Here is a 115343-nt window from a genome sequence, read left to right on the forward strand (position 1 = left end):
GAGGCAGCGAGAAGCACAAACCCTTGATGGATAAAATATTGGAGTGGCAAAAACGAACTTCGCCGAAGCAGCCTCCCGACCAATTGCCCTCTCCAGACACAGATCTCAAAAACGCTGCTTAACTTCGGTATCCGGGTTAAACGGAACCACAATACCAATATTGCCGGCCTGTGGTTGGTGAAGGCGTGCTGCTTCGAAGTCTTGTCTAACCTCAATAACCGCCGAAAATTTATGAAGGCCTCGTGGACCGCTCATTGCAGCGACACTGATACGGAGGGAATTTGTAGAAGGACCTAATGTCCGCGGATCTTTTCATTATGCTGTCCATCTTTTTAATCTAAAAGTCCACAACGCAGCCTTGGCCTTTATGAAAAGTGAATCGAAGCAGGAAGAAAACAGAGAGCCTCCCAAGTTTGAGAGGTGGTGGATTTTTGGCTTTGTTGCCGTTTGGATTTTGATTGGAATCACGCCAAAAATTGCAGACAAGCCTGGAGAGTTTGGTGACATGTTTGGGATGGTTAACAGCCTCTTTTCAGGGGCGGCATTGATTGGTCTGATTTACACAATCAGACTTCAAATGCATGAAATCTACCTTCAACGAGAAGAGTTGAAGTTGACTCGGAATGAGTTGAAAAAATCGGCTGAAGCTCAACAGGGCTCAGCTGAAGCACTCACACTCCAAGTATTGATTTCAGCTATTACTGCTCAACTTTCGGCACACATTTCGAGACGCGAAACCGCATATGTAAATTTGAAGCGAGTGGAAGAGAATCTGAAATCTGGAGGCTTATTTGATTCTCCAGGTTCATTAGCGCATGAGCGCAAGCAGATTAACGAAGGGATTACTTATCTGACGAATCAAATGGAAGGCCTCCAAAAAAGGCTCTCTCAGTATGATGCGGAATTGTTAGGAAAGCTTTTAAATGCCCGGAAAGCTGAAGAAGTTGCCGCCTCATCATAAATCACCCAAACAACACCATCTGCCCCGCGTCCTCATCACTCACCGCTTTCTTCCGCACCTTCGCCGGCACACTCGTCGCCACCGGCACCTCCTTCACGCTCTCCGCCGGCTGATGCCCTGCCTCGAGCTGCAGCAGCACCTCCTTCGCGCGCTCAATCACGCCCTCCGGCAGACCCGCCAGCCGTGCCACCTGGATCCCATAGCTCTTCTCCGCGCAGCCCGGCATGATCTTGCGCAGAAAGATGATCTGCTGGTTCCACTCCTTCACCGCCACGTTGTAGTTCTTCACCGCACTGCGGCTCTGCGCCAGCGCCGTGATCTCATGGTAATGCGTCGCAAACAACGCCCGCGCGCCCACCTTGTCATGAATGTGCTCCGCCACGCTCCACGCGATGCTCAGCCCATCAAACGTGCTCGTCCCGCGCCCGATCTCATCCAAGATCACCAGACTCCGCTCCGTCGCATTGTTTAGAATGAGCGCCGTCTCATTCATCTCCACCATGAACGTACTCTGTCCGCGAGCGATGTCATCGCTCGCGCCGATGCGCGTGAAGATGCGATCCACCAGCCCCACCTCCGCGCTGAACACCGGCAGATAACTCCCGATCTGCGCCATCAGCGTCAGCAGCGCCGTCATGCGCAAATAGGTACTCTTCCCCGCCATGTTCGGCCCCGTGATCAAAATCAGGCGGCTCTCCTCCGGCTCCAGCGTGATGTCATTCGGCACAAAGCGCTCGCCACTCGTCAGGTTCTGATCCAGCACCGGATGCCGCCCATCGCGTATGAACAAATTCCGCGTCTCATTCAAAACGGGCCGCGTGTAGTTAAACAACCGCGCCGTCTCAGCCAGCGAACCCAGCGCATCCAAAATCGCGATCGTCTCCGCCGTCTCCTGAATGTGCCCCAGATGCTCCATCACCCGTCCGCGCAGCGCCAGAAACTCCTCATACTCCAGCGCCTTGCTCCGCTCCTCGCTGCCCAGGATCTTGTCCTCCATCCGCTTCAGCTCATCCGTGATGTAGCGCTCGCCATTCACCGTCGTCTGCTTGCGATGATAATCCGCCGGCACACTGCCCACGTTCGCCTTCGTGATCTCAATGAAGTACCCAAACACCGCGTTGTATTTGATCTTCAGACTCTTGATCCCCGTGCGCTCGATCTCCCGATTCTGCAAATCCGCGATCCACTGCCGTCCCAGCGTCGAAGCCGCCCGCAGCTCATCCAGCGCCGGCAGATAGCCCTCGCGAAACACCCCGCCCTCCTTGATCTGCATCGGCGGCTCATCCGCAATCGCCTTCTGAATCTCCTGCGAAATCACCGTCAAATCATGCAGCCGGGTCAGCAGGAGCGGGATCATCTTGATCCCCCCTTCAGCCAGCGAGTCCTCGCGAACTCCTCCCACATGGATCAGCTGCTCCAGCGCCGCCCGCAGCGCCGGCACCACCTCCAGGGAAGACGCCAGCATCAGAAGATCACGCCCGTTCCCGCTGCCCTGGCTCAGCCGCGAGCTCGTCCGCTCCAGATCCCGCACCTCCTTCAGCAGCGTTCGGATCTGGCTAAAAAGCATCGACTCCTCCAGCAGCGCCGCCACCATGTCCTGCCTCTGCGTCAGCGTCTCCAGATCCCGCAGCGGGTGCAGCACCCAGTGCCGCAGCTTGCGCGCACCCATCGGCGTGCACGTGCGGTCCAGCGCGCTCAGCAGCGTGTGCGCATTGCCACCACGCGCCGTCACCAGTTCCAGATGACTCTGGCTCGCCGCATCAATGAGCACCACATCACTGATTTGAGCATGTCGCAGCCGTTGGATGTGGTCCACACTCCGCCTCAGTTGAAACTGCAGATACTGCAAAATACACCCCGCAGCCCCAATCGCCGCACTCAGCCCCTGACAGCCAAAACCATCCAGCGACTGCACCTTGAAATGCTGCGTCAGGCTGTGCTGCGCCTGATCAATCAAAAACAGATAGCCCTCCACCGCCTGCGCACAGGATGGACTGCCCAGCAGCTCGATCAAATCCGCCTGCTCCTCACTGTGCAGCAGCTCGCTCGCTTGCAGTCGCTCAAGCTCATCCGCCAGCTCCGTGGCATCCTTGAACTCCGCCACTTCAAACTCGCCCGTCGTATGGTCCACATACGCCAGCCCGATCTTCTTCCCCTCCCGAAACACCGCCGCCAGATAGTTTGAGCGGTTTGAGTCCAGCAAATTCAAATCATTGATCGTCCCCGCGCTCAGCACCTGCGACACCGCCCTCTCCACGATTTTCCCCGGCACCGGGTCCGTCGTCTGCTCCGCTATGGCCACCCGCTTCCCCGCCTTGATCAGTTTCGCGATGTAGCCCTGCGATGAATGATGCGGCACCCCGCACATCGGCACCCCGTTGCGCTTTGTCAGCGCCACATTCAGGATCGGCGAGGCCGTCTTCGCATCTTCAAAGAATAGCTCATAAAAATCCCCCAGCCGGAAAAACAGCAGCACATCCTCCGGCAGCTCCCGCCGGATGGCGAGGTACTGCTTCATCATGGGAGTGGTGCTGGCGTCAGACATGGGCTGTGATGGTCAAGAGGGGCCGGGGCGTGGTCAAGAAATGACGAATGAAGAATCAACTCCCTCAGGAGGATAGCCGTCCCGGCTGTCCTGGGCCGATGGGCTTCCAGCCCGTCCTTCCCACTCAATCTCCATCGAATCACGAATAACCCACCCCCACCGCACCGTTTCCCCCCCATGCCTTCCCGCCGCCGCTTCCTCCACACCTGCACCGCCGCCACACTCCCCGTCTTCGGCTCCCATGCCGCAGCGCCTTCCAAGCCCTTCTCCTTCATCCTCCTCGGCGATCTCCACTACGACAGCCTGGCGCACCACGACATGAAATGGCTCGCTGCCCACCACGCCGGCGACCTCAGCCAGATCCAAAACTACTCCCGCCTCACCGCCGAAGTCATGCCCGGCATGTTCGCCGCCATCAAACAGCGCATTGCCTCGTTGCAAAACTCCGCCGCACCCCCAGCCTTCGTCCTCCAGGTCGGAGATCTCGTCGAAGGCCTCTGCGGCACGGCCGAGCTTTCCGCCCGCCAAAACCGCGAAGCCCTCGCCTTCGTCACTCAGGCAGACCTCGGCATCCCCTTCGTCTTCACCAAAGGCAATCACGACGTCACCGGAGACGGCGCCAAAGAAGCCTTCGACGAAGTCCTTCTCCCCTTCATGACAAAAGCGGCCCGCACCCTCGACTCCACCGCCACCCACACCCAGGCCAATCACACCATGACCTATGGCGACTCCCAGTTCGCCTTCTTCGATGCCTACGACAAAACCAGCCTCGAATGGCTCGAAGCCGTCGCCGCCAAACGCACCGCAGAACACCTCTTCGTCATCATCCATCCCCCTGTCGTCCCCTACGGCGCCCGCGCCACCTGGCACCTCTACGCCGGCGAAAAGCTCAAAGCCCAGCGCGCCAAACTCCTCGACATCCTCGGCCAGCAACAGGCCATGGTCCTCGGCGGCCATCTGCACAAATTCAGCGCCCTCACCCGCCTCGCCGGTGGAAAGCGCTTCTCCCAGCTCGCCGTCAGCAGTGTCGTATCCTCATTGAATCAAAAGCCCAAGGACATCCTCCACGGCCTCGACACCTACACCGGAGACCAGGTCAATCTCGAGCCCAAGCACGCCCCTGACACCGCCACCCAGCGCCGCGAAATCTACACCACCGAGCGCAAAGAAGTCACCGCCTTCGAATATGCAGACACCGCAGGCTTCGCCGTCATCACCGTAAGCGGCTCCCAGGTCACCGCCTCCATCCACTCAGGCTCTCAATCCGAAGCCTTCCAAACCCTGAAGATTTCAGTGTAAACAAGTGTCCGCTTGATCCTCCGCCTCATACCGCCAAATTCATCCCATTATGACACAACCCCAGCGCGAAGCCCTCTTCGACATCCTCAGCCTTTCCATCTACGCAGACGCTCACATCTCTCTCACGGAAGAGCGCTTGCTGGAGTCCGCCTTCGTCGCCGAAGGCTGGGATTCCGAATACCCCAAAAGCCTCTTCATCGATGAATCCCTCGCCCGTGCTCGCGAAGCCGCGGACAGCGACGACGCCATGTTCGACTACATCAATGAAAAAGCCCAGGCCTTCACCACCAAGACCTCCCAAAAAGAAGTCCTCGGCGTCGTGAAAAACATCCTCAAGAGCGACGGCGAAACCCCTGAGGAAAATGAATTCTACAGCCTCCTCGTCCAGGCCCTGCCAAAGGCGAAGTAGCAGCGCTCCGTGCATTCAGCTTCAAGCAAACGTGTTGTGCCATCCTGATGCAAGCCCGGAGGGCTGTCACAACCGTAGCCGTGGGTGACAACCCACGGACGGCGAAACCCACGAGGAAAACGAATTCTACAATCTCCTCGTCCAAGCCCTGCCAAAGGCGGAGTAGCGAGGCCGTTGTCGATACATGCATAATCGGCTGCCGCCTTCGTCTTGAAGGCCAACGGCCTTCCGTATCATAGCGAAGGGTTGCCGAGCCTTGGCGAGGCTACCCTGGTTCCAGAGACGACACCCCTCCGGGAAGCAAACCCAGCGCCTTCTTTGTGAGCCGCGCCCACCAGCAGCGTCTGTCTTGCCGTTCCGCCGCGCAGTCTGCGTCCTCTCACGGCCCAAGCCCTCAACAATCCCCAACCCGTCTCAGCTTCCTATTGCGGAGTTCTCAGTCGGCACTCAAATCCAGCTCCCAGTGCGCCGGGTAGCCAGTCTTCGGAAAAATCTCCCGGGCCTCCCGCAGCATCTCCAGCCACACAGCACGTTCATACCGGGCAGACAGGTGAAACAGCACCAGCTCCCCCACCTGCGCCCGCCGCGCCAGCGTCGCTGTCAGCACCGTGGTCATGTGAAAGTACTTCCTGGCCAGCTCCAGGTCCGCATGGCGGTACTGCCCTTCGCAGATCATCACCTTGCAGCCCCGCAGCACATCCGTCAGGCGCTCCATCGCCGCTTCATCCAGCATAAAATCCGTCAGATACGCAATCGAGTCCCCAGGAGTCTCGACGATCAATTTCTCCCGCAGCTCGTCCATCGAGTGCTGCACACCCTCGATCACCACCACCCCGGCGCTCTCCACTGACTCCTTCATCTGCTTCATCCACGGCCCCGGCTTCAAGCCCAGCGCCGCCAGCCTGGACATGTCAATGTTCCGCCGCGCCTTCTCCCGCACCACATAGGCCAGCGTAGGCGTCCGGTGATCCATCGTCACAACGTCCACGCTGCATCCCGCACCTTCCCAAAGCGTCCGCGCATACGGCTGCGCCCCTTCATGATGCGCTTCCACAAAAGCCTCACGCAGCTCAAACCGCGCCGTGCGCACCTCACTTGGAGAGACGTCAGAGACACGCCACGTCCCCGCCATCTCCTCGTGCAGGTTCCACAAATACCCTTGAAAACGATGCTGCAAAATCCGGATCGTTTCCGGCGGCCCCCAGATCCGGTTCGGCTTCGTCTGCCGGTTGAAAGTGCTGCGGAAAAACGAATCAAATCCTCCCACGTGGTCCATGTGCAGGTGCGAGAAGAAAAGTTGATCAATGCCCTGCACCTCCGCGAACGGCACGTCCGAAAGACACCCCTCGCCGCAATCAAACAGCAGCCTTTCGACCGCCTGACCGCTGTCCACCTGCACCAGCAGCGCGTTGTCACTGCCAGCAGCACCGAGGATGCGATACGAAATGCTCATCGCCCCCCGCTATCTCTTCAATAGCAAACGTCAAGGATCACGTGCTCATCGCTTGGCAAAAGCGCGCCAAGCGCCCCCCTGGGAGCGCGGCACTCCGATGCCGCAGGTGGTTCGCGCACCGCGAGTCTTCGCACATGCCGGGCGTCGCAAACACTCAAAGCCACAAGGCCCGCGCCGTCCTCTCCAGTATGTGCGGTCAAAAGCGGAGCCCAGAGTGTTAGCGGTGTACAGCGTGCTGCCCCTCACTTCACCACCGGCTCTCCCAGGTGCTTCTTAAAAAACGCCGTCGCAATATCCACCGTCTCCGCGCACCACGGATCCTTCATCCAAAACGGGTGCGGCGCGTCCTTCAGTGTGTACACCGCCGTCTCAATTCCCAGCCCCTTCAGCTTTTCCATCATCTCCGCGCGTCCCACCTTCAGCGTGTCCTTTTCCCCCTCAATAAAAATCGTCGGCGGCACTCCTGCCCGCACGTGAGTGATCGGTGACGCCGCCATGTAAATCTCTGGATGCTCCTGCGCAGTTGCACCAAAAAACAGCACCGCGCTCTCGTTCGGCTTGTCCTTGTTCGCCGCCACCACATCCATCGTCGCCGCCATCACGATGCACGCCTTCACCGCGCTCGACTGCTCCTTGAACGGCCCCTCGCCCTCAAACTCCGTCAGCCCGCTCGTCATCGCCGTCAGACCCGAGAGATGTCCGCCCGCAGAGCCGCCCATGCACCCGATGCGCTCCGGATCCAGCTTCAGTTCCTTCGCATGCGCGCGCAGGCAGCGCAGCGCCGCCTTGCAGTCATGCAGCGCCGCCGGGTACTTCGCCTGCGTGCTCAGCCGGTAGCTCACCAGCGCCGTCACAAATCCACGCTGCGCCAGCCGCTCCATCATCGGTTTGTCAGCCTCCACCTGGCGTGCCTTCCAGCCGCCGCCATGAATGTCCAGCACGCACGGCCATGTGCCTTCCGCATCCGGCACATACACATACAGCTCCACCGTGTGCTCAGGATACTTCGCCACCTCCAGCGTCTTCAGCGTGTAGCCCGCTGGAGTCTGTGGCTTCAGAGCCTTCCCCGCCGGCACACCGGAGCTCGGTTTAGCCGCAGGTTTCACCTCAGCCGCGGAGGCGGAGTGCAGACTGGCGGAGGCAAACACAAGGCAGAGGAAAAGGCGCGAAAGCATGGCCAAGCATAAACGCTTTCTCGCCGCTGATCCTGCCGTTATTTCTTCTTCGGCACGATGCCCAGCGTCGTCGGCATTTCAGAGGTCTTGCGCAGCAGCCTCTTCTTCGGCGGCGGTGCGCCGGGATCAAAGCCCTCGCCTCCGATCACCTTGGCGCCCGTGCTCGTCATCACCAGCGTCGGGCGGTTTCCATCCGGGTCCTTGTAATAGTTGCGCTGGTTGATCTTGCCGTCCGGATTCACCACCGCGTGGCAGAAAATGTGCGGCTGCGCCAGAAACATCACGTGCAGCTTGTTGTGCACATCGATGCTGATCTGCGGCTGCACCGCCATCATCGCCGGCCCCAGTAGAAACGTCGCGATATAGGCGCCGCTGCGATCATCCGTGATGCGGCAGTACAGCTGCAGATCGTCCAGCTCCCGATACAAGATCACCTGGTACCGCCGCTGCCGCCCCGCGTTCTGAAAGCCCGTCGGCACACCATACGGCTGGTCAAACATGTTGGGCTTCGAATCCGTGATCGTCATCCGCACCTTGTTGGACTGGTAAAACTGTCCGGTGATGGGATGCAGCACATTGGCCACCATCGAAAACGTGCCCAGATCCGCCGTGGAATAACCGCCTGAAAGTTCGACCTTGTGCGTGGTCGTACCGCCAGCCTTCATCGTCAGGGGTTCCTCGGAGCCGATGGAGATCGGCGAGAGCCGCCGCCCGGTGGATTCCGTGATTTCAAACTGCAGCCAGTCCCGCGATCCATGACCGCCCACGATCACATCCGCGCCGGAGCGGTTCGTCACCGTCACCACCGCCACCACGGGCTCTCCGGTCAGAAACTGATTTTTGAGCAGCGTGAGATTCGTCACATACTGCGCGCGCGCCTGGCCGCAGCACAGGCAGAGGATCATCAGGAGGAGGATGCGGTTCATAAGCTTCATGGTTTTGGTTTGGCAGGTGCTGTGCTCGTGGCGGTGCGGAAGCCACGCGCCAGTGTAGCCTCATTCGCAGATTCTGGAAAGCGTCTGTCGGTGAGAAGCTGATCATTGCTCTTCAGCCCGAAATGTCCGCCGCGCACCACCGGCACCTTGATGTCCACGTAATCCGGGTGCGCGGGCCATTCGTCCGGACGGCTTTCCCCGGCGGTCCACTCGCTCACATTGCCCGCCATGTCACACACGCCATACGGGCTCACATCCAGCGTCACGCGCGTGATCGGCGCCCACAGATTATACCCGTCGATCTTGCCGCCCTTGCCTTTCGGAGAGGCGTCATAGTCATCGCCCAGGTTGGCGGCTTTCGGGTTCGGTGTGTTGCCCCAGGGGTACCGCAGGGCGTGGCCTTTCTTCTCGTCCCAGCTCGCAGCCTTCTCCCACTCCTGCTCCGTCGGCAGGCGCTGGCCGTTCCATTTGGCAAAGGCATACGCATCCCACCAGTCCACCTGGGAGACCGGCGTGTTCAGCGTGATGCTCTCGCCGTTGAAGGTCGTCCCCGCCCTCGCCGCCGCGTAATACTGGCCCCACTTCACCGGTTCATGCCCCGTCTTGGTCTTCGGCTGCAGCGCATGGTCATACGCCCCCGCCTTCGCGCTCTTCAGCGCTTTCAAAAACTCCGCATACTGCCCGATCGTCACCTCGTGTTTGCTGATCCAGAAATCCGGCAGCTTGATGTTCTCGTTCTTTTGGTATTTGAATGTTCCCGCCGGGATCTTCACCATCTCGATCGGCAGCGCCGAGACATTCGCCGTCGGCGGCGAGTTCCTGCCGTTCATCAGCGCACCCAGCCCTGCCACCACCACCAGGATCAGCACGATCGCCGTCCACACCCACCACGGCTTCGCACCGTTCACATTCACCGGCAGCGTCTCCGCCTCGATCTTCCGCACGATGCTCCGCTCGCGCATGTCGTCGCGCACATCATCCAGCGCGTTCAGCAGCCCGTTCCAGTCGTGGTTGGCATCCGTCAGGGACTGCAGCAGGCCCCGTGCCTTGCCCTCCGCCGCCACTTGTCGCATCAGCTCCAGAAACGCCTTCACATCCGCCTGGGCGTCCCTCTTCTTCGCCACGGCCGGCCGGAAGAAGTTCACGATGCTCGCCTGATGGTCCGCATCGATGTAAATGTCCCGCGGTGTGATGCTGCGGTGGTGGTACCCGCGCTCCGTGGCAAACTGCATCGCCTCCGCCACGCCAAACAGCACCTCCGCCAGCCGTCGCTCGCTCAGCGTTTCATCCGTCAGCTCGATCTCCATCAGGCTCCTCCCACGCGGCAGCTCCCGCGTGTAAAAGAGCCATCCGTTCGTCTCTCCCGCCTCATACAGCGGCGCGATTCGCGGATGCATCAGCGAGGCCTTCACGCGCTCGCGTTCCTTGAACTTCGCCACGATGTCCGGCTTCTTCAGGTACTCCGGTTTCAGCAGCACCAGCGCCACCGGCCGCTGCACCGTGATCTGCAGTGCGCGGTAGGTCTCCGCTTCGCTTTCGATGTACAGCCGCTCCAGCACCTGGTAGTTTCCCAGCACCGTCCCCGGCACCATCACCGGCGGCGGGTCATCGCTCTCCGTCTGCAGCGTCATCAGCGCGCGCACACGGTCCAGCAGCTTCTCCGGCGTATACGGTCCATCTTTCAGCACCAGCCCGTCCGCTATCTGGTCTTCAAATCCCGTCAGGTCATACCGTGTGGTAAAAAGCACCCGTGTCTGCGGAAAGCGCCCGCGCACGGCATCCCTCAGCGCAAAGCCCGTCTCCTGCGTCTGGAAGATCGCCTCCGTCACCAGGATGTCCAGTGAGTCCGCTTTCGCCACCCACGCAGCGGCGCTCGCCGAATCGGCGAAGTCCACCACAGAGTAGCCAGGGAGATTATCCCTCAGCCAGTTGGCACGTACACCGCGCAGTGCGGCATTGGAATCGACAAACAAAAGTATCATGCGGGCATGTCAGTGGCGATCACCTCCCCACGGGCGGGAGCAGCGGATTCACCCCCCCGGGCGCGGCGCCCGGTGTGGATCCGAACTCCAGGAGATCGCGGGGCTCTGCAGCCACATCCTGGAGTTTGTTGTTGTAGTACAGCCGGAGCATGTACCCGTAGTAGGAACGGCGGCCATGCTGCTGGATTTCGGCGGGCGAGAGTGCGGGCAGGTGATACACCACGTCCAGCAGCTCCTCACCCGCGCCGTTCCAGTCCACCGGAGAGGACTGCCACGTTTCCACGGGTTCGGGCGCGATCGTCTGCGCCACCTGGACGTTGTTCACACGGTCAAAAAAGAACACCTCAAGGTCCAGCTCCTTGCTGTTGATCGGACGGTTCCCCGCACGCTGGATCGGCACGTGCAGGATGTAGCGCTCACCGCTGTTCACCTTGAAATCCCGCTCCGCCTGGCATGCGCCCAGGCGCAAAAACTTTTCGCCGTCTCCTCCCGGAAGCGCATTGCCTCCCGGTGCCGTCACCGCCGCCGAGCCAGAGCCCAGCCTGCGCGCCGCCAGTTCAAAGTAGCTCCCCGCCTTCGTCGGTCCCAGCAGCTGGATCCGCCGCCACGCATCCATCGCCTTGGCCGTGATCCCCATCTGCTCATAAGTCTCCGCCATCTCCGCGATGATCGCCGGGTGGTCAGGGTTCACCTCTTCCGCGCGGCGCAGCAGTTCCAGCACGCCCTGCATGTCACTCAGCCCGCGCAGTTCCTTCGCAGAAGTCACCACATAATTCACATCGCGCAGCAGCTCGTTGGCAGCATTCGTCTTGGGTTTGGTGCCATCAGGAAAATTCATGTTCGGCCCAAATTTGGGCGTGCTGAGGTCCGGCCCGCGCGCCGTCGTCTGCGGCGGAGCTGCAGGCGTCTGAGCCACCGGCACCATCGGCTTCGTCGTCCCTGGCGTCATGGCAGGCGGCAAGCTCTTCGGCAGAGAAGCATTCCCCGGAGCAGTCTGCGGCCGGGCGGCAGTGCCAGGAAGCGTCTGCGGCATAGAAGCCGTGGCCCCAGGCAGCGCGTACGGCTCGGAGGTGCTGGCAGGCGGTGCCGGAGGAATCGTTGCCGAGGCACCAGGCAGCGCATACGGCTGGGATGCGCCCGCACCCGGAGCCGGAGGCAGCGAAGGCGTGCGTGCCCGCGGCATCGACTGCGGCGGCAGGGATGAAACTTGCGGTGTATACGAGGCACCCGGCAGCGCCGGCGCTGGCTCTGGAGTCCCCGGCTGCGTAAAGGAACCGATCGGCGGCGGACCATTCGAAACAGGCGGAGCCACAGGTGCCTGCACCAGCGAGCCCGGCAGCGGCGGCGCCACAGCCGCCGGCACAGGCTGCGGCAGAGCGATCTGGCCCACCTCCGGAACCGTGCTCGGTGCAGGTGCTGGCGCCGAAACGGGAGCCGTAGAAAAAGACGACACTGGCCTCTCTGCAGGCATCGTTGCCGATGCCGTGGACGCCACAGGCCTGCCGCCCTCGGCGGACGCATTGTTATTTAAAATCAATTTCGCCACCAGGCTCATCTGCACCACCGCCAGCAGGCACAGCGTGCCCCAGGCCACCGCGGAGGAGCGATCACGTTCAGACGACAGAATGGTGGAGGGCAGGGGAGTCACAGGTTGCTGAAAAAGACGGCCATGGTACGATTTAGGCCTCCTAGTGTCAATGCTTCAGGGTTCTTCGTTCAAAATGCCGGAAGGTCGCTCCCTGCCGTTGTTCTCTCATGCCATTGAAACGTCACCGCACTACCATCCGTGTGATTTTTCCTCCACACCCGCAGAAATGGTGGCACAACTGCGCCACCGCGAAGGCCTCGTCTGGATGGATTCCTCCCTCGCCACCCCCGGCGCCATCTCCATCCTCACCGCCGAACCCGTCGCCACCATCCAGGGCCACATCGACCACGACTGGGAAAAGGTCCGCTCCGCCCTCCGCATCCCCCGCGCCTCCGCCGGCGGCCTCTACGGCTGGGTCGGCTACGACGGCCACTTCACCTTCGGCATCTACCCCCACGGCCTCGTCTATCACCACGACACCTCCAAGTGGTACCAATTCGGCGACTTCAAACTCCCAAGCACCCCCTCCTCAGGCTCGCCCGCGCCTACGTCCCCGCCCCCGCCACCCGTCGCCCCACGCCTCCACTTCCAGCCCGGCCTCACCAGCGCCGAGTTCATCCGCAGGGTCCAGCGCGCCCAGGAGTACATCACCGCCGGAGACATCTACCAGGTCAATCTCTCCTACCCCTGGCACGCCCCCTGGCCTCAAGATGCCGACACCCTCGCCCTCTATTTAAAACTCCGCACCGTCTCCCCCGCGCCCCACGCCGGCTACCTGCAATTGGCCGGCACCACCGTCCTCTCCGCCTCGCCCGAGCTCTTCCTCCGCATGCAGGGCTCCCGCATCGCCACCCGCCCCATCAAAGGCACCCGCCCCCGCTTCGCCACCGACCCCGCCCGCGATGAGGCCGCCGTCCACGAACTCACCACCTCCCCCAAAGAACGCGCCGAACTCCTCATGATCACCGACCTCCAGCGCAACGACCTCGGCCAGGTCTGCGAATTCGGCAGCGTCTCCGTCCCCGAGCTTTGGCGCGTCGAAAGCTTCGCCCAAGTCTTCCACCTCGTCTCCACCGTCACCGGCACCCTCCGTCCCCACATCGATCACGTCGACGCCTTCCGCGCCTGCTTCCCCGGCGGCAGCATCACCGGCGCCCCCAAAAAACGCGCCACCGAAATCATCACCGAACTCGAGCCCCACCCCCGCGGCCTCTACACCGGCGCCATCGGCTGGTTCGGCTTCGACGGCCGCAGCCAATGGAACATCGCCATCCGCACCGCCGTCCAAAAAAATAACCAAATCACCTTCCACGTCGGCTCCGGCATCGTCGCCGACTCCATCCCCCAGCACGAATACGAAGAAACCCTCCACAAAGCCGCCGGCATCCTCGCCGCGAGCTGAGGCCTGTGCTTAGGAAGATCAGTTGACATAGCTCCAAGATCGCCAAGGGCCTCTATATCTGAAGATACTTCTCCCACAGTCTTCTTAACTGTAGTATGACTAGCATCTTCGCGGCGAGTAAAGTCATGCGCACTTTTATTCTAAGTTTTCGCCTGTCCTATTTCGAAAAATCCATCTGCTCGTTTCAACCTGACGAAATACTCGATCAAATGATTGTTTAATCTCACCATGGGAAGTAGTGCCAACTATTTTTTCCTCTCGGAGCCGGTGAGCAAGACGGAAAAGATCTTTTTCTTCATTTGAAACAACTTTTTCATCGGAACTAGACAAACGCCTCCGCAAATGCGCGTAGCATATTTCAATAGAAGCAAATGATTGAGTGGACTCAAGAAACTGAGTCATTAACGGATAACTTTCTTTCACTCTTAAATCGCTGAGCAATAAAATCATCAGCATCTTTTTCAGCTTATTATCTGTTTGATTTATATGCTTGATAACAGCTTGAACTATTCCGCCACTGGCCAAAAAAGCCGCAAGGAAGTCCTGGCCAGTTAGCGTTACCACATACGCAAGAAATGCCTTGAGAGCATCATCTGTTCTCGACCGGTAGTAATATTCAACAAGGTGAAAATTCGTGTCGATATGATAGTCCAAAATGCGCTCCAATAGAAGCACCTTCATGTCAATATCAATCCGCTCTAAATTTCTAAAAATCGTATAAAATGCCCGCAATGCTTCCGACCTCTTTGATATATCATCAATCGTTTGGTGCGTAGATGGATCAAGAAACCGAGTTCTTCTCTCGCGATCTAAGCGCCTGTCCGATTCATATGCAGCGTCTAATTCATCGCGGTTGGCTTCTTTACTCAGATCTTCGCGCATAACTTCCTCAGCCGTCCCCTTTCTCTCAGTGAGAATTTTAATATGCTCATCAAGCTCGGGGAGATCGCAACGCTTCGGGTTGGGCAATTCCGCCTCAATCACGCTTAAAACTGTTATAGCTAGGTTCTCATTTTCTCTCTTCAGTCCTGCAAACAATGATAGAGACTGCGCAATTGACACAAGTTTTGGTATTGAATCAAAACTTGAATTTTCATTGATTTTCCCTTCAGAAAAGGCTTTAGCAAGAAAATAATCGAAGTACACGTAGTGGGAGAAAGCTATCTGGCTGGTGGAAGCGATCAGGAATCCAGTCTTGAGAAGACCATTCACAATATCAGGCGCATTTGCACGAAGCCCCCCTTGCTGATAGTGTTCATCAATGAGCCCGTAAACAACACTTGTATCTAAATATAGAGCCATAGCCCTATGGCATTCTATAGCGATCTGTTGAAGGATTAATTTTCGATGATACGAAGTATCAAATTCACAACTTTGTCCTTCAGTAAGGCGGCGCGTTTCAATTTGTTCTAATAAAGATAAAAATGTAAGGGATGAAAACGTATGATCAGATACCGTGGGCAATCCTAATAGGTATAAGCTAATAATACCTGGTGAAGCTGGAAGGTCGCAATATCGCAATGCGTCGCTTACCATCTTGGTTATTTTATCAACATTCGAGTCAGAGGCTGAACGCATCTGTATTGCAAAATCGCGTATGCGGCTTGGCCCCCAAGGCCTCAATCCATAAAATGAACATTGTTTGTACCATCGCTGGTGATAAATCGCTTGAAGTGATAAGTCTTTGGTTAAACCGATTATATAAGTCCATCCAAACTCGTTGCAGATGGTATGAATGACTTCTACCCATTCTGTTTCCAAAGAATGAAATCCATCTGCTAACAATCTCACTTTGCTAGAAAATAGAAAATCTAAAGCAGCATCTGAGGCTTTCTCTATAAGCTGAATCAGCGCTTCACGGTTTGGCTGAAGATCGGTTTGAGAAAAGTTTATCAATACTGCGATTCCATCACTTGTTTGGCTACTTTCCAAGTCGTAGCTTGATGCTATCATTATAAATAGCGTGGACATTCCTGCATCCTTGTCAGCAAAGATGAAAGAATTGCCTTTTTTTAAGGTGCTGATATCCACACTTCTATTTTCGTAGGATGGTGATCCTGAAGATAAAGTCATTTTGCAAACTCGCGGCGTCACAAGGATCGGTTCATGACGATGTTGAGCTATAGATAAACGATTCTTTAAATCTTCGTATCTCGTGCTATTTTGTTTTAGGACCAAAGTTTGTGCGTAGACAGCACTGGACAGCCTTACAGGGTCTTTAAATGCGATGCGAAATGACTGCTTACCATGTTTCCCGGTCTTTGTGTCATAATCGAAAGCATCGCGTCCGCGGATGTACCAGTAGTATGTCAGTTGCGTTTCACCTGTGGATAAATTGATGTCTATAATTTGAAAACCATCTGCAAGCTCCTCTTTGACCTTGCCATCAAAAAACGCGCGTCCTAAAAGACAAAGAGTAGAACCCGTGGCATCTTCAATAGAATATGACTCTGGTTCATGCAGATGACCCGTTAGAATGAGCGGAAATTCACGCTTTAAGTCTTTTAGGGTTAATTCTTCATCCTCATTGAACCAATCAAAAGGGTGATGGCACAATGCAATTTTGAAATTTGCAGAAGCCAGTGCGTTTGTCGCTTTAGCCACCTGATATTCTGTAAGGTACAGGCGCTTTTTATCATCATTATCCACGCATAGCCAAGCGGAATTGAGTGCTGCGATACCCACACGTACACCATTAATCTCCAATATGCGCGTGGAAAAAAGTCCCTCCTCGAAGGACTGAAAAGCTGCGTCAGATCCCTCTCCCGGGTTTCTACGCTTATTAAATGCATTGAACGCTTCAAGACGTCTAGGGGCATATTTCCCCTTTTTCATTACTTCCGCTGCAGCTCGACTTTCTTTTATGGATTTGCATTCATTAGAGATGGGTGCCGATACTTGATTTCTATCGACGTCATGGTTGCCTGGAATTACGATTACATTTTTTGCGCTTAGCTGGAGCGTTTTTCGTATTGGTTCTAGAAAAACCTCTTCGGCTGCCAGGAACTCCTCCGCTGTTCCATGGTAAGCCAAATCTCCCGTGAAGAGTAATAGATCAGGCTTGAGTTTCTCTTCGGCTACATGCCGATTAAAAGCTTTCACACGGCGTTGAATGTCCTCTCGGGATTTTTCCTGAAAATGTAGGTCCGTGAAGTGCAAAATCTTAAGATCTGTGGCCATTTTAAGATGGTGAGGCATAAGGCATAACTTTGCAACTCTAGTCGTAAGAAAATGACAGCGTCCGAGCTTGGGTTAAGAAATTGGGGGTTGTAGGTAACTGGGGAAAAAGTGCGAATGATTGACAAAGGTTTTGGGCGATAGAACTCCCTTCACACCCCAGGTTTGCCCGCCAAAAGCGAGTCCCCCATAAATCCCCAACCAACTGGACGCGATTTGGCCCTCGACCCATCCCGGAAAATCTGGCTTCGCCTTCCGCTGCACTTCCAAGCTGCGGTTCCCACCTCCGGCCATCCCCTCGGTCCCTCATTCCCTGGCCCAGAGAGCAGTGCCCTCTTTTTCGCGCCCCCTCACTCTTCGTTCCACAGCCAAGCCGCCCTGAATTCAGGTGTTCTTCTATATCTCGACATCAACTTAGGACCCACTCCTCACCCGCACATCCTTCCTCACCTTCAGTCTCCCCAGCCGGTGCTCCCCTATCACCCACACCTGCAGTTTCCCAGGCTTCTTCAGCAGCCCCACCGGAATGCTCACACTCCCGGCGCGACGCTGCTCCGGACTTAGAACGATGGGATGTCGCCCGTAGCTGTCCCCTTCATTGAAAAGATAGACCGCAGCTATCGGGATGTTCTCGCTGCGGAACGTCACCTGCCACTCCTCGGCCAGCGACACGCTTCCCTCCGGCAGACTCAAATCCAGATCGCACACCGCAAACTCACACGCAGGACTGGTCGAGCCATCCGGCCGCTGCACATGCGCCGTGTAGTCGCCGCAGTCCGTGAAACTGCGCTCCACCACACCCGGCCCGCTCACCGCCACTTCCTCCACCACCTTGCCATCACGCTGGATCACCAGCGCCTTCACCCCCAGCCCGTCCCGGTCCATCACATGGATCTTCACTGGCTTCCCCTTCTGATACGGCACCCAGTCCCCGAGATCTAGCAGCAGCGTGCGATTGATCTCCGGCCGCTTCGCATCCAGCTCATAATTCGGGAACTGTAGCGACTCAGCCCGGTTCCCACCTCTCCAAGCATCCAGATCCGTGATGCGAAATAGCTGCTTGTTCCGGTGCTTCAGATGCGCGTCAAACTCCGCCGCGCTGCGCATCGTCGTCTTCGTCGTCATAGGCCGGCTTTCCTCCACACGCACCGAAGTCACGTGTCCCTGCGCATCCTTCGTCACCGCCGTCACCATCTCCACATGCGAGCCGTCTCTTTCCGTGCTGTGCGGCGTGTAAATCACATCCCCCACCTGCACGGCCTCAGCCCCCTGCGGCTGCACCAGCTCGACCCCTTTCCCCACCGCCGGCCCCTGCCTCCGACTCACCTCCGGAATCGCACACTGCAGCGCATAACTGGTAAACGACGAGCACACCGTCCCATAAAAGCTCGCCGCATTCGCCGTCTTGCCCGCCAGGTTTTCAGTGTACAAGACGCTCAGCGGATTCTCCACCGCCGCCAAAAACGTGCGCAAATTGATGTCAAAGCCGATGTATCTCCCATCCGACTTGGCGCTGGAGTACGGCACCCCAACATACTCCTTCCCCTTCTCAAAAAAGCCCCCATTCCTCTCCGGCATCGTCCCCGCCACCGGCGTCCACCTCACCTGCGAAAGAATATGCGCATGCTCCGCCGCCGCAGCCTGCCATGGCCCCACCCCCGCCTTGCCCGGTTTCGAAACCTCTTCAGCCAAACCTGCTCCCGAGGCCACGATGGCGAGTAAAGCGGTGGCAAGGACGCGAAAATGAAAACGAAGCGTGAGCATAAGACGGGACGGTGACATACAAAACTGCACCAGCATCTCGAACTATCGCATCGCCCCACCTTGAAGCCCCGGTTTGGAATCCTTTTCCGCGTATTCCGTGTGTTCCGTAGGCCATCCATTCCATTGACGCCTTCTTACGACTCTGTCACTACAGTCTCAGTCAGGGTTCGATCTACGGTTTTGCAGCCATCCGCCACAGCACCACCTCAACCTGCTCACACTGCAGTTTTCTTGAGCCGTCCAGCCTTGACTGTCAGCGAATGCTCCCGACCCAGCACACGCTCAGCGACCGCCAGCAACTCGCCGATCTCTTTCTGGCATTCTTCCTGCCGCCCCATCTGGTGCAGGGCATACGCAAGATTGTAGCGCGCCCAGAGCGTCTCCACATTCTCCGCACCCAGCACCCGCGTCTGCGCCGCAATCAAACTCCGGCTCTCCCTCACCGCCTCCGTATTCTTGCCCTGCGCACCAATCACAGCAATGAAGTCCGCCCGGCAGCGCAGCGTCTTGGGCGAATCGCTTCCGATCACACGCTGCATCAGCGGCAGCACAGTGCGATACTCCTTCTCCGCTTCTGCCATTCGTCCCTGCTGCGCCAGAGACAGCGCCAGGTTCTTGCGGATCACCAGAGTCTCCTTGTACTCAGCGCCGAAGACCCGGGTGGCTATGGGGAGCAATTCCCGGCCCTCCTTTTCCGCCGCCTCACCCTGCTCAAGATCTAGCATCGCGGCGATCAGGTTTGTGCGGCTGTACAATGTCTTGGGATTCTCCGCCCCAAGTTCCTTCGTGCGCTTCGCCACCAGTGCCTTCGCATCCCTGCAGGCCTTCAGTCCACCCCCTGCCGTCGCACAACCAACCACAGCACAACAGCAAGTGAAACCAAGCAGGACGACCGCGGGAGTAAAAACGAATTTCATGGAGATAAAAGGCAACGCTACCACCCGCCCAAACTTGCAGCTCCGTAGGGCTGTCATTCAAATGCCAGTCAAGAAGGGCACTCGTTAAGAGTCTTCTCGTTTCAGCGTTCCAGAACGGGGTAGAAAAATGTCCCCTCAACCTCTAAACCTAAAATTTTCCTACCCCTAATCTTTCTACCTTCATTCCGGCCTTCAAAGCAAGAAGCGTTCAGCCCCCGCACAATTCACAATCGACAACCTCAACCGCGTGCCATTCCCGCCCGCCCGCCAAGCAATCTGATAAGCCCGCCTCTCCACCGCCGTTCCTTCCACCCTCTCATGACCCGCCTCACCTTCCTCGCCCTCTCTCTCTTCACCCTCGTCGCCCCTCTCCTCCACGCCGCGGACGCCGCGCCCTCCCCCGTTTACGAACTCCGCATCTACACCTGCAACGAAGGCAAGCTCGACGCCCTCCTCGCCCGCTTCCGCGATCACACCTGCAAGCTCTTCGAAAAACACGGCATGAAGAACATCGGCTACTGGGTCCCAGTCGATGAAGAAAACGGCTCCAAGACCACCCTCATCTACGTCCTCGAACACAAGAGCCGCGACGCCGCCACAGCCAGCTTCAAAGCCTTCGGCGCCGACCCCGAGTGGCAGGCCGCCCGCAAGGCCAGCGAAGAAGCCGGCAAGATCCTCGCCAAGCCCCCGGAGTCCATCTTCATGACCACCACCGACTACTCCCCGCCGGTGGCCGTCGCCAAAGCCGGCAAACCCCGCGTCTTCGAAATGCGCACCTACACCACCAAAGACGGCAAGCTCGACGCCCTCCACTCCCGCTTCCGCGACCACACCATGAAGCTCTTCGAAAAGCACGGCATGACCAACCTCGCCTACTGGACCCCCTCGGACGCCGACAAAGGTGCCGGCAAAAAGCTCATCTACATCCTCGCCCACGACAGCAAAGAAGCCGGCCTCGCCTCCTTCACCGCCTTCCGCGCCGACCCCGACTGGGTCAAAGCCAAGGCCGCCAGCGAAGCCGCCAACGGCGGCTCCCTCACCATCGAGCCTCAGTCCGAAGGCGTGAAGAGCATCTACATGAAGGCCACCGATTTCTCGCCCATCCAGTAAGGAAGCGTAAAACAAGTCCGAACGCCGCAAGAGATCCAGCTCAGAAACCTAGCCTCATCTCTGCGGTCTTCGAATCTCTGCGTTGTAAAATCCGGCTCCCTCTCCAGTCCCATGCGCTCCCTCTGCCTCGCCCTCCTCGCCACCTCCCTCCACGCCGCCACCCCCACCTTCGAATGGGTCGCCGCCTGCGGCGGAGCCAAGAGCGACAAGACCCGCGCCGTCACCTTTGACCGCGAGGGCAATGTCTTCATGGCCGGCGAAGCCACCGACGACGGCACCTTCGGCGACCAGAAGCGCACCGGCCTCGGCAGCACCGACTTCTTCCTCACCAAAGTCTCCCCGGATGGCAAGTTCCTCTGGGTCCGCAGCCTCGGCGGCAGCCTGGTGGACCGCGGCTACGGCGTCGCCACCGACCCCGCCGGCAACATCTACGTCACCGGCCACTATCAAAGCACCGATGCCCAGGCCAACGGCCACCTCCTACCAAACGCGGGGGATTACGACGTGTTTATTGCCAAATACGACACACAAGGTGCGCTCCTCTGGATCAAAACCGCCGGCGGAAAAGGCTACGATTACGGCCACGGCATCGCCGTCGATTCCCATGGCGACATCGTCGTCACCGGTTCGGTGGCAGGCGAAGCCAAGTTCGGCGACGTCGTCGTGAATGCGAACGGCACCTCGGTCCGCCCGATCTTCTGTGCCAAATATGACCCCTCAGGCAACCTGAAGTGGGTCAAGGCTACCAGCGGCAAATTCAACGGCAGCGGCCACGGCCTCGGCGTCGATGCCAAAGACGCCATCTATATAGGCGGCAACGGCGGCGGCGAGGGTTCCTTGGATGGAATAGCGCTGCAATCCAAAGCACAGGGTGGCATCGTGCTGAAACTCACCCCCGAAGGCACAGGCGTCTGGGCAGCCTCTCTCCCCGGCGCACCCAGTGCCGGCTTCCACGAAATCGCCGTAGATTCCACCGGCCGCACCTGGTGCGCAGGCATGTTCAAAGGCGTCCTCAACGGTGGCCCCGTGCAGTCCACCGGAGACAAAGACAACGACGGCGTCCTCGCCCACTTCAGCCCCGAAGGCAAACTCCTCTGGAGCCAAGTCCTGCAAGGTCCTGCAACCGATTACTGCCTCGGCGTCGCCACAGACAACACCGGCCGCTGCTTCGTCACCGGCGAATTCTCCGAAACCGCCACCTTCGCCGGTCAGACGCTCAAGACCCAGGGTGCCACCGACATCTTTACGGCCTCTTTTGACGAAAAAGGCGCCCTCGAGTGGCTCCTGCCAACCGGGGGTGCAAAGGGGGACAATGCCTATTGCATGGCCTGGCACCCCTCTGGAAGGCTGATTTTTTCGGGGGCATGTGTCGCACCTGCGACATTCGGCGAACAGACCATGACGTCTCCCGGCGGGGCGGAGGCTTACGGGGCGGTTTTGCGTTTAAAGTGACACAGTGGCGCTGAATTAAGGCTTGGGATGGGATAAATCCGGATTTTTGACCAGGCCGGGTTACAAATCGCTGCGTTGACAGGGGTGTCGAACTCGTCACCATGCGCGCCCCTCGCCCGGGCCCCCCATCCGGAAGAGCGCGACCCAACAACCAACCCAAAGATTGAAACCAACCATCCTCCTGTGCCTCGCTGCCATGTGCGTCTCCGCTGCCGCGGAAGAAGTTAAAAGCTCCTCAACCACCACAACCCCAGCTGGCACACCAGGCCAGGTCATTGCAGGCGTCAAGACAACCGCCTACACCCACGACGAAGGCGACCACATCGAATACGGTGCGCGCACCGCCGCCGGTACCCCCCTCAAGCACGGTCAGATCCGCAGCGCCGCTGCCGACTGGTCCATCTACCCGGTGGGCACGGTATTCCAGATCAAGGGCGATCCCTCGCTCTACGTCGTCGATGACTACGGTTCCGCCCTCGTCGGCACTCGGACCATCGATCTCTACAAGCCGACCTTCGGCATGATGAACAGCTGGGGCACGCGCCGCGTGACCATCCAGGTGCTCAAGTGGGGCTCGTTCACCCGCAGCCTCGCCATCCTGAAGCCACGCGCCTACAAAGCCTGGCACGTGCGCGAGATGGTCGCACGCATCGAATCGCGTCAGGCCTGATCCATTTCCCAACCCCAAAACCTGAAGCCACGGAGTCGCATGGTCGGCTGCGTGGCTTTTTGTTTCCCTCAACGTGCCTGCAGCGCCATCCCATCCCGGCCAGCTTCACAAAACGCTGGTAAATCGCACGATCCGGTTTCTTTGGCGAAGTCATGAGCGACGATTCCGCCACCGTCCACGAAGCCGATCTCTCCCAGCCGGAGGATCAGGCAGCCACCCTTCATCTCCTCAATGCCTATGCCATGGACCCCATGGGCGACGGCAAGCCCCTTTCGGAGACAGCCAGACGCGAGGTGGTTCCCGGGCTGCGTGCCCACCCCACGACGCTGGTCTTCCTCGCCACCTGCGGCGGCCAGCCTGTGGGCCTCGCCATCTGCTTTCGCGGGTTTTCCACCTTTGCCGCACGGCCGCTCATCAACATTTCGGACTACTTCGTTCTTCCCGGCCACCGGGGTACAGGCATTGGGCGTGCGCTGCTTGAGGCCATCGAGCAGCGTGGCCGGAAGCTGGGCTGCTGCCGGCTCACCCTGGAGGTGCAGGAGCACAACCACCACGCGAAGCGCGTCTATGCCGCCGCCGGTTTTTCACAGGCGGTGTACGTGGCCGAGGCGGGGGGCTCTCTCTACCTCACCAAATCGCTTTCCTAAATAGGAGAGGCCGCAGAGGTCCTCGCCCTCGGGCTGCTTCTTTTCTCTCGCCTTATTCAGCCGCATTCGGCTAGGCTTTGCGCCTTCTTTCCATGGAAACGCCTCTCTCGCCTCTCGACTTCGCCCGCCGTGCCCGCCGCTTGTATGCTGATCGCGAGGCTGTGGTGGATGGAGACCGCCGCTTCACCTACCGCGAGTTCTTCGAGCGCTGCGACCGCTGGTCTGCGGCGCTGCAGGGCCTGGGCGTACAGCCGGGGGACCGGGTGGCCACCATCGCCCCCAATACGCATGCGCACCTGGAGGCCTTCTACGCCGTGCCGCAGATCGGCGCGGTCATTGTGCCGATCAATTTCCGCCTCACCGCCGCCGACTTTGCCTACATTCTGAACCACAGCGGCGCTCGCATCGCCTGCGTGCATGCGGATTACCTCGACGCCGTGGACTCCATTCGCGACCAAGTGCCCGGGGTGGAGCATTTTGTGGCCCTCACCGGCAGCAAGCCCGGCTGGACCGACTACGAGACCACGCTGGCAGCCTCCGCGCCCCATTTCACCGCCCCCGCTGAGATCAGCGAGACGGACATGATCGCCCTGAATTACACCAGCGGCACCACGGCGAATCCCAAGGGCGTGATGGTCAGCCACCGCAACACGGCCTTCAACATCATGGGCCACCTCATGCACACGCACCTCACCAGTGCGGACCGCTATCTGTGGGTGCTGCCCATGTTTCATGCCAATGGCTGGACCTTCGTCTGGACCGTCACCGCCGTGGGCGGGCGGCATGTGTGCATCCCGAAGGCAGACCCCCGGCTCATCTTTGAGGCGATCCGAAAGGAGGGCTGCACCCTGCTCTGCGCCGCGCCCACCGTGCTCATCGGCATGGCCAATGCGCCGGAGGAGGTCCGCCAGGACGTGCCGCGCGGCGTCCGCGTCATCACCGCCGGCGCGCCACCCGCCGCCGCCACCATCGAGCGCATGGAGGGCGAGCTGGGTTGGGAGATCACCCACGTCTATGGCCTCACGGAAGTTTCGCCCATCGTCACCATCAGCGAATCCCGCCCCGAACATGAGCAGCTCAGCGCAAGGGAGCGCGCGGTGATCAAGGCCCGTCAGGGCGTGGAGTATCTGGCCAATGCCGAGGTGCGCGTGGTGGACGACGACGGTCAGGAAGTCGCCAAAGACGGTGCCTCGATGGGCGAGATCATCATCCGCGGCAATGCGGTGATGAAAGGCTACTACAACGACCCCGCCGCCACCGCCAAGGCCATCCGGGGCGGCTGGTTCTACAGTGGAGACGCTGCTGTGGTGCATCCCGACGGCTACATCGAAATCCGTGATCGCTGGAAGGACATCATCATCAGCGGTGGTGAGAACATCTCCTCCGTGGAGGTGGAGGGTGTGCTGCTGCGCCACCCGGCTGTACAGGAATCCGCCGTGGTGGGCCTGCCGCATGAAAAATGGGGCGAAACCCCGCAGGCCTTCGTCGTACTGCGTCCCGGTGCCACCACCACTTCTGAGGAACTGCGGCTCTTTTGCCGCGAGCACCTGGCGCATTTCAAAGTGCCGCATGGTTTCGAGTTCATTGCTGAGCTGCCCAAGACCGCCACCGGCAAGATCCAGAAATACGTCCTGCGCGGTGGCCGTGCAAACATGACGGCGCAGTAACAAGCGAAGCCGCGCAGCATCTGAGGAGCGCGGAATTTATTCCGCAGCAGGTCGTCCGCGCCTGGCGGGTGTTCGCTCATCTCATAGTGCGCAAACACACTGATTCCCGGCACGTCAAAGCGGCGGGCAAAAGCGGAGTTGGATCTGCAGCGGAGTGCTGCGGAATAAATTCCGCGCTCCTAGGCGCTCACTGCCCCGCCAGCTTCCCATCCTCCACGTGCACCGTGCCGCCGCGCACTTCGATCTTCTCCCGCGCCTGCTCCACCGGCACATGGCGTGGCGTGCTGGCGGCTTCGCCCTGCGGGCGTGCCCAGCGGATGCCATTGGCGATGACACGCTGCACGTCTGGCAGGTGGTAGATCGGGTACACCTCATGCCCGGGGCTGAAGTAAAAGATGCGGCCGCTGCCGCGCGTCCAGGTGGCGCCGCTGCGCATCACCTCACCGCCTTGGAACCAGGAGACGAAGATCAGCTCGTCCGGCGTGGGAATGCCAAAGGGCTCGCCATACATCTCCGACTGCTCGATCTCGATGCAGTCACCAATGCCCGCTGCGATGGGGTGGCCGGGGTTGATCTTCCACACACGTTCGCGTTCGCCTGCCTCGCGCCAGCACAGCGCGCAGCTCGTGCCCATGAGTCGCTTGAAGATCTTGGAGAAATGCCCCGAGTGCAGCACGATCAGCCCCATTCCTGCGAGCACCCGCTGCTGCACGCGCGTCACCAGCTCATCGCTCACCTGATCATGTGCCGCGTGCCCCCACCACAGCAGCACGTCCGTCTGATCCAGCACCACGGGCGGCAGGCCCTGCTCGGGCTCATCGAGTGTGGCAGTGTGGACGATGAACGCGCCATGCTTGGCCAGCGCCTCCGCCAGCGCCCCATGAATGCCCTGCGGATAAATGGCCGCCACGGCAGGGTTTTGCCGTTCGTGGACAAATTCGTTCCAGATGGTGACGCGGATGGGGCTGGCTGACATGCCTGGCACTCAAGCGTGCTGCCGGGAGCGCGCAATTGCGGTTTCGTCACAGGCGGTTATTCACCGCCGAAACGGTTGTCGTGGATGCTCGCCTTCCACTCTCCCTTGGGCTCCAGTGGGTCGTCTTCCAGCGCGGGATTCCCACGCTGGCCCACGAGGCGGATGGCGCGGCCAAAGGGCTTGAACTTGTCCTTGGACGCTGTCCGCTCGTGCATGAGGAAACGGTTGTTGTAGATCTCCACGGTGGTGGTCACGCCCGGGCAGTCTCCTGCGTAGATGTCGTGTTTGGGGTAGAGTCCGTTGGTTTGCAGCAGTTCGCTGCCATCCCCCACCTTCACGTCGGGGTGCGCACGGAAGACATTGTCGTGCACCACGAGCAGGCGTGTGGCCGGGCGCGGCGGGCGTGTCTCCGCGCCGTTGTTTTCATGCGTGTCCAGGCACCAGTTGGGCGGCGATGCGCCGCTCGTTTCAAAGGCCCTGGGCCTCGGCATGCGGGTGAATTCATTGAAGCGTGCCGTGTAGCCGCTTCCGCGTGAGCCATTGCTTGCGATGGCGTGCCAGGCCCACTCGATGCGGTTGTGGTCAATGATGTGGCCGTCTCCGCTGCCGTTTGCGATCAGGACAGGATACGCCGCGATGTCGTGCAGGTGGTTGTGATGGATGTGGGACTTCACGCTGTCGCGAAACAGGGCGATGCCTCCGCGTTGAAACTGCAGGATCTCGCAGTGGTCCACCTCCGCATTCGTGCAGGACACGGCATAGCCCGAGGCCTTGACCGGCTGGGCGTCGATATCTTTGAAAAGCGGGTTGGGCCCGACGATACGCAGTCCGGTGAGCCTCGCCCCAGGCAGCAGCGCGATCGCCGCGCGCTCTCCCACAGGCTCCGCCTGGAGCGTGGCCCCCTCGCCTGTGAGCGTGACCTTTTCCGGGACGATGATATGGTCATCCTTCAGCGCGATCTCCGCTCCTTTGGCCAGACGCACCATGCTGCCCGCCGTGGCGGCTGAAAGCGCGTGCTTCAGCTCAGGGAGAGAGGAAACGGGTGTGTCTGCCGCCCACAACATGGGCGGTGACAGGCAGACCGCCATCGAAAGACCAGCACACCAAAACTCAAAACGCATAGGGCAGACAAACGCCTTTTCTCATCAGCTCCTCACAGAAGAAGATGGCCGTGGCGCGGGAGGCTATTTCGCCTTCAGCGCGAACTTCTGCACGCGATGATTGTAGCTATCGACAACGAAAAGGTCTCCGCGGCTGTTGATGGCGATGCCATGCGGGGCGTAAAAGTGCCCGGGCTCGGTGCCCTGCGTGTCGCCAAAGCCGCCGAGGTATTTTCCCTCACGCGTGAAGCACTGCACGCGCCCGCTCACAGCAGTGATCCACAGCCGGTCCTGGTGATCAAAACAGAGGCCGATGGGCCCGATCAGGCCTGCCTTGAAGGCTGTGAACTTCCCGCCAAAGCCGCCCGGTTTGTCCTCCAGCGTGCCCCAGGCCAGGAGGGGTTTGCCTTCCGGTGAAAACTGCTGCACACGCCCCACGCTCGCCTCTGTAGTGAAGACACTGCCATCCCGGCCTAGCGCGATGAAGTTCGGCCCTCCCACACGCGATTTGGGATTCGTGTTTCCGCCAAACTGCCCCGGCTGCACGCCGTATTCGCCCCACTTGCGCAGGAATTTTCCCTCCTGGTCAAACACCTGCACACGGCGGTTCGTCTGATCCGCCACAAACACCTCGCCCGTTTTGCTGATGGCGATTCCGCCCGGGAAATCAAACTGGCCGTCCTCTTTGCCGGTGGAACCCCATTCGCGGATGAACTCTCCCTTCTGCGAATACACGCTCATGCGGTCCGGTGTTCTCTTGTCCTTCGTGAGACGCGAGGTCGGAAAATGACTCAGATAAAGCCGGTCGCCATCGATGGCAATGCCGCCCGGATTTGGCAGCACCCCGAAATGCGCCAGGAGCTTTCCATCCGCATCAAACTTCTGCACCCGGCTGTTGTAATGATCCGCCACAAACACCTCGTCCGCCGCATTGATGGCGATGCCGATGGGAATGTTGAATTCGCCGGGGGCGCTGCCTTCCTTACCCCAGGTGGTGATGAACTCAGCGGTGATGGACGGAGGATCAACTGCCTGCACCCAAGACAGCAGAAAGCTGCTGAGCAGTAGAAAAAGCAGGCGGGAAGAGCTCATGGTTGAGGCCTTAACAACGCAGCGACCCACAGCCACGTTGCAAGGAGCGGGTGCTCCTGCGAGCCGGAGGTTCACAGCACCCCCAGGCCCATCCCCAGCAGTGCTCTTGCGAATTGGTCCATGTCTTCGCGGGTCTTCACATCTTTCAGTCCGGCCCAGCGCATGACTGGGCGGTGAAGGATGCCGAGTGCTGAGCGCAGAAACTCAGCCTCGAGTTCAATGGTTTCGGTGATTTGCTCGGTCTTGCGTTCACCGCGCAGTTCGCGTCCGTCCAAACCTTCCACCATTTGCACTAGATAGTTCGTGACGGCCGCCATCTTGTCATAGTTCAGGCGGTCAGGAGTGTCTGTGGGGGTGTGATAATGCGCCCATTGCCCGCACGAGAGAAACCAATACGGCACGCCATTCCGTCGGAATACGCCGTGGTCGCTTACATCTCCGATGTAGCAGTTTTGCGTGGCGATCACTCTGAGATCGGGTGGCTGGCCAAAGCTCTGCAGCACCGGCGGCAGCTCGGCATGGCTTTCACTGCCCGTCACAAACAAACCTGACCGCAGATGTGGAACGGCGAAGTCTTTGCGGCCAAAGCCTGGCAGCAAAAGATTTAGCAAGCCCACACCAGGGATGATGCCCAGCATTTCTCCCGGTACGGAAATGTCATGCCCGACCAGATCCATAACCACGGCGGCATGAATCGCGACTTTGCCCGCCACATGGTCCGCATAGAAGCGCTGACTGCCCATGGCATCGCCCAGGAAATAGGGCGGCTCTTCTGCATCGAAGATGGCGATGACTACATCGCGCCGCAATCCTCCCTTGTCTCTAATCATGCGGCCTGCTTGCAAGGCGATAGCCACGGCGGCCGCATTGTCATCCGCGCAGGGAAAGGGGATCACGCTGTCGTAGTGCGCACCGATGAGCAGCGGTGGGAGACGCGAGTCTTGTCCTGGAATGCGGCCCACCAGATTGCAGAAGTCCTGCTTCCTGTGGTGGTATGGCAGCTCCAGAGAATCACCGGCAAACGGCAGGCAGCCGATTTCTTCAAGACGCCTCAACAGGTGCAGCCGGGCGCGCTCATGCCCCGGCGTGCCCACCTTGCGGCCATCGGCATAGCAGATGGCCTCGGTGTCCTGGCGTAGCTGGGCGGCAAGAGGGTTCATGCCGCCCAAACTGCACGAGCAGTTACAAAACTCAATGATTCACCAAGCGGCCCCGGGTCCACGGCAGAACAAGGATGCCGGGCAGCTAAAGGAGGTCGTAAGTCGTGACACTTTCCTGAGAGAATTCATTCCGACTGCTTATCCAGGGGCTCAAATTTCCAACCGAGGAAAAATTGAGTATCCTCTCGAGCGCTGAAAGCATGCCCTGTGACATTCCAGCTCGAATCTAGAAACGCCGCGACGATCAGCGGTTTCACGCGTTCTTCATCCAGCCGCCGGTGCACCCGTGCAATGTGGCCAAAGCCGAGAATGGCATTTCCCCGTACGATTTCATCGGGATGATTGGATAATCGCAGGCACAGATCTTCGGCATAGGAGGCATCGGCATCGTACATGGAAACCGCGACCACCCAGCAACGAAGACGTTCAGCATCCCCTTGGGAAATGGCTTCTTCGATCTTTCCCCGGGTGTAAACCCATGGGTCTGCATCACTTTCGGACATAAGCTCGATCAATGCTTCACCGAACACCCCGGACCCACGGTCTGGAAGAAGTCGTTGCCCTTGTCATCCACGAGGATGAACGCCGGAAAGTCTTCGACTTCGATCTTCCAGATGGCTTCCATGCCGAGCTCGGCGAACTCGACGACTTCGACCTTCTTGATGTTCTCCTTGGCGAGGATGGCGGCGGGTCCGCCGATGCTGCCGAGGTAGAAGCCGCCGTGCTTTTTGCAGGCGTCGGTGACCTGCTGGCCGCGATTGCCCTTCGCGATCATGACCATGCTGCCGCCGTGGCTCTGGAAGAGATCGACGTAGCTGTCCATGCGGCCTGCGGTAGTGGGGCCGAAGCTGCCGCTGGGCATGCCGGCGGGGGTTTTAGCCGGGCCGGCGTAGTACACGGGGTGGTTTTTGAAGTAGTCGGGCAGGGGCTTGCCGGAATCGATCAGCTCCTTGAGCTTCGCATGGGCGATGTCGCGGGCGACGATGATGGGTCCGTTGATGAGGAGGCGGGTGGTGGTGGGATACTTGCTGAGTTCGGCGCGGATTTCCGCCATCGGGCGGTTGGTGTCGATGCGGACAGCGTTGGTGTCTTTGCGGTGGCGCAGCTCTTCGGGGATGTAGGGCAGGGGATTGGTTTCGAGCTGCTCGATGAAGACGCCATCCTTGGTAATCTTGCCTTTGGCCTGACGGTCCGCCGAGCAGGAGACGCCGATGCCGATGGGCAGGGAGGCGCCGTGGCGTGGCAGGCGGATGATGCGCACATCCAGTGCGAAGTATTTGCCGCCGAACTGTGCGCCGATGCCGCACTCGCGCGCGGCCTGCAGCATCTGGGCTTCGAGCTCGACATCGCGGAAGGCGCGGCCGTGTTCGTTGCCGGTGGTGGGAAGGTTGTCGTAGTACTTGGTGGAAGCCAGTTTGACGTGCTTCATCGTCGATTCAGCGGAGGTGCCGCCGATGACGAAGGTGAGGTGGTAGGGAGGGCAGGCGGCGGTGCCGAGGGAGACCATCTTGTCGCTGAGGAACTTCACGATGCTCTTCGGATTGAGCACGGCGCGGGTTTCCTGATACAGGTAGGCTTTGTTGGCCGAGCCGCCGCCTTTGGCGATGAAGAGGAATTTGTACGCGTCACCATCGGTGGCGTAGAGATCGATCTGCGCGGGGAGATTGGTGCCGGTGTTCTTTTCGTCGAACATGTTCAGCGCCGCGTTCTGGGAGTAGCGCAGGTTGTTTTCGGTGTAGGCGAGGTAAACGCCCTTCGAGAGCGCGGATTCATCGCCACCGCCGGTCCAGACCTGCTGGCCTTTTTTGCCCATGATGATGGCGGTGCCGGTGTCCTGGCAGAAGGGCAGCAGCCCGGCGGAGGCCACGTCGGCGTTTTTCAGCATTGTCAGCGCGACCATGCGGTCGTTTTCGCTCGCCTCGGGGTCGTCGAGGATGGCGGCCACCTGCTTCAGGTGCTTCGGGCGCAGGAAGAAATTGATGTCGTGAAAAGCCTGATTGGCCAGCAGGGTGAGCGCCTCGGGATTCACGACGAGGACTTCCTTCTCGCCAAATTTCTGCACGGAGACGTGTTCCTTGGTCAGCAGGCGGTATTCGGTGTCATCGGTGCCGAGTTCGAGGAGTTCCTGGTAGTGAAAGGGGGGCGTGGGCATGGCTTGGGGGCAGGCAGTTTGCAGGGAAAAGTCCCTTCCGGCAATGGGGGAAAGAGGGCATTTTGCACGTTGTCAGGCGGTGGTGGGAGGGGGAGAATAGGAAATGATTCTGGAGGCGTTTCCCAATCTCAGAAAAATGAGCTCTCATGAAAAACGGCAGTTGGCCGAGGAGCTTTTGGATTCTGCCGATGCCGAGAATGGGGAGGTGAGTGTGGATGCCGCCATTCTGGCGCTTTTGGATCAACGCCTGGCAGCGTATGAGGCCCATCCGCAGGCGATCTCTCCGTGGGAAGAGGTGCGCTCACGCGTCTTTGCGGACTGAGTGGTGCCGGGTGGTCACTCCGCAAACACCGGCTTCTTCCAGATCGGCACGCGGGTCTTGATCTCTTTCAAATACCAGCGGCAGAGGTCGAAGGACTCCCCGCTGTGCTTGGTGCGCACGCGGATGAGGATGCTGGGCTGCTCTGCGGCCACGAAGCCGAGGCGGTGCTGGATGAAGACGCGGTGCTGGCCGTGGTCGCGCTGGCCGTGGTCGATGAGCTCCCGCAGCATCTTTTCCGCCATGGGCAGGTAGGCGCTGTAGTCGATGCCCGTGATGGCCCGACCATCCTCCATGCCGCGCACGACACCGAGGAACTGAGCCTCGGCCCCTTCACCGGGCTGGAACTCAGTGGGGGTGGTGGGAATGGGCTCTGGGCTGAGAACGAAGCTGGCGGGGGGCATGGAGGGTGGAAGCACTACCACAGAGTTCACAGCGAGGCACAGAGATATGGTTCCGGAACTCTGTGTTTCTCTGCGTTCTCCGCAGTGAACCGCTTGGCTGGATTTTCCCAAACCATGGCCGATTCCTCATAAAACTTGTCTGTTCACAGGCATTTCTGATAGCGTTTGGTTCTCACAACCATGAAACGCCTGCTTCTCCTCGCTTTCGCCGCGGCCACGACCGTTCACGCCGCCACCCAGATCACCTGGAAACGCCAGCAGCTTCACGGAGATTTTTACTCCGAAGGCGCGGCGATTGGCGACATCAATGGCGATGGCAAACCGGACGTGATGGCCGGACCGTTTTGGTGGGAAGGGCCGGCGTTTGAAAAAAAGCACGCGTACTACGAGCCGAAGATTTTCAGCATCAATGGCTACTCGGACAATTTCTTCGCCTACGTCCACGACTTCAACGCGGACAAGAAGAACGACATCCTCATCCTCGGTTTCCCCGGCAAGGAGGCGCGGCTGTATCTGAACCCCGGCACGCATGATGACAAACCCTGGCCGATGCACATCGTGGCGGACGTGGTGGACAATGAATCGCCGGTCTTCACCGATATCACCGGCGATGGCAAACCGGAGATCGTATGCAGCACCGGGGGCAAATTCGGCTGGTTCGCACCGAACTGGGAGAAGCCGACGGAGAAATGGCCATTCGTGGCGGTGAGCGAAGACATGAAGGTGGCGAAGTTCACGCACGGGCTGGGCGTTGGGGATGTGAATGGCGATGGCAAGCTGGACCTGCTGGAAGCGCGGCGCTGGTGGGAAAATCAAGGAGCTGGTGTTGCCAACTCCAGGCTGGACTTGGCAAGTCCAGCTCCTTGGGCACAGCACAATTTCGCTGCCGGGATCGGCGGTGGGGCGCAGATGTTTGCGTATGATTTCGATGGCAACGGCACGAACGACGTCTTCACCAGCCTCGCGGCGCATCGCTACGGCGTGGCGGTGTATCTGCAAAACAAGCCGTGGCAACTCACCGGTAACAACACGTATCCACCTGTGAAGGATGGCAATTTCAAGCCCGTGGAGCAGCAGGCGACGTGGCAGCGCGTCATGCTGGCCAGCGAGCAGCCGCAGGACAACGACTACGGCATCGTCTTCTCCCAGCCGCATGCGGCGTATCTTGCCGACATCGATGGCGACGGCATCAAAGACATCGTCACTGGCAAGCGCTACTGGGCGCATAATGGGCATGATCCCGACGAGCGCGGACATCGTGTCATCTATTGGTATCAGACCAAACGCGATGGCAAAGGCGGCGTCGATTTCGTTCCGCACCTCGTGGATGCGGAAAGCGGCGTGGGTGTGGATGTGCAGGTGGGCGATGTGAATGGCGACAAGCTCCCCGACATCGTGGTGGGCAACAAAGCTGGCGTCTTCATCCTCACGCAGGAGAGGAAGGACACCACGGCGGATGTGACACCGAAGAAGATGTATGGTCCGGCGCTGAAGCCGCAGAAGGATTATGCCAAAGGGCAGTCTCCGCAGGAGGCGCTGAAGGCTTTGCAACTGCCCGGTGGATTCAAGGCGGAGCTGATCGCCAGCGAGCCGGATCTTGTGCAGCCCATCGCCTTCACCTTTGATGAACGCGGGCGCATCTGGGTGGTGGAAGGCAACAGCTACCCGAAACCGCGTGAAGTGGGAGCGGGTCAGGACCGCATCAAGATCCTCGAAGACAAGGATGGCGACGGCGTCTTTGAAACAAAGAAGATTTTTTGCGAGGGGCTGAATCTCGTGAGCGGAATCGAGCTGGGCTTTGGTGGCGTGTGGGTGGGGGCTGCGCCGTATTTGATGTTCATCCCGGACAAGGATCATGATGATAAACCGGACCCCAGTGAGGGCGAATTGGCGAACCAAGTTCCTGGCCTGAACTTTCCAGCCAAAATTCTCCTCGACGGCTGGGGCAGCCAGGACACGCATGAGACACTCAACAGTTTCATCTGGGGTCCCGACGGATGGCTCTACGGCTGCCACGGCGTCTTCACGCATAGCAAGGTTGGCAAACCCGGTGCGCCGGATGACCAGCGCAAGCCCATCAACGCTGGGATCTGGCGTTACCATCCCGTGCGGCATGAGTTTGAGATCTTCGCGGAGGGCACGAGCAATCCCTGGGGGCTGGACTACGACCAGCATGGCGAGTTTTTTGTGACGGCCTGCGTCATACCGCATCTCTACCACATTGTGCCAGGCGGGCGCTATCAGCGCCAGGCGGGGCAGCACTTCAATCCGTATACGTATGACGACATCAAGACCATCGCGGATCATGCGCACTATGCGGGCAATCCGCGGCCCGATGTGTCTCACGACAAGTCCACCGGCGCCGGCATCGTGAATGATGACACGAATGCGCTCGGCGGCGGCCACGCGCACTGCGGCCTCTCCATCTACCAGAGCAGCCTCTTCCCGCCGACCTATCGCAACCAGCTCATCTTCGGCAACCTCCACGGTCACCGTCTCGTCACCAACTACACCGACCCCCACGCCAGCTCCTACATCGGCAAGCACGGCAGCGATTTCATGCGTGCCAACGACATGAACTTCATTCCCGTCACGCAGAAGGTAGGGCCGGACGGCGCGCTGTATGTCAGCGACTGGAGCGATGTGCAGATTTGCCACCGGGGCAGCAACGCGGTGGAGAACTGGGACCGCAGCAATGGGCGGATTTATCGGATCAGCTACGACGGCTGGAAGCCGTGGAAGGGCGATCTGGCGAAGGAGGATGATGAGGCGCTGGCGAAGCTCGCGGTGCAGACGGAGAACGAATGGGAATCGAGAATGGCGAGGCGGGTGCTCACCGAAAAGGTCAAGGATTCCCCGTCGAAGCTTGACACCATCGTGAAGATTTTTGCCGATGTTCCAGGTGAAAAGCCAAAGACCTTTCATAAGCCACTCAGTGTCTTCTGGATGCTCCGGTCGATGGCTGATGCGTCTCCGACCTCTTCGGTTGGTCCTGATTTTGGCTGTCCGTCCGCCTCTCAAGAGGAACATTTCAAAGCAGGATTGATCCGACTTGCCAATCCACGCAGGGCCAGTGCCGCATTGCCTGCGCAGGATCTGCGCCCGCTAGACACAGTCATGCGGCCGTTTGAAGAGCTGGCAGCCAAGGAGGCTTCACCCATGGTGCGTCGGGAACTGGCGTCCTTGCTGCAACGGACGCCTGAGACCCATCGCAAATCCCTCGCCACCGCCCTCCTCTCCCACGGCGAGGACAAGGACGACCCAATGATCCCGCTGCTGATCTGGTATGGCATTGAGCCGATCGTTGGTGCTGATGCCAAAGCCGGGCTGGAACTCGCGCGGGCATCGAAGCTGCCAAAGGTCACCGAGTTCATCTACCGCCGCTTGTCGTCTGATGATGCGGGGCGTGCCTCGATCCTCTCCGAACTCACGAAGGAACCCGATGCCGCCAAGCGCGAGGCGACGCTGGCGATGATTCTGAGCAGTGCTCGTGGTGCGGGCAAGCTCACCATGCCGCCGGACTGGGCAGCGACTGCGGCGAAGCTCAAGGCGGGTGGTTCGAAAGCTGTCGAACCGATGATTACCGAACTCAGCGCCCTGTTTGGGGATGAAGCGGCTGTCGGGCATTTTATCAGGATTGTATGGGGCAAGGGACCTCCAGCAGAGTTGCGCACCGCCTTGCGGTTGCTCAGCCAAGTTCGTCCCAGCGCTCCAGATTTGCGACTCGCGTTGATGGACATCATCGTGTGCACCTCTTCCACCAACCTAATGAAGCGCGAGGTGATTCAGGCCGCAGGCATTCTGGGCGGCTTTCCAGAGGATCAGCTGAAACTGTTGGTATCGGCCATTTCAAACCCTGGCCTCATTGATCCTGCCGCCATTCCAGATGCCGTCAATACCCTCGCCTCTTCCAAGGAAGGCGCAAAGCTGCTACTGAAAGCGGTGGAGGCTAAGAAGGTTCCCGCCACCGCCCTCTCTCCCTTCCTTGTGCGCCAGCTCACAGCCTTTGACGATGCGGAGATCAACGCCCTCATCAAATCCGCCTGGGGTGACGTGAACGCGCCGAAGGCAGATCTGGGCGAGAGGACAAAGAAGTTCCGCGAATTGCTCACGCCTGCGGCTTTGGCCAAGGGCGATCTCGCGAAGGGCAAGATGCTTTTCACCATGACCTGTGGCCAGTGCCACAAGCTCTTTGGCGAAGGCCAGAGCGTTGGCCCCGACATCACGGGCAGCAATCGCGCGGATTTGAACTACCTGCTCGAAAACGTGCTGGATCCGAATGCGGTGATCGGCAAGGCCTACCAGCTCAACTTGTTTACCATGAAGGACGGGCGTGTGATGAGCGGTGTGATCAAGGAGGAAAGTCCTGCGGCGGTGAGGATTGCGATGATGGGCGGGGTGGAGTTCACGCTGCCGCAGCCGGACATCGCGAAGCGTGAGGTGTCGAAGCTGAGCACGATGCCGGAGGGGTTGTTTGATGCGCTGAAGCCGGAGCAGGTCATTGATCTGGTGAAATATCTTCAGAGCGGGGCTTCCGGACCGGCTAAAGCCGGGACTACAATACCCGGAGCGATCGAAGGTGAGACGCTCAAGGTGCTGAGCAAAACCGGCGGTAATGCCAAGCCACAGGGAATGGGTGGCTTTGGAGGTGCCTGGAGCGGTGGCTCGCAGCTTTGGTGGACGGGTGCCAAGCCGGGGCAGAAGCTCACGCTGGCGCTGCCGGTGGCGGAGAAGGGGAAATACACACTGAAAGCCGCGCTTACGATGGCGAAGGACTACGGTATCATTGATGTGGCGCTCGATGACAAGCCCGTCGCCACCGGTTGGGATGGCTACAATGGACCCAAGGTCATCCACAGTGATGAACTGGACTGGGGCACGCATGAGCTCAGTGCCGGGGAGCATCAGCTCACCTTTACCCTTACTGGCAAGCATGCGGATGCGGTGCCGGGCTTCATGGTGGGGCTGGACTATGTGAAGCTGGAGAAAAAGTGATCGCTCGACTTCGCGGGGCGTGGGCTTAGGATCCCGCTCCATGGACGGAGTTGGCGACTTTTTTTCTGCCTTGGCTGAAATCGTACTGGAGGTGGTGATCTTTCTGCTGGAGCTGCTGTTCTATGTGGTCGAGTCCATCATTTGTGCTGTGCTCTGGCTTTGCCGCCGCTCGGAGCATGCCGGGCCGCGGCAGAGGAAAAAGCTGCCTGAGAAGACCCGATATCTCGTTCGCAGCTGCATGCACACATTCCTGGCCATCGGGCTGCTGTTCGCGGTGCTCTACTTCGGATGGTGGAGACAGCCTGCCGTAGCATCTAAACCAGCGCAGGCACATGAACCGACCAAAGTTGAAAAGGCGCAGCGAGTGATCGAAAAGGCCAGGCAAATCAAAGACACCCTGCTGCCGTCGAAGCCCAAGCCATGAGAGACCTGCAATCCACCCGTGCCATGTGGCTGAAAGGCTGGCTGTTTCTCCTCATCGGCCTCATGTCAGCAGCCATTCTGCTGGTGGAGAATTGGAGCTGGCGGACGGCGCTGCTGCTAACGCTTTGCGTGTGGGGATTCTGCCGCGCGTACTACTTTGCGTTCTATGTGATCGAGCGCTGGGTAGAACCCGGCTACAAGTTCAGCGGGCTGGGTCATTTTCTAAGTTACTGGCTGCGCAGGCGTGGGGGTAAGTGATCTGCTGATGATGGCGGAGTAAATAGTCTTGCTTTGATCCGCCTGTTTTCATTTAATTCAGTTCTTAAACGAACTTTCCCAACCTCATGAAAACGAAATTGATTCTATTCGGGCTGCTTGTGAGCGGCTTCTTTGCCATCCAAAACGTCATGGCCACCGCCTCCAAGGACAACAAGGGCACGGTGATCAAAGTGGATGATCTCAAGTTCAAGGAGAAGGCTCCCTCCTTTGCCGGCAAACCTCTCATTGTGGAATTCTGGGCCACCTGGTGCCCACCCTGCCGTGCCAGCATTCCGCACCTGAACGAGGTGTATAAAAAGTTTCAGCCCAAGGGACTGGAAATCATCGGTGTGACGGACGAGGACCGTCCGACCGTGAGCAAGTTTCTCAAGGAAGTACCCATCAACTATCACGTGGCTTTTGACAACGGCGGCAAGTTCAGCAAGCCCTTCGGCATCAAAGGCATCCCGCATGCCATGATCCTCGACAAGGATGGCAAGGTCGTCTGGGAAGGACACCCGATGAGCCTGAAGGACAGCGATGTCGAGGCAGTCTTGAAGTAGCCTTTAGCGGGCGGGCAGTCACACCCGGGCCAGGGCTTCATCAAATCGCGCGATCAGATCCTGCGTGTCCTCCAGTCCGGCGGACACGCGGATCAGCCAGCGGCTCACGCCGCAGCTTGCGGCCCAGTCGAGTTCTTCGTAGTGGGCCAGCAGGGTGTAGGGGCACACCAGCGTGAAGTTCGTGCCGAGGCTCGGGCCTTTGCAGGCACGCAGCGTGTCGTAAAAGGGGGCGCTGGTCTTTTCGGGGTTCTTGAGCGTGAAGGAGAAGAGGCAGCCGTGGCCGCCATTTTCACGGCGGATGAATTCGTAGCCTTTGCCGCCCTCGCGGCTGGCGTGCCAGACGGCATCCACTTTGGGGTGCGTGCGCAGGTGATCTGCCAGCGCCTGGGCGTTGCGGCTCATTTTGTCGGCACGCTCGGTGAAGTCGCGGCTGTTCAGCTCCAGGGCCACGGCATCGCCGCGCCAGAGTTCGTGATCGGCTTGGGCGGTCATGAAAGCAGAGAAGGCTGCGTGATGCGGTGAGTTGCGGTTCAGCACCACGCTGCCGGCCAGCACATCGCCCGCGCCGGAGAAGCTCTTGGTCAGGCTGGAGGTCACCACATCGGCCACGCGGTGGGCATTCACATGAGCCACGGTGGAGATGGTGTCGTCAACAATGATGGGCACGCCGGGCTGCGCGGCGGCGCGGATGGAGAGCAGACGCTCGAAGTCCACGCAGCGCAGCAGCGGGTTGCTCGGCGCTTCGCAGAAGATGCCCGCGATCGGCTCCTTTTGCAGCAGCGTGCTCAGGTCCTCATACTCGCTGTCATTCACCAGCGGCAGGAAGTGCGCGCCGCTGCCAAAGAACTGCTGCAGCTTCAGCACGTCCACATAGGGGAAGTCGAGCTGCACGGTTTTGCGATTCGGGAAGAGGTGCGTTAGCATGCGGTGCACGGCGTAGTTTGCCGCCATGCCGGAGGGGAAGAGAAAGACGTCTTCGGGCTGCTGCCCGGCCAGTTTCGCGATTCGCTCGCGGATGGTGCGGTTCGCGGCCTTGCCTTCGTCGGCGGTCGCGTCGCTCTTGTGTTCACCCAGGGCGTCGCAGGCCTGGCGGGTGCTCACGCATTCGCCGCAGAAGCGCCAGAACTTGCGGGCCTGCACGTAGCTGTCTGCAGGAAAGATGGCGACGCCGAGATTGTGCGCGGTCCATTCCACCGCGCGACCGGCGCCGATGAACTTCACGCAGCGCTCTGCATGCACCACGCGTGGGAAGACGAGGCAGCGTTCGCCGGGAGCAGCGAATTCTTTTTCCGCTGCGGCAAACAGGCGCGTGATGGCCGGCGGGCAGCAAAAGCGTGGGTAACCGGATTTGAACTTCGACACAATCCGTTGATCGCCCTCTTCATAGCCGATCACATGCTCCCAAAGCGGCAGGCACACGGACACTCCGAGGTCGTGGTCAGGGATGGCCTTGCCGAGGTCTTCGGCATTGCAGAGAGGATGGGTAAACAGATCGGTCATTTTGGGGGCGGCACTTTTCTTCAGGCCCGGGCGGGAGGCAACGGGAATGAAGGTGCGAATGCTCTCTGGTGGCTCCCGGAGGGAGCAGAGAAATTAGCCGGTGGTGAAGGGAGCGCAGCGACCGAGAACCACCGGACTAGTGTCCACAACCCCGGATATCTGAGGGTTGCGCCCCGGCAGGGGCGCGGGAAGCTGTCGCATGCCCTCGACGCATCTTTCGCTGCATTACCATCTCGTGTTCAGCACGAAGAACCGCGAGCCCCTGCTGGCCCCGACTGCACGCAAACGTGTACACGAATACGTAGGAGGTGTGATCAAAAACATGAACGGAGTGGCTCATGCCGTCGGAGGCACAGGAGATCATATCCACATTGCGGCGGGGTTGCGGTCAACGCATTGCCTGGCCGATGTGATGCGCGAGGTCAAAAGTGAATCCTCCCGCTGGATTCATGAAGAGCTGCGGTTTGCTGGATTCGCCTGGCAGGAAGGTTATGGCGCATTCACGTTTGCAGCGCCGGATTTAGAGGCTGTCCGGTCCTATGTCCTGAACCAGGAAGAGCACCACCGCGTGAAAACGTTTCAGGAGGAATATCTTGCGATGCTCCAGCGCGGCATGGTGGTGTATGACGAACGGTTTGTGTGGTAGCGGGGGCGCTGGGCACGCGGATGCTTCTCGCGCCCTTTCAGGGCGCTACGAAAATGTGCGATGGGTGCATGTGGCGGGTCCGGTGGTTCTCGGTCGCTACGCTCCCTTCACCACCGGCTAATATCTCTGCTCCCTCCGGGAGCACAGAAGCAGCATCTCGGAGAGATGAGAGCCCGCCGCTAAGGATTGATAACCGTCACCTCCCCTTCAGCGCCCGGTCGATGTCCTTCCACAGGTCCTCCACGTGCTCGATGCCCACGGAGAAACGCACGAGGCCGTCGGTCACGCCGGCGGCTTCGCGGGCGTCTTTGGGAATGGAGGCGTGGGTCATGCTGGCGGGGTGGGCCACGAGGCTTTCGATGCCGCCTAGGCTCTCAGCCTGTGTGAAGAGGCGCAGGCGGCGGATGAAGGCGAGGGTGTCGGCGTAGCTGAGGCCAAAGTCGGCCAGCAGCATGCCGCCGCCGGCGGACATTTGTTTTTTGGCCAGCTTGAACTGAGGATGGCTCTTCAGGAAGGGGTACTTCACGCTCTTCACACCTTTGCGGCCTTCAAGGCGCTGGGCCAGTTCCAGCGCGTTGGAGCAGTGGCGCTCCATGCGCACGGCTTCCGTCTTCGCACCGCGGGAGGTCAGCCAGGCGTCAAAGGGGCTGGGCTGCAGGCCGATCGCTTTTTGTGCAAAGATCATTTTCTCCTGCCACTCTTCCGAGTTGGTGCACACGGCGCCGCCCAGGCAGTCGCTGTGGCCGTTGGTGTATTTGGTGGTGCTCAGCAGGGAGAGGTCTGCGCCGAGATCCAGCGGCTGCTGCAGCAGGCTGGAGGCAAAGGTGTTGTCCATGGCCACCACGGACCCCGCTTTATGCGCCACCTCGCTGATGGCCTTGATGTCCAGAATCTTCAGCAGCGGATTCGTGGGAGACTCCAGCCACACGAGCGCGGGCTTCAGCCGGGCGATGAGGTCGTAGTTTTCCGGGTTGGTGAGATTGGCGTATTTAATTTTGACGCCAAAACGCTTGAGCACCTTTTCAAAAATGCGGTAGGTGCAGCCATAGATCTGCTGCTCGGAGAGAATGGTGTCTCCCGTCTTGAGGGAAAAGAGGATGGCGGAGATGGCGCTCAGCCCGCTGGCAAAGACGGTGCTGTGCTTCGCATTTTCCAGGCTGGCCAGGGTGGTCTGCAGGTTGCGGAAGTTTGGGTTTCCGGAGCGGGTGTAGTCAAAGCTGCCCGGGTTCCCGCTCTCAAAGGTGGACGTCATGTAGATCGGCGGGATCACCGCGCCGGTCTCGCTGCGGTAGTCCTGGCCCACGTGGATGGCGCGTGTCTCGAAGCGTGCGTCGGAGGGGATGGTTGGGTCTTCCTTCATGATGTAGCGGGATGTGTGACATGCAGATTTAGCTTTGCAAGGCCCCGGCGCGCATGCTTTATGAGTTAAATCTGATCTTTCATGCCCGACACCACAGCTCCCCGAAAATTCCGTCGCGTTCTGCTCAAACTCAGCGGTGAAGCGCTGAGAGAACCCGGCAGCACGGACAATATCTCCCCGCCGATCGTCGAAGACATGGCGGCCCAGATCAAAGCCGCTCATCAAACCGGCCTGGAAATCGCCCTCGTCGTGGGGGGCGGGAATTTCTGGCGTGGCATCACCGCCAGCAACAAAGGCATGGAGCGCGCCACCGCCGACTACATGGGCATGCTGGCCACTGTGATGAATTCGCTCGCCGTGCAAAGCATGCTGGAGGCCATGGACGTGCCCACCCGTGTGCAGAGCGCCATCAAGATGGACAACGTGGCGGAGCCTTTCGTGCGCCGCAAAGCCATGCGCCACCTGGAGCTGGGCCGCGTGGTCATTTTCGCCGCCGGCACGGGAAATCCTTTCTTCTCCACGGACACCACCGCCGCGCTGCGCGCCAGCGAGATCAATGCGGAGATCGTGCTGAAGGCCACGAAGGTGGACGGCATCTACGACTCCGATCCCAACAAAAATCCGAATGCCGTAAAGTTTGACCGCGTGAGCTTCCACGAGTGCCTCACCCGCCAGCTCAAGGTCATGGATTCCACCGCCTTCTCCCTCTGCATGGAGAACAACATGCCCATCGGTGTGTTCAGCATGAACGAACCTGACAACATCCGCCGCGCGCTCATCGGCGAATACATCGGGACAATGGTGGACGCCAAAGGCTGAAACCGACCCAAACAAAACTAGAGAGACTGATCTGCTATGGACCCTGAACTGACGATGATGGAGGCCGACGAGGCCATGACGAAGGCCGTGGAGCACGCCATCCACGAATTTGCCACCGTGCGCACCGGCAAGGCCTCACCCACGCTGGTGGAAAACATGGACGTGCATGTGATGAGCTACGGCAGCCACATGAAGCTGAAACAGCTGGCCATGATCACCACGCCGGACGCGCGGCTCATCCGCATCGAGCCTTTTGATTCCTCCACGCTGCAGGACATCGACCGCGCCATCCGCGAATCACGCCTGGGCCTCAATGGCAGCATCGAGGGCAAAGTGATCCGCCTGCCCATTCCCGCCCTTTCCCAGGAGCGCCGCGAGCAGATGGTGAAGATGTGCAAGACGCTCGGTGAAGACGCCCGCGTCCGCGTCCGCTCGGCCCGCCGGGATGCTCTCGAAACCATCAAAAAAGGCGAGAAAGACGGCCACATCACTGAAGACGACCTGCACCGCATGGAAAAGGAAATCCAGACCATGACGGACAAGAAGATCGCCGAGATCGACCAGCACGTCGTTTCCAAGGAGAAAGAAATTCTGACGGTTTAAGCCGACTCGGTTTCAAGTTTAAGGTTCAAAGTTTCAAGTTCACCCTGAGACGCCGCCGCTGAAAACTTGAAACCTTAAACTTGTAACTTCGAACTTTTTCGGATGTTTCCCGCCCGCGACTACCTCGACCTCACCCACACGAAGCATGGCATCCTTTTCCCGGATGACTCGCCGGTGTGGACGGCGCTGGCGCGGATCGAGTCCTACCTGGACTTCCGCCTGCAGCGGGAGATCCGCGTGCAGGTGCCGCCGGGAGCGTTCATCGGCGAGGATGTGTTCATCGATGAAGGCACCACGCTGGAGCCTGGCGTGGTGATCAAGGGGCCTGCCTGGATCGGGCGAAACTGCCAGCTCCGCGCGGGCTGCTACATCCGCGAGAATGTCATCATTGGCGACGGCTGCGTGCTGGGGAATTCCTGCGAGTTCAAGAACTGCGTGGTCTTCGACGGCTGCGAGGTGCCGCACTACAATTACGTGGGGGATTCCATCCTCGGCCACAAGGCGCATCTTGGCGCCGGCGTCATCCTTTCCAATGTGCGGCTGGACCGCCTGGAAGTGACGGTGAAGACGGACTCGGACATCATCCCCACCAGCTTGCGGAAATTTGGGGCCATCGTGGGAGACTACGCGGAGATCGGCTGCAACAGCGTGATCAGTCCCGGCAGCATCATCGGCCGGCGCAGCATTGTGTATCCCCTCACACACTTCAGCGGCGTGCTGGAGGCCGACCTCATGCTCAAGACGCGGCAGACGCAGCAGGTGGTGAAACGGCGGAGGTAGCGGCGGGTGCTTGGAGATGCGAGATGCCACGCGTCTCTTGTTTGGCAGCAGAGAATAGTCCTTTGATCGAGCACGCGATTTCTTACGCTCTTTGCGACAGATTGAATAGAAGCAGGGTGGAGGCAGTCAGAGCAGCATCCCGCCATGAAACCATTTTTCCGTCTTTTGACCGCCACTGCCGCTGCGCTGCTCTCGCTGACAGGCTGTGACAAATCCGCCCCGCCAGCCGCCGTGGCACCCGCAGCGTCAGCACCCGCGCCGGTGGTGGAGGATCCCCAGCTGGTGGAGGCCCGGGATGCATTGCAGCGTCAGGCGCTGGAAATCGAGACCAAGACGGCCCTGATGGACAAGCAGCTGGCGGACATGCAGCAGGCGCTCAAAGAGCAGGAGAACGCTGAGCTGCGTGGTTCGCTGAACTCCTTGAAGCAGCAGAATGACGAGCTGCGGGTGCAGGCGGAGGCCGCGCGGGAGAAGAGCAATGCCATTTCCCAGCGCATCGCCACGGCCCTTCCGGACACGGGGGTGGCACAGCCGGTGGTGCAGGCGGATTATTCGCTGTTTTACGATCAGCTCGCACCGCTGGGCCGTTGGTTTGAGGTGAATGGCTACGGCTACTGCTGGCGGCCCACCATCACCGTTGCGGGATGGCGGCCTTATGTGGACGGCTGCTGGGTCTGGTCTCCGCTTGGCTGGGCGTGGCAGTCCAATGAGCCGTTCGGCTGGGCCACCTACCACTATGGCCGGTGGATCAACCTGGCCCGTTACGGCTGGGTGTGGGTGCCTGGCAGTGAGTGGGCGCCGGCATGGGTGGCATGGCGTCAGAGCCGCGACTGCGTGGGTTGGGCTCCGCTGCCGCCCCATGCGGGAGTGTGCAACGGTGTCTATCGCGACTGCGATGCGTACTACGGCCTCGGCCCCACCAGCTACGTCTTCATCAACAACACCCAGTTTGTCAGCCCCACCTACGTCAATATCTACGCGCCGGTGACGCAGCAGACCGTGATCTTCCGCCAGAGCGTGAACGTGACGCAGATCGTACCGCACGGCAGCCAGGGGCACGGGCGCGGCCATGTCTTTGCGCAGCAGGGCGGGCCGCCCCGTGCGCAGATGGAGCAGATCTGCGGTCTGCCGGTGCCGCAGCGGCCGCTGCAGACGGTTCAGGCCGAGCAAATGCGCGAGCATCACCATCAGCAGCCGCACGCGCGCCCGGCGCCGGCATCCGGCCTGGCCGTAGTCCAGCTGCCCACCCTGTCTTCCGGCGCGCACATGCGTCCCCCGGAAATCAGAGAGCACATCCAGCACCCTGCGCCGGTGAATGGGTTTGAAGGCGTGCCCCAGCAGGTCGCCTCCGAGATCCGCCGGAACATCGCCCAGGAAAGCCAGACCGCCGCCGTGCAGCAGCCGCCAGCGCACGGGCACATGCCGCATGGACCTGGCCGCCATCCCGGCGGAGCACCGGATGTGGCAGGAGCCGCACCTGGCGCCCATGCCCCCACTCACGGGCAGACATCACCAGCCAGTGCTCGTGAAAACGCTCCGGCAGCACCTGTCGTGGTGCAGCCCGCGGCACCTGCGGCGATTCTTCCTGGTGGAAACGTGGAGCAGACTCGCCCCGCCATGCCGGTGGCGGGAAGCCTGCCGGAACACCGTGGGCAGCAGCACCATCGGACATCGGGGGGAGCTCCTGAGCAGGTCGCCCCCGCCATCGTCACGGCACCCTCGGCAGTGCCGCCACAGGCCGCCGCAGATACCAGAATGCCTGCTGAACAAGCCGGCGCCAATGCCAATGCCAATGGCACCGTTCCTGGCACTGCCCCTGCCGAGGCCGAAAGACCTCGCGCTCATGCCGCTGCAGAGCAGGCGCAGGGCAGCGCTCCTGGCATGCAGCACCGCCACCAGAGAGAGACGGAAGAGCAGCAGGCCCAGGCGGCAAGGCGGGCCGCCGAACAGGCCGCTGCAAGCGCAGAGCAATCACGCCTGCAAGCCGCCACAGCCCAGCCACAGCCACAGCCGCAGACCACCCAGCCGCAGACCACCCAGCCGCAGAGCATGGCTGCCGATCAAGCCACAGCGGCTGCCGAAGCTGAAAAAGCCCGCCTGCAAGCCGCCGCTGCGCAGCAGCAACTGCAACAGCAGGCTGGCCAGCAACAGCGCATGGCAGCTGAGCAAGCCGCCGCCGCTGAGACGGAAAGAACCCGCCAGCAAACGGAAGCCAGTGGCTTGCAGCTCATGCGCCAGCAGCAAGAGGCGCAGGCACGCGCTTTGGCGGAGAAGATGGCTGCCGATCAGGCCGCCGTGGCCGCCGAAGCGGAGAAAGCCCGCATGCAGGCCGCCGCCGCGCAACAGCAGCAGCAAGACGCCCTGGCCGCCCAGCAGCGGGCGGCTGCCGAGCAGCAGCAGCGCGCCATGGCCGAGCAGGCGGCTGCAGCGGACAAAAACCGCCAGATGGCCGACGCACTCGCCATGAAGCAGCAACAGCAGCAGGAGCTGGCCGCCTCCATGCAGCGCCAGGCCGAGGAGCAGACCCGCCGCGCTGCCGAGGAGCAGCAAATGCGCGCCCAGCAGGAGGCCTCACAACGTTCCGCGCAGGAAATGGCTCAGCGCCAGGCCGAGGAACAGGCTCGCCGCCAGCAAGAGGCTGAAATGCAGCGCGCCCAGGAGCAGGCCCGCCGCGCCGCTGAAGAGCAGATGCGCGCTCAGCAGGAAGCCGCACAACGTGCCGCGCTGGAACAGCAGATGCGTGCCCAACAGGAGGCCGCCCAACGTGCCGCCGAACAGATGCGCGCGCAGCAGGAAGCTGCGCAACGCGCCGCTCAGGAGCAGGCCCAGCGTCAGGCCGAGGAACAGATGCGCGCCCAGCAGGAAGCCGCTCGCCGCGCCCAGGAGGAAGCCCAGCGCGCCGCAGCCGAGGCCGCCCAACGCGCTGCGGAGGCCGCCCGCAATCAGCCACAGCCGGCGCCCGGTTCTTGAGACCGGGTTCAGGCCGTGGCGGGTCAGAGAAAGGTCGAAAGATTTTCCGATCCGCAGAGCCTGATTTGCTGTGAGTGCTGCCCGGCCAATGTGACTCTCCTGTTGTGAGGGGGCGGGCGGGCATGGTACCTTTCCCCAAATGCGCCCGTTCCTCCTGACCTTGCTGCTCGCAGGCTTTCTGAATGATGGCCACGCAGAGGAGGTCATCCGAGTCACCTGGAAGACGGCGCATGCCGCAGCACCGCCGCAGTTTGCGCGTCCCGCATCCGATTTCCTGCCGATGTTTCGGCTGGCGCTGACGTCGCTGCCAGAGTCGGCGATCGTCTCCATGGCCCTGTCACAGCCTGCGGTGCTGGGTTTGAGCCAGGAGCAGGCAGCCATGATGCGTCCGCTGCTGGAGGCGCGGTATGAACTGATGGCCAAATCACCCACGTACTCCGGAGTGGCCTCGGCGCTGCCTTACTGCTTTGCCGCCACGCAGTCCCGCGAAGGTCTGGCGCTGGTGCATGTCCCGACGATGATGACGGCACAGACGCCCGTGCTGCTGTTTCTGCATGGCTACGGTGGCAGCTTCCTGTGGTATCAGCACCTGCTGGCGGAGCAGTTTCCCCGCACCCTCATCATCTGTCCGGTCTACGGCATCAACACCTCCACCATTTCCAGCGACTATGTGCGGGAGTGCCTGCAAGCCGTGGCCACGCGTCTCGGGCGCCCGGACATCAAACCGTTTCTCATCGGCCTGTCCGCAGGCGGCTTTGGTGCCTGCGATCTCTACACGCAGCACCCGGAACGCTTTGACCGCCTGATCTGCCTGGCGGCCTATCCGCCAGAGGACCTGCTGCCCAAATTTCCGCGTGAGTCCAAAGCCTTCTTCATGGTCGGCGGCGCGGAGTACTACGTGAAATCAGGCGACTTCGCCCGGCGCATCGCCCAGGTGCGCCAGCACGCCTCATCCACCCAGGACTTCATCGTGCCGCAGGCGGACCATTTCTTCCTGCTCTCCCACACGGACCAGACGATGGCGAAGCTGCGCGAGTGGCTGAACCGCCAGTGATCACACCCGCAGCATGTCCTTCACCACCTGCCAGTAGAGGAAGATGCAGCCGCGCCAGGAGTAGCGGAATTCGCCGTTGCCGGTGGGCTCGATGACGCCAGTGGTGATGTTGTGGTCGATCTGCACGCTCATGTCCCGCTCGATGTAGGCGTGGAGATATTCCGTGTCCTGCAGGGCCAGGTCCTCGGTGCGAACGCCTTCGCGTTGGAGAAAGAGCTCGTGGCGTTCCAACAGCTCGGAGAAGGAGCCGGCGCTGGCGAAGCGGTTCAGCCGCTGCATGGGGGAATGCTTCATCGTCGCGGCGAAGGGGTAGTTCGTCGTGGTGAAGGTGATGCCACCGGCGGTGCGGGAGGTGAGGCTGACGTAGGAGAAGCCGAACTCCCCCTGCTGCGCGAGCGCGATGGAGGCCTGGGTGCGCTTTTCCGCGTGGTAAAAGAGGCGCATGAAGTAGTCCGTCTGGCTGAACTGCCACCCGGTGTCGCCAACTTCCACAAAGCCGTCGTCCTCAGCCTCGCTGCTGAGGTCCGAGAGTTCCGGGAAAACCTCGCGGGAGGGAGGAAAGCGGTGCTTCACCTCGCTCTTGATGGGAAAGCGCAGCCGCCGCACGCGGAAGACGATCTCCATCCACGGCACCATGAACCACGCGCCGACAAAGATGGCACCGCCGATGTGGGTGTCCGTCAGGAAGAAGCCGCTGAGGTAGGAGGCGCCCAGCAGGGAGAGCCAGCCGAGCTTCTGAATGAAGCGGTTTTCAAAGGACCGGCAGCCGATGGCAAAGACGATGGCCGCCGCGACATACAGGATCTGCTGGAGAATGGTTTCCATGAAGGCGGCCGAATTCGGGGTGAAAATTAAAATAAGGGAAAAGAACGGGGAAAGCAAATGGGGAAGGACGAGTGCGGAAGGGGAACGCGAGATGAACATACGCCTGAGGTGAAAACAAGGAGGCCGGATGCACTCCCGATGCATCCGGCCTCGCACTCAACCTCAACCTAAAGGGGGTCGTTTAGAAATTCACCTGGGCCTGCACGCCGAGGTAGTCGTAGTTCACATTGCTGTAGGGGGCCACGTTGGTGTTGGTGCGCATGCCGTGCATGAACATGGCGGTGAGCTCCAGCTCGGGGTAGGGGATGAAGCGGAAGCCGAGGCCCACTTCGTTGACCTTGTCGCGCGGGGCATTGGTGGCGAACTTGCGGCCGCCGTTGTAGGTCTGCCAGCGGACGAAGGGGATGAGCTCGCGCTGGCTGGCAAAGACGTGACGGTAGTTGGCCTGCACATAGCCGCCGCTCAGGCTGGCGGTGCTGATGGTTTTCAAATCGTTGGAAAGCACCGGGCCTTTGCCCCAGTTCCACTCGGTTTCGATGCCGAAAGGCTGCGGGAACAGCACGCCGGAGATGGCGACTCGCGCATCGGTAAAGCCGCGGTTGCCTCCGTTGCCATTGGCCGGGGTGCCCACGCCAGGGATAGGGGCGGTGGTGGTGTTGAACTTGCCGGCGTAGCCCTGGATGCCGAGCTCCAGGAACTGGCCGTTTTCGAATTCAAAGGGGTAGGTGGCGCGGGCCGCCCAGTGGGGCTGCCCGTTGGTGTCCGGGCGGTTGATGCCCTGGCCGGAGTAGGCGCCGAAGGTGAGCATGCCGTAGTCGCCGGAGCCGCGAAGGCCCATTTTGACGAGGTTTTTGAAGCGCTCGCGGATTTCATACGGGGCATACATGTAGTACACGCCGAAGTCACGCTCGCCCTCCACGGCGGTGCTGATGGCTTCGGGGCGTTCCAGAGCCAGACGGTTCTGGGAGGACTGCATGGTGGCGTAGCCATAGGGCACCTTGGAGAGGCCCATGCGCACGCGGTGCTCGCGGGCGGGGTCCAGGGAGACGTCGGCGTAGTAGTCGCGCGCCTGCACACCGCCGTTGCCATTGACTCCACCAAACAAATCGGCCTGGAAATAGAGATAGACGTGGTTGGTCAGGTCACCGCTGAAGGCCAGACGGCCGCGGCGGATGCCGATGCTGGACTGGTCATTGGCAAAGGGGTCATTCTGGATGTGGAGCTGGCCGCCGTCCTCTTGCATGACTGAGTCCGCGCGCACCTGCAGGTAACCCTTCATCTTCAGACGCTCATACCATTTGTCCGCCAGGAGGCTGTCCAGCTCGGCGGAAGACATGGTGGAGGGGGAGGTGTTGTCGGTGATCTTCGAGATGTCCTCGATCTGTCCGCGGGTGGTGGAGATGGCGTTTTCCAGGCTGTCCACCTTCGTCTCGGTCTGGGAGAGGCGCTTTTCCAGCAGGGGAGAGCCTCCAGACTGATTGAGGGTGCTTTCCAGATGGCCCACCTTGCTCTCGGTCTGCGCCAGACGCTTTTCCAGGGCGGCGGTGCTGGCTGCAGGAGCGGCGGCTGCTGGGACTGTGGGCGCTGGAATGGCGGCCACTGCTTTTTCACGCTCTTTGTCCTCCTCACGGGAAGCGGCCACCAGCATGTCGTACTCTTCCTGGCTCAGCGTGCCCTTGGCCTTCATGATCTGGAAGAGCTTTTCCATTGCCGGACCGGCGGTGACTGGCAAAGATGGCGGCAGGGCAATAGTGACGGCGGCAAAGGCGGTCAGCGCACGGGCGATGCGGGAATGTTGGAGGCGCATGTGTGGAGTGTGTCGGGTGAGTTAAGGAAACTCCCGGGGCTGAATGGCTCCCAGGAACGAATGTCACATGCCCGTAACCGGAAATACCCGCCAGACTCTTAATGTGACGCTTTCGTCACGTACGGCAGTTATTCACAGCCGCCATGCGGCTTGTGCAGAAGAAAGCGGGCCTGTATCTTGAATGTGACGCTTTCGTCACAGAGTGCATTTTGACCACCTGCCCCCTTCCTCCATTATCCGGGCCTCATTCCATCCCATTGAATAAACCATCCATGAAGATCGCCTTCCTCACCCTTGCCACCACCTTTGCCGCAGCCCTCTCGCTCCAGGCTCAGACCACTCTGCGCATCCGTGGCTCGGACACCCTCGGCGCCAAGCTCGTCCCCCAGCTGGCGGAATCCTTCAAGAAGCAGGGCGGCAAAGTGAGCTTCGACATCGCCGCAGAAGGTTCCTCCACCGCTTTTACCAATCTGGCCTCCGGCACCGCTGAAGTGGGCATGTCCAGCCGCAAGGTGAAGGCGGACGAGCGCACCCTCTGCCGCAGCAAGGGCGTGACCCTCACGGAATTTGAAGTCGCCTGGGACATGATCACCGTGGTGGTGAACAAGAACAACCCCGTCTCCGACCTCTCCAAGAAGCAGCTGCTGCAGATTTTTGCCGGCGATATCAAGGACTGGAGCGAAGTGGGCGGCACCCCCGGCCCCATCTCCCTCTACACCCGCAACACCTCCTCCGGCACCTACAAGGACTTCATTGCTCTGGCTATGAAAGGCCGCGAGTACGGCAAGAACAGCCAGAAAATGGCTGGCAATGAACAGATTGCAGCGGAAGTCGGCTCAAACCCCAACGGCATCGGCTACGTCGGTTATGCCTATGCTGGCGCCAAAGGCATCAAGGTCGTGTCCATTGCCGGCTCCTCCCCCAGCCCGTCCGCAGTCAAGTCCTACCCCCTGTCCCGCCCCACCTACCTCTACACCAGCGGCGAGCCCACCGGCACCACCAAGGCCTTCATCGATTTCTGCCTCAGCCCAGCAGGCGATGCCATCGTGAGCAAAGCCGGTTTTGTCCCTCTCAGCATTGCGAAATAACTGTTGATTGACCGATCCATAACTCCGGCGGAAGAGACGTGTCTCGACCGCCGGATTTTGTTTTGCCCCCGGTGCCCTAAGACCCCCGCCGCATGAACAGTTCCCCGCCGCCCAGCAGACCGCCCCTGCGCAGTGTGCTGCTCAGGAGCCGCAAGCGCACCATCCTCGGGGTCGATCCCCAGGCGCTGATCAAGTATTTCTTTGGCAGCAACGCCAGCGTGGCCATCATCGTGCTGGTCCTCATCATGGTGTTCCTGCTGCGTGAAGGCATCGACTTCCTCCCCACCTACAAACGCGAGCTGCAGACCTACCGCCGCGCGGGACTCGAGTTCTGTGACATCATCGACCAGCCCCTGCAGCGCAATCAGGCCCTCTCCAGCAGCCTGCGCCAGGCAGTCAGCGCTTCTTTGGAGACGCTCAGCAAAAAGGCTCGTGACCGACGTGACGCTGCTTTTTTGCTGAAGCGCCAGGTGGAGGACAAGACCGCCCGTCCGCGCGACACCCTCACGCAGGCCCTGGAAAAGACCCCGCCCGCACCGGACCAGATCGAAATCCTGCGCAAAGAGCTGGGCGCGGCCTCCGCCAGCGCTGCCGCAGCGCTGAGCTACCCTGATTTTTTCAACGCAGCGGAACGCGAGCAGCTCCAGCGCGAGTTTGCGGCGCTCACCCCTGAAGTCACCGATCTGCCACCGCTGCTGCAGACGCTCGTGGCGGAATTCAGCACCAAGGACCGCGAAGCGCGCGCCAAGTTCGCCGCTCTCGTGACGGCCCAGGAGGAGTTTGAAGAGGCCACCGAGCCTCTGCAGGAAGTGGTGGACGAACTCAAGGCGAAGGCGCTGGAGACCAAGGAAAAGGCCGTGGAGTTTGAAGTGCTGGAGACCAATCGCCAGCGCCTCCTCGAAGCCGCCGCGAAGGAAACGGACGCGAAGGAGAAGGCCAGCCTGACCAAGGAGGCGGAGGAGTCCGTGGCTGAAGCGGTCAATCTGGAGGAGCGCATCCAGGAGATCACCTCACGCAGCGCTGAACTGCGCGAGCAGGTGGAGAAATATGCCGTGGTCATCGAGAAAGCCGCCGCTGCGCTGCCCAAGGAGGCGGGCACCCCGGAAGCGCTCAAACTCATTAATGACGTGCGTGAAGGCATCCCGGAGCATGCGCGTGAAATGCGCTCAGCCGCCGCCACCCTGGAAGGCTGGCGCTGGGACAAACCCGTCTCCATTTTCAGCGTCATCGGCGCTTTCTTCTTTGGCACGCAGTGGATCACCAACAGCTCCTGGCAGGACTTCTTTGGCTTTGTGCCGCTGCTCACCGGCTCGCTGGTCATCGCCGCGATCGCGATCTTGATCGCAACACCGATCAGCGTGGTGGCGGCCATTTATACGAACCAGTTTGCCAGCGAGCGGGAGAAGGAAATCATCAAGCCGGTGATCGAGTTCATCCAGGCCATTCCTTCCGTCGTGCTCGGCTTCATCGGCATTTCGCTGGTGGGAAATCTCATCAAGGACGTCAGCGAATGGAGCTGGCTGCAATGGGTGCCCGGCTTTCCCATTCAGGAGCGCCTCAACATGTTCAATGCCGGCTGCCTGCTCGCCTTCATGGCCGTGCCCACCATGTTCAGCCTCTCGGAAGACGCGCTGAACAATGTCCCGCGTGCTTACATCGATGCCTCGGACGCGCTCGGCGCCACGAAGCTGCAGACCGTCTTCCGCGTCATTGTTCCGGCGGGCATCTCCGGCATTCTTTCCGCCATCCTGCTCGGCCTCGGCCGCGTGGTGGGGGAGACGATGGTGGTGCTGCTCGTCGCGGGAAATCGCATCGCCATTCCCGACTTCAGCGCCGGGCCCGGAGTCATCTTCCAGCCGGCGCACACGCTCACCGGCATCATCGCGCAGGAGCTGGGCGAAGTCTCGCGCGGCAGCTCCCACTGGCAGGCGCTCTTCATGGTCGGCATCGTGCTGTTTGCCATCTCCCTTCTCGTCAACTGGTGCGCCCGTGCGGTGGCGCGCCGCTTTGAACCCCACAAGGCATGAGTTTCGATTTCACTCCAGAACCCGGCGGCTCCAGTGATGCCGACGACACAAGCGCCGCTGTGATCGCCGCAGGCGCCAGCGGTTCTTCATCCCCTGGCAGTAACCCCTTCGCCGGCGACAACTCCGGCATCCAGAAGCGCGAGACTGCCGCGCGCTGGGCGCTGCGCGTGGGCAGCTACATGGTGGTGCTCACCACGGTGGCCATCATGCTGCACATTTTTGTCAAAGGCGCCCCGGTGGCCTTTCAGTCCAAGTGGCCCTTTGTGAACACCAAGTTCCTCACCGAACTGCCCGCCACGCTGCACGTCATCGAAGACCAGCAGGGGAATCACATCGAGACGGATGTGAACGGCTCCGACGCCATCAAAAAGAAGCTGGGCGACAACTTTCGTGCCGAAAAAACCATCTCCTACTCCGGCGGTGGCATCCTGGGGCCGATCGTCGGCACCGCGCTCCTGGTCATCGTCAGCGTGGGCGTGGCGCTCTTCCTCGGCGTGGCTTGTGCGATCTACCTCAGCGAGTATGCGAAGCACGGCAAGTTCCTGGAAATGGTGCGGCTGGCGATTTTGAATCTCGCTGGCGTGCCCTCGGTGGTGTTTGGTTTGTTTGGGCTTGGTGCCTTCGTTTTGACCGCGCCGACGTTTGTGGATGTGCCGGCGGAGCGCTCGGTGTTTGCCATTCCGCTGGGCTTCACCACGCTGAGCTTTGAGGGGTGGGACACCTGTGTGCTCTCCGGCGGCTTCACGCTCGCCTTCGTCATCCTGCCTGTCATCATCACCGCCAGCGAGCAGTGCCTGCAGGCCGTGCCGCAGGGCTTCCGCGAGACGAGCATGGCGCTCGGGGCCACGCGCTGGCAGACCATCCGCCACAGCGTGCTTCCCTTTGCCACGCCGGGCATTCTGACCTCCAGCATCCTCGGCATCGCCCGTGCGGCCGGTGAAACGGCCCCGATCATGTTCACCGCGGCGCTGGCTTTCAAAGACAAGCTGCCCTGGCAGAAAGACCTGCCGCCTCTGCCTGCAGATGCGTCCATTTTCGCCCATTGGGAGCAGAGCGTGGCGCGCTTTCTTGGCATCTTCACCGAGTCCGTGCAGGCCCTGCCGTACCACATTTACACCCTCGCCGCCAAGATCCCGCAGAACGAGTATGCGGAGCGCGCGCAGTACGGCTCCGTCTTCGTCTTCCTCGTGCTCGTCGCCTCCCTGGCCGCCAGCTCCGTGCTGCTGCGCAAGCGCTTGCGTGCAAAGTATCGCTGGTAATTTGTCTCTCCTTCATGTCCGCAGATCTCTCCGCCAAATCCACTCCGCCGCCTGTCGTCCAGGTGCGTGACATGGATTTTTGCTATGGAAACAGCAAGGCCCTCTTCGACATCAATTTGCAGGTGGAGTACCACCGTGTGACCGCCCTCATCGGCCCCTCCGGCTGTGGCAAGAGCACGCTGCTGCGCTGCATCAACCGCATGAACGACCGCGTGCCCAGCGCACGCGTGACCAAGGGGGAAGTGCTCGTCAAAGGCAAGAACATCCACGACTCTGATGTGGACCTCACCCAGCTGCGCAAGCAGGTCGGCATGGTCTTCCAGAAGTCCAATCCCTTTCCCAAGAGCATCTACGAAAACGTCGCCTACGGCCTGCGCATCCATGGCGAGAAAAACAAGAGCGTCCTCGATGAAGCCGTGGAGCGCTCGCTAACGCACGCCGCGCTGTGGGATGAACTTAAAGACCGCCTCAGCGCCAACGCACTCGCCCTCTCCGGCGGTCAGCAGCAGCGTCTGTGCATCGCCCGCGCCATCGCCACCGTTCCCGATGTCCTGCTCATGGACGAGCCCTGCTCCGCGCTGGACCCCATCTCCACGCTCAAGATCGAGGAGCTCATGCACCAGCTCGCCAAGGAGTTCACCGTGGTCATCGTCACCCACAACATGCAGCAGGCCGTGCGCGTCTCCGACTACACCGCCTTCCTCCACCTCGGCAAGCTGGTCGAGTTCGCCCCCACGGAGGAGCTCTTCACCAATCCGCGCGAAAAGCTCACCGAGGCCTATCTGCGCGGCACTTTCAGTTAAAATGGCCGCCGATACTCCAGCCTCCACCGCCACAGAGCCGCTCATCCAGGTGGAGAAGTTCAACTATGCCTATGGCGACAACCAGGTCCTTTTTGATGTGGACCTGAACATGCGCAGCGATGATGTGACGGCCCTCATCGGCCCCTCCGGCTGCGGCAAGAGCACCCTGCTGCGCTCCATCAACCGCATCAATGATCTGGTGGATTCCGCCCGTGTGGTCAGCGGCAAAATCAAGATCGACGGCGTCGATCTCTACGCGCCTGATGTCGATGTGATCAGCCTGCGCCGCAACGTGGGCATGGTGTTCCAGAAGTACAATCCCTTCCCGCGCTCCATCTTTGAAAATGCCGTGTACGGCCTCCGTGTCGCGGGAATCAAAGACCGCCACGATCTCGAAGAAGCAGCCGAGCGCAGTCTCAGGGCCGCGGCGCTGTGGGACGAGGTAAAGGACCGCCTCCATGAGGTGGCCACCGGCCTCTCCGGCGGTCAGCAGCAGCGTCTGTGCATCGCGCGTGCCATCGCCCTGCAGCCGCGCATTTTGCTGATGGACGAGCCCTGCGCCGCGCTGGACCCCATCGCCACCGCGCGCATTGAGGAACTGATCCATCAGCTGCGCGGCCAGTACACCTTCATCATCGTCACGCACAACATGGAGCAGGCTAAGCGCATCGCCGACCGCACCGCCTTTTTCTACAAAGGACGGCTCATCGAGGAGGACGAGACGATGACGATTTTCAACAAGCCTGCAAATGCGCAGACGGAGGCGTATATTACCGGCAGGCTGACGTAAAATCGTGTCCCAACAAAGCGACATAGCGGACGCCATCCACCAACGCCTCGCTCATGGCGCGGTGTCAGTCGCCGCCCTGGTGCGCGAAGTCCGCGAGCGCTGGGGACCGGAGCACAGCTTTGGCTCCGTGCATCTCTTTGTGGAGGAGGTGCTCTACTGCCTGCTGAGAGAGTCTGATGTGGACGTGGCATGCGCCACTGCGGGCGATCTCGTGTCGTGGAATCTGCCGGCAGACGAGGCCTGGGAAAAAATCTCCGAACACCTGCGGAAGATGCATGAGTTTCTGGAAGACGATGACTGGTGCTGCCTGCGGAAGAAACACCTGAGCTGAGCCGTGCTCCCAGCTCCTGCGCAAACGCGAAGGCGTCAGCAAAGTGGTCCGCTCAGTCCTCTGAGCGGCACGAGCTTCCCAGCGCAATCATTCCTCCCAACGATCCCACCCGCCTGTTTGGCCTTGGCGGCAGCTGCGGCTTTGAATAGGATGGGGTCACTTTCCATGGTCCGCTTTTTCACTGCCCTCTCGCGCCTCTTGTGCCTTACCATAGGCGCGTGTGTGGGGCTTCTGCTGTGGACGACATTCGAGTCCATCAACGAAACAAAAGCACCTTTTAAGTTTATGGCTGAGCACGATAGGAATGACCCTCAATACATTCAGGAGTTGCAAAGGCTGAATGAGCGCCTGCTGAAGGACATGGACAAGCGCGCGGAGACAAATAACCGCTGCCAGCTCATCATTGGCTGTGCGGCAGTTCTACAAATCTTCGTGGCCATCGGCATGCTCAGACGCCCCAGGCCATCCTTTCCACCCCAAAGTTGAAAAAATCGTTTCTTGCAGCACTATGAGGGCGTCATGAGCCTCCGCCCCTTAGCACTCCTCTTTCTCACCGCCAGCGTTGCCAGCGCTGGTGTGGAAGTGGACATCGAAAAATTCGGCGCCAGTCTTGGCGGCTGGACCAAGGAGAAAAAGAAGGCTGCCGAGTACAAGTTCTCCGAAGTCGATTTCCGTACCTACAAGCCCGAGGTCACTGCCGCGCCTGATGGCGGTGTGTTCATCTCGGTTCGCGTGGACCACCTGCGTGGCATGTTCTCCTCAGACGACCATGCCAGCCTGGAGATGAGCTTTGCGCCGGACGGCACCCTGCTTTCCTCCCAGGCCGCCATCTCCATCCAGGCGCGCAAAATCAGCAGCGACATGTTTCGCAGCGGCGGCAGCTCCGCCGCGAAGGCCGCTGGCGAGCTCGCTGGTGGCACGGCTGAAAAGGCCGCCAAGCTCAGCAGCAGCATGTTCGCCAGTCTCGCCGGCAAGCTGTTGCGGGAAAACGTCACCGAGCCAGGCCGCATCGCTTATCCGGCCGCCCTGCGCCACAACTACAATCTCCTCTTTCAGTGCGTGAAGTATGTGAAGGATCCCCCCAAGGCCCTCGTGGTGGAGGGCGACCCTCTCCGCCCGAAGCCGCCAGAGCCCAAGGGCGCTCCTGAAAACATGTTCGACGTGCACACCTTTGGCGAGCCTGCCAAGGAGGAGAAAAAGGAAGAGCAAAAGAAGGAAGGCGAAAGCTCCAAACCATGAGCCGCATGCAGCTGCTCATCGACGTTGGCAACGGACGCACGAAATTCGGACTCGCCACGCAGGAGACCATCCTCGAACGCCGCGAGCACCCCACCCGCGAGCTCTCGCCGGATGCAGTGCGCGAAGTCACGCGCGGCTGGGACTTTGAAAAAGCCGTCATCTGCAGCGTCGTGCCCAAGGTGTTGCCCGCCTTCCGCGAAGTGTTTGCAGACCGCCTCATCGAGCTGCGCCATGATGCGCCGCTGGGCATCGGCATTCGCTATCCCAGGCCCGAAACCATCGGCGCTGACCGTCTGGCCAATGCCGTGGCCCTGGCGCACATGCACGGCGCACCCGGCATCGTCATCGACTTCGGCACCGCCGTGACCTTTGACATCTTATCCGCTGACAAATGCTACATCGGCGGCGTCATCGCGCCCGGCCTGCGGCTCATGACCGACTACCTCCACGAGCGCACCGCGCTGCTGCCCAGCGTGGACCTGCGCGAGCCGGAAACCGCCATCGGGCAGTCCACCGAAGGCGCCATCCTCGCCGGTGCCGCCATCGGCTATCGCGGCATGGTGAAGGGCATCTTGGAGGCGCTGAAAAAAGAACTCGGCAGCAAGGACGCCCACGTCGTCGCCACCGGGGGAGACTCGGAGTGGATCATCTCCGGCATGGACGAAGAGATCCTCACCGACCCCGATTTGACCTTGCACGGACTGCGTTTGGTGGGCAATCTCCGCGCCCCGCTTTGAGGCGGAACGTGATATGGCTGAAACTGATAAAACCTCCATTGGCATCGACTTTGGCGGCACCTCCGTGAAACTTGGAGTGTGCCGGGGCGATGAACTTCTCGTCACCGACGAACCCATCCCCACTACTCAGTTTCACGGACCGGCGGCGCTGATCGGAGAGATGGCCTCACGTGTGGCCAAGCTGCGCGCTACGTATCCCGCCATCTGCGCCATCGGCGTGGGCGTTCCCGGGCTTGTCGATTTCGATCACGGTTTTGTGCATGAGCTGACGAACGTTCCCGGCTGGAAGCACGTGCCGCTGAAGGCCATCCTTGGCGAGAAGACCGGCCTGCCCGTGCTGGTGGAAAATGATGCGAATGCCATGACCTACGCCGAGTTCCGCCACGGCGCGGCACGGGGCCTGAAAAACGTCATCGGCCTCACCATGGGCACCGGCATCGGCGGCGGCCTCGTGCTGGATGGCAGGATGTTCCGCGGCAGCGGCTTCGTCGCCGGCGAGATCGGCCAGATGAGCATTCACTTTGACGGCAAGCCCGGCCACTACGGCAATCTTGGTGCGCTGGAAAAATACACCGGCAACCAGCAGATCGCCGAGCACGCGGTGCAGCGCTATGCCGAAGCAGGCATTGAAAAAGAAATCGCCGAATGCACGCCCAAAAAGATCGCCGATGCCGCCCAGGCCGGAGACGACATCGCCCGGCAAATCTGGGGCGATGTGGCGGACTGGCTCGGCACCGCCATCGCCAGCATCGCCTGGCTGCTGAACCCCGATGCGTTCGTCATTGGAGGCGGCGTGGCCCAGGCCGGAGACCTCATCTTCACCCCGCTGAAGAACAAGGTGCAGAGCATGCTCAGCACCGTTGTCTGGGAGCGCCTGCAGATCCTGCCCGCCCGCTTCAGCAACGAGGCCGGCATCATCGGCAACGCCGCCCTCGCGGCGGATGCGGTGTAAAAGCTGGCGCACTCACAGATCAGAATTCCTCTCGTCCTCAAAATCTGGAATCACGCGACTTTGTCGGACCACGGATAAAGGTAGAAAAATTAGGGGTAGAAAGATTTACCGATCCTCAGATTCTGAATTTTTCTACCCCTAATTTTTCTACCTTTTTTCCGGAACGAACCTCATCGCGGGCACCGGGGGAAGAAGCAGGAATAACAGGTGGAGAAGATTGGTCAGCCAGGCAAAACGGTAGAATTGACTTCCAGCACACGTTTCTGGTAAAAGCATTGCCATGAAACGAATCCTTCTCATTGCGGCTTTGGTTCTCCAGAGCGTCAGCGTCTGGTCGCTGCCTCAGGGAGGCGGCTTTTTCAACATTGGGAAAGACGAGGACGGCACCACTCTGGAAGACTGGTTCCGCGTCGATTCTCACTGGTCGCCCACAGCCGTGCTCCCCGGCACCTGGTCCGATGTACAGGGCAGTCCGAACATCAAGCAGAACCCTGTGGCCGGCAATGTTTTCGGCGTGCCCGCCACACGCGCGATGGTGGAACGGAATGCGCAGGGCGTCATCACAGCGGTGATCGCGGAATTTGACGCCACAAAGCAGGACGGCGGTCCCGCGGGGCTCGCCAGACGGCTGACCACCAGCATTGGCGTTTATCAGGGCAACACCAGCTGGACCACACAGTTCAATGACAAGGTGAATGTCGGCAAGGAACTCATCGTCACGCTGCACCAGCAGGGCAGTCTGGTGAGCGTGCGCCTCACCCGTGCGCACTCATGAGCCTGCGCTGGCCGGTTCTCTGCGGGCTGCTGCTCTTCTGCGCCAGTGTGCGTGCGGAGGACGAACTGCTGACGGTTCCCTCTCACTGGCAGGATGCGGAATTTGCCGCGCTGTTTCCAGCGCCCGCGGTGCCGGCGGAAGGCATCTCCCGAGTGACGGCGAAGCAGCGGCTGCAGCTGTTTGGCATTCAACCCATGGCCGTGGATGCGCGCATGGTGCATGGCGCTGTGCACTCGATCAGCGTGGTCGTTTTCGATGCAGGCAGCTTCTTCGGCTACGAGAACTCCAATCTGCCGAAGGGCGAAACCTTTGAGCAGGGCAAGCAGCGCTTCGACAAGGAATTTGACGAACGCCACCAGGCCGTGCTCGCCGGTTTAAAAAATCTCGCCAAATCCGGCAAGGGCGCGGGCGAGGACATTCTGCTGGGCAAACGCAGCGGGATGAATCTGCAGGCAAAGGTTTTTCAGCTGCCGCAGGGAGCCGCCCGCCTCATCAGCTATGAGCATCAGCTTCTCATGGTGGATTTCTTTCGCAGCGAGGCGGATGCGAAAACGCTGCTCGTGCCCGTGACCATCGCGCCCGCCAAGGTGGTCGCGGACAGCACGGAGCGGCGTCTGCCCGTGGTGCCCATGGTGCCGCAAGGAAACCGCGGCTACTGCGGCGTGGCCACCCTGGCCATGGTGGGCGGCATGCTTGGCCTGCAGCCCGGCGCGGAGGAGTATGCCGTGCTCAGCGGTTTTCAGTACGGCATCGAAACCAAGTCAGACATCCGCGAACTGTTTGGCAATGTGGCGCAAGAGGCTGGCGTCAAGGCGCAGCGCTCACCGAAGTTCGATGCGGCGAAAATGAAGGCGAGCATCGACCAGGGCATGCCCGTGGTGGTCTTCCGCTGGTGGTCAGAGGAGCGCGACTTCATCCACTCCGCCTACTCCGCACGCATCGCCCGTGGCGAGAAAGCAGAATTGCCTCCCGCCAGCATGGAAGACCATAAATCCTGGCCGAAGAAAAGCCCCTTCACCCACGCCTCCATCGTCAATGGCTATCGAGCAGACAAACGCGAGGTGATCTTCACCGAAAGCTGGGGCGAGCAGGCCCGCAACCGCCGCATGCGCGCCGAGGAGATGGAAGGCACCTCCTACTACGCGGTGTATTTCGGCAAATAAAAAGCCCTGTTCCCGCTGAACAGGAACAGGGCTGCTAGATGTGGAACTGCGTGGACTCTGTGTGCTGCGAGAGCGCACCTTTGTTGCACAGCAACAAAGCTACTACTTCTTCTTCGGCTGCGGCTTGGGCTCCCAATCTTCCACTTTGATGATGGCCTCGAGGTCCTTCTTGGCAGAGATGTCTTCGGGCAGGATCTTGAACTTGGTCAGGTAGCGCAGCGCCTTCGTGACCTGCATGATGTCGTTCTTCTTGGTTTCGATCTTGTCCGGGGGCACTTCCTTGATCACGCCGACAAAATCGCCCAAGGCGGCGAGAGCGGTTTTACGGGCTTCAGCGTTGTCCGCGTAGCACAGCGACTCAAACAGGTGCAGCATCTTCTCGTTGCCTTCCATTTTGGCGGCGGCTTCGCGGATGCCTTTGGCGATCTCTTCGCGCTTGGCGGCGGTTGCTTCTTCCGTCATATGGCTGGCTTCGCCGCCATCGATCGCACGCTTGGGCAGCGGGCGGTACCAGATGTTGCGGTAGCGCACGGGGTTGCCGTGGTCCTGCAGTTTGAGCGGGCCTTTGTCCGGGAAGGCGCGCGGAGAGGAGCGCCGCATATGGCCGCCGCCGCCTTCCAGCGGCGTGTGGTCCTGCGTCAGCACGCCGTTCACAAACACGGTGATGTAACCGGGGTCCAGCTCCTTGCCGTCTTTGAAAATCGGGCGGCGGAACACGATGTCATACACCTGCCACTCGCCAGGAGCGCGCAGCGGATTGGCCATCGGCGGGTTGATGCCGTAGATGGAGGAGGCCATGCCATCGGGGTAGCTGGGGTTGTTGTAATTGTCGAGCACCTGCACTTCGACCTGACCCATGAGGAAGACGCCGCTGTTGCCACGGCCCTGGCTGTTGCCTTCCACTTTGGAAGGAGCACTCCATTCAATGTGGAGCTGGCAGTCGGAGAACTCTTCCTTCGTGCGCACATAGCCGCTGCCTGGCACGCACTGCAGCACGCCGTCCTTCACTTCCCACTTGGTCGGCTGCGCCGGGGTTTTGTCGGCCTGCCATTTTTCGATTTCCTCGGGCTTGCCGCTGAAAAGAATCACGGCATCCGAAGGCGGAGTGCCCGGCTTTTCCTGAGAGCTGAAAGTGCCCGGCTCCACTCGCACTGGCTGCGGGCGGTTCATGTCGTGAATGGCCCATGGGTGCGTCTTGTCCGGCGGATCGCCGTAGAATGCGCCATCAGCGAGAGCAGCAGTGGTGAGCAGGGAAAGACCGAGAGTGTGAAGCGTGGTGCGTTTCATGGTGGGAGGAGAGAGGTAGATGGGAAGACGCGGGGAGCAATGGGGATTCGTGAGCTTATCGATGCATGAAAGCTTTCTCCGCTGTGAAAAGCCAGCGCCCGAGGAGCTTGCCCCCGATCATCGTGGAGCCTTGGATCGAATCATACACTTCAAAGTTGATGATGCTTCCCAAAGGCATGACACGACGCAGATCACAAATCCAGTTCAGGACCGTTTGCCAGTCCAGCTCAATGTTTTGGATGAGAATGCTGGTTCCACGCTCTCCGAAAAACAACGAGGTGGTTTCGAAATCCCAGCCCGGTCGTCCCAGTGCGATCAGCTTTTCATGAGCTTCTTTCTCGGTGAGTTCTTCGAATAGAAGTGCCTCGGGTGAGGAAGGATGTTGTTTCAAACACGCCGCGAGTTGTTCATAAAACGACTCGGGACTGACCTCTGTGACTGTCGAGTAAATGTTCATGAATCAGACATTCACTTTACCCAGATCTCGCGCTCGGTGGCATCGATCTCGGCTTCCCAGGCTTTGAGTTTGGCTTTGAGGTCGGCGAGGATGTCGGGGTGCTGGTAGCCGAGGTCGGTGCGTTCGCTGATGTCGTCGTCGAGGTTGAAGAGGAGATCCATGGTGTTGCCGTCGTTGATGTATTTCCAGGGGCCCTGGCGGATGGCGTGCTGCTTGCGGTTGGAGCGGTCGATGCGCCAGTAGAAGGTGCGTTCGACGGGCTTGGAATCTCCGGTGATGAGGGGCAGTAAGTCGATGCCATCCAATGGTTTAGGTGCAGGCTCCGTCACTCCGGCGGCGGCGAGGAAGGTGGCGTGGAGGTCCATGGTGATGGCCATTTGGGAGGTGACTTTTCCCTTCGGCAGCTTGCCGGGCCAGCGCATGAGGCAGGGGACGCGGATGCCGCCTTCCCACAGGGTGGCCTTGTGGTGGAAGAGGGGGAGATTGCGGCTGAAACGCTCGCCGCCGTTGTCGCTGGAGAAGACGACGAGGGTGTTTTCGGTGATGAGTTGTGTGTCTAATTCGGCAAGAATCATGCCCACGCCCTTGTCCATGCGCTCCACCATGGCCTTGTAGATGGCGCGGCTGCCTTTGAGCATGGTGTCTTTCGTCACCATGGGCGTTCCGGGCGCATCAGGTGCCTCAAAGGGCGAATGGACGGCCAGATGCGGTACATAGAGGAAAAAGGGGCCGGATTTGTGATCGCGGATGAATTTGACGGCGCGGTCGTTGATGAGGTCGGTGAGGTAGCCTTCGCGCTTCACGGGTTCGAGGCCATCGCGCAGGGCATAGGTGCCGTCGTAGTAGGTGTGCTTGTAGTAGTCGGCGTGGCCGAGGAGTTCGCCGAAGTATTCATCGAAGCCGCGCTTGGTGGGATTGTATTCGTCCTTGTAGCCGAGGTGCCATTTGCCGAAGGCGCCGGTGGCGTAGTTGGCGGTCTTGAGGCGCTGGGCGATGGTGGTCTCTCCGAGCGGCAGGCCGAGGCCGTGGATGTTTGGTTCAGGAACCCACTCGCCTTTCACGCGGCGGAACTGCTCGACTTGATAGCCGAAGGCGAACTCGATGCCGCAGCGCTGCTGCCAGCGGCCGGTCATGAACCCGGTGCGCGTGGGGGTGCAGACGGGGGCGTTGGCGTAGAAGTCGGTGAACTTCACGCCCTCGGCGGCGAGGCGGTCGATGTTCGGCGTGGCGATGTCCTTGCAGCCCATGCAGCCGAGATCGCCATAGCCGAAGTCATCGGCGAGGATGAAGACGATGTTCGGCGGCTGCGCGGCGAGGAGGACGGGGCAGAGGAGAAGCAAAAATAAAAATGTGCGCATGGCCGCCTATATACGGCGGTTCTGCGCACATTCCATGCAGGTCAGATCGATCAACCGTTGGGAAGCAGGCGCTCCCAGAGGATGTCGTTCATCAGCACATTGGTGATGAATTCACGGCTGCTTTCAGCGGGCTTGACCGGAGCAGGGGCGGCCGCCGGGATCATGATGTCGAGGATGAGGCCCTTGGCGGTGCGCTGCGAGGTGATGCGACCGCCATGATGATAGGCCAGGAAGAAGGTGCCCATGAGGGTGAGTCCGGGGCCGTCCGAGTTCGAATCATCCGCGGTGAAGAAGGGGTCAAACACGGAGCGCATGATTTTGGCAGAGAGGCCTGGGCCGTCATCGGTGAGGGTCAGGTGCAGAGCTCCGGCATCCGCCGCTTCGGTGGCTGTCTTTGCAGTGAGCGTGACGTGCGCACCGGAGGAGAGCAGAGCCAGCTCCGTCTGGAGCAGCAGGTGCAACATCTTCTCGAATGCCGGACGGCTGACCTGCAGCGCGGGGAGAGCGCCTGCGGCCTCGAACTTGAGCTCGATGCCCTTGGCGGTGAAGGCCGAGCGCTGCTGCTCGATCAGAGACGAAAGAACATTTGCGGCATCGATTTTCTGCTCGGCGCCGGGGGCGGACTGCAGCTCGCCAAGAAGATCGCCGATACGGCCGGACTGGCGCACCACATGGGCGTGGAAGTCTCTCCAGAAAGTGGCCTGACGCATGCGGTCGAGGTCAAAGTTCTGCTGGCCGAGCCTGCCGGGAGTGATGTCGAGGAAGGCATGCACGGCGCGCAGCGGCTGCTGCAGGTGCTGGTTCAAGCCGGCTGCGATGACACCCATGCCCATGACGCGGTCGGTGATGAGCATGTTCTGCAGCACGGAGAGTTTTTCGCGCAGCAGTTCGTCACGCTCCTGCTGGAGGATGTAGAACTCCATGGCGCGGTGGAGCGTGTTACGCACATCGTCCATCTGGATGGGCTTGGAGATGTAGCGGAAGATGTTGCCCAGGTTCACAGCCTCAACGGTGACGTCGTAGTCGGCGTAGGCGGTGACCATCATGCGCACGAGGCGGGGGCGGAGCTGGCGGGCACGTTCCAGCAACTGCACGCCCTTTTCTCCGGGCATGCGCTGGTCAGAGAGGAGGACGCCGATGTCTTCTCCATGCTGCTCGATGAGCTTCAGTCCTTCCGCGGCGCTGTTGGCGGTGAAGATGCGGAACTCGTCGCTGAATGTCTTCTCGAAATATTTCAGCGCTTTCTCTTCGTCATCGACATAGAGCACGGCATAGCGTTTGAGGTCGTATTGGTTTTGCATATGGAGGTGGCCTTCTAAGAGGAGGAGTGGATGTTGGTTGTGCTGTCGGCAGAGGGTAGTTCCAGCAGAAACTCGGTGTACTCGCCGGGCTGGCTGCGCACCTCGATGCGCCCTCCGTGGTCGGCAATGATGCGGTTGCAGATGGAAAGTCCGAGTCCCATGCCCTGGCCCACGTCTTTGGTGGTGAAGAAGGGATCAAAGATCTTGTCCCGGATCTCCTGCGGGATGCCGGGGCCGTTGTCCTTGATGGAAAAAATGATCCTGTCCCGGCGTGGCTGTGCGGAAAGCCGGATGCAGCCGGTCTCTCCCTCCGGGTATGTTTTGGTGGCCATGGCGTCGATGGCGTTCTGAATGAAATTGATGAGCACCTGCACGAACTGGTTGCTGTCCCCGCGGACTTCGAGGCCTTCGGGAATGTCCACCTCCCGCTGGATGCCGTCCTTCCACACATGGGAGAAGAAGCGCAGACCGGTGGAGACGATGGTGCGCAGATCAAAGGCGTGATTGAGCTGGCTGGTGTTGCGGGTGAATCCGCGCAAGTCGGAAATGATCTGGATGACGCGGTTCACGCCCTCCTCCACATCCTTGACCGTGTCGACAAAGTCGGCGCGCTCTTCTTCCGGCAGCAGTTTGGCGGAACGGCTGATGATGCCCAGGCCCTGGCGTGCGTAGTTGAGCGGATTGTTGATCTCATGGATGAGGCCGGCGCTCAAACGTCCGAGAGAGGCGAGCTTTTCATTCTGCACGAGCATGGACTCGGTTTCCTTGATCTGCTCCAGGGCGGATTCGAGCTGCTGCTTCTGGACGACGAGTTCTTTCTGGTAGGTGCCGGAGTCCACGAGATTCTTCAGGCGCACCATGATTTCGGTCAGGGAGAAAGGCTTGGGCAGGAAATCGCTGGCCCCGGCCGCGAGGCATTCGAGCTTGGTCTTCTCATCCGCCCGAGCGGTGAGCAGCACCACGGGGATGGAGCGGGTGGAAATGCGGTCACGCAGCTCGCGGCAGACCTGCAGGCCGTCTTTTTCCGGCATCATCATGTCGGAAAGAATGATGTCTGGAAGGAACTGGGCGGCCTTTTCCACGGCCTGCTGTCCGTCCACGGCCTCCAGCACCTCAAAGGTGCCGCTGAGCTGGCTCTTGAGGAAACGCAGCATGTCAGGCTCGTCGTCGGCAATGAGAAGCTTGGGCTTGCGGCTGCGGCCGACGCCGGTCTCGACGGGGCGCATGGTGGCCTGGAGAGAGGTCATGGCCGGGAAGAGCTCGGCGCGGCGGTAGAGGTCCGCGATCCAGTCTTTGTTCTGCGGCGCCTCGGCGCCCGTTTCTTCGGGCTCTTCTTCGAGGGCTTCGGTGCCCGCGGGTTCACCCTGCCGGAGCGGGAGGCTGACGGTCATGGTGGTGCCTTTGCCGACCTCGCTGGTGGCCATCACGTTGCCGCCTTGCACTTCCGCGAGTTCTTTGACGAGGGCCAGGCCGATGCCCATGCCCTGAAACTTGCGCTTGGAGGAGGTGTCCGCCTGCCAGAAACGATTGAAGATGTGCGGGAGCTGATCTGCCGGAATGCCCATGCCCGTGTCCCGCACTTCCACCACCATATAATTGTCCGACTTGGTGGCGCTAAACGTCACGTGACCATTGGAGGCGGTGAATTTGAGGGCGTTGAAAAGCAGGTTGAAGCAGATGCGCTCCAGTTTCTCGGGATCGATCAGCACCATGCCGAGGTCTGCGTCCACATGGGAGTGCAGATTGATGCGCTTGTCCTTGGCGACGGCGCTGACGGCGTTGGCCATGCCGCTGATGAAGTCGCTCACATTCACGCGCTGGGTGCGGACCTGGGCGGTGCCGGCTTCGAGGCGTACCAGATTGAGCAGATCGTTGATCAGCTTCAGCAGGCGCATCGCGTTGCCATGCATGGTGTTCATCAGCTCCAGCTCCTCCCGCGGGCGGCTGGATTCCGCGCGCTGGATCAGGCTTTCCAGGGGGGCGATGAGAAGCGTGAGTGGCGTGCGGAGTTCGTGGCTGACGTTGGCAAAGAAGCGGCCCTTCGCTTCATCCAGCTCGGCGCGGTTGCGATCCAGGTCATGGCGCAGCTTGAATTCGGAAAAGCGGATGGTGTTGTAGAACCAGGTGCCGGCCGTGGTGAAGACACCGGTCACGAACAGGAAGTACAAGTTGTTGAAGAAGATGCTGCGGTTGGTGATGGGGCCGTGGAAATAACAGGCCAGGAGGTATGAAACGATGGTGAGGGCCACGACCAGGATGCTGTCCTGCAAGGTCCAGCGCATGAGGATTGCGGCGCCAAGCATGACCAGGTTCAAACCGGCGTAGTAGGGGGATTCAGCGCCGCCCTTGGCGTAAATCATCCAGGCGATGCCCCAGAGCAGAGGCATGGCCATGAGCAGGCCGAGAAGGCGGTGCATGCGCTTGCCCCAGTCCGTGTTCAGAGCCATCCACACGAGGATGCTGACCAGGGCGGAGATGATGCGCGCGGGGAAAAAGCGCCGCACGCCCTCCTCCTGAAAGACCACATAGTCCAGCGAGCTGCCCGCCAGCATGAAGACCACGGCGAGAATGCCGCAGAGCTGGTAGTTGCGGACGCGAATGTCCTGCTCGTAGGCCTGAAAGGTGCCTTTCAGGTTACCAGCTAAAACTGGAGACGTCTCATGCATCGAGGGGTTTGCGCACTTCGAGGAAGATGTTCACGCCGGTGGCGTCTGGTTTCACCACGGCGGCGCCGGGCGGCGCGCGATCGGGAGCGAGTTTGAGGAACTGCTCCTCATCACGATAAACCAGGTGCCATTCGGCAAGATATTCCATCCAGTTCCGCCAGGGATTGCTGGGGTGCACATTGGTGGCGATCAACAAGCCGCCGGGGGCGAGGAGATCATAGAAGATCTCCAGCAGGCGCCGGCAGATGCGGTCGGAGAGGTAGTCAAACAATCCCGCGCAATAGACCACGTCATAGGTGCCGGCCTGGGCCGCGGCACGGCCGGACTCCTTGAGCACCTGATGAACGGATTTTTTCTCGAAGCGAAGGCCGGTGCGGCGTCGATGGCGGTTGCGCAGATCTTCCAGAGACCGGGTGGTGTGCATGATGGTTTCATCATTGAAATCCAGCAGCAGCAGATCCGCCGAGTCCGAGATGGGTTCATGCGTGAGGAAATTCTGGATTTCCTGGGCGGGGCCGCAGCCCAGGTTGTAAATGCGTGCGACACGGTTCTGGGAGGCGGCGCGCGCGGTCTCAGTCTTGAGCTGCTCCACCAGGTAGACGATGCGGTTGCGGTGGGCGATCACCGGCGGGATGTCCAGGTACAGCTTGTTCAGCAGCTTGGCGAAGATGGAGCTGCCCTCGTACGGATCTCGCAGCATCATGCTCACCATTTCATAGTCGCCGGCATAGCCGAGGGGCTTGTGATAGGTGCGGTAAACAAAGGGGGCGCAAAGCACCAGCGGATGCAGCTGGCGCTTGATGTAGCTGCGGTGAACCGGCTGCTGGTCCGGGGGAATGATGGCGGCAGACTCCTCAAAGCGCTTCATCAAAGGATACACCGTGGGGACGATGGGCTCCTCCATCTGGAGGAGCACTTCGCGCTCCGCCTGGATGCGGTCTCCGGTGGGCAGTGAGCGGACGCCCAGCTCCACCTGCTCCATCCAGCGGCGCAGGTCTGAAAGCATGGTGTGCATGTCCGCCACCACGATCTTGAACTCCGGCACGACGCGGTAGCTTTTCTCCGTTTCGCGGAGGAACTCGGCAAACTCCGTCAGCAGGCGGCCCTTGTTCTGGGTGGGGGAGAGGATGTCGATGTCGATCCACCCTTCGTCCGAGAGGGACGCCTCGCAGATGAGCATGATGCCAGTGTTCACCAAATTGGCGATAGTGGCCCGGCCGGTGTACACCACGCGGTCGTTCATCATGATCCTGAAGTCGTTCAGCACTTCAGACAGCTGGACGATGCTGTAGGGATTGTAGACCTCGAACACGCCCAGATAGCGTGTGAGACGGTGCAAAGTGCCGCGTACTTCCGCCCCCTGGCTGTTGCGGCAGATGATGAAACTGAGGCGCTCCCCTGAGGGGGCGAGATTGGGCAATGAGTTATCGTTGTTCTCCATGGGACAGTTCCTCTGCTAAAGCGTTTTGTGCCGGAGTGACAACACAACTGTCCTTTAAAAGGAACGCCGCGCTGCGTGGCATGGCACCGCGAAGGTGCGGCAGACATAGGAGGTGAAAGTTCATTGTATCCTCGATGTGAATTAAAATCTCTGAGTGAAGCTGACAGCGAGCACATTCCACTCATGCTTGAGCCTGCCATCCAGCGGCGCGACGACATTGCCGCTGATGACGCGGACCGGACTCCAGACGTAGGCGTAGGTGAGGTCCACGCCGCGAGTCTTGCCGCGCCAGCCCACGCCCAGGCTGAAGATATGGCGGTCATTGGAGGGCGCCACGGGCGTGTAGTAGGCGGCGGGCTGCGCGTTTTCGGAGAAAAGGTAGCCGCCGCGCACGACCCAGTTTTCATTGAGCTGATAGGTCATGCCGGTGCCGAGGTCGATGGAGTTTCTCCAGCCAAAAACGGAACTGGTGGCACCGCCCAGAAGAGGCTGGTTGTTGCCGATCTGAAGGGGCAGGTCGTCATGGGATGAGTTGGCGGCCCACTTGAAGTCAAAGCCGACGGTGAAGCGGTCGGTCACGTCGAAGCCATAGCCCACCGAGATCGAGCCTGGGAAGGTCATGTCCGAGTTGAAGGTGCTGGACTGGCTCAAGCCCAGGCCGAGGAGCGCCGGCGGCATGTTGTTTGATTTGAAGTCACCGCCGAAATTGATCTTTACCGGCAGTCTTCCCACCACGGCAATGCGATGCCTCTTGGAGGTGGAAGTCCAGTTCACGCCGGCGTAGGCGCCCAGACCCCAGCCCTGACCATGCACCGAGACGTCTCCTTCGGGAGACCCCGGCACCCAGGCAGACCAGTCATAGAACCTCTTAAACTTCAAGTCCGCATACATGATGTCGAGCCCTGCGGCCACGCTCAGGTTGTCCGTGACCTTGACCGCCAGGGCGGGAGTGATGTCCACGGTGAGCAGTCTCGTCTGGTAGGGAAGGGCATAGCGGAGAGGGGCGGGCATGTTCTCCGGGTAGGAGGCGGCCATGCCATAGGGAGTGCTCACCCCGATGCCGAAGGAGAGGCGGCCAGGAATGATTGGCTGCACGAAGTATGCGCTGGCAGGAAAGATCCAGGGCCTGTTCATCTGCGCCGAGCCCCCGAGGTTGGAGTCAAAGCGGACGTCGCCGTACCAGAGCGCGGTATTGAGCAGCAGCTCGGCTTTGTCAGTCCGCAGAATGTTTGCGGGGGAAATCCGAACCGCCGAAGCGTCGGTAAGGTTGGCATACCTGGCGCCCACGATGCCCAGAGCCTGCGCGGTGTCCGGCACCACGGAGAGGGTTTCAGAGGCGTGCACCGCTGCAGCAGCGAAGCCGAGAACAAGGATGAGATTTGAGGCGCGTGCTTTCATGGTTGGTGGTTTCTGTTCAAGCCAGCCCGTTGGACTGGCAGTATCTGAGAATCTCGACCGTGCCTTTGAGGCCGGTTTTGCGACAGAGGTTGTGCTTGTGCACGGCGACGGTTCGCGGGCTGAGGGAGAGATCGAGCGCGACCTGCTTGAGGCTCTTGCCCCGTGCCAGCTGCATGAGCACTTCGAGCTCACGGTTGGAAAGCTTCTCATGCACCTGGCCGGAGGAGCCCTTGCGGATGGACCGGTCGGCAAATTTCTGGGCGAGCTCGCGGGAGATGTAGCTGCGTCCTTCCAAGGTGCTGCGGATGGCGTCAAACAGCTCATGCGGAGGCGCGTCCTTGGTCACGTAGGAGCGTGCTCCGAGCTGCATGGTGCGGGACACGAAGGTCTCCTCCTGATGCATGGAAACCGCGATGATTTTAGGCGGGACGGGCAGGGTGCGGAGTTCGGTGGTCAGCTCCATGCCGGAACGGTCTCCGAGCTCGATGTCCACCAGAGCGATGTCGTAATTATGCAGGCGGGCTTCCACCATCGCTTCCGCGCAGGTTCCGGTGGAAACCACCGTGGCTTGAGGGAACTCCCCCTTGAGCATGCTGGTGAAAGCCTCCCGAACCAGGGCGTGATCATCGACAACGAGAATGTTGAATGGAGGGGGAGATTGCATGAAAAGGGTTCAGTGCGCGCGGGGTGGCGTCATGTGTGCGGCTCCGAGGACGAGGGCAGGGCGATCAGGCAGACTCGCGAGCCGCCGGCGGGGCCGGTGCCCATGACCTGCATGCGGGAACCAAGCAGGGCGCAGCGGGCCTCGATGAGGGCGATTTCCGATCCGGCCCCGGCCTCTTTCCAGATGCTGTCCCCACCATCATGGTCGATGGTGATTTCCAGCTTCTCAGCCGAAGTGCGGCAGGTCACTTCGACCCATGAAGTGTTGGCATAGCGCACGCAGTGCTTCAGCAGCGCCTGCATGATGCGGAACAGATTGAGCCTGCTGGTCAGATCAAACGGCAGCTCGTCTCCGCTGATGTGGAGGACGAGGGAGCCGGCAAAATTTTCGCCGATGTTGCGCACCAGCTGCTGCAGCGCGGCATTCAGGCCGAAAGCTTTCAAAACGGGCGGAAACTGTTTTTCCGTCATGTCACGCACGAGCTGCAGGGTCTTGCGCAGGGTGGAGTCCAGGCTGCCCAGCAAACGGCCCATGCAGGCGGCATCTGCATCGTGTGCCAGCTCGTGGCGGATCATTTCTCCCAGTGAAGCACAGGCCACCAGACCGCCGGCCATGTCTTTGTGAAGCAGATTCGCCAGGTCAACTCTTTGGGCATCCTCCTCTTTGAGCAGGCAGCGCAGCGCCTGGAGCAGCATAGAAGCTGAATTACGGTCAAAGTCTTGATCAGTCGAATGCATGCGTCTAAATAGGATTTATTCGAAATTGGCTGTGTATTTAGGAAAACCACATTACGAGGGCCTTGGCACCTAAATGTTGATTCAATATTTAGGTCTGCTCTAAATCTCGAAAGGCATGTTTTTGGCTGAAATGGGCTACTGAGCCAAATTTACTATTAAAATAAGCCTAGTTTTATTAATTCTAGAGCGATCTGGAACTAACGTTCGGTGCATGTATCTAAATACCATTCAGCCTAACGCTACCACCTGCAGCCGGATTCTGGTCGTGACCGAAGAGGGGTCGATCCAGGAAGATTTGCGGATTTCGCACGCGTTGCAGAACGCCACGCCCGGGGGCAGCTCGTCTGCTTCTTTGGGAGCGGTCAGCGGAGGCAACAAAGCCAAGGTGGCCGCAGCGGCCCCCGATGTGGTATGCACGGCCAGCGAAAAGGAAGCGCTCTCTCTGGTAGAAGCTGCCTCTCAAAGCCACAAGCCATTTTCTATGGTTATTATGGACGGACGCCTTTTTTATGGGAAGGACTACCGCCATGTCATCAACCGACTCTGGCAGCTCCAGCGGGATTTGCATGTGGTGCTGCACGGTGTCTCCCAATTGGAGGCATTTGAACAAATTCCGATCGACTTGGGGGCAAATCCTAATCTGCTAGTCTTCAAGTTCAGGCTGGTTCCTTTCGAGATCACACAGCTGATCCGCACACTCCAGTTGAAGCAGGGAAATGACAGCAATGCTTCCCACCGCAACCTGGCGCTCAATGCCCAGCTGCTGGAGGTGACGTCACGTTTTGAAGATGTCAGCAACCGGCTGCGGATCGAGCAAGATCATCGCAGGCAGATTGAGGAGCAGCTGTGCCGGAACCAGCGCCTGGAAACCGTCGGGAGATTCGCCGATGCAATGGCGCACTTTTTTAACAACTACCTGACGGTGATTCAAGGCCATCTGGAAGTGGCGCAGATCGCCCAGAACGGTGCCTCCAGCCTCGTGCATTCGGCTGCGCTGCAAGAGCTCAAGCTCGCAACACAGCGGGCGGCCGGAGTCACCGCGCAGTTTGTGTCGTTCAACCGGCGTGAATACCTGCAGCCGACAGCGTTGCATCTGGGACAGATCATTGACGGCCAGGCTGCCATGCTTCAGAAGGCGGTCGGGGAGCAGATCGCCATCCAGATCAGCCACAAGCCCGATCTTTCCTGCGTGATGGCGGACCAGGCCTCCGTGGAGCAAATCGTCTTCAATCTCCTCATTCATGCCCGTGAATCCATGCCAGCGGGAGGCAGGATCACGATTCAGACGAGGGAGTTTTCCATCCCAGACGAGGCGACGGCATCCCAGGTGCACGCCGAAGCGAAGCCGGGAAATTATGTGGCCATGACTCTTTCTGACACGGGTAAAGGAATGACGCCGGCGGAACTGGCCTGCCTGTTCAATTCATCCAAAATGTCTTCGGATCAGGAGGGCGGCTCGGACATCGCCCTGATCCTGGTGCAAGGGCTGGTGCGCATGCAGGGCGGGTGGATCGATGTGCGCAGCGTGCTGGAAGTAGGCACGGAGTTTTCCATCTGCCTGCCTGTGGCCACGGGCACTGCGCCCGCGACTGTGACACCGGAGAAAAAACTTCTGGGCAACAATGCCGAGGACGAGTCCACCATTTTGATCGTGGATGATGAGGACTCCGTGCGGCAGGTCATGGAATATGTGCTCACCAGCCAGGGGCACAAGGTGCTCACGGCAGCGGACGCCAATGAGGCGTGGGCGATCTGGCGTGAGAAAGCCTCGGTCATCAGACTTGCGCTGATCGACGTGAAGCTCCCCGGAGGTGTCAGCGGCTTTGATCTTGAAAAAGCCATCGCGGCGGATGACCCCACGCTGCCTGTCATTTTTACCTGCGGGTATTCACCCACAGGCCAAAGCAATGCGAAGGAGCTGAAGGCCGGAGAAAACTTCCTGCCCAAGCCCTTTGGCATGGTGGAACTGCTGAACATTGTGGGGCAGGCATTGCTGAAACCAGCAAGGCTTTAGACCGACTCAAAAATCTTGTCACCCGGCCCGAAAAGCGGAGCGGCTACATGGCAGCGTTATTCGACTGCCTGTCATGCTCAAACAGCAGAAGGCGCACCTGCCTTGGCACTGGGGCCGCCGTGCTCGCCGGTCCAAATGACAAACTTTTCGAGAGCTGGTCGAGAAGATGTTTTGGAGCGAAAAAGAGCCGCGAATGCGCTCCAGTTTCAATAGTGGACATGGTATTTTTTTCAACACGCATGGTGAGCATTTTTTGTTCATCACGCAGTCTTGACCATGTTCATCAATGAACGCATGGAACATCCATGGTTCACCCGTATATCTTGTTGTCTTTCTGCTTCTTAGGGATGGAATTCCCTTCAAAGTTTAGGCGCGGTGTGGACGTTAAGGGCACACCATGTGTGTCGTTGCGTGCAGACCTCTCCAGCGTACGGAACGCCCACATCCTGCCCACGGAATGGTGAGAATATACCCGCACCAGATCGAGGTGTCATTCTTGGAGGCATGGCTGGCATGAAGTCTGCCTTTACAGAGGCCGTGCATAATGCGCATGAGCAGCGGCTCAGCCCCGGTCTTGTCATCATGGTGGACCGTGGCGGGGTCATTCAGACCGTGAGTGGTGACTGGAATGATCCAGACGAAACCACCGTGCGGAGACTGCCCCTGCCGCAACCCCAAGGAAGCTGCTTTGATTTTTTTGCCGTGCAATGCAGACCGTTTTTGGAAGAAGCGGTGAAAGCAACCCTGGCGCTCAAAGAGGTGCTGGAGCGCACGACCGCAGGCGTGCGCATCGAATCGGTTTTCTCCGAATCCCGTCCGCAGCGATGGATTGAAATCACCATTCTGCCGCTTGCTGTGCAGGACGGCATGGGCGCGCTGATCACCTGCATCGGCATCAATCCGAGCCAACGGTGCGAGCTTGAAATGCGGAGCCGTGAGGAACAAGGGCGGGCCATCGGGGATCAAGGTCTTTCCGAGTGGAAGAAGGTCGAAGAACATCTGCGTCAAAGCGAGGCCACCATGGCTGCTGCGCAGAAGATCTCACACTTCGGCAGCTGGGAGCTCGATTTGACAGATGTGGAGCACATCGGCCGGAACGCGCTGCGCTGGTCAGACGAGGTGTACCGCATCTTTGGTTACGAAGTGCGAGGCATTGAACCTTCCAATGAGAATTTTTTCAGCGCGGTTCATCCGGATGACCGTGAGATGATCCGTCTGGCCGTCAACGAAGCCATCCGCACGCACGGGCGGTATTCGATCGACCATCGGATCATACTGCCGCATGGAGAGGTGAGGTTCATCCATGAGGACGCGCAGATTTTTCTGGATGAGCAGACCGGCAGGCCGGCGAAAATGGTGGGGACCGCGCATGACATCACCGAGCGCAAGCTGGCGGAGGAGGCCTTCAAATCCAGCGAGCTGCGTTTTCGCCATGCCTTTGCCAATGCCACCGTGGGCTTTGCGATCACGGACAGCGTCGGCAACATTCTCCACATCAACAGGCATTACTGCCAGATCATCGGTTATGCGGAGGAGGAAATGATCGGGCGGTCGTTTGCCTTCGTCACACATCCGGACGATGTGGCCCGCAAGCAGGAGTTGAACCGGCGGCTGATCGAAGGGCAGATCAGGGACTTCATCGTGGAAAAGCGCTACCTTCACAAAAATGGGCAGGTGGCGTGGGTGGAGAACAGCGTCTCGGCCATCCGAGACCCGTCCGGGGGACTGCTGAACATGGTGGTGCTCTGCAAGGACATCACGGAGTCGCGGCACAATCAGGCACAGCTGCGGCTGCTCGAGACCTGCGTGGCCCACCTCAATGACATCGTGCTGATCACGGAGCCGCAGCCTCTGGATGAGCCTGGTCCGCGGATTGTTTTCGTGAATGAAGCGTTCCTCCGGCACACGGGTTATAAGCGTGAAGAAACGATCGGACGCAGCCCGCGTTTCCTGCAGGGACCGGAGACGGACCGCCAAGCGCTCAGGAGGATGCGCGCTGCTATTGCCAAGGGACTTCCCGTCAAAGAGGAGCTCGTCAATTACAAGAAGGACGGCTCACCATTCTGGATGGACATCGACGTCATGCCGATCACGGATGCCGACGGCACGCCGACTCATTTTGTGGCTGTGCAGCGGGACATCACCGCGCGCAAGGAGGCGGAGGAACGGCTCTGGAAGAGCAATCTGCGGTATGAGAGGCAGCACATCGCCCTGGCCCGGATGATTCGGGGCGGTGTGATGCAGGCGGTCCAGCTGGATGCGGCGTTTCGACTGATCACCGAAGAGATCGCCCATGCGATGGATGTGGAGCGAGTGAGCATCTGGCGGTACGATGTGAGCCGCAGCTCTATTGTGTGCCAGGTGTTGTATGAGGCCACGCCGAGGCGCCACTCCGCAGGCCTGGAGCTTCACTCCCGCGACTATCCGTCGTATTTTCGTGCGATGGCGCAGAATGAGGTCATCGCGGCAGATGAGGCGCAGCAGGATCCGCGCACGAGCGAGTTCACAGAAAGCTATCTGGCGCCACTGGGGATCACCGCCATGCTGGACGCTCCTCTGCATGTGGGCGGGGTGCTGGCAGGGGTGCTGTGCCAGGAGCATGTGGGCTCCCCGCGCACCTGGCTGCCGGAAGAGAAGAGCTTTGCCACCTCGCTGGCCAATTTTATTTCCCTGGTTCTGGCCCAATGGGAACGCAGGCAGGTGGAGGACATGCTGCGCCAGCAGGCCTCGCTTCTGGACAAGGCAAACGATGCCATTCTCGTGCGCGATCTGGACCACAGCATCACCTACTGGAACAAAAGCGCGGAGAAGCTTTACGGCTGGACTGCTGAAGAAGCGCGCGGCCGCAAGGTCTCCGACCTGCTCTATCAGGATGCAGCACAGTTTGAAGAAAGGAACAGCAAGGTGCTGGAGGACGGCGAATGGGCGGGTGAAATCCAGCAGGTGACCAAGTCTGGCGCCAAGCTGATCGTGGAAGGACGCTGGACGCTGGTGCGGGACGCCGAAGGCAGGCCCAAGTGCGTGCTGGCCATCAACACCAACATCACAGAACAAAAGCGTCTGGAAGACCAGTTTCTGCGCTCTCAGCGCATGGAGAGCATCGGCACGCTGGCGGGGGGCATCGCCCATGATCTCAACAATGTGCTGACGCCGATCATGATGTCCGTGGACCTGCTCAATCTGCGGATCAAAGATGCGGCCTGCCGGGACACGCTGGACACGATCGCCTCCAGTGCGCGGCGGGGGGCGGACATGCTGAACCAGGTGCTTTCTTTTGCGCGTGGCATGGAAGGGCAGAAGACGCCGATGCTGCTCGGCCGCCTGCTGCAGGACCTGGCACGCATTGTTGGGGATACATTCCCCAAGAACATCCAGCTGCGTGTGCGGGACGCCCTGCATGAGGGCGGCGTGGTGACAGGGGATGAGACGCAGATCCATCAGGTGCTGCTCAACCTCTGCGTGAATGCGCGGGATGCCATGCCCGCCGGCGGCACGCTCACGATCAGCGCGGAGCATATCCTGATCGACGCGCAATACGCCGCGATGAACATCGAGGCCCGCGAAGGGCCGCACCTCATGATCAGCGTGGAGGACGACGGAGTGGGCATCCCACCGGAGATTCTGCCCAAGATCTTTGATCCGTTTTTTACGACCAAGGAAACAGGGAAGGGGACGGGCCTGGGACTTTCCACCTCCCTGGCCATCATGAAGAGTCATGGGGGGTTCTTCCGTGTTTACAGCGAGCCGGGACAAGGTTCCTGCTTTCGTGTTTACCTGCCGACAAAGCCTGATCGCCCCCCCTCGCAGCCGGTTGTTGAAGAGCCGGTGCTGCCGCGCGGAAACCTTGAGCTGGTGCTCCTCGTGGATGACGAAGCGGCGGTGCGCGAAATCACGCGGCAGACCCTGGAGGCCTATGGCTACCGCGTTCTGGTGGCCGCTGATGGCGCGGAGGCGGTGACACTTTACGCCAGACATCAAAACGAAGTCGCCCTCGTTTTGACCGACATGCGGATGCCCGTCATGGATGGCAGCACCACCATTCAGGTGCTGATGAAGATGAACCCGGAGGTCTGCATCATCGCCGCGAGCGGCATCAATTCCAACAGCAGCGCTGCCAAGGCAGCCGGTGCGGGAGTCAGGCAGTTTCTGCCGAAGCCCTACACAGCAGAAACCATCCTGCGCGCGCTGCACCAGGTCTTGAATGAAGCGTGAGCAAGCACGGCCTCAGGTGCCTTTGCGCGACTGCTGCAGCACATCACTCAGCGCCTCCAGGAGTGCGTCAGCATTGTAGGGTTTGCGCAGGAAATGCTTCACCCCCAGGCTGTTGACCTGCGCCTGCATCTGATGGCTCAGGCCGCTGGCGCCGATGATTGGCAGGGAGGGATGGATTTTGCGCAGCGCCTGAATCAACGTCGGCCCGTCCATGTTGGGCATCATCATGTCCGTGATGAGGGCGGCCGGTTTTTCAGCGCTCTTCAGGAATGTGGCGATGGCATCTGTGCCATCGCAGGCCGCGATCACACGGTAGCCGAAAGCCTCCAGCGTGTGGCTGGTGGCCGTGAGGATGGCGGACTCATCATCCACCACGAGGATGAGCTCTCCGTGGCCGAGGCAGCGCGTGGACTCCACAGGCTGTGCATCGATGTTCTCGCTGTCGGTCTTGGCAGGCAGATAAACACGGAACACCGTGCCCTTGCCCATCCGGCTGGTGAGATCAATGAAGCCGTGGTGTGATTTGACGATGCCGAGCGTGGTGGCAAGCCCGAGGCCGGTGCCCTTGCCCATTTCCTTGGTGGTGAAGAAGGGATCAAATATGCGGTCCCGCACTTCGGGCGGGATTCCCGTGCCGGTGTCCCGCACTTCGAAGACGACGTGGGGGCCAGTCTTCGCATCGGGGTGCATGCTCGCGAACTGCTCATCCACCGCTACATTGCTGATCATGATGTCCAGCTCGCCGCCGGCGGGCATGGCATCCCGAGCGTTGACGCACAGGTTGAGAAGGACCTGGTGGAGCTGGGTGGGATCTCCCTCCACATTCCACGTCTCCTCCGGACAGGCGATGCGGCACTTGATGAACTTGGGGAAGGTTTCGTGGATGAGCTGCTCGATTTCCTGCAGCACATCCTGCGGACGCAGACGCATGCTGCGGCCCTCCACTCCGCGGGCAAAGCTCAGGATCTGCTTCACCATTTCAGCGCCGCGGTTTGCGCTGTTTTCCATCGCGTTGAGCAATTCGACGTCACGCGGCTGCTGCAGTTTCATGCGCAGGATGGTGAGCGACATGAGGATGGGCGTGAGAACATTGTTCAGGTCATGCGCCACACCGCCTGCGAGCGTGCCGATGCTTTCCAGGCGCTGGTTGCGCAGGGACTGCGACTCCATGCGGCGCTTCTCGGTCACGTCGGTCATGAAGCCCTCGATGTGACGGATGACGCCGTCTTCGGACGGTATTCCCTGACCACGCTCCCAGATCCATTTCACCGCGCCTTCAGCGGTGCGGATGCGGTAGCTCATCTCAAAGCGCTTTCCTGCCGCGACGGCCTCCGTCACTGTCTCGCGCACGTGGTCCCGGTCCTCCGGATGGATGAGGTCTCCGAAGAAGACCTCGCCATTGCCGGAGAAGACCTCGGCTTCGTAGCCTGTGAGTTCCAGGCAGCCTTCGCTGATGAATTCCAGCGTCCACTTTTCATCGATGAGGGAACGGTAGGCGGCGCCTGGGAGGTTGCCCATGAGCGTCGAGATCATTCGTTCGTTCTCGCGCAGCGCTTCGATGGCCTGCTGGCGCTCCTTTTCGCGCTCCACTGTCTCCATGGCAAAGGAGAGGTCATTGGCCAGGGCATTGAGCACGCGGATTTCCTCTTCTTGGAAGCAGTCGCGCTCGTCAGCATAAATCAGCAGAACGCCCACCGGCGTGCCGCCTGGCTTCAAAGGGAATGCGGCGCAGGAGCGAAAGCCGCGCTCCAGAGCCCGCTCACGAAAGTAAAACGACTCGTCATTTTCGATGTCGTTGGAAATTTCATGCGTGCCGTTGCGAAAGGCCCGCCCCGCCGGTCCGCGCGCGGAAGGATGATCCGCGCGCGTGATCAGCGTGAGTCCATCCAGATAGCGCTCATAACCACCCGCGCAGGCGACTGGCTGCAAGGTCTCAGCAGCGGCATCATAGAAGCCGATCCATGCCATCTTCATGCTGCCTTTTTCCACGGCGATGCTCACCGCCGCCTCGTAAAGCTGCTGCGGTTCGCGGATGCGGACGATCGCTTCATTGATGCTGCTGGACATGGCGTGCAGCCGGTTCAGGCGCAGCAGGCGCTGCTCATCCAGCTTGCGTTCGTGGATGTCCAGCGCGGAGCCTGCCATGCGATAGGGCTCGCCATATTTGTCCCACAGGGCCTGCCCGCGCGCCTCAAACCAGCGGTAGCCGCCGGACTTCACCTGAATGCGGTATTCAATGCAGAATTCATTGTGCCGTTCCAGATGGCTCTCCAATGCTGCGCGCACCAGCGGCAGATCATCGGGATGCATCCGCTGCTCCCAGGCAAAAAACAGGCTGGGAAACTCCTCGTGGTTGTAGCCCAGCAGCTCCCGAAACCGTGCAGAATAATAGACGCCGCCGGTGCGGATGTCCCAGTCCCAGACACCACCGGTGGAGCCCGTGGCCGCCAGTGCATAGCGCTCCTCACTCTGGCGCAGGGCCAGCTCCGCCTGGTGGCGTTCCATCTCCGCCGCCGCACGCACCGCAAACAGCTGAAACATGGCCTGCAGACGTTCACGGTGGTCCAGGGCGTGGTCGCTAAACACGGCGATCATGCCGATGACACGCCCGTCGGTGGCATGAAGAGGCATGCCCATGTAGCTGTTGGCGCCCAGCTCCTGAAGCATCTGGTCCTCAGGGAAATGATGGCGCACATCGCGGTCATAATAGCAGACCTCTCCGCTGGTCACATTGTAGCACGGCGTGCCGATCAGGGAGCAGGTCTTGTTTGGCAGCACTTTGCCATCTGCGCAAAAGCCCAGCGTCCGCACCATGCGGTCACGCTCCGGCAGCAGCATGGCCACGGTGGCATATTTAGCCTCCAGCGTGCGCGCCACCTGCAGGCACAGCGACTGAAAGAAGGTCTCCCCCGCACGTGCGTCCACGCCTTCCGCCATGGCCCGCAGCGCCTCCTCCACCTTTTTCTCCACCGTGATGTCCGAGGCCAGGGACAGAACCGACTGGATCTGGCCCTCTTCGTTCAGCAGAGCGGAGTTGTGCCATTCACAGACGATCACGCGTCCATCCTTGGTGAAGTTGCGGTTGATGCAGGTGTTGCGGGATTCAGACCGGTCCAGCAAGCGGCCGAGCGTCACTTCCACACGCGGCACGTCTTCCGGATGGATGAAGTTCCAGTCGTTGTGGTCCCGTCCCATGACAGTGGCCTCGCTCCAGCCGAAGATTTTTTCCGCCTGGGGGGACCAGCGGCAGATGCGGCCGTTTGTGTCGCACTCCACCAAGGCGAGAGACGTGCTCTCCAGATGGTACAACAGCGTCGCATGCGCCTGCTGCTGCAGGGCCTCCTCCTGCTCCCGCCGTGCGGTGAAGTCACGCAGGTTGCCGATGATGGCCACCGGTTTCCCCTCGTTGTCTCTCACGACGGAGCGGTTGTCACTGATCCAGCGGTAAGCTCCGTTTTTGTGCTTGAAGCGATATTCCAGCACGGATTGGAAATCTCCGTTCACGTCACGCGCCATGAGCTTTTCCAGCAGCACGCGCATCACCTGATAATCATCAGGATGCATGCGGGAGATCATGAAGCCAATGCCGCCCGAGATGCACTCCTCGATGCAGAACCCCAGCACCTGCTCCACGGCAGGGCTGATGTAGTCGTAGGTCAGAGTGGGAAGGTTCAGGCAGTAAACCGGGTCTTTTGAATTGCCGAGCACCGTGCGGAACCGCTCCTCACTGCGGCGGAGTTCGCTCTCCGAGTGTTTGCGCCGGGAAACGTCGCGCACTGTGATGACGAGCCGCCCTTTTCCCTGGATCTCGGCTCTGCGCATGCTCATCTCCACCCAAAACACCCGTCCGGAAAGCGACCGTGCCTGCCATTCGAAAAGCTGGGGACCTTCCTCGACCGCCTTCCGCATCCACTGCAGCCATTCATCCTGAGTGTAGGGAGGAGTGTTCACGCTCAGCTCCGCGATGGACAGCCGCCGTATCTCCTCCCGACTGCAGCCGTACATGTCACAGGCACGCTGATTGACCTCCAAAATCTTCCCGGAGATGAGGTCATGGACCAGCACTGCATCATTCAGGCAGTCAAAAACGCTGCGGAACCAGTCGCCTTGGAAATTCATTTCCAGGTCGTCGATGGCAGGGGCTGTCGGCAAGGTTTGAATGATCATGAATCAATGGGTTCCATCATTCACAAGGCTTGTTCCAGTGCCGGCTCCTGCGTCTCTGCAGCTGGAAGTTCCGGAGCACTGGTGCGGCAGGCCTCTGTAACCGCCTCCGCCAATGCTTTCAATCCTTGTTCTTTGGATACGAATCCTTGCACGTCCGGCCGGCTCAAAACCGGCAGCATCTCGGCGGTGGAATGGCTGCTCAGGACGATGACCTTGATTGCCTGCTGATGGATAAAGTACGCAGCCCGCTCCAGAAGATCGATTGCAGATCCGTCCGGCAAGGTCATGTCTATGAGCAACACATCGATCTTTTGCAAACGCAAGACCGGCAGTGCGGCAGCCACGCTGTCCGCCTCCACCATCTCAAAGTGCGGCAGATATTTGCCTAGAGCCGCACGAACCACCTCCCGATAGATATCATGATCCTCCACCAGCAGTATGACCCCGGATTTGAGCGTAAGATTGGAATGCCCGTTTGCCTGCTGCATAAATGCTCTTAGTTTCTGACTATGACTGAAATCAGCAGTAACATACAGCAAATCTGACAGGTGTAGCGTGGAAGCATGATAATGAATAATGATTTAGACTTACCTAAACGTCCATCCCTGGACGCCCTGAATCTGGATCAATCCCCTATGGAAGGGTCCGTAGAGGAGAAGCATGCATTCCTCGGGAGCATGGGGCACGAGCTGCGGAACCCGCTCTCCAACATTGTGGCTCAGGTGGAAACGCTGCTGGAAGGCATCTATGGCCCCCTGGCGCCAGCACAAAAAACAGCCCTGGCGGCGGTGCAGTCCAGCACACGGCAAATGCTCAATCTCGTCGCGGACGTGGTGGATCTCGGCAGGATCGATGCCGGGGCGGCCCCCCTGACACCGGCACCCTGCCGGGTCAGCGAGAGCTGCGGCAGCAGCATGGCTTTGGTGGCGGAGCTCGCGCGGGCACGCTCCATCGAAATCGCCTCCGAAGTGCAGCCGGAAGATCTCACCGTGGTGGCTGACTCGTTCAGGCTGCAGCAGATCATCACCGAACTGCTTTCTGGTGCCGTGCTGTCCATGCCAACCGGGGGAAGGCTGCGCCTGCGCATTACTTATGATGCCGGCTCTCTCCTGCTTCAGACGTGGGGCGGCGGCAGCCAGCCCGGCGCGGAATATTCCGCGCCAACCGAGCGCGCCTCTCCAGCCGAACTCGTCCGACGGCTCGGCAAGGTCAAACCCATCGGCCTGACCCTGCTGCAAAAGCTGGTGCGGCTCCACGGGGGATCATTCGAAGTGAGCGAAACTCCAAGCCATGAAGTCAGCATGATCATCTGCCTTCCGCTCTCGGGGGAAGCAGCCGCCGCTCTTGTACAGCAGGAGAGCGGTACGCAGGAGACGCTGGATGTTGAGAACACATCCGCCACCGGCATGTCCTGCCAGCCTACGATTCTCATTGCCGACGATCAGGCCGCACTCATCGCCGTCACGCGAAACTACTTGGAGAGCCTCGGTTTTACGGTCATCACCGCGCGGGATGGCAGCGAAGCCGTGCACCAGGCCGTCACCGTGCAACCTGACCTCATCCTGATGGACGTGCGCATGCCGGTCGTGGATGGTCTGAGCGCCATCCGGCAGATCCGTGCGGCGGAAGATCCTAAAACACGGGCCATCTCCATCGTCAGTCTTTCGGGCCATGCCAGTGCGGCAGACAAAGAGCGGTGCCTCGCAGCCGGCGCGACCGCCTACCTCAACAAGCCCTTCGGCGTTCGGGAGCTGGACCGCATCATCGCGGAACACATCCGGGCGGACCGCAACTGAACGGGTGTTGCCGCAAGCAGGGCTCAAAGCTGCACTTGTTTCCAAACTAGAACCTATGTCTCGTTGTCGAAGGTTTCGTTAAGTTGCCAATGTTCGTTCGTGAGCGCTTCAAATGATTACGGGTCAAAAATTTCAAGGCAAATGCCTGAGACCATAAGCAGACACTCGCGACCAAAAATGAACATAATCAGTGGCCGAGGCAGGTGCGCGGCTGGAACGAGCAAAGAAACCGCGGTGCCATGTCAGGTGGTGGTTCGCTCAACCGTTGCGGCAGGGCATGAAAGGTTTTTTTCTCTCATTTCTACTGCTGAGCGTCACCGTTCAAGCGGCGGACGTGAGTGGTTTTCTTGAGGTCTACTGTCTTGACTGCCATGACAGCACGGCAAAAAAGGGCGGCCTTGATCTCTCCGGATTGACGGACGAACCCACGGTCATTCGAAACCGCGAAATGCTGCGCGCCGTGTTTGAAAAGGTGGAATCGCACCAGATGCCGCCTCCGAAGCAGAAGAACCAGCCACAGGATTCACAGAGAGCGGAGATGATGGCCTGGATCATGGACGTGGCGGCGAGGCCAGATCCGGCTCTGGGTACGGCTGATCCGGGTAAACCGGCCCTGAGACGGCTGACACGACTGGAGTATAACAACGCGGTGCGGGATCTCTTTGAGCTGGATCTGGACGTGTTCATGTTTCCGGAGCGTCTGCCACTGGCTGACACGGGCTATTTCCAACCTGCCAGCGGCAAGATGCCCGCAGTCGTGAAAGTGCCGCTGCGCGAGTATGGGCAGAAGTATCCGGTGCTCTGCCGCAATCTGGGGCTTCCAGGTGATGGCCGCGCGGAGCATGGCTACAGCAATCGCGGCGATGTGATGTCGTTTTCGCCTGCGCTGCTGGAGAAGTATCTCGCTGCTGCGTCAGAAATCGTGAATGCGCCCCAGCTCGTCGAGCGCAGTGAGATTGCGGCGCGGCTGTTTGGGGTGCCACCGGTGGCTGGCAAAACTTCTCCAGCGCCTGGGAAAGATGCATTGAGACTGATGACCGCTCATGCGCTAGCACGTGATGCCAAGCAGTGGAAGAAAACGGAGGGCAGCGCAGACAATGCGCCGCAGCGTTTCTTCGAGGACGTGCGCGAAGGTGTCGAGCAAAGCAACGCGGGTGTCTTTGACTCTGGCGATGCCGTGCGCGGAGTGACGCTGGTGCCAGGCAAGGGCGGGCTGCTGCGCGTGGCTTATGCAGGTGGGGCAAAATGTTTGACGATCAATCCCAATGCTGACCTCTGGCTCGCGGGTTTTGCCACTGCCATGCCCACATCGGGGTCGCGAATTTTCACCAATCACAGCAAAGGCGACAAAGTCTTTGAGCTGACTTTCGGCATTGAAAACGGAGAGGAGGACGAGGCAGTGTCTCGGCTGGGGATCTTCGTGCTTGGCCGCAAAGGTCAGTCTGGACACGTGACGATTACGGCGAAGTTCTCTGACGAAACCGAAAGCAGCCTGAGCGGGATGATCGCCGAAGGCCCGGCCGGGACGACCTTCTTCAGCTTCGCCGCCGTGCCCGGCGAAAGTGTGAAATCACTGCTCGTGGATGGCTCGCAGTTCAGCGGCGACTATGTTGTGCTCGATGACCTGGGTTTCATCACGAGCGGCCAGCCGAGAGCCGTGGCAAGACAGACGCTACCAGCGAAAGCTGCTCCCGGGGAGATCGCAGTGTCCGCCCCGCTCCGCCTCGCGGCTTTCATGGAGCGTGCTTTCCGCCGCAGCGTGTCGGAGGGGGAGAAGGCCCGCTTTATCACGCTATTTGAAGAAGAACAAAAGCGCGGCAGCACCGAAGCCGCCGCGATGAAGGCCGCCGTCGCCGCTGTGCTGGCGTCGCCTGGATTTCTTTACCTTGAAGCCAACGGAACGCCGGGTGATGCCAGGGTCAGCCCGCTGGAAGATCACGAACTCGCCAGCAGGCTCGCTGCGTTTCTTTGGTCGTCCATTCCTGACGCGGAACTGCTCGCCCTCGCGAAAGCAAACAAGCTCCGCGATCCCGCGCTGCTCGAAGCGCAGACACGACGGATGCTGAAAAGCCCGCGCTCCCGTGAGCTGGGCGAATCCTTTGCCGTGCAGTGGCTGCGACTCGATCAGCTCTCCACCTCGAAGCCCGACCCTGATCTCTTCAAGAGCTTCTACTCCGGCCCGCAGGGCAAGAGCACCCTGCATGGCGCGATGCTGACGGAGGCGCTGCTCCTGTTTCAAACCGTGCAGGTGGAGGACCGAAGCATCCTGGACTTCATCGCCGCCGACTACACCTGGCTGAATGGCGGCCTAGCGAAACTCTACGGCATTCCCTTGAACGTGGGAGACCCTGTGGTCGCCGCCAGTACCGGTGGTGGCCCGACCCGCGAGGTGAAATCGAAAGGTGACGGCGGCCTGTGGCATCGCGTCAATCTCACGGATGCCAGTCGCGGAGGCTACATCGGCATGGCGGCGCCCATGGTCATCACGTCCCTGCCCTTTCGCACCAGTCCGGTGAAGCGCGGTGCCTGGATTCTGGAGACGCTTTTCAACCGCCCACCCACCGAGCCCAAGATTGCCTTCGCCTTTGAAGACGACTCCAAAGATGCGGCGCGGCAGATGAGCATCCGCGAGCGCTTTGAGGCGCACCGCAGCAAGGCCGCATGCTACTCCTGCCACATCCGGCTTGATCCGCCCGGCTTTGCGCTGGAGCGCTTCAACCCCATCGGTGCCTGGAATGATCAGGCGGACGCACGTTCTGAATGGAACGGCCAGGCATTCGACGGCCCGGCTGGGTTCAAGTCGCTCCTCGCAGCGAACCCCGGCGAGTTTACCCGCGGGTTCATCGAGCACCTGCTGAGCTACGCGCTCGGACGTGAACTGCATACCTACGACATGCCTGTGGTCGAAAAGATCGGGCAGGCTGCGAAGGCTGACGGCTGGAAGTTCAGCCGCATCGTCGTTGAGATCGCGAAATCCTACCCCTTCACCCATGTCCGCCACTAACATCAACCGCCGCCGCTTTCTCCGTGCCGCAGGTGTCACGCTGGGCCTGCCCTTTTTCGAGAGCTTTGCCCGTGCATCCACGCCGCCGTCGCCGCAGCGTTTTGCCTTCATCTACACGCCGAACGGTTATTTTCAGAAGGCCATCATGCCAGAGAATCCTGCGCCGGGCCTGAGCCCGCTGACTCTCACGCCCACACTCCAGCCGCTCGCGCCTTTCAAGGACGACGTGACCTTCATCACCGGACTCGACCGGCAGTTTGTTCCTGGGACCGGAGTCCATGCGCAGGCAGGGTCGTGCTGGCTTACCTCGTCAGCGCCCCAGGAGACGCTGGACGGCGGATTTCCCACGAACACGACGCTGGATCAGATGATCGCCAGGCAGACCGGCTCCGAGTGTGCGCTGCCGTCTCTGGAGCTGAGCACGAACGACTTCGCGGACAACAAGGAGACGCGCTACTTCGAAAGCATTTCCTGGTATGGACCCGGCTATGCGGCGAACACGGAAAAGAATCCCCGCGCCGTCTTTCAGCACCTCTTTGGCCAGGCGCGTGGCGGCCCCGGGCAAAGTGTTCTGGATACCGTGCTCGCCAGTGCGAAGGATTTTGAAAAGCGGCTGGGGGGAGAGGATCGCACCAAGCTTGGCGAGTATCTGGAAAGCGTGCGTGCCACCGAGCAGCGCATCCAGCGCGCGGAGGCGGCATCAAGGCGCCTTCCCAGGCCGCCGCTGCCCGAGCCAGCGGGCATTCCGGAACAGCGTGGCGACTACCTGCGGCTCATGGCGGATCTCTTTGTACATGCGTTTCAAAACGACCTCACCCGTGTTGCCACTCTGCTCATCGATCCTGAGCGCTGGGACAGCCCGCGCATGTACCATGGGGTTTTTGACAAGCCGCAAAACCACCACGTCATCACTCATACGAAGGGTGACGAGGCGAAGGAAAAACTGGCCAAGATCGACCTCTTCCATGTGCAGTTTTACGCCCATGTCATCGACCGCCTGAAGACGGTGAATCTTTTGGAAAGCACCACGCTCGTCATGGGCAGCGGCATCAGCGATGGGGACCAGCACAACTACGGCGACCTTCAGGTGCTCGTGGCCGGAGGCGGGTGGAAGCGCGGCCACCTTCACTACGAAGGCAGGCGTCCGCTGGCCGACCTTTGGCTCACGATGGCCCGGCAGGCGGGCGTAAAACAGGAGAGATTTGCCGACAGCAGCGGCGTTTTGAAAGAGCTCGCATGAAACGTCTCCTCTGGCTTTTGCTCACCTCCGCCTCGCTCGCGGAAAAACCGCCGCAAGCGGCTATTGAGCGTTTCTGCATCGGCTGCCACGACGCTGACGCGAAAAAGGGCGGCGTGGCGCTCGACTCGCTGCTCGCGGATGACATCGCCAGGCATGCAGAAACTTGGGAGGCCGTGATCAGGCAGCTCAGCGCGCGCCACATGCCACCCATCGGCAAACAGCGGCCCGATGATGCGGGCTACGAGCAGCTCATCGCCGCATTGACGAAGGAGCTCGATTCGCAGCCGCCACGGGTCGTTGCAGGTCCTGCTTTCCGTCGGCTCACGCGCACGGAATATCAAAACGCCGTGCGTGATCTGCTGGGCGTGGAGTTCGATGCGAAGGCCGCGTTTCCCACGGATGAGATCAGCCATGGCTTTGACAACGTCACCGTGGGTGATCTCCCGCCCGCCCTGCTGGACCGCTACATCAGCGCGGCGCAAAAGATCGCGCGCCAGGCCGTGGGTGCCTCCACGGGCTCAGAGGTCACGGCTGTCCGCGTGCGGCCGGACATCACCCAGGAATATCACGTGCCCGGCCTCCCGCTGGGCACGCGGGGCGGCGTGCTGGTGAAGCATGTCTTTGCCCAAAGCGGCGACTACGAGGTGCAGGTGCGTCTGCAGCGGGACCGCAATGAGCAGGTGGAAGGCATGAATGGATCGCATCAGCTCCAGATCCTGCTCGACCGCGAGCTGAAGGACGAGTTCACCGTCAAACCAGCGAAGGACAAGAACTACGAGAAGATCGACGCGCATCTCAAAGCACAGTTTCATGTCAAAGGAGGACAGCATGACCTCGGCGTGACTTTTCTACCGGACGGCGCGTCATTGCTGGAACGCCTGCGCCAGCCCTATAAATCCAGCTACAACCTGCACCGCCATCCCCGGCTCAGCCCCGCAGTCTATCAAGTCACCATCACCGGACCGCTGAAAGCCGAAGGAGCGGGCGATACGCCTAGTCGCCGACTGATCTTCGGCGCAGGCGAAACCGACCCCAGAGCGATTTTGAAACCCATCCTGCGTCGTGCCTGGCGGCGTGATATCCAGGACGCGGATCTGGATCGCCTCATGCCCTTCGTGCTTGAGTCGTCATCGCTCGATAAGGGAATCGAATCAGCGCTCGGCGCCGTTCTGGTGAGCCGCGAGTTTTTGTTCCGCACGGAGGAGAAATCCGATGATGGTTCCAGAGCCTCGAAGCTTGCCTTTTTTCTTTGGAGCAGTCTTCCAGATGACGAGCTTCTATCGCAGCACCCACTCGATCTCGAAGCGCAGGCGCGTCGCATGCTGCGCGACCCGCGTGCGCGGGCGCTTGTCTCCAATTTCGCGGATCAGTGGCTCTACCTGCGCAATCTAGAATCCGTCTCGCCGGACGCGCGTTTGTTTCCCGACTTTGACCACAACCTGCGCGAGTCGCTGCGCACGGAGACGAGCCTGCTTTTTGCCGATGTGATCGAAAACGACCGCAGCGTGTTCGAACTGCTGCGCACCGGCCGCACCTGGATGGATGAACGCCTGGCCGCGCACTACGGCATCCCGCACATCCACGGCAGCCGCTTCCGTGAGGTGAAGCTCGAGCCCGCATGGCAGCGCGGTGGTCTCCTGCGTCAGGGCAGCATCCAGGCCGTCACCAGCTACGCCACGCGCACCTCGCCAGTGATCCGCGGGCACTGGATTTTGAAAAACCTCCTCGCCTCGGAACCACCGCCGCCTCCGCCGGACGTGCCCGCGCTGGACGGCGTCATTTCAGAGAGCCTGCCCATTCGGGAACGACTAGCCAAACATCGGGAAATGGCCGCCTGCGCCAGCTGCCACAACCTCATGGATCCGGTGGGCTTTGCGCTGGAAAACTACGACGCCATTGGCCGCTGGCGTGCGGGCGCGGATGCACGTGGCGGCTTCGCCGATGGCAGCGAATTTGAAGGCGTGGCCGGATTGGAGGAAACGCTGCTGAAGCGTCCTGAACTCTTCGTCAGCGCGCTCACGGAGAAACTCATGGTGTATGCCCTGGGCCGCGGCCTCGAACCCACGGACGCCCCCGCCGTGCGCGCCATCGTCCGCCGCGCGAAGGCGAACGGCTGGAAGTTCAGCGAGATCATCGCAGGCATCGTGACGAGCCCGTCTTTCACCGGAGATCCAAAGCAAAAGAGAGGGGCGGCTGATTGATTTCGCCCTCTCCGCTTTTAGGGCTGCATTCCTCCGCCCAGCCTGTCAGTATTCCACCCACCCTGCCGTTTCTACCTGCATGAGCACCTTCACCACCCGAAAGGCCCTCTCCCGGCGCACGCTGCTGCGTGGCGTGGGAGCCACGCTTTCACTGCCGTTTCTGGATGCGATGGTTCCCGCCGCCACGGCCGCGCAGAGAGTCGCTCAACCGGCGAAGCGTCTGAGCTACATCTACATCCCGATGGGCTGTGATCAGTCGCGCTGGAATCTCGGAAAGACGGGCACGCTGGAGCAGCTCTCGCCCATTCTGAAGTCATTGGAGCCGGTGCGGCAGCACTGCACGGTCATTTCCAATCTGGAGCTGGAGCCCGCTTATCCCGGCACGCACGCCACATCGAACGCCTCCTTTCTCAGCGCCGCCCGCGTGAAGCACACGGAAAGCAGCGACTACTACAATGGCACCACCGCGGACCAGATCGCCGCCAAGGCCATCGGGCAGCAGACGCAGCTGCCGTCACTGGAGCTGGCCATGGACCTGATGCAGGTCGTGGGCCAGTGCGACAATGGCTTCGCCTGCGTGTATCAGAACAATCTGTCCTGGTCCTCGCCCACCACGCCGCTGCCGGCGGAGGCGCATCCGCGGCTGGTCTTTGAGCAGCTCTTTGGCGATGGTGGCAGCAAGGCCGAACGACAGACGGCTTTGAAACGCCGCGCCAGCCTGCTCGATTTCATCAAGGATGACATGCAGCGCCTCGCAAAGCAGCTCGGCCCGCAGGATCGTGACCGTGTGAACCACTACCTGGAAAGCATCCGCGAAGTGGAGCGCCGCATTGAAAAGGCGGCGGCCGCTGTGAAGGAAAACGAACTCCCAGACCTCACCCGTCCCAGCGGAGTGCCCGCCAGCTATGCGGAGCACGCCAGGCTCATGTTTGATCTGCAGCTCCTCGCCATGCAGGGAGATGTCACCCGCGTCATCACCTTCCAGCTTGCCCGCGAAACCAGCAACCGCACCTATCCAGAGATCGGCGTGTCCGATCCCCACCACCCGCTCAGCCACCACGGCAATGATCCCGCCAAGATCGAACGTCTGTCGAAGATCAATGCCTTCCATGTGAGCCTCTTCGCTGAATATCTCGCCAAGCTCGCGGCGGTGAAGGAAGGTGAAGGCACGCTGCTGGACCACACGCTGCTCCTCTACGGCAGCGGCATGGGAAATCCGAACGTGCATGACCACACCAACCTGCCCATCATCGTCGCCGGTGGTGCCGGTGCCGGAGTGAAGGGCAACCGCCACCTGCAAAATAAAAAGACCGTTCCTCTGGCGAACCTGCATCTCACGCTGCTGGATAAAGCAGGCGTGAAGCTGGAGAAGTTTGGCGACAGCAGTGGAATCATTGAGGTGCTTTGAGGCATGAAGCGGTGCTTTTTGACTATTCTTCTCCTCCTCACCGTCACGGCCCTGGCCGCTGATCTGCCGACCAGCGCCGAGCAGCAGGACTGGCGGGAGGTTTCCCGGCACATCAGTGCCAAAGCCGGCCTGGACGCGGCTCAAGCCGATGGTACGACCGCGATGCATTGGGCCGCTTATCACGATCGGGCGGACATGGTCGAAGCACTCATCGCGGCCGGAGCGAAGGCCGATGCCGCGAATCGTTACGGCATCACGCCGCTGCTGCTGGCCTGCGAAAACGGCAGCGAAAAAATCGCGCGGACACTTTTGAATGCTGGAGCGGATGTGCATGCAAAACGCAGGGGCGGTGACACGGTACTCATGGTTGCGAGCCGCACGGGCAAAGCGGACGCGGTGCAGGCTCTGCTGGAAAAAGGTGCGAAGCCGAATGCGCAGGATCGCACGGGCCAGACCGCGCTGATGTGGGCTGCGGCGGAGGGGCATGCAGAGGTCATTGAGCTGCTCGTCAAGAACGGCGCGGAAGTGAACCGCCGGCTAGACTCAGGCTTCACCGCCTTCTTGTTCGCCGCGCGCGAAGGAAAGAGCGCCGCCGTGAAAGAGCTGCTTCGCCACGGCGCGGAGGTGCAGGATGCGATTGTCACCAAACATGACGGCAAAGGCCGCGACGCGCCGAACGGCACAAGTGCGGTGCTTTTGGCGATGGAAAACGGCCATTTCGAACTCGTCATGGATCTCATCCACGCCGGTGCGGACCCGAACGACCTGCGCAGCGGCTTTACCGCGCTGCACGCCGTCACCTGGGTGCGCAAGCCACCGCACGGTGACGACGAGGCGGGACAGCCGCCGCCCGATACGCATGGAAAGCTTAGCAGCCTGGAATTCATCCGCGAGATCGTGAAGGCCGGTGCGAAGGTGGACGCCACGCTCGGCTCCGGCGCGAAGGCGAGGGCCTTTGGCGCGATCAACTTCCACGGGGCCACGCCCTTCCTGCTCGCCTGCCGGAACGCGGATCTCGAGATGATGAAAGTTCTCGTCGAGCTCGGCGCGGATCCGCACAAGCCGAACGCCGACGGCTCCACGCCGCTGATGGCCGCCGCAGGTCTGGGCTGCTACGCGCCGGATGAAGAAGCTGGCAGTGAAGACGAGTGCGTGGCCGCGTGCGACTACCTCATCAGCCTCGGCGCAGACGTGAACGCCGTGGACCGGAAAAACCAGACCGCCATGCACGGCGCCGCTTACAAGAATCTGCCCAAAGTGGCGCGACTGCTGGCTGCCAAAGGCGCAAAGATGGATCTCTGGAACCGCCCCAACAACCGGGGCTGGACACCGCTGCTCATCGCGCAGGGATTCCGCCCCGGAAACTTCAAGCCCAGCGTCCCCACCATCACCGCCATCAGCGAAATCATGAAAGCGAACGGCGTCGAGCCGCCACCGCCGCCGGACCGCGAGGCCCTTCCAAAGAAGAAGGGCTACGAGCAAAAGTAGCCGCGGAAGCATCTGCGCGTGCTCATCCTAATTTTCATTCATGCACCTCCGCGTCCTCATCACCTGCCTTCTTTTTCTCGCTCCCGATTTGAAAGCTTCAGAGGCGCAAAGCGGAGAGCGGACAACGCTGCTCTTCGCCGGCAGCAGCAGCATGTATTGGAACGATTTACCGCGCGAAGTGGCTAAACTTGTGGATGGGAAAATCACCGGTCACTTGGGTGGCACCGTTATTCCAGAGGCTGTCGGCCGCAGCGGCAGCGATATTCGCGTGTATCTGGAGCCCGGCTTCAGCCGCTATGAATATGGCGTGAAGCCGGGGCAGACGTTTCTGAGCAAACTCGCTGACGAGAAGCCGGACATCGTCCCCCTGATGGTCGTGTGCCGCTTCATCATGGGAGACGACCCGCCCAAAGAGGGCCAGCCCGATCATGCCCTGGCCGTCACAAAGTACTGCGAGGCCGTCCGCGCTTCGGGCGGCGAGCCGATGTTTTATGAAATGGGCTGGGGCAAGGACGAAAAGCATGAGGCAGGCCGGAAGCGCATCCTGGAGCTGGCGCTGAAAAACAAGATCAGGCTGTTCGCACCATGTTCCTCGGCCTGGGCGCGCGTGCATGCCGAGAAGCCCGGGCTGGCGCTGCAGCATCCCCAGGATAATTCCCACCCCGGTGACGCCGGACATTTTTTGAACCTCGCCTGCTTCTACGCCGCGCTCACCGGTGACTCACCCGTGGGAAGGCTGCCACGCACCTTCCACGTCTGGCCGCACGGCAAGTATGAGGCTGATGAAGCAAAGCTCGCCTCCTTCAAGCCGGATGCGTATCAGGCCAAAATGGCGAAGTGGATGTTCAAGCACATGGCCACGGATGCCACCGCCACGCTGGACGAAGACACCGCGAGGTATCTGGAAACCACGGCCTGGGAGACATGGCAGAGGGTGCAGCGACTGCTTGCCGCAGGGGGCTGACACTGGCTTCAGACCGGCGATGCAAGCGCTCTTCGTGCAGTGCCGGAAATCCACCTCATGGAGCGCCAGCCTTCGTTGTCAGGATTGATGCAGCGGGCACGTTGCTCCTTCACAAATGCCTCTCGATCACGAAGCCATTCTCCGACACCTCTTTGAGGCCCGCCAACGGCTCAGCGCAGCGGCATGGGTGATCCTGCGCGATGCCCAGGCGGCGGAGGATTTGTTTCAAAATGTGGCGCTGAAGTCCGTCACCAAAAACGTGTCCTTCGAACATGAAGGCGCCCTGCTTTCCTGGGCCACTGTTTCCATCAGACGCGAGGCGATTGACTGGCTGCGCAAACGCAAGCCGGAGACGCTGGGCCTGGAGCCGGATGTGCTCGAGCTTCTCAGCGCGGAGTGGGCCCCTCACTCGCAGCCGGAGGGCCGCCGCACGGAGGCTCTGCGGGACTGCCTCGACTCCGTGCCGGAAAAATCCCGCGAGCTCTTGCACCTGCGCTACTTCGACGGCCACTCGTGCGACGAGATCGCCCGCCGTGTGGGCGCAAGCCTGGAGGCTGTGTACCAGCGACTCTCCCGCCTTCATCGCCAGCTTAGGCAATGCGTGGACCAGCGCCTTGCCTCCACCACTCCATGAACGACGACCTGCTCATCCAGAAATACCTCGACGGCAGCCTCTCGCATGAGGAGAACCAACTGCTGAGTCAACGCCTGCGCGAAGATCCGGCTATGCGCGATCAACTGCGGAGCATCGCCGAGCATGCAGTCGCTTTTGGAGACATGGCGCGCATGCTGCGGGCTACTGAGGCCGAGTCCAACCCCGTCAATCCTTCATCAGGCGGCAGCAGCAGGAGCGCACGCTTTTCCTCCTGGCTTGCCCTTGCAGCCAGTGTGGCGCTGCTCGCCGCCAGCGCGTGGTTTTTCCTGCAGTCCGCGTCACCGCAAGCGCCCGTGCTGACGCTGGTGGAAAGCACCGGCACCGTTTCATGGGCTCATGGCGAGCCCATCCAGCCTGGCGGATCTCTGCCCGCTGGCACGCTGGAGACAGTGGGTGAGGATAGCTCGGCCCTGCTGCAGTTTCAGGATGGCACGCTCATCACGCTGCATGGCGAGACGGAGCTGTCCTTCTCCGAAGAGAATCAGAAAATCCTCTCGCTGACCCGCGGCACGCTCTCCGCCGAGGTCAAGCCCCAGCGGAACGGACACCCCATGCTCATCCGCACGCCCAGCGCCGTGGCGGAAGTGGTGGGAACGGTCTTCGATCTCTCTGCGCGTTCTGAAGACACACTTCTCAAAGTGGACGAAGGCCTCGTGAAGCTGAAACGACTTGCCGATGGCAGCCAGATTGAGGTATCCGCCAATCGCAGCGCCGTGGCTTCGCTCGATGCGAATACCTCGCTGGACATGGCCTCCACGCCGGAGCCGCTGACCGACTGGACTTTTGATTTCACCAAAAAGGCACCGCCGCGTGACTGGCGTGGCATCGCCAGAGATGGCGTGATGAATGCCAGTCCCTATGTGGCGCGGAAGCTTCCGGATGGCCGCATCATCACCCATCACGGCGTTTCCGTGCGCACCTCCATGCTCGAAAAACCGCTGCGCCTTCTTGCCACGGAGAGCAGCGTCATACGCTACCGTCTTCGCCTGGACAAGCCGACCAGCCTGCAGCTCATGCTCCTGACCAACCAGCCGGAAGGCGGCTTCGGCGGAAACTTCGAATGCAAGATCAGCGAGAACGATCTGCGCCCTGACGCGGAGGGATGGTGCGACATCGCCATTCCCATCCGCCGCTACGCACCGGTAAACTCGCACCCGCACATCCGAAAACAGCACCCCACCGCAGCGGGCAACATTATCACCTCGGCCATCGTCAATACATTCGGAGCCGACCGGAAGCTCGCAGTTGCCCGCTTTGAACTCTCCTCCCGTCCATGAAGCCGGTCGTTTTCTCCGCCTGCGTGGGTTGGCTCGCGGCGCTCACTCCACTGATTCATGCCGCTCCGCCACCGGCTGCTTTTGAGAGCTTTTGCTTCAAATGCCACGACGCCACGCAGACGGAGGGCGACCTGGATCTGGAAGCCTTTGTCTCCCAACCGCCCGGCGCGGAGCATGCTGTAACGCTGGAGGACATCATCCTGCGCATCGAGGAGGGTGACATGCCGCCGAAAAAATCGCGCAAGCAGCCGACGGCATTAGAGCGCGCGGAAATGAACGCCTGGGCACGAAGGCAGATCGACTCGCTCGCCGAAGCTTCGATGGATGATCCCGGTGCCGTGGCCATGGCGCGGCTCACGCGCCCCGAGTATCGAAATGTGATTCGCGACCTTAGCGGCGGCATCGTTCCAAACGCGGGCGAATACCTGCCCAACGAAGGCGGCGCGGGCGAGGGCTTTTCCAATGTGGGCGAAGCCCAGGGCATGGGCGTGGCGCAGTTTGAGAAATATCTGGAGGCAGCGAAGGGAACACTGAGGCATCTGCGGGTGTCACCGCACGACGGCCTCATTTGGAGCACCGTGGCACGTGAGCCGGCAGATGATCAAAAGTCGCAGATCAAGGAGGGCGTGGATGATGTGATCGGATGGTATATCGCGCAGCAGCAGAAGTGGGGCCGCGAGCATCGTGATGATTTGCAGCAGAAGTTTGGGTTTAGCGATGCCGCGTATCTGGAGGCTGCGTGGCGCTACCGCTGGCGTGCGGAGCAAGGGCAGGCGAACGCGACCTTTGCCCGCATCGCCCATGGCTACGAAGTGCCACTGGCACCGGTGGTGCTGGAGAAATGGTTCGCCATACTTTCTGCAGCGGAGCCGCGGGAGCCGTTCGTGGCGTGGGCCACGGCGTGGCAGGCGCTCGGTGGACAGACGAAAGACGTCCGAGCACGCTGCAACGAAATCGTCTCCGGGAAAGGAGCACACGACAGGCAATCCGGTCCGGCGGCCCCGCCCTATGAGGTGAGTTTTCATGAGGCGATCACGGAAGTGGTCGGCTCTGCGACTGAGCGCGGCGTGTGGCCCTTCCGCCTCGCGATCGGCGATGCGAAGGAACTGTTCTTCGTGGTGACCGATGCGGGCGACGGTGCACAAGGAGAGTTCGCCGTGTGGCGCGCGGGGCGCTTCCAGATGTCTGACGGCACCGCCAGGCCGTGGCAGGAGGTGTCGAAAGTCACGGGTGCAAACAGCGGGCGCGGATTCCCTTTTGGAAAAGACTACAACGGCCGTGCGCTGCCGCCGGACAGCATCGGCGTGAAGCCGCCGGGCGCTCTGCGTGTTTCCGTGCCACCCGGCGCGGTGACCTTTGAACTCGAACTCGCGCTTGCACCGCAGAGTGTCGGCCGGTCCAGCGTGCAGGCCATCGTGCTGAAAGAGAAGCCGAAGTCACAAAGCTACATCCCGGGTCGCATGGTCTTTGGTGGAAAGCCGAGCGGAGCGCGTGACGCAAAGACAGACCAGCAGGCCAAGGAACTGCAAAAGGCTCTGCGCAAACGCAATGTGGCCGAGGCCAACCTCACAAAAATCGGCCTCAGCGCCGAGCGCAACGTGCTGGCGGGATGGACGCGCACGCCGCTCGAAGTGCTCGGCGGGCCATGGCCGGAGCACGTGGCGGACAAAGAGGAGCCGCTGGCGCCCTATCACCTCACCGTGGCTCAGGCGCGCCGCAATGCGAGGGAGCAGGACCGCGCGCTCCTGCTCACGCTGGAAGACCGCCTCTTCGCGCTGGCGCAGCCGCTGCCTGACGAAACCCTCGAAGCACGTGTGCGGGAGTGGCTGAACGTATTTGCCACACGCGCGTGGCGCCGTCCGCTCGCAGGAGGCGAGAAGGAAAACCTCATGCAGCTCTACCGCGATTCCGCAAAGCCCGGCGTGAGCTTTGACAGCGCGATGAAAGTGCCGCTGATGACGGTGCTGATGTCGCCGAATTTTATTTATCGGAGAGCGTCCGAGCTTCCTTCGCGCCTTTCTTTTTTCCTGTGGGCCAGCATTCCCGACGCCGAACTTCTCTCCGAAGATCTCAGCAATCCTGAGGTGCTGAAAACGCAAACTGCGCGCATGCTCCGCGATCCGCGCGCCGCAGCGCTGGCCGAGGTTTTCGGCGCGCAGGTCTGGCACTTCGAAGGCTTCGAGAACCACACCGGCCCGGATGAGAAGCGGTTCCCCGACTTCACCGCCGAGCGCCGGCAGGAGATGCTGCATGACGTGCATGCCACCCTGAACCACGTCTTTTTAAAAGACGCGCCGCTCTCCCGCCTGCTGGACGAAGACTGCCTCGCCACCAAGCCGCTCTTCCTCACCCAGACCTCGCTGCCCCTGCGCACCAGCCCGGTGCAGCGCGGCGCCTGGGTCGTCGAAACGCTCATCGGCCGTCGCATTCCACCTCCACCGCCGAACGTGCCGCAAATCTCCGCGGATGAAAAAAGCGCCGCAGGTTTGAACATCCAGCAGCAGCTCGCAAAGCATCGCTCAGAAGCGAACTGCGCCGCCTGCCATGCGAAGATCGATCCTCCCGGAATAGCGCTTGAAAATTTCGACCCCATTGGCCGCTGGCGTGACACGCAGCGCGATGGCTCGCCCATCGTGAACAGCGACAAACTGACCGACGGTTCTGAAATCAAGGGCGTCGAAGGATTGAAAGCCTGGCTGAAAAGCCGCGAGCCTGAGTTTCGTGCCAATTTCAACCGCAAGCTCCTCGGCTATGCCCTGGGCCGCGCCGTGCTTCCCGGCGACAAGCACCTGCTGGAGCGCATGGCTGATCAGGGAACCTTCTCCGCAACCGTCCAAACCATCGTCTCCAGCCCGCAGTTCACCCGGCTCCGCACTTCACCATGAGGCTGGTCCGATATTTCATGCGGCCGGCAGGCCAGTCCCATCACTTATGAACCGCTCATCACCCTCCATCTCCCGCCGGAACATTCTCCGGGGTCTCGGTGCGTCGCTCACGCTGCCGTGGTTCGAGTCACTCGCCTCCTTCACCGCCACGAAGGCGCCGGTGCGCTACGGCTGCCTGCTGTTTGCCAACGGGGTCAATCCCCACGAGTGGGATGCGAGCGGGGAAGGCGCGGCGATGAAACTTTCCAGCACGCTGATGCCTCTTGAGGGGCTGAAACAGCACATCACCGTGCTGAAGGATCTGCATGTTTTCAACAACACCAGCGGCCCGCACTGGCCGCTGTTTTCAAACTACCTCAGCGGTGCGCAGTTCAAGGAAACGCTGATTCCCGAAGGTGGTGAGTCGCTGGATCAAGTCATCGCGCGCCACACCGGCAAAGAGACTTCCGTGCCCAGCCTCGTGCTCGCGGTGGAGCCCGCTGAGAGCGGACTGCGCAGCGGCGTGCCGGCGGTGTATTACTCCACCATTTCGTGGTCATCGAAAAACACGCCCATCGCGCCGGAGGTGTATCCCCGCGCCGTCTTTGACCGCCTTTTCGACACCACCGGACTGCTGAGGGACAAGAGCGTGCTTGATGCCGTGCTCTCGCAGTCCAAGGACATGCGCCGGGGGCTCGGCGGAATGGATCAGCAGAAGCTGGATGAGTTCATGCACAGCGTGCGCGATCTGGAACTGCGCATCGAGCGCGCGGCGAAGGAGGAACGACTGGAGGGCTGGCGGCCTTCGATGACGAAGCCGGGCATGGACCGCCCGCCTGCGGGCACTCCGCAGGATGTGCGCGAGCACATGCGCCTGATGCTCGATCTCCTGCTGCTGGCCTGGCGCATGGACAAGACCCGGGTGGCGACGCTGATCTTCAACCGCGACGTCTCACACATGAAGTTCGGTTTCCTTGATGGCGTGCTCAATGACCAGCTCCACGGCATCTCGCACCACAAGGAGAACCGGGAGAAGCTGGCTTCATATCAGCGCATCAATCAGTTCCACGTCGAGCAGCTCGCCTACCTCATGGGCAAAATGAAGGCCGTGGATGAAGGCGGCGGCACGACAATGCTGGACAACGTCATCCTCCAGTTTGGCAGCAACATGTTCAACGGAGACAGCCATGATGGCCGAAACCTCCCCATGATCCTCGCCGGCCACGGCGGCGGAGGGATCACCGGAGGCCGTGTGCTGGACTTCGGCCCCCAGTCCGAGGAGCAGCAGCGGGCCTGCAATCTCTATCTCACCATCGCGCAGCAGATGGGCGTGAAGACGGACAGGTTTGGCGACAGCATCGCACCACTGAAGAATCTGGGAATCCCCGCATGAGCCTTCGCTCTGCTTCTTTGGACTGAGGCAGCTCCTTTTTCCCGGCTCTGCTGGCTATCTGTCAGGTACCGCGCAGATCATGCGTTGCCGCTCACACACCTTCCCGAAATGCTTCGAAGATTCCTCATCGTCCTGTTTCTGCTCTCCAGTGCATCAGGCGCTCCACCGGCGGCGCTGAAACCGTTCCTGGAGCAGCATTGCTACGACTGCCACGATGCGGACACCAAAAAAGGCGGCCTTGATCTGGACGCGCTGCCCGCGGATCTGCGCTCGCCTGAGACGCTGGCGAAATGGACCCAGCTGCATGACCTGGTCGCCACCGGCGAGATGCCGCCGAAGAAGAAGCCCCAGCCACCCCAGGTAGAGCGCAGTGCTTTCACCGGCGTGCTGGCGCAATCTTTGACGCAGTGGGACGCAGCGCTGAAAGGCACGATCATGCGGCGCCTGAACCGCACGGAGTATGAAAACACGCTGCGGGACCTTCTAGGTGTGCGCACCCAGCTAGCCGATCTGCTGCCCGAAGATGGAAAGGCCTTCGGCTTCGACAATGTGGGCGAGGCACTGGATCTCTCGCCCGTGCATCTGCAGCGCTACATGGACGCGGCCAAGGCGGCGCTGCGCGATGCGGTGAAGTTTGGCCCGCCCCCGGAGAAGAAAAAGGTCGCCGCCGTGTTTGATGCTGGGAATAACAAACGGAATTTCGAAAAGAGCTGGCTGAAGCTCGATGACGGTTCCGTGGTCTTTTTCAACAGTGGAAACTTCCCGTCCATCGTGCCTGAGTTTGCCGCGCCTGCGGAAGGCATCTACCGCCTCACAGTGACGGGGCGAGCGCACCAGACGGATGAGAACGTCACATTTTCCATCTACGCCGGGACTTTCGGGCGCGACAATGATTCGCACCTGCTCGACCTCGTGAATCTGCCGCCGAAACAGGCCAGCCGCACGCTGGAAGTTTTTCTGCGGCAGCGGGAAAGAGTGCGCATCTATACCCAGCTCGTACCCGACCAGGTGTCGCTGCAAAAGAACGGCCCCTCGAACTACAAGGGCCCCGGCCTCGCGCTGATGCCGGTCGAGATCGAAGGGCCGATCGTTGACGAATGGCCTGGACGCGGGCACAGACTGCTCTTTGGCGAGCTCGAGGCGCGCGCAGGGGGAGCCGGACCCAAAGGGAAGTTTGCGAAGGCTGGCGCATCCGTGGGCGAAATCATTCCGAAGGATGCCGCCGCAGATGTGAAGCGTCTGCTGAATGCCTTTATGCCCGCAGCGTTTCGGCGTCCCGTCTCCGTGGAGAAAGCTGCGCCCTATGTGCAGCTTGCGCAGGATGAACTCACCGCCGGCACGAGCTTCCACGATGCCATGATAACCGCCTATGTCGCAGCGCTTTGCTCGCCCGACTTCCTCTACCTGCGCGAGCCCATGGGAAAGCTGGATGACTTCGCGCTAGCCTCACGCCTCAGCTACATGCTCTGGAGCACCGCGCCGGACGCCGAGCTCATCGCCACTGCGACCAAGGGCAGGCTGTCCGATGCAGCAACACTGCGCGCGCAGACCGAGCGCCTGCTGAGTGATCCACGCGCCTCGCGCTTCATCAAGAGCTTCACCGGACAATGGCTGAACCTGCGGGAGATCGACTTCACCGTGCCGGACAAGCAGCTTTATCCGGAGTTCAACGACGTACTAAAAACTGCGAGCGTGAAGGAGACAGAGCTGTTCTTTGAAGAAGTGCTGCGCGGAAACCTGAGCGTGGCTAACTTCATCGACTCGGACTGGACGCTGCTTAATGAACCTCTCGCACGCCTCTACGGCATCAGCGGCGTCAGCGGCGTCAGCGGCATGGATTTTCGCAAGGTCGCCCTGAAGCCCGAGCACCATCGTGGCGGAGTGATGACGCATGCGAGCGTGCTGAAGGTATCTGCAAACGGCACCAGCACTTCGCCGGTGGTGCGTGGCGTGTGGGTGCTGGAGCGCATACTCGGGAAGACGCCACCTCCCCCGCCGCCGGGCGTTCCTGGCGTCGAGCCAGACATTCGGGGCGCGCAGACACTGCGCCAGCAGCTCGACAAGCACCGCAGCATGGAAAGCTGCAACGGCTGCCACCGCGTCATTGATCCACCGGGCTTCGCACTGGAAAATTACGACGTCATTGGCGGGTGGCGGGAAAACTACCGCAGTCTCGGCAAGGACTTTCCGAAACCCGCGAACCTTCCCTCCAACGTGAAGAATGTGCAGTGGCGCATCGGCCCGGCGGTCGATGCCACGGGCACAACGCCTGACGGCCGTCCTTTCAAGGACCTCGCCGAGTACAAGAAGATCATCCTGGCGCAGCCCGCGCGCTTCACTCGCACGCTTGCAGAAAAGCTTGCGGTGTACGGCACCGGTCGCGGCATGGGCTTTTCAGATCGCTCGGAGCTCGACCGCATCTCCACCTCAGTGGCCGCGAAAGGAAACGGATTTCGCGATCTCATCCACGAGGTGGTGCAGAGCTCCATCTTCAAAAACAAGTAATCTGCTCCTTCCATGAACGCACCTCACATTTCCGTCAAACCGCATCTCTCCCGCCGCGCCCTCCTGCGCAATGCCGGTGCGCTGCTGGGGCTGCCATGGCTCGAAGCGATGCTGCCCGCCTTTGCCACCAGCGCCCAGGCGGCAGCCGCCACCACGCCGCCGCGGCGCTTTCTCGCGATGTGCTACGGGCTCGGTTTTCACGGACCCAATCTGTTTCCCAAAAATTCCGGCAAAGACTACGCACTGACTCCTTACCTTGAGGCGCTGAAGAATCATCGCACCGACTTCACGGTGTTTTCCGGCCTTTCGCACGAGGAGCAAAACGGCGCGAACGGGCACACCTCGGAACTCACCTGGCTCACCACTGCGAAGCATCCGGGGCTGCCGGGATTCCGAAACAGCATCTCGCTGGACCAGTTCCTTTTGGAGAAGCTGAACCCCGACACGCGCTTCCCGGCGCTTGTCCTCAATGTCGGAGGCAATGATTCCATGTCCTGGACCGCAAACGGCGTGAATCTTCCTGCGGAAAACTCACCCTCAAAGGTCTTCGCGCAGCTCTTCATCAACGGCACAGCGGCGGAGGTGCAGGCGCAGGTGCGCGAGTTGAAGCGCGGCCGCAGCATCCTCGACACCGTCAATGGAGAAGCGAAAAAACTGAAGCGTGAACTCGGTCAGCGCGACCAGGAGAAGTTTGACCAGTATCTCACCAGCGTGCGCGAACTGGAGACGCGCATCCACGCCAGCGAGGCCTGGGCGCAGAAGCCAAAGCCGCAGGTGGACGCCAGGCCGCCGTCGGATGTGCAGGACCGCACGGACATCATCGCGCGCACGCGCCTCATGCACGACCTCATGGTGCTGGCCTTCCAGACGGACTCCACGCGCTTCATCACCTACAAGGCCGGGGGCATGAACGCCGTGCCGAAAATCGAGGGCGTAAAGCAGGACTGGCACAATCTTTCCCACCATGGGCAGGACGAGATGAAGATCGAGGAGCTCACCCTCATCGAAAAAGCGGAGTTCGCGGAGCTCGCGCGTCTGCTCGGCCTGCTCAAGGGCGTCAAGGAAGGCGCCGGCACATTGCTGGACCAGAGCATCGTTCTCGCCGGATCCAATCTCGGCAATGCGAGCTCCCATAGCTGGCGCGATGTGCCGGTGATCCTCGCGGGCGGCGGCTTCAAGCACGGCCAGCATGTCGTCGCGGGCGGAACGGGCAACGACAACGCCCGTTTTGCCAATCTCTTTGTGCAGATCGCTCACCGCCTCGACGTGGGCATCGAGAAATTCGGCACCAGCACCGCTCCCAGCGTGAAGGGTTTTGAAATGACCTGAGCGCGGCCGCAAAATATCGACCACACTTTCCAACAACATGAAAGCAACCTCCACCCTCTTCACCCTCACAAGCCCACGGCTCTTTCTCGCAGGCATCGCTGCCTGCCTTGGTGCTTCTCTTTCCTCACCTGCCGCCGCGGAGTCGCCAGAAGCCGTGGCTGCGGCCGAAAAACGGCGCGAGGAAATTCCTCTGGGTGGCGACTTCAAACCCAATCCCCAAGTGCCTGCGTTCGTCGTCGCCGGTCATGGCGGGCGCATCCTTGTTTCCAAGGATGAGGGCAAAACGTGGACACAGGCGTTCTTTGGCGCACCGGGTGCGGACCATGGCGTGTGGGCCACGCGCACGATGACTTATGGCAGCGGCGTGTTCGTCGTCGCGTTCGGCTGGGGAGCCCCCACGAGCTGGCTCGCGAGCGAGGACGGCGTGCGCTGGCGGCACCTCACTGCCGGCACCGCGAAGGTGCCCGAAGCCAAGGGCAATCCGCGCATCATGGCCGGCACCTGGGGGCTGGCTGCGGGTAAAGGCGCCTTCGTCGGCACCGGCTACATGAGCACCGGCGCCACGAGCGATCTCGGCAAAACCTTTTCCTCCTTCAGCCTCTACTCATTCAAAGGCGATCCGCGCGGAAAGCTGAACACACATCACATCGACCCGGTTTACTGCGGCGACGCGAGCGGTCGCTTTCTCGCTCTTGGCGACAATCGGGGCAGCGACGGTCCGAAGTTCGGGCACCTCTTTGCCAGTGACGACCTCGGCAAAACCTGGCGCTGGCTGACGCCCAAGGGGCTGGAGTCCTCAACCGGACGCGGCGCCATTGTTTCCAATGGCAAGCTGCTCGTGATGACCGACGCCGACTCCGCCAATGCATGGACCAGCACCGACGCCGGGGAGACCTGGGACGGCCCGCACCCCACCGGTGCCAAGCGTGCCGTGCTCAGCGTGGTGGGCGGCGAGTTCTGGCTCACCGGCAAACCCGGTCGCGCGAGCGCCGATGGCACATCCTGGCGCGATCTTCCTGCTGCCGTGCCGCTTGGCCAGATCATCGCCAGCGAAAAGGGCACGCTCATCAGCATTCATCCACAGCGCACCAACATCCTGCGCAGCGCCGATGGTGGCAAGACCTGGCAGGAAGTGCACACCTACCAGCCCGACGCCATCCAGGGCGGCGCGCAGGGCCTGCGCGATGGTGCGTTTGGATTTCTCACGGCAAAGTAGTCCATGACCACGCGACTCGTCATTCTGCTGCTCTGTGCGTTCACATTCACGGCGTTGCCTGCGCAGGAGAAGGTCACGCGCATTCACTGGGTCGGCTCGGCATGGATGAAGTTTCATGGTCTCGACCGCCAGTGCGGCGGGTGGCTGGAGATGCAGCCGGACTTTGGAAAGGTCAGGCAAACCGTGGACAAGCTGTGGCCGCTGCACGCGCTGCTCGATGAGCCGCCGTCCAAAATGCAGCTCTACGGCGATGCGCGAACTCAGCCGGAGATCATCGCGGAGATGAAGGCGGGAGAGTTCGACATCCTGGTGCTCTCGGTGCAGCTGGAGATGGTGGCTAAAGATTCCAACGCAGCGGCATTCACGCGGACGATGGACTTCTTCTCCGGCGAGGCGAAGCGCAATCACGCGCGGCTCGTCTTTGCAGCCTACGGCACGAAATTCGATGACACCTGCGCCCGCGGCATGGAGCGGCTGCGCCCTCTGGCAAAGCAATACGGCGCTGTGATCTGCCCGTGGTGGACGGCCATGAAGCTTGCCGCCGCCGAGCGTCCAGACGCACCTCTCTTTGATGCCAAAGTCAAAGGCCATCCCGGCCCTGGCAGCACTTATCTGAACCTCTGTACCTTTCTTTTTGCCCTCACCAACACACCGCCGGAGAAGCTCACTCTGCCGCTGGAATATCAGGGCTGGGACGCTGCCAAGCCGCCGTGTCAATTGTCCGCGGACGAAGCGCGCTTTTTCCAGCAAGCAGCCTGGAAGGCCTGGGAGTCTGTCCGCGATTGATCCGGCCATTGGGTCTTGACCGCATCCTTTGTCACTGTGCCTCGCTTGTCAGAATCCCGTGCCCGCAGCTCGACCTGCGCTTTTTCCGGCATAGTCTGGCGCCCTTCCTCAGTTCATGAAACTCAAAATCAACCTCCGTGACGTGCCGGTGCAACATCAGCAGTGGGGAGACGGGCGATATGACAGGCGGCGCAAGCACGTCTCCGAGGCTCTTTCCGGCCGGGTCCCCAGCGGTGACCCATTCGATGTGGAGATTACAACCGTTGCTCCAGGCTGCTTCAACTGCCCGCAGCACACTCATACGCGCAATGCCGAGTTTTTCATCATCCTCTCCGGCTCAGGGATTGCGTATCACAACGACACAGAGGTTCCCATCGAGGCCGGGGATTGTTTCATGCGCCATCCCGGCACCTCACATCATCTGCACAACCTCTCCACCACCGAAGACCTCACGTTCATCGTCATCTCCCAAGATCACGCCGACGATGCGGAGAGCATCCAAAACCCATGAACGCCGCCCCCATTGATTACAGGGACACGCGCGAATTCACACTCGAGAGCCTTGTTACGCTTTATCGTGCCAACGACTGGTCGTCCGCAGACAAGCCGGATCTGCTGCACCGTGCGTTGCTGCATTCTCACTCGGTCGTTTCAGCCTGGGATGGCGGGCAATTGATCGGCCTGGGCAATGCAATTTCAGACGGCCATCTCGTTGTATATTACCCCCATCTGCTGGTGCTGCCGGCGTATCAGGGGCGCGGCATTGGCACGGCGCTGATGCGGCGGCTCATGGCGCGGTATCAGGGCTTTCACATGCACATGCTCACCGCTGACGGACGCGCGCTTGATTTCTACCGGAAGCTCGGCTTTACCCGCGCCGGCGCCACGGAGCCCATGTGGATCTATGCTGGGAACGACCACTGAACCACCTCGCCCCATGAACTCATCTTCCATCCGCACGCCCCTTGCCATCGCCGAATCGCTCACGGAACTGTGGTCGCCCCAGGTCATCGCCGAAGTGGATGACATGTATGTCAAAGTCGCGAAGGTTCGGGGCGAGATGGACTGGCACGCGCATGAGCATGAGGATGAGATGTTCTTCATTCTGCGAGGCGAGTTCACGCTGGAGTTTGACGATGGTCGCATGGTGCTCCGGCCCGGCGAGCTTTTTGTGGTGCCGCGCGGCCGCCGGCACCACCCCATGGCGAAAGAAGAGTGCCTGCTGATGCTTTTCGAACGCAAGGAAACGGCCCACACCGGGGACGCAAGGACTGCACAAACGAAGTCCATTGCTCAACAGCTCCGCTGGCTCGCGGCGCAGGCGGAATAGAGACCAACTCTAAAGCCCATGAATGACATCACTCCTGCCCGATTGCGTCATGCCACCGAGGCCGATATTCCGGCGATGGAAGGGCTGATTCCTTTGTCTGTGCACGGCTTGCAGGCAAACTGCTATTCGCTCGCACAACGGCAGGCGGCGCTGGGGCCAGTGTTCGGTGTGGACACGGCGATGCTGCTCGACCGGACTTACTTTGTGATCGAACTCGAAGGCAACGTCGTCGGGTGTGGAGGCTGGAGCCGGCGTAAGACCTTGTTTGGCGGCGATCAGAGCTGCGTGCGCGAAGATGTGTTTCTCAATCCCGCCACAGATGCGGCCCGCGTACGCGCTTTTTTCATCCATCCCGACTTTGCCCGGCGCGGCTACGGCAGCGCCATCCTGAAACGTTGTGAGGACGAGATGCGCCGGGCGGGCTTCACGCGGGCCGTCATGGTCGCCACGCTGGCAGGCGAGCCTTTGTACGCCCGCTTCGGCTACGCGGTGGAGGAACGCTATGACGTGCCAATGGGTGGCGGCCTATTTTTGCCGGTGGTACGTATGAGCAAAAGTCTGTCGCTTGCATAACATGACTCGCGGTACTGCATCCCTCATCCGCCGTTTAACGTCGATGCGGCCATCGCGCAGTTCTACGCCATCGAGGGCTGTCTGCCGCGAACTAACCGAATTCAATCATGACCCCACTGCACGTTGTTGACGCCTTCACAAACCGCCCGTTCGCGGGCAACCCCGCTGGCGTGTGCATTCTCGACCGGCCTGCGGGTGAGACGTGGATGAAATTGGTCGCACGCGAGATGAATCTCGCCGAAACCGCTTTTGTGCATCGCATCGAGCGAGGCTGGGCGCTGCGCTGGTTCACGCCTGCGGTCGAGGTTAAGCTCTGCGGCCATGCCACGCTCGCCGCCGCACATGTTCTTTGGGAGACAGACATGCTGAAACCGGACGAAGAGGCGCGTTTTCACACACTCAGCGGCATGCTCACCTGCACGCAAAAGGGCGGCTGGATTGAGATGGATTTCCCTGCCTGCCCGGTCGTTTCATGCGGCGCTCCTGCAGGCTTGGCGGAGGCATTGGGCTGCGGCTTCACCTTCTGCGGCAGCAATGGGATGGATCATCTCGTGGAGGTGGCGGATGAAAAAACGCTGCGCCAGATTTCGCCAAACTTCTCCGTGCTTTTACCGCTTACGCAGCGGGGCGTCATCGTCACCTGCCGGGGCGAATCGCCTGGGTTTGATTTCATCTCCCGCTTCTTTGCCCCCGCCGCCGGCATCAATGAAGACCCGGTCACGGGTTCCGCGCACTGCGCTCTCGGGCCGTACTGGCAGGAAAAACTCAGCCGCTCCGACTTCACTGCTCATCAGGCCAGCGAGCGCGGCGGCACCGTGAAGCTCAGTGTGCGGGGTGACCGTGTCATGCTGCGTGGACAGGCCGTCATGATGAGCCGTGTGGAGCTTTTTCATTGAGCCATGATCACCTTTGAAGATTTTTTGAAAGTGGAGCTTCGCGTGGGCCGCATCCTAGAGGCTCGCGTGTTCGCGGAGGCAAACAAACCCGCCTACATCCTTCAAGTGGACTTCGGGCCTGAGATCGGCGTGAAGAAGTCGAGCGTGCAAATCACGGCGCTGTATCAGCCCGAAGAGCTAGTGGGCAGGCTTGTCGTGGCGGTGGTGAACTTCCCGCCGAAGCAGATCGGGCCGCTGATGTCTGAGTGCCTCGTCACCGGTTTTCACAATGAGCGCGGTGAGGTGGCGCTGTGTGTGCCGGACAAGGATGTGCCACTCGGCACACGGCTGCTGTAAGCCAGAAGCGCCTGCGCCAGTATTGCTGTCCAAAGGCGTTGCACCCTAGGGCTTCGAATGGCCTCCAGCTTTGCCATTGGAGTCGGCTGAAATTTGGGACGAATTTTCATGCCATTGCCGTGTTCCGGATGGTCCAGGATGCTGGCTGCGGCATCGCTATAACTGTCGGCGAAAACGAGACATGCTCGTCTCTCAAGATGTTGAGCTCAATGAGCCGTGATTGCCATCAACTAGACGCAGCCCGCTTCTCGCAGAGGAACACCGGAGCGGCTCGGAAAAAAATGAGTCTGTGGCGTCAGGTATTTCCCCGTCATTCGTCTCTCATTGCGTCCATGCAGCCGCGCCTCATCATCATCTTCACCCTCGCTGCAGTGCTCGCCTGCGTCTGGGCCCTTTTTTCCGCAGCCCAAAAAAGGCCCGCCGCCGAGCCGATGGCTGCCATAGTCTCGACTCCGCCATCGCTCTTGCCTCAAACCGTTGCAGCGGAGCCTGCTGAAAGATCCCTCGACTCGCGCCAGCAGCTCCCACCCGTGAGTGCTGCCGTGCAGGCGAAAGTGGAGGCCTTGATCCGCAAATATCGCGGCAAAGTGCCCAAAGACGTTTCTCAGGAGCCTGAGCTGGCCGCAGTGTTTGCAAACATGGGAAGCCTCATGGAACGCATCAGTCCCGAGGATCAGCGACGCATTGACAAGACTCTCGAGGCCACGCGCGCCGTCATCGGCAGCCAGCATGGCAGCATATCCTTTGAGATGAAGGACATGGATGCACCCGCCACCCGCGCGCTTCTGGAAGCCGTTATCTCAGACGATCCCAGCCGCCTGGCCGACTACATGATCCGCTCTCTGGACGGTGCGAATTTTGAATACGCAATCAGTCCCGGTCTCCGGCAAAGCAGCGACGGCCTCATCCTCCAAAAAGCCGAGGCTCCAAAAACAAGCGCACCCGTCGAAGACTGATCCCACTCATGAAATCCCATTGCCTCCTTCTTTTCGGAACTTTGGTCCAGCTCGCCAGCCTCTCAAACACAAAGCACATCCTGGAGATCACTGGCGACGCATCCGCCCCCATCACCTCCATCCGCGTTCGCCGTCCTCCGCTCAAGTAGCGCGTTTCACATAGTCCGAAGAGAATCTTTCCGGCCTGTCGCAAAGAGCTCCTCATTCGACTGTTTTCGTTCATCCGCCAAAGCGGCCCGATCATGCCCAGGGTGACAGGACGGGCGAAGTCCGCGGGGATGTTGCTCTGCAAAAGTGGCCAAGAAGTGGCCAAGGTGCATTTTTTCGAGGTTGCGGCACGCCACTCAAAACACGTCATTTCTCCTTCGTAAGTGCCGGAGACAGGACTCGAACCTGCACTTGTTTCCAAACCAGATCCTAAGTCTGGCGCGTCTACCAATTCCGCCACTCCGGCAGGGAGTTGCACAGGTCTATGATTCGGTGCGGATGTTGCGGCTGCAAATGAATTATCGAGGGTGTTGGAAGGCGATGAATCATTCGGCGGGCAGGACGGTGCATGGCGGCATCAGTCCCACTTTTATTCTGTATCCGGAATCAGGACGTCAACCCTCGTTTCACCCGCGTCATTGCACTGCCAGCAGCGGTTTTTGCGAGGCTCGTAGCATGTCAGCCAGCCTGTGCGGTAAATGCCGCTGTCGATGCATACGGCCGTTCCCATGTGCGCCGGCAGCCCGTCAGGCTGGGGCGTGTGGCCGCAAATGATGAGTTTTTCCGAGAAGTGCCTCGGAGGGTGCTTGATGTGCTGCCAAAGGAGCGTGCTCTCGTCCTGGCTCTCCATGGGAAGGTCAGGCTCGACATTGGCATGAACGAAAATGCAATCTTCTGTCTCGTGATAGAGGTCTGTCGTTCGGAGGAGTTCCCAGTGAGTTTCCGGGATGGAGCGCAAGCCATGCGCTTTATAGGACAGGAGGGTTTCATCTCCCTCACAAGATCCCCAGAAGTTGAGGTCCTTGTTTGGATCATACGCATGGAGGAACATTTCTTCGTGATTGCCACGCAGGCAGACCAGATGCGTTTCCTGCTTCAGCTTCAGGATGCGTTCGATAACGCCACATGAATCCGGTCCTCGGTCCACGTAATCACCGAGCAGTACGAGTGTGTCATCCTGTTGAGGCTTGATGACATTGAGCAGATGGGTGAAGGTATTTAAGTGCCCATGGATATCACCGATGGCAAGGAGTCGAGGCATGAGTTTCCGTGTTTGATCGGGTCAATGAAAACCGATGTCTTATCTGGAACGCACGAGACGCGAGGCTATCCAGCCGGTGAGCAGAACGGTGAAAAGCGGTGCGAGGCCGACTTTCAGGTTGGCGCCGATCCAGGGCAGCCAGCTGCCGGTGTAGAGAGTCAGGGCGCTGAAATACTTCAGGCCAAAGACCCAGCCACCGTGCAGACCTATGCCGGCCCACAGTGCGCCGGTCTGCATGCGCATTTTCGCCAGCACCCAGCCCACGGCAAAGAGCGTGGCGAATTCGGCGAGGAGAAAGTGCACGTCACCAAAGCCAGCGGCGATTTGCTTGAGCACCAGGAAGCCGCTGCTCCAGGTGACGTCGGCATCGCTGATCTGCCAGCCTTCCGGGGGCTTGAGGAAATGCACCAGGGCGAAGACGAAGGTGAGGGAGACCAGGGCTTTGGACTCTGCCATGGTGCGCAGCAGCAGGCCGAGCAGCAGGCCGCGAAAGAAGAACTCCTCCACGATGCCTGCGCCGAGTGCGGCGGTGATGGGTTCTCCCAGTTTCAACCAACGCGCGTCGGGTCGCAGCTGATAGGCGCCCAGCTGCAGAAAGATGAAACCGAGCACAAGCAGCAGACCTGAGGCAAGGAAAAAGCCGGTGGCCCACTCCCGGAGGCCTGTTCCCAAAGGCTGCCACGCGGGCAGCAGCGAGCGTTCCAGCCGCACCCAGCGCATGAAAGGCCAGATGAAGAGGAGGGCGCACACGAGGACTGCGCGGTTGAAGTACCGTGTGAACTGCGCGCGCTCGATCTCCGAGAGCAGCCACTTCACCATTCCGGCTTCATGCCAGGATGAAGCCGAGAGCCAGCCGTGGGCCGCTTTTCCCAGGTGAAACAGCGGTGCCGACAGGAGCGCGCCGCCAAGCATGACGGCGAGGAGGTAGAGCAGGAGTTTGGGCAGGGCAGGGGAACTGCCGGGGCTGGCGGCTTGCATGGGCGCGATACTAGCGCATCCTGCACGCTCTCAATGACCAAAAACCAAATCCACGAATGGCACGAACGTCTGGAAGACGGCCGCAAACAGTACATCCGCGCTTATTGGAACTCGCGCGAGTGGCAGTTTCGGATCGCACATCCTGATGGCGAAGCGTGGACCCCTCTTGAAAATCCGCCGCCGCAGCGCTGGCTGGAACTGCGTGACCTGCTCTTCCGCAAATATCAGCGCAAAAAGCTGCCGTGGAAGTATGTCGTGGATCTCGACAAACGGCTGGAGGACATGGGCATCAAAGCCGAAGAGACCGAAGCGCCCGCGGAGGACGACTGACCTGCAGCTACTGCGCTCCCGCCTTCGTTTTGATCTCGGCCGTCACCCCGCCGCCATGAGGCGCGCCAAAACGCATGCCCACCTGCACCTCCGGGAAAAAGAAACGCCGTCCCGCACTCGCATAGCGGCGGCGTGAAATGAATCCCAGCAATGCGGCAAAGACCGCTCCTCCGGCCAGCATGGCGGGCACCGTCAGCGCGAACTTCTTTTCCCCCCGTTGCAACCAAAGAGACTGCTTCAGCCGGACGCGTTCCAAGTCCCGCAGCCGGTCGATCCATGACCGTGTGGCAACGGCCATGCGCTCGTCGAGCGTGAGTTTGGGGTCGAGCAGGATGCGGCGTGTTTCCTGCATGATTTCCACCAGTTCGGCCGACGGGTATCTCTCCCAGAACTCGGGTGCAAAGGAGATGGCGCTGCTTTTGCTGGCGCGGTCATAGGCCATGAGGACAGCGGGCTTGGTGCCGCTCCATTCACGCCGGGTGATCTGCGCCTGTCTGCGCAGCGTCATTCCCGCAGGGGTGAAGCTGGAGGCGGTGATCCACGCATCGCATTTCAGATCCAGCCGAAACTTTTTGAGCTCTTCGGCGAGCTGCTTCCGGGTTTCCGGCGCCAGTGCCCGGGTATCGTCCCAAATGCCGTCGTCCGGCGGTGGGGCTGCCTGGGCCAGCGCATCCCCTGCCAGCAGGGCCAGCCAGATCCCTGCGTAGGCAGGGAGGAGCAAGCATCGGGTGAGAAGGCGGAGAC

Annotated in this window: 92 protein-coding genes and 1 tRNA gene (1 of these 93 running past the window's edge); 58 read left to right on the forward strand and 35 right to left on the reverse strand. The window is 60.6% G+C overall.

Annotated features, from left to right (window positions below; genetic code table 11):
* Positions 1-367 precede the first annotated feature (367 nt).
* The gene (locus ACILSR_RS14605) at positions 368-961 is read left to right on the forward strand and encodes a hypothetical protein (RefSeq protein ID WP_395750521.1); all 594 of its coding nucleotides are present in this window, start codon (positions 368-370) and stop codon (positions 959-961) included.
* Position 962: 1 nt separating this feature from the next.
* On the opposite strand, the gene mutS is transcribed toward ACILSR_RS14605, so the two are convergent.
* Positions 963-3506, reverse strand: a complete 2544-nt coding sequence (gene mutS, locus ACILSR_RS14610) for a DNA mismatch repair protein MutS (protein ID WP_395750522.1) — start codon at positions 3504-3506, stop codon at positions 963-965.
* Between the two features lie 177 nt (positions 3507-3683).
* Between mutS and ACILSR_RS14615 the strand changes: the two genes are divergently transcribed.
* Both ACILSR_RS14615 and ACILSR_RS14620 read left to right on the forward strand, forming a co-directional pair.
* Positions 3684-4805 (forward strand): metallophosphoesterase family protein, encoded by a 1122-nt coding sequence (locus ACILSR_RS14615; RefSeq protein ID WP_395750523.1) that lies wholly within the window; start codon positions 3684-3686, stop codon positions 4803-4805.
* Positions 4806-4854: 49 nt separating this feature from the next.
* Entirely contained in the window at positions 4855-5214 is a 360-nt protein-coding gene (locus tag ACILSR_RS14620) for a hypothetical protein (RefSeq protein WP_395750524.1), read from the forward strand.
* Between the two features lie 436 nt (positions 5215-5650).
* On the opposite strand, the gene ACILSR_RS14625 is transcribed toward ACILSR_RS14620, so the two are convergent.
* The 5 genes from ACILSR_RS14625 to ACILSR_RS14645 form a co-directional block, all read right to left on the reverse strand.
* Positions 5651-6667, reverse strand: a complete 1017-nt coding sequence (locus ACILSR_RS14625; protein ID WP_395750525.1) for an MBL fold metallo-hydrolase — start codon at positions 6665-6667, stop codon at positions 5651-5653.
* Between the two features lie 242 nt (positions 6668-6909).
* The gene (locus ACILSR_RS14630; RefSeq protein ID WP_395750526.1) at positions 6910-7842 is read right to left on the reverse strand and encodes an alpha/beta hydrolase fold domain-containing protein; all 933 of its coding nucleotides are present in this window, start codon (positions 7840-7842) and stop codon (positions 6910-6912) included.
* A gap of 38 nt (positions 7843-7880) precedes the next feature.
* Positions 7881-8777 carry a hypothetical protein gene (locus tag ACILSR_RS14635; RefSeq protein ID WP_395750527.1) on the reverse strand — a complete coding sequence of 299 codons (897 nt, stop codon included), beginning with the start codon at positions 8775-8777 and terminating at the stop codon, positions 7881-7883.
* A complete protein-coding gene (locus ACILSR_RS14640) occupies positions 8774-10759 on the reverse strand; it encodes an SUMF1/EgtB/PvdO family nonheme iron enzyme (protein WP_395750528.1) in 1986 nt (661 codons plus the stop codon). Before ACILSR_RS14640 ends, ACILSR_RS14635 begins: the two co-directional genes overlap by 4 nt.
* Positions 10760-10778: 19 nt before the next feature.
* Complete coding sequence (locus tag ACILSR_RS14645; protein ID WP_395750529.1) at positions 10779-12407, reverse strand: hypothetical protein; 1629 nt, start codon at positions 12405-12407, stop codon at positions 10779-10781.
* A 166-nt stretch (positions 12408-12573) separates the two neighbouring features.
* Here ACILSR_RS14645 and pabB point away from each other — a divergent pair, with 166 nt between their 5' ends.
* On the forward strand, positions 12574-13749 hold the full coding sequence (pabB, locus tag ACILSR_RS14650) for an aminodeoxychorismate synthase component I (protein WP_395750530.1): 1176 nt from the start codon (positions 12574-12576) through the stop codon (positions 13747-13749).
* 135 nt (positions 13750-13884) lie between these two features.
* On the opposite strand, the gene ACILSR_RS14655 is transcribed toward pabB, so the two are convergent.
* From ACILSR_RS14655 to ACILSR_RS14665, 3 genes are all read right to left on the reverse strand, one after another.
* Positions 13885-16929: a metallophosphoesterase gene (locus tag ACILSR_RS14655; protein ID WP_395750531.1), complete on the reverse strand. Its 3045-nt coding sequence runs from the start codon at positions 16927-16929 to the stop codon at positions 13885-13887.
* 411 nt (positions 16930-17340) lie between these two features.
* Positions 17341-18690, reverse strand: coding sequence for a hypothetical protein (locus ACILSR_RS14660; protein ID WP_395750532.1), 1350 nt, complete (start codon positions 18688-18690; stop codon positions 17341-17343).
* 215 nt (positions 18691-18905) lie between these two features.
* Entirely contained in the window at positions 18906-19622 is a 717-nt protein-coding gene (locus ACILSR_RS14665; protein WP_395750533.1) for a tetratricopeptide repeat protein, read from the reverse strand.
* Between the two features lie 303 nt (positions 19623-19925).
* Between ACILSR_RS14665 and ACILSR_RS14670 the strand changes: the two genes are divergently transcribed.
* The 5 genes from ACILSR_RS14670 (at position 19926) to ACILSR_RS14690 (ending at position 25153) form a co-directional block, all read left to right on the forward strand.
* Positions 19926-20717: an NIPSNAP family protein gene (locus ACILSR_RS14670; protein ID WP_395750534.1), complete on the forward strand. Its 792-nt coding sequence runs from the start codon at positions 19926-19928 to the stop codon at positions 20715-20717.
* 111 nt (positions 20718-20828) lie between these two features.
* Positions 20829-22169, forward strand: a complete 1341-nt coding sequence (locus tag ACILSR_RS14675) for an SBBP repeat-containing protein (RefSeq protein ID WP_395750535.1) — start codon at positions 20829-20831, stop codon at positions 22167-22169.
* Between the two features lie 163 nt (positions 22170-22332).
* The gene (locus tag ACILSR_RS14680; protein ID WP_395750536.1) at positions 22333-22839 is read left to right on the forward strand and encodes a 3D domain-containing protein; all 507 of its coding nucleotides are present in this window, start codon (positions 22333-22335) and stop codon (positions 22837-22839) included.
* 152 nt (positions 22840-22991) lie between these two features.
* Positions 22992-23486, forward strand: coding sequence for a GNAT family N-acetyltransferase (locus tag ACILSR_RS14685; protein WP_395750537.1), 495 nt, complete (start codon positions 22992-22994; stop codon positions 23484-23486).
* A gap of 92 nt (positions 23487-23578) precedes the next feature.
* Positions 23579-25153 (forward strand): long-chain-fatty-acid--CoA ligase, encoded by a 1575-nt coding sequence (locus tag ACILSR_RS14690; protein WP_395750538.1) that lies wholly within the window; start codon positions 23579-23581, stop codon positions 25151-25153.
* Positions 25154-25340: 187 nt separating this feature from the next.
* On the opposite strand, the gene ACILSR_RS14695 is transcribed toward ACILSR_RS14690, so the two are convergent.
* From ACILSR_RS14695 to ACILSR_RS14720, 6 genes are all read right to left on the reverse strand, one after another.
* Entirely contained in the window at positions 25341-26129 is a 789-nt protein-coding gene (locus ACILSR_RS14695) for a ThuA domain-containing protein (RefSeq protein WP_395750539.1), read from the reverse strand.
* Between the two features lie 56 nt (positions 26130-26185).
* Positions 26186-27193: a hypothetical protein gene (locus ACILSR_RS14700; protein ID WP_395750540.1), complete on the reverse strand. Its 1008-nt coding sequence runs from the start codon at positions 27191-27193 to the stop codon at positions 26186-26188.
* A gap of 120 nt (positions 27194-27313) precedes the next feature.
* Entirely contained in the window at positions 27314-28321 is a 1008-nt protein-coding gene (locus ACILSR_RS14705; RefSeq protein WP_395750541.1) for a hypothetical protein, read from the reverse strand.
* Positions 28322-28392: 71 nt separating this feature from the next.
* Complete coding sequence (locus ACILSR_RS14710; protein ID WP_395750542.1) at positions 28393-29481, reverse strand: M28 family metallopeptidase; 1089 nt, start codon at positions 29479-29481, stop codon at positions 28393-28395.
* A 125-nt stretch (positions 29482-29606) separates the two neighbouring features.
* Positions 29607-29984, reverse strand: a complete 378-nt coding sequence (locus tag ACILSR_RS14715) for a hypothetical protein (protein ID WP_395750543.1) — start codon at positions 29982-29984, stop codon at positions 29607-29609.
* An 8-nt stretch (positions 29985-29992) separates the two neighbouring features.
* Positions 29993-31633, reverse strand: coding sequence for a fumarate hydratase (locus tag ACILSR_RS14720; RefSeq protein WP_395750544.1), 1641 nt, complete (start codon positions 31631-31633; stop codon positions 29993-29995).
* A gap of 136 nt (positions 31634-31769) precedes the next feature.
* On the opposite strand from ACILSR_RS14720, the gene ACILSR_RS14725 reads away from it, so the two are divergent.
* Positions 31770-31955 carry an addiction module protein gene (locus tag ACILSR_RS14725; protein WP_395750545.1) on the forward strand — a complete coding sequence of 62 codons (186 nt, stop codon included), beginning with the start codon at positions 31770-31772 and terminating at the stop codon, positions 31953-31955.
* Positions 31956-31969: 14 nt separating this feature from the next.
* Here ACILSR_RS14725 and ACILSR_RS14730 read toward each other — a convergent pair whose 3' ends face one another.
* On the reverse strand, positions 31970-32356 hold the full coding sequence (locus ACILSR_RS14730) for a molybdenum cofactor biosynthesis protein MoaE (RefSeq protein WP_395750546.1): 387 nt from the start codon (positions 32354-32356) through the stop codon (positions 31970-31972).
* A gap of 180 nt (positions 32357-32536) precedes the next feature.
* Between ACILSR_RS14730 and ACILSR_RS14735 the strand changes: the two genes are divergently transcribed.
* The 4 genes from ACILSR_RS14735 to ACILSR_RS14750 all read left to right on the forward strand — a co-directional run bounded on the left by ACILSR_RS14735 (position 32537) and on the right by ACILSR_RS14750 (position 38595).
* On the forward strand, positions 32537-37351 hold the full coding sequence (locus tag ACILSR_RS14735) for a PVC-type heme-binding CxxCH protein (RefSeq protein WP_395750547.1): 4815 nt from the start codon (positions 32537-32539) through the stop codon (positions 37349-37351).
* Between the two features lie 40 nt (positions 37352-37391).
* Positions 37392-37775 carry a hypothetical protein gene (locus ACILSR_RS14740; RefSeq protein WP_395750548.1) on the forward strand — a complete coding sequence of 128 codons (384 nt, stop codon included), beginning with the start codon at positions 37392-37394 and terminating at the stop codon, positions 37773-37775.
* Positions 37772-38032, forward strand: coding sequence for a hypothetical protein (locus ACILSR_RS14745; RefSeq protein ID WP_395750549.1), 261 nt, complete (start codon positions 37772-37774; stop codon positions 38030-38032). Before ACILSR_RS14740 ends, ACILSR_RS14745 begins: the two co-directional genes overlap by 4 nt.
* Positions 38033-38118: 86 nt before the next feature.
* On the forward strand, positions 38119-38595 hold the full coding sequence (locus ACILSR_RS14750; RefSeq protein ID WP_395750550.1) for a TlpA family protein disulfide reductase: 477 nt from the start codon (positions 38119-38121) through the stop codon (positions 38593-38595).
* An 18-nt stretch (positions 38596-38613) separates the two neighbouring features.
* On the opposite strand, the gene ACILSR_RS14755 is transcribed toward ACILSR_RS14750, so the two are convergent.
* Positions 38614-40095 carry a PLP-dependent transferase gene (locus ACILSR_RS14755; RefSeq protein WP_395750551.1) on the reverse strand — a complete coding sequence of 494 codons (1482 nt, stop codon included), beginning with the start codon at positions 40093-40095 and terminating at the stop codon, positions 38614-38616.
* Positions 40096-40294: 199 nt separating this feature from the next.
* On the opposite strand from ACILSR_RS14755, the gene tnpA reads away from it, so the two are divergent.
* Positions 40295-40741, forward strand: a complete 447-nt coding sequence (gene tnpA, locus ACILSR_RS14760; protein WP_395750552.1) for an IS200/IS605 family transposase — start codon at positions 40295-40297, stop codon at positions 40739-40741.
* A 196-nt stretch (positions 40742-40937) separates the two neighbouring features.
* Here the strand turns inward: tnpA and ACILSR_RS14765 are convergent, their stop codons facing one another.
* Positions 40938-42101, reverse strand: a complete 1164-nt coding sequence (locus ACILSR_RS14765) for a trans-sulfuration enzyme family protein (RefSeq protein WP_395750553.1) — start codon at positions 42099-42101, stop codon at positions 40938-40940.
* A gap of 81 nt (positions 42102-42182) precedes the next feature.
* Here ACILSR_RS14765 and pyrH point away from each other — a divergent pair, with 81 nt between their 5' ends.
* From pyrH to ACILSR_RS14790, 5 genes are all read left to right on the forward strand, one after another.
* Positions 42183-42920, forward strand: a complete 738-nt coding sequence (pyrH, locus tag ACILSR_RS14770; RefSeq protein ID WP_395741792.1) for a UMP kinase — start codon at positions 42183-42185, stop codon at positions 42918-42920.
* 36 nt (positions 42921-42956) lie between these two features.
* Complete coding sequence (gene frr / locus ACILSR_RS14775; protein WP_395737392.1) at positions 42957-43523, forward strand: ribosome recycling factor; 567 nt, start codon at positions 42957-42959, stop codon at positions 43521-43523.
* Positions 43524-43625: 102 nt separating this feature from the next.
* Positions 43626-44303, forward strand: coding sequence for a UDP-N-acetylglucosamine diphosphorylase (locus ACILSR_RS14780; protein ID WP_395750554.1), 678 nt, complete (start codon positions 43626-43628; stop codon positions 44301-44303).
* A 144-nt stretch (positions 44304-44447) separates the two neighbouring features.
* Positions 44448-47273 (forward strand): DUF6600 domain-containing protein, encoded by a 2826-nt coding sequence (locus tag ACILSR_RS14785; protein ID WP_395750555.1) that lies wholly within the window; start codon positions 44448-44450, stop codon positions 47271-47273.
* A 139-nt stretch (positions 47274-47412) separates the two neighbouring features.
* Positions 47413-48327: an alpha/beta fold hydrolase gene (locus ACILSR_RS14790; protein ID WP_395750556.1), complete on the forward strand. Its 915-nt coding sequence runs from the start codon at positions 47413-47415 to the stop codon at positions 48325-48327.
* Here ACILSR_RS14790 and ACILSR_RS14795 read toward each other — a convergent pair whose 3' ends face one another.
* Both ACILSR_RS14795 and ACILSR_RS14800 read right to left on the reverse strand, forming a co-directional pair.
* Positions 48328-49152 (reverse strand): hypothetical protein, encoded by an 825-nt coding sequence (locus ACILSR_RS14795; RefSeq protein ID WP_395750557.1) that lies wholly within the window; start codon positions 49150-49152, stop codon positions 48328-48330.
* Positions 49153-49333: 181 nt separating this feature from the next.
* Positions 49334-50959: a porin gene (locus tag ACILSR_RS14800; protein WP_395750558.1), complete on the reverse strand. Its 1626-nt coding sequence runs from the start codon at positions 50957-50959 to the stop codon at positions 49334-49336.
* 272 nt (positions 50960-51231) lie between these two features.
* On the opposite strand from ACILSR_RS14800, the gene ACILSR_RS14805 reads away from it, so the two are divergent.
* The 12 genes from ACILSR_RS14805 (at position 51232) to ACILSR_RS14860 (ending at position 62123) form a co-directional block, all read left to right on the forward strand.
* Positions 51232-52047, forward strand: a complete 816-nt coding sequence (locus ACILSR_RS14805) for a PstS family phosphate ABC transporter substrate-binding protein (protein WP_395750559.1) — start codon at positions 51232-51234, stop codon at positions 52045-52047.
* 92 nt (positions 52048-52139) lie between these two features.
* Positions 52140-54074 (forward strand): phosphate ABC transporter permease subunit PstC, encoded by a 1935-nt coding sequence (pstC, locus tag ACILSR_RS14810; RefSeq protein WP_395750560.1) that lies wholly within the window; start codon positions 52140-52142, stop codon positions 54072-54074.
* Positions 54071-55333 (forward strand): phosphate ABC transporter permease PstA, encoded by a 1263-nt coding sequence (gene pstA, locus ACILSR_RS14815; protein WP_395750561.1) that lies wholly within the window; start codon positions 54071-54073, stop codon positions 55331-55333. Before pstC ends, pstA begins: the two co-directional genes overlap by 4 nt.
* 14 nt (positions 55334-55347) lie before the next feature.
* Entirely contained in the window at positions 55348-56136 is a 789-nt protein-coding gene (pstB, locus tag ACILSR_RS14820; RefSeq protein ID WP_395750562.1) for a phosphate ABC transporter ATP-binding protein PstB, read from the forward strand.
* Position 56137: 1 nt separating this feature from the next.
* Positions 56138-56926 (forward strand): phosphate ABC transporter ATP-binding protein PstB, encoded by a 789-nt coding sequence (gene pstB, locus ACILSR_RS14825; RefSeq protein ID WP_395750563.1) that lies wholly within the window; start codon positions 56138-56140, stop codon positions 56924-56926.
* A 4-nt stretch (positions 56927-56930) separates the two neighbouring features.
* Positions 56931-57257, forward strand: a complete 327-nt coding sequence (locus ACILSR_RS14830) for a hypothetical protein (RefSeq protein ID WP_395750564.1) — start codon at positions 56931-56933, stop codon at positions 57255-57257.
* A 165-nt stretch (positions 57258-57422) separates the two neighbouring features.
* Positions 57423-57743 carry a hypothetical protein gene (locus ACILSR_RS14835; protein ID WP_395750565.1) on the forward strand — a complete coding sequence of 107 codons (321 nt, stop codon included), beginning with the start codon at positions 57423-57425 and terminating at the stop codon, positions 57741-57743.
* Between the two features lie 33 nt (positions 57744-57776).
* Positions 57777-58496, forward strand: coding sequence for a hypothetical protein (locus tag ACILSR_RS14840; protein ID WP_395750566.1), 720 nt, complete (start codon positions 57777-57779; stop codon positions 58494-58496).
* On the forward strand, positions 58493-59233 hold the full coding sequence (locus ACILSR_RS14845; RefSeq protein WP_395750567.1) for a type III pantothenate kinase: 741 nt from the start codon (positions 58493-58495) through the stop codon (positions 59231-59233). The genes ACILSR_RS14840 and ACILSR_RS14845 overlap by 4 nt, the downstream gene beginning before the upstream one ends.
* Before the next feature lie 13 nt (positions 59234-59246).
* Positions 59247-60185 carry an ROK family protein gene (locus ACILSR_RS14850; protein ID WP_395750568.1) on the forward strand — a complete coding sequence of 313 codons (939 nt, stop codon included), beginning with the start codon at positions 59247-59249 and terminating at the stop codon, positions 60183-60185.
* 280 nt (positions 60186-60465) lie between these two features.
* Positions 60466-60960 (forward strand): hypothetical protein, encoded by a 495-nt coding sequence (locus ACILSR_RS14855; protein ID WP_395750569.1) that lies wholly within the window; start codon positions 60466-60468, stop codon positions 60958-60960.
* Positions 60957-62123, forward strand: coding sequence for a hypothetical protein (locus tag ACILSR_RS14860; protein WP_395750570.1), 1167 nt, complete (start codon positions 60957-60959; stop codon positions 62121-62123). The genes ACILSR_RS14855 and ACILSR_RS14860 overlap by 4 nt, the downstream gene beginning before the upstream one ends.
* Before the next feature lie 102 nt (positions 62124-62225).
* Here ACILSR_RS14860 and ACILSR_RS14865 read toward each other — a convergent pair whose 3' ends face one another.
* From ACILSR_RS14865 to ACILSR_RS14905, 9 genes are all read right to left on the reverse strand, one after another.
* Entirely contained in the window at positions 62226-63410 is a 1185-nt protein-coding gene (locus tag ACILSR_RS14865; protein ID WP_395750571.1) for a DUF1080 domain-containing protein, read from the reverse strand.
* A gap of 55 nt (positions 63411-63465) precedes the next feature.
* Complete coding sequence (locus ACILSR_RS14870; protein ID WP_395750572.1) at positions 63466-63867, reverse strand: hypothetical protein; 402 nt, start codon at positions 63865-63867, stop codon at positions 63466-63468.
* A gap of 11 nt (positions 63868-63878) precedes the next feature.
* Entirely contained in the window at positions 63879-65225 is a 1347-nt protein-coding gene (locus ACILSR_RS14875; RefSeq protein ID WP_395750573.1) for a sulfatase, read from the reverse strand.
* 50 nt (positions 65226-65275) lie between these two features.
* Positions 65276-66526: a response regulator gene (locus ACILSR_RS14880; RefSeq protein ID WP_395750574.1), complete on the reverse strand. Its 1251-nt coding sequence runs from the start codon at positions 66524-66526 to the stop codon at positions 65276-65278.
* Positions 66527-66540: 14 nt separating this feature from the next.
* Positions 66541-69192 carry an ATP-binding protein gene (locus tag ACILSR_RS14885; RefSeq protein WP_395750575.1) on the reverse strand — a complete coding sequence of 884 codons (2652 nt, stop codon included), beginning with the start codon at positions 69190-69192 and terminating at the stop codon, positions 66541-66543.
* Positions 69185-70633 carry a class I SAM-dependent methyltransferase gene (locus tag ACILSR_RS14890; protein ID WP_395750576.1) on the reverse strand — a complete coding sequence of 483 codons (1449 nt, stop codon included), beginning with the start codon at positions 70631-70633 and terminating at the stop codon, positions 69185-69187. Before ACILSR_RS14890 ends, ACILSR_RS14885 begins: the two co-directional genes overlap by 8 nt.
* Before the next feature lie 141 nt (positions 70634-70774).
* On the reverse strand, positions 70775-72031 hold the full coding sequence (locus ACILSR_RS14895) for an OmpP1/FadL family transporter (RefSeq protein WP_395750577.1): 1257 nt from the start codon (positions 72029-72031) through the stop codon (positions 70775-70777).
* 16 nt (positions 72032-72047) lie between these two features.
* Positions 72048-72695 (reverse strand): response regulator, encoded by a 648-nt coding sequence (locus ACILSR_RS14900; RefSeq protein ID WP_395750578.1) that lies wholly within the window; start codon positions 72693-72695, stop codon positions 72048-72050.
* Between the two features lie 29 nt (positions 72696-72724).
* Complete coding sequence (locus ACILSR_RS14905) at positions 72725-73432, reverse strand: sensor histidine kinase (RefSeq protein ID WP_395750579.1); 708 nt, start codon at positions 73430-73432, stop codon at positions 72725-72727.
* A 490-nt stretch (positions 73433-73922) separates the two neighbouring features.
* On the opposite strand from ACILSR_RS14905, the gene ACILSR_RS14910 reads away from it, so the two are divergent.
* The gene (locus tag ACILSR_RS14910; protein WP_395750580.1) at positions 73923-75446 is read left to right on the forward strand and encodes a response regulator; all 1524 of its coding nucleotides are present in this window, start codon (positions 73923-73925) and stop codon (positions 75444-75446) included.
* Between the two features lie 513 nt (positions 75447-75959).
* Positions 75960-79658, forward strand: a complete 3699-nt coding sequence (locus tag ACILSR_RS14915) for a PAS domain S-box protein (protein WP_395750581.1) — start codon at positions 75960-75962, stop codon at positions 79656-79658.
* Positions 79659-79670: 12 nt separating this feature from the next.
* Here the strand turns inward: ACILSR_RS14915 and ACILSR_RS14920 are convergent, their stop codons facing one another.
* Both ACILSR_RS14920 and ACILSR_RS14925 read right to left on the reverse strand, forming a co-directional pair.
* Positions 79671-83810, reverse strand: a complete 4140-nt coding sequence (locus ACILSR_RS14920) for a PAS domain-containing protein (RefSeq protein WP_395750582.1) — start codon at positions 83808-83810, stop codon at positions 79671-79673.
* A gap of 35 nt (positions 83811-83845) precedes the next feature.
* On the reverse strand, positions 83846-84313 hold the full coding sequence (locus ACILSR_RS14925) for a response regulator (protein WP_395750583.1): 468 nt from the start codon (positions 84311-84313) through the stop codon (positions 83846-83848).
* Positions 84314-84460: 147 nt separating this feature from the next.
* On the opposite strand from ACILSR_RS14925, the gene ACILSR_RS14930 reads away from it, so the two are divergent.
* The 23 genes from ACILSR_RS14930 to ACILSR_RS15040 all read left to right on the forward strand — a co-directional run bounded on the left by ACILSR_RS14930 (position 84461) and on the right by ACILSR_RS15040 (position 112191).
* The gene (locus tag ACILSR_RS14930; protein ID WP_395750584.1) at positions 84461-85621 is read left to right on the forward strand and encodes a response regulator; all 1161 of its coding nucleotides are present in this window, start codon (positions 84461-84463) and stop codon (positions 85619-85621) included.
* A gap of 277 nt (positions 85622-85898) precedes the next feature.
* A complete protein-coding gene (locus tag ACILSR_RS14935) occupies positions 85899-88625 on the forward strand; it encodes a DUF1592 domain-containing protein (RefSeq protein WP_395750585.1) in 2727 nt (908 codons plus the stop codon).
* Positions 88612-89865, forward strand: a complete 1254-nt coding sequence (locus ACILSR_RS14940; RefSeq protein ID WP_395750586.1) for a DUF1552 domain-containing protein — start codon at positions 88612-88614, stop codon at positions 89863-89865. The genes ACILSR_RS14935 and ACILSR_RS14940 overlap by 14 nt, the downstream gene beginning before the upstream one ends.
* The gene (locus ACILSR_RS14945) at positions 89862-92066 is read left to right on the forward strand and encodes a DUF1592 domain-containing protein (RefSeq protein WP_395750587.1); all 2205 of its coding nucleotides are present in this window, start codon (positions 89862-89864) and stop codon (positions 92064-92066) included. Before ACILSR_RS14940 ends, ACILSR_RS14945 begins: the two co-directional genes overlap by 4 nt.
* Positions 92067-92145: 79 nt before the next feature.
* Complete coding sequence (locus ACILSR_RS14950) at positions 92146-93474, forward strand: DUF1552 domain-containing protein (RefSeq protein ID WP_395750588.1); 1329 nt, start codon at positions 92146-92148, stop codon at positions 93472-93474.
* Between the two features lie 18 nt (positions 93475-93492).
* Positions 93493-94962, forward strand: a complete 1470-nt coding sequence (locus tag ACILSR_RS14955; RefSeq protein WP_395750589.1) for an ankyrin repeat domain-containing protein — start codon at positions 93493-93495, stop codon at positions 94960-94962.
* Positions 94963-95002: 40 nt separating this feature from the next.
* Positions 95003-95926, forward strand: a complete 924-nt coding sequence (locus ACILSR_RS14960) for a hypothetical protein (RefSeq protein ID WP_395750590.1) — start codon at positions 95003-95005, stop codon at positions 95924-95926.
* 115 nt (positions 95927-96041) lie between these two features.
* A complete protein-coding gene (locus ACILSR_RS14965; RefSeq protein ID WP_395750591.1) occupies positions 96042-96560 on the forward strand; it encodes an RNA polymerase sigma factor in 519 nt (172 codons plus the stop codon).
* Entirely contained in the window at positions 96557-97858 is a 1302-nt protein-coding gene (locus ACILSR_RS14970; protein WP_395750592.1) for a FecR domain-containing protein, read from the forward strand. Before ACILSR_RS14965 ends, ACILSR_RS14970 begins: the two co-directional genes overlap by 4 nt.
* Entirely contained in the window at positions 97855-100743 is a 2889-nt protein-coding gene (locus tag ACILSR_RS14975) for a DUF1588 domain-containing protein (RefSeq protein ID WP_395750593.1), read from the forward strand. Before ACILSR_RS14970 ends, ACILSR_RS14975 begins: the two co-directional genes overlap by 4 nt.
* A gap of 46 nt (positions 100744-100789) precedes the next feature.
* On the forward strand, positions 100790-102115 hold the full coding sequence (locus ACILSR_RS14980; protein ID WP_395750594.1) for a DUF1552 domain-containing protein: 1326 nt from the start codon (positions 100790-100792) through the stop codon (positions 102113-102115).
* A gap of 108 nt (positions 102116-102223) precedes the next feature.
* The gene (locus ACILSR_RS14985; protein WP_395750595.1) at positions 102224-104620 is read left to right on the forward strand and encodes a DUF1592 domain-containing protein; all 2397 of its coding nucleotides are present in this window, start codon (positions 102224-102226) and stop codon (positions 104618-104620) included.
* A gap of 12 nt (positions 104621-104632) precedes the next feature.
* Entirely contained in the window at positions 104633-105949 is a 1317-nt protein-coding gene (locus ACILSR_RS14990) for a DUF1552 domain-containing protein (RefSeq protein WP_395750596.1), read from the forward strand.
* A gap of 37 nt (positions 105950-105986) precedes the next feature.
* Complete coding sequence (locus ACILSR_RS14995) at positions 105987-107165, forward strand: hypothetical protein (RefSeq protein WP_395750597.1); 1179 nt, start codon at positions 105987-105989, stop codon at positions 107163-107165.
* A gap of 3 nt (positions 107166-107168) precedes the next feature.
* Complete coding sequence (locus tag ACILSR_RS15000) at positions 107169-107951, forward strand: hypothetical protein (RefSeq protein WP_395750598.1); 783 nt, start codon at positions 107169-107171, stop codon at positions 107949-107951.
* Positions 107952-108066: 115 nt separating this feature from the next.
* Positions 108067-108462: a cupin domain-containing protein gene (locus ACILSR_RS15005; RefSeq protein WP_395750599.1), complete on the forward strand. Its 396-nt coding sequence runs from the start codon at positions 108067-108069 to the stop codon at positions 108460-108462.
* Positions 108459-108875 carry a GNAT family N-acetyltransferase gene (locus ACILSR_RS15010; protein WP_395750600.1) on the forward strand — a complete coding sequence of 139 codons (417 nt, stop codon included), beginning with the start codon at positions 108459-108461 and terminating at the stop codon, positions 108873-108875. Before ACILSR_RS15005 ends, ACILSR_RS15010 begins: the two co-directional genes overlap by 4 nt.
* 13 nt (positions 108876-108888) lie before the next feature.
* Positions 108889-109281, forward strand: coding sequence for a cupin domain-containing protein (locus ACILSR_RS15015; protein WP_395750601.1), 393 nt, complete (start codon positions 108889-108891; stop codon positions 109279-109281).
* An 18-nt stretch (positions 109282-109299) separates the two neighbouring features.
* The gene (locus ACILSR_RS15020) at positions 109300-109854 is read left to right on the forward strand and encodes a GNAT family N-acetyltransferase (protein ID WP_395750602.1); all 555 of its coding nucleotides are present in this window, start codon (positions 109300-109302) and stop codon (positions 109852-109854) included.
* Positions 109855-109961: 107 nt separating this feature from the next.
* A complete protein-coding gene (locus ACILSR_RS15025) occupies positions 109962-110750 on the forward strand; it encodes a PhzF family phenazine biosynthesis protein (RefSeq protein ID WP_395750603.1) in 789 nt (262 codons plus the stop codon).
* A gap of 3 nt (positions 110751-110753) precedes the next feature.
* Positions 110754-111086, forward strand: a complete 333-nt coding sequence (locus ACILSR_RS15030) for a tRNA-binding protein (protein WP_395750604.1) — start codon at positions 110754-110756, stop codon at positions 111084-111086.
* Positions 111087-111418: 332 nt separating this feature from the next.
* Entirely contained in the window at positions 111419-112042 is a 624-nt protein-coding gene (locus ACILSR_RS15035) for a hypothetical protein (RefSeq protein WP_395750605.1), read from the forward strand.
* Between the two features lie 8 nt (positions 112043-112050).
* Complete coding sequence (locus ACILSR_RS15040) at positions 112051-112191, forward strand: hypothetical protein (RefSeq protein WP_395750606.1); 141 nt, start codon at positions 112051-112053, stop codon at positions 112189-112191.
* Positions 112192-112414: 223 nt separating this feature from the next.
* Here ACILSR_RS15040 and ACILSR_RS15045 read toward each other — a convergent pair.
* The 3 genes from ACILSR_RS15045 to ACILSR_RS15055 form a co-directional block, all read right to left on the reverse strand.
* Positions 112415-112496: transfer RNA gene (locus ACILSR_RS15045), tRNA-Leu, on the reverse strand.
* 123 nt (positions 112497-112619) lie between these two features.
* Entirely contained in the window at positions 112620-113291 is a 672-nt protein-coding gene (locus ACILSR_RS15050; protein WP_395750607.1) for a metallophosphoesterase family protein, read from the reverse strand.
* 39 nt (positions 113292-113330) lie between these two features.
* Positions 113331-114269: a type II CAAX prenyl endopeptidase Rce1 family protein gene (locus ACILSR_RS15055; protein ID WP_395750608.1), complete on the reverse strand. Its 939-nt coding sequence runs from the start codon at positions 114267-114269 to the stop codon at positions 113331-113333.
* Positions 114270-114302: 33 nt separating this feature from the next.
* On the opposite strand from ACILSR_RS15055, the gene ACILSR_RS15060 reads away from it, so the two are divergent.
* Complete coding sequence (locus ACILSR_RS15060) at positions 114303-114599, forward strand: hypothetical protein (RefSeq protein ID WP_395750609.1); 297 nt, start codon at positions 114303-114305, stop codon at positions 114597-114599.
* A gap of 7 nt (positions 114600-114606) precedes the next feature.
* Here ACILSR_RS15060 and ACILSR_RS15065 read toward each other — a convergent pair whose 3' ends face one another.
* Positions 114607-115343: the 3' portion of a hypothetical protein gene (locus tag ACILSR_RS15065; protein WP_395750610.1), read on the reverse strand. The gene runs 7 nt beyond the window's last position; only the last 737 of its 744 coding nucleotides appear in the window; its start codon lies off the right edge, out of view; the stop codon is at positions 114607-114609.

It is taken from the genome of Prosthecobacter sp., from assembly GCF_044222565.1.
Taxonomy (GTDB): Bacteria; Verrucomicrobiota; Verrucomicrobiia; order Verrucomicrobiales; family Verrucomicrobiaceae; genus Prosthecobacter.

Bases quoted from the DNA above. Each gene is read 5' to 3' on its own strand.
- ACILSR_RS14895 (WP_395750577.1), bottom strand. From the start codon at position 72,031: ATGAAAGCACGCGCCTCAAATCTCATCCTTGTTCTCGGCTTCGCTGCT.
- ACILSR_RS14890 (WP_395750576.1), bottom strand. From the start codon at position 70,633: ATGGAGAACAACGATAACTCATTGCCCAATCTCGCCCCCTCAGGGGAG.
- ACILSR_RS14905 (WP_395750579.1), bottom strand. From the start codon at position 73,432: ATGCATTCGACTGATCAAGACTTTGACCGTAATTCAGCTTCTATGCTG.
- ACILSR_RS14945 (WP_395750587.1), top strand. From the start codon at position 89,862: ATGAAACGTCTCCTCTGGCTTTTGCTCACCTCCGCCTCGCTCGCGGAA.
- ACILSR_RS14805 (WP_395750559.1), top strand. From the start codon at position 51,232: ATGAAGATCGCCTTCCTCACCCTTGCCACCACCTTTGCCGCAGCCCTC.
- ACILSR_RS14635 (WP_395750527.1), bottom strand. From the start codon at position 8,777: ATGAAGCTTATGAACCGCATCCTCCTCCTGATGATCCTCTGCCTGTGC.
- ACILSR_RS14840 (WP_395750566.1), top strand. From the start codon at position 57,777: ATGAGCCTCCGCCCCTTAGCACTCCTCTTTCTCACCGCCAGCGTTGCC.
- ACILSR_RS14885 (WP_395750575.1), bottom strand. From the start codon at position 69,192: ATGCATGAGACGTCTCCAGTTTTAGCTGGTAACCTGAAAGGCACCTTT.
- ACILSR_RS15035 (WP_395750605.1), top strand. From the start codon at position 111,419: ATGCAGCCGCGCCTCATCATCATCTTCACCCTCGCTGCAGTGCTCGCC.
- ACILSR_RS14705 (WP_395750541.1), bottom strand. From the start codon at position 28,321: ATGAGCTCTTCCCGCCTGCTTTTTCTACTGCTCAGCAGCTTTCTGCTG.
- ACILSR_RS14845 (WP_395750567.1), top strand. From the start codon at position 58,493: ATGAGCCGCATGCAGCTGCTCATCGACGTTGGCAACGGACGCACGAAA.
- ACILSR_RS14800 (WP_395750558.1), bottom strand. From the start codon at position 50,959: ATGCGCCTCCAACATTCCCGCATCGCCCGTGCGCTGACCGCCTTTGCC.
- ACILSR_RS14900 (WP_395750578.1), bottom strand. From the start codon at position 72,695: ATGCAATCTCCCCCTCCATTCAACATTCTCGTTGTCGATGATCACGCC.
- ACILSR_RS14615 (WP_395750523.1), top strand. From the start codon at position 3,684: ATGCCTTCCCGCCGCCGCTTCCTCCACACCTGCACCGCCGCCACACTC.
- ACILSR_RS14670 (WP_395750534.1), top strand. From the start codon at position 19,926: ATGACCCGCCTCACCTTCCTCGCCCTCTCTCTCTTCACCCTCGTCGCC.
- ACILSR_RS14715 (WP_395750543.1), bottom strand. From the start codon at position 29,984: ATGTCCGAAAGTGATGCAGACCCATGGGTTTACACCCGGGGAAAGATC.
- ACILSR_RS15025 (WP_395750603.1), top strand. From the start codon at position 109,962: ATGACCCCACTGCACGTTGTTGACGCCTTCACAAACCGCCCGTTCGCG.
- tnpA (WP_395750552.1), top strand. From the start codon at position 40,295: ATGCCCTCGACGCATCTTTCGCTGCATTACCATCTCGTGTTCAGCACG.
- ACILSR_RS14865 (WP_395750571.1), bottom strand. From the start codon at position 63,410: ATGAAACGCACCACGCTTCACACTCTCGGTCTTTCCCTGCTCACCACT.
- ACILSR_RS14780 (WP_395750554.1), top strand. From the start codon at position 43,626: ATGTTTCCCGCCCGCGACTACCTCGACCTCACCCACACGAAGCATGGC.
- ACILSR_RS14995 (WP_395750597.1), top strand. From the start codon at position 105,987: ATGAAAGCAACCTCCACCCTCTTCACCCTCACAAGCCCACGGCTCTTT.
- ACILSR_RS14910 (WP_395750580.1), top strand. From the start codon at position 73,923: ATGGACGGACGCCTTTTTTATGGGAAGGACTACCGCCATGTCATCAAC.
- ACILSR_RS14620 (WP_395750524.1), top strand. From the start codon at position 4,855: ATGACACAACCCCAGCGCGAAGCCCTCTTCGACATCCTCAGCCTTTCC.
- ACILSR_RS14730 (WP_395750546.1), bottom strand. From the start codon at position 32,356: ATGCCCCCCGCCAGCTTCGTTCTCAGCCCAGAGCCCATTCCCACCACC.
- ACILSR_RS14835 (WP_395750565.1), top strand. From the start codon at position 57,423: ATGGTCCGCTTTTTCACTGCCCTCTCGCGCCTCTTGTGCCTTACCATA.
- ACILSR_RS14925 (WP_395750583.1), bottom strand. From the start codon at position 84,313: ATGCAGCAGGCAAACGGGCATTCCAATCTTACGCTCAAATCCGGGGTC.
- ACILSR_RS14690 (WP_395750538.1), top strand. From the start codon at position 23,579: ATGGAAACGCCTCTCTCGCCTCTCGACTTCGCCCGCCGTGCCCGCCGC.
- ACILSR_RS14860 (WP_395750570.1), top strand. From the start codon at position 60,957: ATGAGCCTGCGCTGGCCGGTTCTCTGCGGGCTGCTGCTCTTCTGCGCC.
- ACILSR_RS15010 (WP_395750600.1), top strand. From the start codon at position 108,459: ATGAACGCCGCCCCCATTGATTACAGGGACACGCGCGAATTCACACTC.
- ACILSR_RS14990 (WP_395750596.1), top strand. From the start codon at position 104,633: ATGAACGCACCTCACATTTCCGTCAAACCGCATCTCTCCCGCCGCGCC.
- ACILSR_RS14975 (WP_395750593.1), top strand. From the start codon at position 97,855: ATGAAGCCGGTCGTTTTCTCCGCCTGCGTGGGTTGGCTCGCGGCGCTC.
- ACILSR_RS14720 (WP_395750544.1), bottom strand. From the start codon at position 31,633: ATGCCCACGCCCCCCTTTCACTACCAGGAACTCCTCGAACTCGGCACC.
- ACILSR_RS14870 (WP_395750572.1), bottom strand. From the start codon at position 63,867: ATGAACATTTACTCGACAGTCACAGAGGTCAGTCCCGAGTCGTTTTAT.
- ACILSR_RS14625 (WP_395750525.1), bottom strand. From the start codon at position 6,667: ATGAGCATTTCGTATCGCATCCTCGGTGCTGCTGGCAGTGACAACGCG.
- ACILSR_RS15030 (WP_395750604.1), top strand. From the start codon at position 110,754: ATGATCACCTTTGAAGATTTTTTGAAAGTGGAGCTTCGCGTGGGCCGC.
- ACILSR_RS14745 (WP_395750549.1), top strand. From the start codon at position 37,772: ATGAGAGACCTGCAATCCACCCGTGCCATGTGGCTGAAAGGCTGGCTG.
- ACILSR_RS14930 (WP_395750584.1), top strand. From the start codon at position 84,461: ATGGAAGGGTCCGTAGAGGAGAAGCATGCATTCCTCGGGAGCATGGGG.
- ACILSR_RS14875 (WP_395750573.1), bottom strand. From the start codon at position 65,225: ATGCGCACATTTTTATTTTTGCTTCTCCTCTGCCCCGTCCTCCTCGCC.
- ACILSR_RS14855 (WP_395750569.1), top strand. From the start codon at position 60,466: ATGAAACGAATCCTTCTCATTGCGGCTTTGGTTCTCCAGAGCGTCAGC.
- ACILSR_RS14660 (WP_395750532.1), bottom strand. From the start codon at position 18,690: ATGCTCACGCTTCGTTTTCATTTTCGCGTCCTTGCCACCGCTTTACTC.
- ACILSR_RS14740 (WP_395750548.1), top strand. From the start codon at position 37,392: ATGGACGGAGTTGGCGACTTTTTTTCTGCCTTGGCTGAAATCGTACTG.
- ACILSR_RS14640 (WP_395750528.1), bottom strand. From the start codon at position 10,759: ATGATACTTTTGTTTGTCGATTCCAATGCCGCACTGCGCGGTGTACGT.
- ACILSR_RS15060 (WP_395750609.1), top strand. From the start codon at position 114,303: ATGACCAAAAACCAAATCCACGAATGGCACGAACGTCTGGAAGACGGC.
- ACILSR_RS14940 (WP_395750586.1), top strand. From the start codon at position 88,612: ATGTCCGCCACTAACATCAACCGCCGCCGCTTTCTCCGTGCCGCAGGT.
- ACILSR_RS14980 (WP_395750594.1), top strand. From the start codon at position 100,790: ATGAACCGCTCATCACCCTCCATCTCCCGCCGGAACATTCTCCGGGGT.
- pstA (WP_395750561.1), top strand. From the start codon at position 54,071: ATGAGTTTCGATTTCACTCCAGAACCCGGCGGCTCCAGTGATGCCGAC.
- ACILSR_RS14710 (WP_395750542.1), bottom strand. From the start codon at position 29,481: ATGAACCCTCTTGCCGCCCAGCTACGCCAGGACACCGAGGCCATCTGC.
- ACILSR_RS14700 (WP_395750540.1), bottom strand. From the start codon at position 27,193: ATGTTGTGGGCGGCAGACACACCCGTTTCCTCTCTCCCTGAGCTGAAG.
- ACILSR_RS14750 (WP_395750550.1), top strand. From the start codon at position 38,119: ATGAAAACGAAATTGATTCTATTCGGGCTGCTTGTGAGCGGCTTCTTT.
- ACILSR_RS14675 (WP_395750535.1), top strand. From the start codon at position 20,829: ATGCGCTCCCTCTGCCTCGCCCTCCTCGCCACCTCCCTCCACGCCGCC.
- ACILSR_RS15015 (WP_395750601.1), top strand. From the start codon at position 108,889: ATGAACTCATCTTCCATCCGCACGCCCCTTGCCATCGCCGAATCGCTC.
- frr (WP_395737392.1), top strand. From the start codon at position 42,957: ATGGACCCTGAACTGACGATGATGGAGGCCGACGAGGCCATGACGAAG.
- pstC (WP_395750560.1), top strand. From the start codon at position 52,140: ATGAACAGTTCCCCGCCGCCCAGCAGACCGCCCCTGCGCAGTGTGCTG.
- ACILSR_RS14965 (WP_395750591.1), top strand. From the start codon at position 96,042: ATGCCTCTCGATCACGAAGCCATTCTCCGACACCTCTTTGAGGCCCGC.
- ACILSR_RS14685 (WP_395750537.1), top strand. From the start codon at position 22,992: ATGAGCGACGATTCCGCCACCGTCCACGAAGCCGATCTCTCCCAGCCG.
- ACILSR_RS15055 (WP_395750608.1), bottom strand. From the start codon at position 114,269: ATGCAAGCCGCCAGCCCCGGCAGTTCCCCTGCCCTGCCCAAACTCCTG.
- ACILSR_RS14970 (WP_395750592.1), top strand. From the start codon at position 96,557: ATGAACGACGACCTGCTCATCCAGAAATACCTCGACGGCAGCCTCTCG.
- pabB (WP_395750530.1), top strand. From the start codon at position 12,574: ATGGTGGCACAACTGCGCCACCGCGAAGGCCTCGTCTGGATGGATTCC.
- ACILSR_RS14795 (WP_395750557.1), bottom strand. From the start codon at position 49,152: ATGGAAACCATTCTCCAGCAGATCCTGTATGTCGCGGCGGCCATCGTC.
- pstB (WP_395750562.1), top strand. From the start codon at position 55,348: ATGTCCGCAGATCTCTCCGCCAAATCCACTCCGCCGCCTGTCGTCCAG.
- ACILSR_RS14935 (WP_395750585.1), top strand. From the start codon at position 85,899: ATGAAAGGTTTTTTTCTCTCATTTCTACTGCTGAGCGTCACCGTTCAA.
- ACILSR_RS14850 (WP_395750568.1), top strand. From the start codon at position 59,247: ATGGCTGAAACTGATAAAACCTCCATTGGCATCGACTTTGGCGGCACC.
- ACILSR_RS14725 (WP_395750545.1), top strand. From the start codon at position 31,770: ATGAGCTCTCATGAAAAACGGCAGTTGGCCGAGGAGCTTTTGGATTCT.
- ACILSR_RS14790 (WP_395750556.1), top strand. From the start codon at position 47,413: ATGCGCCCGTTCCTCCTGACCTTGCTGCTCGCAGGCTTTCTGAATGAT.
- ACILSR_RS15040 (WP_395750606.1), top strand. From the start codon at position 112,051: ATGAAATCCCATTGCCTCCTTCTTTTCGGAACTTTGGTCCAGCTCGCC.
- ACILSR_RS14960 (WP_395750590.1), top strand. From the start codon at position 95,003: ATGCACCTCCGCGTCCTCATCACCTGCCTTCTTTTTCTCGCTCCCGAT.
- mutS (WP_395750522.1), bottom strand. From the start codon at position 3,506: ATGTCTGACGCCAGCACCACTCCCATGATGAAGCAGTACCTCGCCATC.
- pyrH (WP_395741792.1), top strand. From the start codon at position 42,183: ATGCCCGACACCACAGCTCCCCGAAAATTCCGTCGCGTTCTGCTCAAA.
- pstB (WP_395750563.1), top strand. From the start codon at position 56,138: ATGGCCGCCGATACTCCAGCCTCCACCGCCACAGAGCCGCTCATCCAG.
- ACILSR_RS14605 (WP_395750521.1), top strand. From the start codon at position 368: ATGAAAAGTGAATCGAAGCAGGAAGAAAACAGAGAGCCTCCCAAGTTT.
- ACILSR_RS15050 (WP_395750607.1), bottom strand. From the start codon at position 113,291: ATGCCTCGACTCCTTGCCATCGGTGATATCCATGGGCACTTAAATACC.
- ACILSR_RS14755 (WP_395750551.1), bottom strand. From the start codon at position 40,095: ATGACCGATCTGTTTACCCATCCTCTCTGCAATGCCGAAGACCTCGGC.
- ACILSR_RS14915 (WP_395750581.1), top strand. From the start codon at position 75,960: ATGAAGTCTGCCTTTACAGAGGCCGTGCATAATGCGCATGAGCAGCGG.
- ACILSR_RS14630 (WP_395750526.1), bottom strand. From the start codon at position 7,842: ATGCTTTCGCGCCTTTTCCTCTGCCTTGTGTTTGCCTCCGCCAGTCTG.
- ACILSR_RS15005 (WP_395750599.1), top strand. From the start codon at position 108,067: ATGAAACTCAAAATCAACCTCCGTGACGTGCCGGTGCAACATCAGCAG.
- ACILSR_RS14785 (WP_395750555.1), top strand. From the start codon at position 44,448: ATGAAACCATTTTTCCGTCTTTTGACCGCCACTGCCGCTGCGCTGCTC.
- ACILSR_RS14735 (WP_395750547.1), top strand. From the start codon at position 32,537: ATGAAACGCCTGCTTCTCCTCGCTTTCGCCGCGGCCACGACCGTTCAC.
- ACILSR_RS14880 (WP_395750574.1), bottom strand. From the start codon at position 66,526: ATGCAAAACCAATACGACCTCAAACGCTATGCCGTGCTCTATGTCGAT.
- ACILSR_RS14950 (WP_395750588.1), top strand. From the start codon at position 92,146: ATGAGCACCTTCACCACCCGAAAGGCCCTCTCCCGGCGCACGCTGCTG.
- ACILSR_RS14765 (WP_395750553.1), bottom strand. From the start codon at position 42,101: ATGAAGGAAGACCCAACCATCCCCTCCGACGCACGCTTCGAGACACGC.
- ACILSR_RS14985 (WP_395750595.1), top strand. From the start codon at position 102,224: ATGCTTCGAAGATTCCTCATCGTCCTGTTTCTGCTCTCCAGTGCATCA.
- ACILSR_RS14695 (WP_395750539.1), bottom strand. From the start codon at position 26,129: ATGTCAGCCAGCCCCATCCGCGTCACCATCTGGAACGAATTTGTCCAC.
- ACILSR_RS14655 (WP_395750531.1), bottom strand. From the start codon at position 16,929: ATGGCCACAGATCTTAAGATTTTGCACTTCACGGACCTACATTTTCAG.
- ACILSR_RS15020 (WP_395750602.1), top strand. From the start codon at position 109,300: ATGAATGACATCACTCCTGCCCGATTGCGTCATGCCACCGAGGCCGAT.
- ACILSR_RS15000 (WP_395750598.1), top strand. From the start codon at position 107,169: ATGACCACGCGACTCGTCATTCTGCTGCTCTGTGCGTTCACATTCACG.